We start from the raw sequence: 115,343 nt of genomic DNA on the forward strand, positions 1-115,343 counted from the left end.
AGCAACATCACCCAAGAAGGTGCTTTTGAGTTAGACAAACTCGTGCAGGTGTTAAAAAACAACCCAAACATGGTCGTTTTAGCCAAAGCACACACCGATAATCGTGGAAGTGATCAATACAACATGAATTTATCAGACAGAAGAGCTAAATCAACCGTGCAATACCTCCTGTCTAAAGGAATTTCCAAAAACCAAATCTCAGGAAAAGGAATGGGAGAAACCGAACCTAAAGTAGACTGTAAAGAAGCATGTACCGAAGAACAACATGCAGCTAACAGAAGAAGTGAATTCTTGATTGTGAAGAAGTAAGCTTCAATTTCAAGATATATAAACTAGAAAAGCCGTCTCAATAAAAAGATTTGAGACGGCTTTTCTAGTTTATATAGTTACATATTATAACGTTAATTCTAAAAATTGAAAGGTGCTAAGGATTCAAATTCTACAACTTTATTATGCAGCTTTTTCAAAAGCAATAAAATTTATTAATTCACCTGATTTATTAAAAATCGGAAATCCTTTAATATGACATCGGTACATTAAACCATCTTTTCTATAGTTTGTAACCGTTTTTTCAAATGGTTGTTTACTTTGGACTGCCAAACCAATTTCTTTTGAAGTTTGCAAGCAAGTAGCTTCTCCTTGGAACATCTTAGGAGACATTCCTAAAACTTCTTCGGGATGATAACCATTCATTCGAACCATGTTTTTAGTAGAAAATACAATTTTTAAGCTCGGACAAGTAACAACTACCACAGTATCAACATCAATATCATTATTAAAATTGAACTCGGTCTTCCAACTATTAAGGGTTGCTAATAATTCCAATTGATTTTGGTCTGATATAATTTTATTGAGTTGATTCAAAAAGTCACCATAAAAATCCCACGAAATTAAGGGCATTTTTTTTGTGTTTGAATTAGATTCATATATCGAAAAACTTTTGTCGTAATTCTTAAACTCTAACATAATAATTTAATTTTAGGTCAAAATTAAATTTTAATTTCAAACCGCAATTAAATTGTACAAGGTTTAACGATTGTTGAAGTTTATATTAAACATAAAATATTCTAATTAGAATACAAAATTATGTATATATTTGAGACAATTATGGTGAAAAAAATCAGCTATATCGCACTATTCCTAAAATGTTTATTAGTACTAGGACAAAATTATACTCCAATGCTAGATACACAGAACGAATGGCACATTACTAGTTGCTACGGAGGCTGTATTACCGATATCTATTACACCAACGGCGACACATTGGTGAACAACAAAATGCACAAAATTTTAGATGGTTATCATTATATTTCGAGGACTTTTCTGTTACATGAAAATATCGAAGAAAAAAAGGTTTTCCTTACAAGGATAAGTCCAAATCGCATAGATCAATACCTTTTATACAATTTTAATTTAGAAGAAGGTGATACTTTTGAAATGAAAAACCCAATTACGCCTTACCCCGCTGAAGGCGGTTTGTTTGTTTTAGATTCGATTCGAAATGTAGAAATTTGGTCAGGAGCAACACGAAAACATTTTTATTTTTCTCCTCACGAAACCAATCAAATCAGCACCCAAAATGCAATTTGGGTTGAGGGTGTCGGTTCTCTCTCAATAATAAATGCTCCAGGTGGTCATCCGGATATAAATGAAGTAGGATTATTGAGTTGTTTTTTTAAAAACGCAGAGCTTTTCTATTCAAATTTAACACCGGAAGTACCCGTTTGCGAATCAACTATTCTTTCGTTATCAGAAAATAAAGAACGAGAAATAATTGTTTATTATCCGGAAAATGATAAATCAATCTGTTATTTAAAAAATACAGAATATGTAACTAAAATTGAGCTTTTTGACTTAAACGGAAGAAAATTAGCATCCTTTAAAAATAACAATCAAGACGAAATGCGGCTTGATTTACAAATACTTTCAAATGGAATCTATAACCTCAAACTCTTTTATGATAGTGGAGGACAGCAAGTAAAAATAATGAAAAGCCATTAGTCTTCAAATACTTCCTGCATTACATTCCAGTCAATTTTTGAAAAAAATTAGATCATTCCTACTTCCCATACTCCTTCACAGCCTCCACAAATGCCTTCGCATGATCAACAGGAATATTCGGTAAAATTCCATGACCAAGGTTAACAATATAATTATCCTTCCCAAATTCATCAATCATTTGATGCACCATTTTTTTGATGGTTGGAATCGGCGATAACAATCGAGAAGGGTCAAAATTCCCTTGCAACGTAATTTTCCCTCCAGACAAATAACGAGCATTTCTAGGTGAGCATGTCCAATCTACACCCAAAGCCGACGCTTTTGATTTGGCCATATCATTTAAGGCAAACCAGCATCCTTTTCCGAAGACAATTACTTTGGTGTGCGGAGCCAATGCTTCTACAATTTGGTTGATATATTGCCACGAAAATTCTTGGTAATCCACCGGAGAAAGCATTCCGCCCCATGAATCAAAAATCTGAATCGCATTACAACCCACTTTTACTTTTTCTTTTAAATATAAAATAGTTGTGTCAGTAATTTTTTGCAATAATGTATGAGCGGCAATCGGGTTTGAAAAACAAAATCCTTTAGCCGTATCAAAACTTTTAGAGCCTTTTCCTTCTACAGCATAACAAAAAATGGTCCACGGTGAACCGGCAAAACCAATCAATGGCACCTCATCATTCAACATTTCTTTGGTTAATTTAATGGCATCAAAAACATACCCTAAGGTTTCATGAACATCTGGAACGATTGTTTTATTCACATCATCCATCGAACGAATTGGGTTTGGAATAATTGGCCCTAAATTGTCTTTTAATTCCACATGAATTCCCATCGCTCTCGGAACAACCAAAATATCAGAAAATAAAATAGCCGCATCCGGTTTTACGATTCGAATGGGTTGAACAGTGATTTCTGCCGCCAATTCCGGAGTTTCGCAACGAGTGAAAAAATCATATTTGTCACGTAAAGCTCTGAATTCAGGCAAATATCTTCCGGCTTGACGCATCATCCAAACGGGTGGACGTTCTACAGTTTCATTGTTTAAAGCTCTAAGGAAAAGATCGTTTTTTATCATAATTGTATTTTTTAAACTCAATAAATTTCAGATTTATGATTTATTAAAATAGTTTATCGTTTGTATGATTACGTTTTCAACCGTTGGTTGGTTTGCAATCACAATTTTATTTGTTGTTTTTTCAATTTCATTTGCTGTTGTTGTACCGATGCAGAAACAAATTTCATTAGAAATAGCATTTTCTTTTAGATAACTCTGAACTGCGGATGGACTGAAAAATAGAATTCCATCAATTTGATTATCCATTTTGTGTGGCGTTAACGTCGTTTTATACACTTCGTCTTCTTCAAAAATGATGTTGTTTTTTTGAAAAGCAATTGGAATAGTATCCCTTCTTAAATTTCCGGAGAAAAAAGTAAATTTTTTATCCGCATGTTTCTTCAATAAATAATCAACTAAATCATCGGCATAATCAAATGAATTTTCAACTTTAAAGTCATTTTTTTCCAAAAGTTGCTTTGTTTTCATTCCCACACAAAAACAAATTTTATCTTTTAAAATGAGGTGATTTTCATTATTCAAAATACTTAAAACCGCATTTTGACTGGTGAAAATTAAATAGTCAAATGTTGAATTTAGTTGAAAATTTTGAAATTCAATTTGAATAAAATCAGCTTCAATCAAACGAAAATCAGCATTGAGTAAAAACTGTTTTTGGTTGGGTTGAAGTTTTTTGGTGGATAATATTCTGATTGCTTTTTCCAATATTAATCTTGTCCTTCACAATAGATTGAAATGTTTTTATTTTCGCCAAAAACCACCAAAATATCATCTTCATAAATCACGGTTTCCGGTGTAGGCAAACCAATAGTTTCTTTCACAATTGATTTTTTTCCAATTAAATTCGTTTTTTCTTTTTTTCGGATAATCGTTACCAAATTCAAATGGTATTTGTCGATTGTATTTAATTCATACAACGTTTTTCCGTGAAATTCGGGTTTCGATTTTACTTCGGAAATCGTGTAATTATTATCTAATTGATAGTTTTCTAACGTCGTTTTAAAGTTGATTTGCTTCGTTAAACGATCGGCGCTTTCTTGTTCGGGATGAATGATACTGTAAATTCCCATCGCTTCCAAAACCGTATCGTGAATGGGCGACAAGGCTCTACTGATGATTTTTACATTAGACAATTTTTTGATAATGGCAGTGGTAATAATGGCAGCGCCTTCATTCTCTCCAATTCCAACCACCACTTTATCGGCATCTTTTAAAGGCAACGCTTCGTAGGCTAATTCGTTGGTAGAATCCATGCAAATGGCGTGCGAAATTTTATCTTTAATCAAGTTGACTTTGTCCATTTGTTTGTCAACGCCAATTACTTCGTTACCTGTTTCTGTTAGGCTTAACGCCAATGACATTCCGAAATTTCCTAATCCAAAAATGATGATTTTCATTTTCTTTGATTTTAGTTAATTAAAATATTCTCTTTGGGATATTCATAAAACTGATGGTTGATTTGACGCAGCAAACCAATCATTAAGTTGAGCATCCCGATTCTCCCGATGAACATGGTTGCAATGAGCACATACTTACTAGGTTCGGTTAAGGTTGGTGTAAAATTCAACGATAATCCAACTGTACTGTAGGCTGAAAAACATTCAAAAACAACCGAAAGTAAATCGGTTCCTTTGGGTTCAAAAATCAATAATGCCAAAATGGCAAATCCAATTACGATTAAGGAAATACATAAAATAGCAAAGGCTCTTGAAGTAGATTCACTCGAAATTCTTCTTCCAAAGAGTTGTATTCTTGATTTTCCTCTGGCAATGGCAAAAATGTTCAACGTTGCTAATGCAAAGGTACTGGTTTTTATTCCACCACCGGTTGATGCCGGCGAAGCTCCAATCCACATTAAAAAAATAATAAATAACAAGGTTGGTACGGTAAACTCTGTAAAATCGATAGTGTTAAAACCCGCAGTTCTTGGCGTAACAGCATTAAATGCCGTCGAAGTAATTTTTCCAAATAAGCTTTGATGATAATTCATCGTGTTATGGTATTCAGACATCCAAAGAAAAACAAATCCGCCAACCAATAACGCTCCGGTTGTGTAGAGAACAATCTTCGAGTTTAATGTCATTATACTAACTTGTTTATGGATTCGTTTTCTATCAAAAAACTCTACAACATAGATTTTAATGTATTGATAAAAATTGAAAATAATGTTATACCCTAATCCCCCAAAAACAACCATTACAATTACAATCCATTGCAAATAATAATTAAACTGAAGGTAACTTTCGCTTAAACCTGCCGATAACGTAGAAAATCCTGCATTACAAAAAGCAGAAATGGCATGAAAAATGGAAAAGAAAATTTTGTCTTCAATAGCTGGATTATCAAGAATAGATGAATAAATAAATAAGGCTCCTATTAACTCAACACTGAGTGTAAAAACAACCACGTTTAAAGCCATTTTTAAAACATCTTTTAAGGTGTCTTGGGCGATAAAATCTCGCACATTCAACCCTTCTTTAAAAGAAGAACTTCCTCGAAAGAAAAAAGCAAAAAACGACGTAAACGTTAAAATTCCCAGTCCACCAATTTGAATTAAACTAATGATGATAGTTTGCCCAACAGTAGTAAAATCGGTTGCCGTATCCAAAACAATTAATCCGGTTACACAAACAGCACTAGTAGATGTGAACAATGCATCGGTAAACGAAATTCCGTTGGTTGTGGCGTTAGGAAGCATTAACAAAAATGATCCGATGATGATAATGGCAAAAAAACTTCCCACAAAAACAATGGCTGGATTATAATACACTTCATAAACATATCGCACCAAAATCATTAAACGTATAATGAAATAAAAGATTAAACCGGCTTCTAGAATGGGCCGGATTTTGCGTAAAACTTCTAAATAATGAAGATTAAAATTTAAAATCGAAACAATCAGAGCGACTAAAAGTAAAACCCCAATAATAAAGGAATTGACTAACGCAACTTTTTTGCGACCAGAAGTTTTATAATAAAAATACTTGAAAATATTGAATGCAAATAAGGCAATAGTAATCAAAACTAAACCAATAAACTTTGGCGTTTGATATTCAATATGAATACTGTATCCAAAATCAAAAACGATGTACGTCAATACAATCAGATCGAAAAAGCGGTAGATTATCTTGAGTATTGAATCTCTCTGCATAGTTGAGCAATTAGTGTTTCTTTTCTAATGCTTTTTTTACGGAAAGCATTAATTCTGAACCACCGTTTTCTAAAATTTCCGTGGCACAAAGTTCGCCAAAATTTTGATATAAAGTTGTATTTATTGTTTTTTCTATTTCCAGTTTCACTTTTCCGTCTAATGAAAAGAGAACACCTTTTAAAGTGATTAAATCATCATTGATTTCTGCTAAAGCTCCAATTGGTGCTGTACAACCGCCTTCTAAAGTTTTGAGAAACTGTCGCTCTACAAATGTGCAGATTTCCGATGGTTTGTGGTTTAAATTAGCTAAAGCTTCTTGCGAAAAAGTATCATTTTCCATCGCAACCACCACCATTGCTCCTTGAGCAGGAGCAGGAATCATCCAATCGAGGTTGATAAATGTTTCGGGTTTTAAATTGATTCGTTCTAAACCGGCAGCGGCAAAAATAGCTCCGTTCCAATTTCCGTCATGTAATTTTTGCATTCTGGTGTTTACATTTCCGCGTAAATCTTCTACGTGATGTGATGGATATTTATTTAACCATTGGGCTTTTCGTCGCAAACTTCCGGAAGCAATTGTGCCTGAATTTTCTAAAAAAGACAAGTCTCCTTTGTGAACTAAAATGTCTAACGTTGAAGCTCGTTCTAAAACCGCAGCTTGCACAATTCCTTTTGGCAAAGCCGTTGGAACATCTTTCATCGAATGAACGGCGATATCTACTTCGCCTTTCAACATTGCAATATCAAGTGTTTTCGTGAAAATTCCGGTGATTCCGAGTTCGTAAAGGGGTTTGTCTAGAATAATGTCGCCGGTCGATTTTACAGAAATAATTTCGGTTTGATAACCCAACTCATTTAATTTTTTTTCTACCGTATGGGCTTGCCAAAGTGCGAGTTCGCTGTCACGAGTACCAATGCGGATAAGCCTCTTGTCCTCCGAAGATGGCAAAAATGACTCTGAATTATCGTTCATTATAGGTTACTTTTTGAAGTGCTTCTCCCTCGGAAACAATGGGACTTATTTGAAAAATTTTCTCAATCCATTCGATGCTTTCATCCACCATCGTATTATCATCTTTTAAATGATTAGCAAAATGGGTTGTGATTTTTTGAATGATTCGATTACTAATAATTTCAGCTTGATCATGATCAAAATTGGCGATTTTTTTTCGTTGAAAATCCAACTCGCCGTCTTTAATCGAATTCAATTTTTCTTTCAAAGCATGAATCGTTGGTGCAAATTTTCTGGCTTTCATCCACGAAATAAATTCCAATTTCACCTCATCAATAATGGCTTCAGCAGCCGGAATATGTAATTTTCTTTTTTCTAATGTATCGTCTGTCAATTGCGACAAATAATCCATATGAACCAACGAAACGTTATCCAATGTTTTCACATTTTCGTTTACGTTTTTCGGAATGGATAAATCTAAAATTAAAAGTGGTTTTTTAAGGTTCAGAATGTCTTTGTCAATGGTAGGATTTTGTGCTCCGGTAGCCACAATTAGCACATCTGCTTTCTGGATTTCTAGTTGTAATTCCGTATAATCTTTTACAATTAAATTGAATTTTCCGGCAATTTTTTCTGCTTTATCTTTGGTTCTGTTGATGAGAACAATATGGTCGTTTTTGGTATGTTTTACTAAATTCTCGCAGGTATTTCGACCGATTTTTCCTGTTCCGAAAAGCAAAATATTTTTTTGAGAAATTCCTTCAACGTTGTTGATAATATATTGAACCGAAGCAAATGCAACCGATGTCGCTCCTGAACTAATCTCCGTTTCATTTTTGATGCGTTTGCTGGCTTGAATCACCGCATTTATCAATCGTTCTAAAAATGAATTGGCTAATCCGAACGATTTGCTTTCTACAAAACTGTTTTTAATTTGAGAGATAATTTCAAAATCACCTAAAATCTGACTGTCTAAACCGGTTCCCACACGAAACATGTGTGAAATAGCTTCTTGATTTTTATAAACAAAAGCTACCTTTTGAAATTCTTCAACCGTTCCAATGCTGTTTTCACACATCAATTTAATTAGTTGAAACGGATGCTGTGCAAAACCATATATTTCTGTTCTGTTACACGTTGATGTAACAATCAAGCTGTCTATTCCTTCTAATTTCGCTTGTTGCAAAATACTCGTTTTTGCTTCGGCGTCTAAACTGAACTTTCCTCGTGTCTCAGCATCTGCTTTTTTGTAACTTAACCCAACCGCATAAAAGGTTTGATGTTTCGACAAGTTTAAATTTTCCATAAATACACTTTTCCTGTAAAAGTTGAACAAAATTATTACTATCTCTTCTATAAAAGTATCGCTCAAAGTACTTTTTGTATCGCTTGAAGATATACGAATCCAAAATATGGTTTTCATCGTAATTTCTTTTATATTTGTAGTGTTCTCAATGCTTTTGAATGCTTTTGTTTAGAATAATTCTAAATAAAGAAAATGAAAGCTCTCCGAACTATATACGAAAAAATGTCGCTATGGGTTCTCAAGAAGAAATAAAAATTGAAGATGACTTTATTTTAATCCGCTTTCAAAATGACTCGGAAGAGGTCGTTCGCTTTGAAAGACAGGTATCTACGGGTTTAATCCAGTTTCATTTTGGATTAAAAGGAAAAGCAAAATTTATCTTCAATCAAGGCAATTATGCGTTAGAAATGAAGGAAGAAAAGTCGCTTTTGCTCTATAATCCTCAAAAAGAATTGCCTGTTCATTTGGAGATTGCACCCCAATCTTGGATGATTTCGGTGTTGGTTTCTATTAAGAAATTTCACACGTTGTTTTCAACCGAAGCAGAATATATTCCGTTTTTGAGTGATAATAATAGGGAGAAAAAATATTATGCCGAGGAAAACATCAGTCCGTCAATGGCCATCGTGCTCAATCAGATTTTTCATTACAGCCTCAATGCATCTATAAAAAATCTCTATTACAAAGGGAAAGGTTATGAGTTGTTAAGTTTGTACTTTAACCGCAACGAAGATCCAAACGCCGACCATTGTCCATTTTTGATTGACGAAGAAAATGTTTTGAAAATTAAAAAAGCTAAAGAAATTGTCATTGCCAATATGGCCGAACCACCGGGTTTACAAGAATTAGCCGATCAAGTAGGTTTGAATTTGAAAAAACTAAAAATGGGTTTCAAACAAATTTATGGCGATAGTGTGTACAGTTTTTTGTTTGATTATAAAATGGAATACGCCCGAAAATTGTTAGACAGCGGAACATACAATGTAAATGAAGTTGGTGTGCAAATTGGTTACAGCACAGCATCGCATTTTATTGCTGCGTTTAAAAAGAAATTCGGAACAACTCCGAAGAAATATTTAATGTCATTGTCGAGTTAATGTTTTTTTATAAAATCATATGCCTGAAGTTGAACTAAAATACAATTATCCAAGAATTATTCTTTTTATAATTTTTGCAATTTTAATGATTGTTCTTTTTTCGTACATATATCTAAATTCATTTGAATTTTCTTTAAGAAAACCAGGATTTTCTAGAAATAATTGGGTTGGTCATCTATTTTATAAAAACGAAGGTTTGCTTTCTGTAATGTCAATATTTACTATTCTTTTATTTAGTTATGGATTGGTTTGTTTTGTTAAATTACTTTTCAGTAAAAGTTTAATCATAAAAAATGAATCAAATTATATTTACATAAATCAAAAAAAAATTGAAAGTTTAGCAAACATAACAGAAGCAAGAACTGTAAATGCTAACAATAATAAAAAAATTTATTTCTTTTATAAAGTACCCCGAGACAGAAAAATAGCAAAATACATTCCTTCTTTATTGAAAAAATGGTTTCAAAAAAATGAATACATATATGATATTACCTTTATAAAAGAAAAACCGGCGGAAGTCGATAAATTATTGAATAAGCTTTTAAAAAATTAATCTAAATAGTAAATTAAAAAATTGCAACTAAATAAAATGAAAAAAGGAGTATTATTAGTAAACTTGGGTTCGCCCGAAAGTCCAACCCCAAAAGATGTCAAGCCGTATTTAGACGAATTTTTAATGGATAAATATGTCATTGACGTTCCGTTTTTACTGCGAGCATTGCTAGTTCGCGGAATAATTTTACAAACCAGACCTAAAAAATCAGCCGCAGCATATGCCAAAATTTGGTGGTATGAAGGTTCGCCGCTTATTGTGTTATCCAAACGAATGCATAAAAAAGTGCAAGCCAACACCAGCATTCCGGTAAGTTTAGCGATGCGTTACGGCAAACCAAGTATTGAGTCCGGTTTACAGGAATTACACGATCAAGGCGTGACAGAAGTGATGCTTTTTCCATTGTATCCACAACACGCAATGGCTTCTACCGTGACCATTTTAGTTTTGGCAGAAGAAATTCGTAAAAAGAAATTCCCAAATATGAATTTCACAATTCTTCCGGCTTTTTACAACCAAAAAGATTACATCCGCGATCTATCCAATTCAATCAAAAAACATTTGGAAGGATTTGAATATGATCACCTATTGTTTTCGTACCACGGCATTCCGGAACGTCATATTCGCAAAACAGATATCACTAAAAGTCATTGTAAAATTGACGGTTCTTGTTGCAACACGCCATCGCCGGCACACGAATTTTGCTACCGTCATCAATGTTATGAAACCACCAAACAAGTGGTTGAGTTTTTAGGAATTCCCGAAGGAAAATACAGCCAAACTTTTCAATCGCGTTTAGCCGGAGACAAATGGTTAACTCCCTATACAGATGTGGAAATCAACAAAATGCCTGAAAAAGGAATTAAAAAGTTAGCCGTTGTTACGCCTGCTTTCGTGTCTGATTGTTTGGAAACGTTGGAAGAAATTGCGATGGAAGCCAATCATGAATTCAAAGAAAATGGCGGCGAAGAATTTTTAGCAATCCCTTGTTTAAACGACGACGACGATTGGTGCAAAACTTTAAGCCGATGGATTGACCAATGGGCTTTTGCTCAAACAGAAACCGCAAAATAATGGCACAATCATCAGGAGCTTTAGGCACAGATGACATCAAACAATTGTTGATTAAACAAGCTGTTCCGGCCTCTATTGGTATTTTATTTATGTCGGTTAACATTTTAGTCGACACCATTTTTGTAGGTCAATGGATTGGATCCTTAGCAATTGCCGCAGTTACAGTAGTTTTACCGATTACCTTTTTAATTTCTTCGTTAGGAATGGCGATTGGAATTGGCGGAAGCTCTATTATTTCAAGAGCTTTAGGAGGAAAAGACAAAGAAAAAGCCTATCGAACTTTTGGTAATCAAATTATGATGACCTTAGTTTTATCCTTGTTTTTTGTGTTGATTGGATTTTTGTTTTCCGGTGAAATTCTGCTTCTTTTTGGAGCGAATGGCGATATTATGAAACCGGCCAAAGAATTTTTTATTCCGGTTTTAATTGGTGTTCCGTTTTTGGCTCTTTGTATGATGGGAAACAATGTAATTCGTGCCGAAGGAAAAGCCAAATTTGCTATGATGGCAATGATCATTCCGGCATTTGGAAACATTATTTTAGACATTATTTTTATCAAATTTTTAGATATGGGAATGTTCGGAGCGGCATTGGCTACGACGATTTCCTATTTTATGTGTTTTATTTTTATACTTTGGTTTTTCGTCAAAAAAAGTGAATTAAAACCATCGCTTCATCATTACAAATTTGATTTATCGATTGTAAAAGAAATTTCTTCTCTGGGTCTAGTTACCTTTTCTCGACAGGGGGTTGTGAGTATTTTAGCCATCATTATCAATCATACTTTATTTACGTATGGTGGTGAACATTCTGTCGTTGTTTACGGAATTATTAGTCGGATGCTGATGTTTGCTCTGTTTCCCATTTTAGGCATCACACACGGATTTTTGCCAATTGCCGGATACAATTATGGTGCGGAAAATTACAATCGAGTGAAAGAAACCATTTCTATTTCGATAAAATATGCCGCTATTTTAGCCACATTTATATTTATTTTAATATTAGTTTTTGCTAAACCGATTGTTTCAGTTTTTACAAACGATGCAGATGTAATTGCCGAAACACCAGATGCATTACGTTGGGTTTTTGCTGCTTCGCCCATTATTGCTTTGCAATTGATTGGAGCGGCTTATTTTCAAGCGGCGGGAAAAGCAATTCCGGCATTACTTCTTACCTTAACGAAACAAGGATTTTTTCTGATTCCGCTTGTGCTTATTTTGCCGAATTATTTTGGTATTTTTGGAGTATGGGTCGCTTTTCCGATAGCAGATATTTTATCAACGATAATCACGGCCTACTTTTTGCGGAGAGAAATGACCACTAAACTGATTGAAAAACCGGATGGAATTTTATAACTATATCAAAGCACTGCACCTTATCTTTGTCGTCACTTGGTTTGCCGGGCTGTTTTACATTGTTCGATTGTTCGTGTATCATGCCGAAGCTAAAGAAAAACCAGAACCAGAACAAAGCATCTTAATCAAACAATATCAGTTAATGCAATACCGCTTGTGGTATATTATCACATGGCCGAGTGCTGTTTTAGCAAGTATTTTTGCCTTTTGGCTATTGCATTTAATTCCTGCTTGGCTTGAACAAGATTGGATGTTGGTTAAATTAGGTTTTGTGGTTTTATTGTATGCCTACCACATCAAATGCCACATGATTTTCAAAGAATTACAGCGAAATCTAGTGAAAAACAGCTCCAATTTTTTCCGCTTATGGAATGAAGGAGCCACACTAATTTTATTTGCTGTTGTTTTTTTAGTGATTTTAAAAAGTGCCATCAATTGGATATATGGCGTAATCGGAATTTTTGCTTTTTCGCTACTGATTATGATTGGATTTAAATTTTATAAACGAATTCGAGGCCGAAACCAGTGACTTTTACAAAGAAAATAAGCAACCTCTCTCTTCGGGTTAGAATTTTCATTTCGATGATTTTTTTAACGATGATTTCATCAATTTTGATTGCATCAGTTTCTATTATTCAATTTAGAAATGAAGCAAAAGAATATCATAAGGAACGATTAGAACGAAAAGAAACCGCGATAAAAGAAAACATCAACTACATTCTAAAAAACACCACTTATCCGTTAACAACCGAAAACATTCCACTTATTTTTTCCGAAAGAGATAAAATTCATGAAATTTCAGATATTCATGCATTGGAAATAAATTTTTATGATTTGAATGGTAAACTTTTAAAATCATCTAAATCTTCGTTTGCTATCGATGACGATCCAAAATCAATTCCTGATTATATTGTTAGACTAGTTCAATCGAGTATCGATAAAAGATATGTGGAAGTAAGGGAAATTAATGGTATTAAAAACTTATCCTCATTCAGCGAAATCAAAGATTTACAATTTAAGCCGTTAGCTATTTTAAATCTTCCCTATATTGAAGATGATGGTTATTATGAGCGAGAATTGCGAAAATTTATGATTCGTTTCGGGCAAGTATACGCTTTTATGCTCCTGCTTTCAGTTGTTTTGGCTTACTTTTTATCGAGTTTTATTACCAAATCCATCAAAACCATTTCCGATAAAATAACCGAAACACAGCTGAACAAAAAAAATGAAAAAATTGAACTAGAAACCAGCAGCAGAGAAATTGGTTTGTTAGTAGAAGCCTACAACAATATGGTAGATGAATTGGAAGAAAGTGCCGTAAAACTAGCACAAAGTGAACGCGAACAAGCTTGGCGAGAAATGGCAAAACAAGTGGCACACGAAGTGAAGAATCCACTCACACCAATGCGATTAACGGTACAGAGTTTTCAGCGAAAATTTGATGAAAACGATCCAAACATCAAGCAAAAACTAGACGATTACACCAACACTTTATTGCAACAAATTGATATTATGAGTTCTGTTGCCAATGCGTTTTCTAACTTTGCATCGATGCCTGCTCAGCAGAATGAATTAATCAATGTGGTGGAAGTAGTTCAACTTGGATTAGAAATTTTTAATGAAAATTATATTCGTTTCGAATCGACAAAAAAAGAAATTTTAATGTTGATGGATCGAACACAGTTAATCCGAATTATTACAAATTTGATTAAAAATGCAACGCAAGCCATATCAGAGGAAAATATTAATCCTATTGTTTTAATTTCTGTTTCTGAAGAAAATTCAAACTTAAAAATTGAAGTCAAGGATAATGGAATTGGCATTTCTGACGAAAATAAAAAGTATGTTTTTGAACCTAAATTCACCACAAAAAACAGCGGAATGGGTCTTGGTCTAGGCATTATCAAAAAAATAATCGAAAATTATAACGGAACAATTACCTTTGAATCAGCACAAAATATTGGAACAACATTTATTGTTTCTTTGCCAATAAATACAAACGAATAAAAAAACAAATCATGAATTACGAGACTATTTTAATCGAAAAAGAAAACGGAATTTCTGTTATTACTATCAATAAACCAACGAAATTAAACGCATTAAACAAAGCTACAATTGAAGAGCTTCATCATGCTTTTGATGCGGAAGATAAAGATAAATCAACCCGAGCAATCATCATTACCGGAAGCGGAGAAAAAGCATTTGTTGCCGGAGCCGACATTTCGGAATTTGCCCATTTTTCTGTGGAAGAAGGCGGAAAATTAGCGGCACAAGGGCAAAAGTTGTTGTTTGATTTTGTCGAAAATTTATCTACGCCGGTTATTGCTGCCGTTAACGGATTTGCACTTGGTGGTGGATTAGAACTAGCGATGTCTGCTCATTTCAGAATTGCTTCAGACAATTCCAAAATGGGTTTACCGGAAGTAACTTTAGGCGTCATTCCGGGTTATGGCGGAACCCAACGTTTACCGCAATTAGTTGGCAAAGGCCGTGCGATGGAAATGATCATGACCGCAACTATGATTGATGCCGAAACCGCCAAAAATTACGGATTAGTAAATCACGTTGTCCCACAAACTGAGTTAATTGAATATACAAAAGGAATTGCTTCAAAAATTGCTAAAAATTCACCCGTTGCTATTTCCAATGCGATTGATGCGGTAAATGCTAATTATAAAGATGGAATAAACGGGTATGAAATAGAAATTAAAAACTTCGGAAAATCATTTGGAACCGCCGATTTTAAAGAAGGAACAACAGCTTTTTTAGAGAAGAGAAAAGCGGAGTTTAAAGGAGAATAAATCACAAAAAAACACTATAAATCATTTGTTAAATATCAAATTACTACGTTTTTTTTGATATTGAACTTTCTAAATATAGTAGAATTTAGAAAGCACTTACAGTTTGTAAAGTAAGATTGTTGAGTTATTTCTGAATACTGCGACCGTCAACTGACCACTACTTCTCCCCTTCCCATTCGGCATAAAATTGGCTCAAAAATGTTTCCATAAAACGGTGGCGTTCTTGAGCTAATTTTTTTCCGGTTACGGTATTCATTTTATCTTTCAGAAGCAATAATTTCTCATAAAAATGATTCAAAGTAGGCGAATCACTTTTTTTGTATTCTTCCTTAGTCATGTTTAATTTTGGGGAAATAGTGGGATTGTATAACGCTCTGTTTTTAAATCCGCCATAATTAAAAGTTCTTGCAATTCCGATTGCCCCTAAAGCATCGAGTCGATCGGCATCTTGCGCAATTTCTAATTCTTTGGATGAAAAAGTCTTTTCAAAATTCCCGCCTTTGAACGAAATATTTTTAATGATTTGAATTACGTGCTCGATTATTTCTTCAGAAACATTTTCGCTTTCTAAAAATTTTCTTGCTGTTTTTGGACCAATTTCTTCATCTCCGTTATGAAATTTGGAATCGGCAATATCGTGCAATAAAGCTCCTAATTTCACAACGGTAACATCACAAACTTCTTCTTGAGCAATTAAAACCGCATTTTTAAAAACGCGTTCGATATGAAACCAATCGTGACCGCCTTCGGCATCTTGGAGTTGTTCTTTAACGAAAAGAATGGTTTTGTCTATGATTGTCATTAATTAGTAGTTAGTATCGTAATTCTTTAAGTTCATAAAAACATCTTCATTGTAGTTATTAATATCATTTTCTTTACGAAAAATCAGCATTGGTCCGAAGACATTAAAAATTGCTAAAAGACCATAATCTTTATTAAATAAAATTGGACCGGTTCCATCTATACTCGGACTTTCTAAAACATAATAATAAAAGTCCATTCCAGATATTTTATCTTTATAAATAATATTACTTTTAGACAAAATAAAGTTTTCACCACCAAAATTGAAAATATTTGATTTTAAATAAAATTCAATATCAATTACTTTAGAACTGTCTTTTTGGCTAGTATAATTAAAGGTTACTACAGAGTCTAATTTTTTCTTTTGATAACCAAACTCTTCTATTTTAGGTTTATCGGCATGATAAATATAAACAGAAAGAGAACTTACCTCATCTTTTTCCATTTTTTTACAAGCTGATAAAACGAGAAAAATTAAGGCTAAATATGAAAGAAAAATTACTCTACTCTTACTTATCATTAAGATTTATTTCACCAAAGCAGGTTGCACCCATTTAAACACATGTCCAGTCTCAGGAATCACTAATCGTTCAGAAACTCTAGCCATTCTCGCAGGAAGTTTCATCAAATAATCACGGGCTTTTTCGGCCTCATCGGTCAAACCGTTCATTTGATCAATATTCCATTTATCGATGAGTTTTTGCATAATGTCAACATAATCGGCAGCCGTGTAAACACCAATTCGTTGAGCAGAATCAGAGAATTGTTCAAAAGCAGAACTTATTTTTTGACCCGATTCACGAAGAAAATGAGCCGGCATTACAATTTTTTGTTTCATCATATATTGAAAAGCCAACATCATTTCGCTTGGATCAACTTGAAAAATTTGATTCACAAATTCGCTATACGCATGATGATGACGCATTTCGTCGCCGGCAATTAATTTGCACATTTTAGACAATTTGTTGTCGCCATATTTCTTTGCCATTTGAGCCACACGATTGTGCGAAACATACGTAGCTAATTCTTGAAAACTGGTGTACACAAAGTTTTTATAGGGATCTTTTCCGGTTCCAATATCAAAACCATCATTAATAAGATGTTGCGTAGTCATTTCGATTTCACGCATATTCACTCTGCCGGAAAGATAAAGGTATTTGTTAAGCAAATCGCCGTGACGATTTTCTTCGCCTGTCCAGCTTCTCACCCATCTTGACCAACCATTTCTTTCTTCATTATCAACACCTTCCACTTCCATCAACCAGGATTCATAGGTTGGTAAGGCTTCTTCGGTAATGGTATCACCTACCAAAGTCACCCAAAAATCATAGGGTAAATCTTTGGCAATTTCACGCAATTCTTTTACTTCTTCAAAAAAAGTTTCCTTTTCAGAATCCGGTAATAAATCGGAGGGTTGCCAAATTTGTTCTACCGGAATTAAGTAATCGTTCATAAAAGTATCGACCTTTTTTTCCAACAACTGCATTACTTCTAAACGAATGTTTTTTATTGACATAATTTTAAATTTTTATTCCGCTTACTACAGCGTTTTCGGTTTTTTGCATCATCTCTTCAAATGTCATTCCTTTTACAGGAAAAGGTTCTTGTATTGTAAACGTAATTTTATTTCCCAATCCCATCGGAAATTGTCCAAACCGATTCATTTTCCATGAATTACTAATTGAAATCGGCACAATATAAGCCGAAGGAGCGTATTTATACAAGATTTTTAAGCCATTTTCTGAAAATTTCTTCGGAACTCCAGTTTTACTTCTCGTTCCTTCCGGAAAAATAACGGTTGAACGCTTGTGTTTTTCAATGTACTCGGCCATCACTTTAATAGCAGACAACGCTTGCTTGGTATCCTTTCTATCTATTAAAACGGAACCGCCATGCCTTAAATTGTATGAAACACTTGGAATTCCTTTTCCTAATTCCTTTTTACTAACAAATTTTGTATGCCAATTTCGCATAAACCAGATAATTGCCGGAATATCATATAAACTTTGATGATTAGCTACAATTATTATCGGTACGCCTCTAGGTAATTTTTCTCTGTTTTGAAAATCATACGTGGTCCCTAGTAAATGCGTTGTTCTAACTAGGAAAAAATTTAAAATACTCACACTTTTTTTGTGAGCTTCGTAGCCAAACCAATTAAAACAAATCCATTGAATAGGATGAAATATACACAAAAACAACCCAAATAGTAGGTAATAGATAACCGAAATCGGATAAGAAATAATTTTGTGCATTTCGTTTTTGGAATGAGTACAAAAATATGAAATCCTTTTTACTAAAATGTTTTCTTTTTAAGGAAAATAAATTTATCTCAATTAAAAAAAATAGTATTTTTACAAATTATAATTAACTATTTAAAGCCACATTATTATGAGTTCAGAAAAAGAAGCAAAATTAAAAGCCTTGCAATTAACATTAGACAAACTTGACAAAACTTACGGAAAAGGAACTGTCATGAAAATGGGAGACAAAGCGGTAGAAGAAGTGGAAAGTATTTCTTCCGGTTCTTTGGGTCTCGATTTAGCCTTAGGTGTAAACGGATATCCGAAAGGTAGAATTATAGAAATTTACGGTCCGGAATCTTCTGGAAAAACTACTTTAACACTTCATGCTATTGCAGAAGCTCAAAAAGCCGGCGGAATCGCAGCTTTTATTGATGCTGAGCATGCTTTTGATAGAAATTACGCTCAAAAATTAGGTGTTGATATTGAAAACTTAATTATTTCGCAGCCGGATAACGGTGAACAAGCATTAGAAATTGCCGAAAACTTAATTCGCTCAGGAGCAATTGACATTGTGGTAATTGACTCGGTAGCCGCCTTAACACCAAAAAGTGAAATTGAAGGTGAAATGGGTGACTCCAAAATGGGATTACACGCTCGTTTGATGTCGCAAGCGTTAAGAAAACTTACTGCAACGATTAGCAAAACACACTGTACGGTTTTCTTTATCAATCAATTACGAGAGAAAATTGGTGTAATGTTCGGAAATCCTGAAACCACAACCGGAGGAAATGCGTTGAAATTCTACGCTTCTATCCGTCTTGATATCAGAAGATCATCACAAATTAAAGATGGTGAAAATGTGATAGGTAACCGCACAAAAGTGAAAGTCGTTAAAAATAAAGTAGCTCCGCCGTTCAGAACAGCAGAATTTGATATTATGTATGGTGAAGGTGTTTCAAAAACAGGTGAAATCCTGGATTTAGCTGTAGAATTTGAAATTATCAAAAAAGCAGGCTCATGGTTTAGCTATGGCGAAACAAAATTAGGTCAAGGGAGAGATGCCGTGAAATCTCTGATTAAAGATAACCCGGAAATGGCCGATGAACTAGAAGCAAAAATTAAAAACAAAATTAAAGAAGCCGAATAAATTTGAAACCCGAAATATTTTTTCGGGTTTTTTTTGTCTATAACGCAACCTTTTAAGTTTTTATGTATCTACAAAATATAATATAGAATATCATGAAAAAGTTTGCTTTACTATTATTACTAACACTTAGTTTTGTTTCATGTTCATTAGAGGACGACAATCGCCCTACTTTTCATTATGAAATTCTACCTATAGATAGTTATGTGGTGCCGGACACATTTAATTTTGGAACCACACATCAACTTAAGTTGTTTTTTAAATTCCCTACACCCTGTCATTCTTACGGAGGAATATATTTTGATCGGTATTTGAATGAAAGAGTTTTTGCGATCCAAAGCATCGTTGAAGATAGGCAGAACTGTTTGCCCTATGAGGATAACAATAATGAATTGAGAGAAGTTATCGTAAACTTTGAAGTAATTAGTTCACAAACTTATTTGTTCAAATTTTACAAAGGAAAAGATGAAGAAGGAAACAATATTTTTGAAGAAGTTGAAATTCCGGTAAATAGTGATTAAATCATCTTAGAAAACCATACGAGTGAATCTAGAATTACTCATACATGAATGCAAAAGCAACAATACAAAGGCACAAGAGCAATTATTTAGATTATTATCTCCTAAATTGTTCAGTGTATGCATTAAGTATTCGAAAAATTATGCTGAAGCTCAAGATAATTTGCAAGACGGGTTCTTAATCATTTTTGAGAAAATTCATCAATTTGATAATAAAGGTTCTTTTGAAGGTTGGTCTAAAAGAGTAATGATAAACAACATTCTTCAAAAATACAGAACACAAGGTGTTTTTGAAATTGTCTCTGAAAATTATCCCGATGTAGTTGATGTAGAAGTAGAGGAAGAAACCGTATCGATGGAATTTTTGACAAAAATTATTCAAGAATTACCGGACAAATATCGCTTGGCATTTAATTTATATGTTCTAGACAATTATTCGCACAAAGAAATAGCAGCTCTGTTGAACATTTCCGAAGGAACATCAAAATCAAATTTATCCAGAGCTCGAGCGATTTTAAAAGAAAAAATTGAAAATAAGGCGTCGAATGAAATGAATGCAGCCAAATGAAAGATAAAAAGAATTTAGACCGATTGTTTCAAGAACAATTTAAGGATTTTGAAGAAATTCCTCCGGAAATTGTTTGGAAAAACATCGAAATAGCACTAACAAAAAAGAAAAAAAGAAGAATTATTCCGCTATGGTATAAGCTTTCTGGTGTTGCGGCTTTGCTTATTTTTGGGTTTTTAGGAACTCGTGCACTTTTAAATCAATCAAAAATTGAAACTACTAATCCAATCGTAATTGAAGAAAAAATCAATTCAACCGAAAATCAAAATAGCGTTGTTAATGCTGACAAAAAAAACAATCAAAATCAATTGAATTCTGTTGGAAATGATTCAAATAAAATAAGTAATACGTCTGATAAACAATTGATTTCTAATGATGAAGCTGTTGCTAATGGAAATTTAAACACTGAAAAAACTTCCAAAAAAGAAAATAATCAGCATAGCAATATTGACAAAGTAAACCAACAGAAAAAAGAAAATTCAGGATTAGTTTCAAATTCTACCGATAAAACAAAACGAATTAAAGAAGAAATTAAAAACAATTTAAACAAAAAAAATAATACTAAATTAGTTGATAATTCTGAGAAAAATCAAAAATCAAAAATAATTTCTGAGTCTGAAACGGCTGCAGTGAACTCCGGTTTAAATAACCAAAAATCGATCGATCGAACAAAAACCTTCGAACCAGAAAAAAACAAGACCGAAATTTTAACTGAAAATAACATCATCAAAAATGATAAACAATTTGTATTAGAAGATCATTCATCTAAAAATGATAAAAATAAAATCGATTCTGCCGCTGTTGCATCGCTAATTGTAACAAAAGAAGAGTTGAATACGTTGGGAGAATTGCTAAAAGAAAAAGATCAAAAACCTAAAGTTGAACCTAAAGAAAACAAGTGGCAGATTACCTCAAATCTTGCTCCTGTTTATTTAGGTTCATCTTCCAACGGTTCTCCAATCGACAGTCAATTTACTAACAACAGCAAAGAGTATCAAAACACTATGAGTTATGGTCTTGGCGTGAATTATGACATGAGTAAAAAACTAACTTTACGAACCGGCATTAACAAAGTTAATTTTGAATATTTAACCAATGGTGTTGAATTTTTTGCTTCTCTTGAAGGCCGTCCAATGGCTTCGTTAAGTTCAACAAATACCACAAACGCAGCACCAATTGTTGTGCAAAACAGTAACTTTTCTGCTGGCGAGGCTTCCATGGGATGGACACAACAAGGAGCTATCGAACAAAGTATGGAATATTATGAAATTCCAGTAGAATTATCCTATAAAATACTAAATAAAAAATTTGGAATAGATGTCATTGGCGGATTCAGCACATTACTATTAAACGATAATAATTTAATGGTGGTTTCCGATGGTTTTTCTGCTGAATTAGGAAAAGCCAATAACTTGAATTCCTTTCATTTTAGTACCAACGTAGGACTGGGTTTCCGTTACCGTTTTTGGAAGTCGTTTCAAGCAAATTTTGAACCTACATTTAAATATCAACTCAATACATTTAGTAACAACGACGGAGGTTTTAGACCCTATTTTGTTGGATTATATTCTGGTTTAAGTTATCGGTTTTAAAAAATAAGCTTTATTGGTTTGGCTTAAAATGTTTTAGTTTTTAGTTAAGTTCGTTATTACTTTTACTACCATCAGTAATAACAAAGAGAAAAGAGCACTCCTGGTTTTGGTGCTCTTTTTTTGTATCTTTAACATTCGAAATAAATTTAGATGAAAACACATTTTATCACATTCTTACTTGTTTTTGGATTTTTTACTAACACAAATAAAGCACAAGAAAAAGAGGCCATTGATGAAGTAATTACACAATGGCACAAAGCCGCAGCCGAAGCAAATTTTGAAAATTATTTTGGTTTAATGTCAGATGATGCAGTTTTTATTGGAACAGATGCCTCCGAAAATTGGAATAAAAAAGAATTTGAAGCCTACTCTAAACCCCATTTTGACAAAGGAAAAGCGTGGACATTCCGCCTATTAGAAAGAAATATTTATATCGATAAAAACTATAAAATAGCTTGGTTTGATGAACTGCTTGACACCTCATTCAAAATCTGTAGAGGTTCAGGCGTTTTAGAAAAAGTAAAAGGGAAATGGAAAATCAAACATTATGTGCTCTCCATGACGATTCCTAATGAAACATCAACTGAAGTAATTGCAGTGAAAGATTCGATAGAAAGTAATTACATTCAAAAATTAAAATCAAAAAAATAACACATCCCTAAAACCATACCAAAACTTTTCTCGTAACTAAGAAGAACAAACTCAAAATTCTTGGTTATGAAAATAAATAGAACAATTAAAGTAATTATAGGAAGTATATTCTCAATTGTACTGCTTTTGATTGTCGTTTTGGTGGTTCACATCGCAACCGCAAAACCTGTTGAAGTTGACAATGCAACGATGCAAATTAGCAGAATTGACTTTAAAGAACCACTTGATTCTTTAAAATCTAAAGAAATTCACCGAAATCTTAAATCAATTGATGGTGTAAAAAACATCAAAATTGTACCCGAAAAAGGGGTGGTTGTTTACTTTCATGACAACCGTATTGTCAATTCTGAACAAGTTTTCACACAACTTTCTGCCACAGGAAACTATCAAGCAGAATGCTTTGTGATTTCAGATGATTTAGCCTCCAAAAAAGTTTGTCCGGCCATGAACACAGATAGTTTTAGTTATAAATTTTCCAGAGGAATCCAACGTATTTTTAATTAATCTTTAATATTATTGTTATGAAACATTTTCCAAAATTAGCCCTATTTGCCCTGTTGTTTTCTTCAGGAATCGCTTTCGTTTCCTGCAGCGACGACGACGATGCAACGCCGCCAGCAGCAGAATTAACTATTTATCAAAAACTAGGCGGGACCACAATGGTTGCAGACCCAAACAATCCCAACCAAATGATTGAGCAAGGACGTTTGTCCTATCGATCAGTGGTCGACAGCACAATTGTTTTAATTGTAACCGATATCGGTGCTGGAGCTGAAGGAAACTTAGGCGAGTATTTTGCTCCAATTGTAGGCGAAGTTACAAATGGAAACACAACAAATGTAGCCGTTTTAAGCAGAAGTTTAACTGACTTTTTCTCTGCAAATACAGGTGGTGGTGCAACAAACACGTATACTGGATTAGGAATGGTCGCTGCCCATGATCCTGGTCAAAACCCAAGAATGGGAGCAAAAGCAGACAATGGGGATTACGATCAATTTGTTGGATATGTGGTAGAAGCAGCCTTATTAAACGGGTTAGACCCCGTTGATGATGCAGCTTTATTAGGAGAAATTGGTGCGGTTCTTGAATCATTAAGAACTCCAATTGTTCAGGATCTATAGACTTCCTCTTCTCAATTTATAATCAATCACCATCTTCAAAAAATGGTGATTTTTTATTTTTTAAGATTTTCTAACATTTCAACGGTCATTAAACCCATGTCAAAATTGTGTTTCCAGCCCCAATCGGTTCGAGCAGTAGAATCATCAATCGAACCCGGCCAACTGTCAGCAATTTTCTGACGGAAATCAGGCTTATAGGAAATGGTAAAATCAGGAATATGTTTTTTAATTTCTTCGGCTATTTCTTTCGGTGTAAAACTTACTCCTGATAAATTGTAGGAAGATCTAATTTTAATTTTTTCTGCCGGAGCTTGCATAATTTCGATGGTAGCTCTGATAGCATCATCCATATACATCATTGGTAAACGGGTTTCTTCCGATAAAAAACATTCAAATTTTCCATCGCTTAACGCTTTGTAATAGATATCTACAGCATAATCGGTCGTTCCGCCACCCGGAGGTGTTGTCCAACTAATTAAGCCCGGATAACGAACACTTCTCACATCTACACCAAAAATATGGTGGTAATATTCACACCATCTTTCACCCGATTGTTTTGAAATTCCATAAACCGTTGTTGGTTCCATAATTGTAAATTGTGGAGTGTTCTCTCTTGGTGTAGTTGGTCCAAAAACAGCAATACTCGATGGCCAAAATATCTTTTTAATTTTTCCGGCTTTCGCCAAATTTAGTACGTGAAAAAGTGAATTCATATTTAAATCCCAAGCAAATGCCGGGTTTTTTTCGGCTGTAGCCGACAGAAGAGCGGCCATCAAATAGACTTCTTCTACTTGATATTTTTCAACAATATGCTCAATTTGATTAAAATCGAGAGCATTCAACACTTCAAAAATCCCATCATTTACTACATCATTATTTAATTTTCTGATGTCGGAAGCAATCACATTATCTGTTCCGTAAAGTTTTCGTAATTGTTGCGTTAGTTCGGTTCCAATTTGACCGCAAGCTCCTATGATTAGAATTTTTGTGTTCATTAGTTATGTATTTATGATGCAAATATAACGTTTTCGTAAAGTAAAAAACTGTTAAACAAAAGGGTTTTATTTTAGAAAGCTTTAACGAGAATAACCAAGTTTCCATTTACCTTTGTATTTTTGAATTCTAAATTAAATTTGATGAAAATTCGTTTCCTTTTTATCCTTATTACTTCCTTGTTTCTTTTTTCCTGCGAAGAGGATAATGAGAAACGTTTAATCGAACAACAAAAAGAAGTAGCCAAAAAAGAGGAAATTTTTAAAAAATTAGACAAAGCATGGAGCTTTAGAACCATGAATCTAGAATCTACTTCACAGGATTTAGTACAAGACTGGGCAGAATGGCGTTTATTTCTTATCGAATTGCAACAAAAACCTACAAGTTCGATTGGAGCTTTTCAAAAAAAATCTAGAAACTTAACACAAAAAGCAGATGCTCTTTTAAATACAATTCCGCAGTCCTTATCTAACCCGGAATTCAAAAGCAGGTTTACCGTTTTGTTAAACCATTTTCAGTCGTTAGACTTATACATTCGTTTGGATGCAATTCCTGAAAAAAAAGTGATCGATTTAATTACTGATATTAATCTACAATTAGCATCTATTGAATTACAAATCAATGAATTAATTAGAAAAAGACAAATTCCAACGGAACAAGGTGAAGCCGACATGATTAGAATGTTAGACACTTCCAGAGCCGTTCGTGAAACCCCAAAAATTTAGATTAATTGAACGTTTCAACTATTTATTCGGCTTACAATTCTTCGGCTAAAATTATTCAATTAGCTGAAAACATTGCCGTTTCCGAAAATAAAATTAGAATCAAAGGATTAATTGGCTCGTCGTTATCCTTTGTGATTCAATCGTTATTTCAAAAAACGGAGTTGCCTTTTCTGTTGCTTTTTAATGATAAAGAAGAAGCTGCTTACTATTTGAATGATTTGGAAAACCTCATCAACGACCAAGATGTTTTGTTCTATCCGAGTTCGTATCGCCGACCTTATCAAATTGAAGAAACGGATAATGCCAATATTTTGCTTCGTGCTGAAGTGTTAAACCGAATCAATTCCCGCAAAAAACCTTCGATAATTGTTACTTATCCGGAAGCTCTTTTTGAAAAAGTAGTTACCCGAAAAGAATTAGATAAAAACACATTGAAAGTGGCCGTTGCCGATCAAATTTCGATTGATTTTATCAACGAAGTTTTATTTGAATACAATTTCAAGCGTGTAGATTTTGTATCAGAACCGGGCGAATTTTCAGTTCGTGGCGGAATCATCGATGTGTTTTCATTTTCCAATGATAATCCGTATCGAATTGAATTTTTTGGAAATGAAGTCGATAGTATCCGAACATTTGACGTAGAAACGCAGCTTTCATTGGAAAAACAGAAGAAAATTTCCATCATTCCCAACGTAGAAAATAAATTTTTACAAGAAAATAGAGAAAGTTTTCTAAATTACATTAACCCAAAAACCGTTCTTTTTGTTCAGGAAACGGAAATGGTTTTGAGTCAATTTGATAAATTATTTGACAAAGCAACGGAAGCTTTCGGCAAACTTTCAGGAGATATCAAACATGCTTCGCCGGATGAACTTTTTATCAATCAATCGTCATTTGTAAAAAAAGCACTTGATTTTTCAATCGTTGAAATTGGATTGAAGTCAATTTTTAAATCCGAAAAAACGATTGAATTTCATACCAAACCACAACCTTCTTTCAACAAACAATTTGATTTATTGTTGAATGATTTGAACGAAAATCACTTTAACGGAATCAAAAATTACCTGTTTTGTTCCAATGAAAATCAAGCCAATCGCTTTCACGATATTTTTGAAAGTATCGATGAGGAAAATCACGAAAACATTCGAAAACAATACAAAACAATCGTTTTTTCACTTTTTCAAGGATTTATTGACGAAGAAAATCAGTTGGCCTGTTATACCGATCATCAAATTTTTGAACGTTATCATAAATTCAACATCAAAAACGGTTATTCTAAGAAGCAAACCATTACGTTAAAGGAATTAACCCAACTTTCGGTTGGCGATTATGTTACGCACATTGACCACGGCATCGGAAAATTTGGTGGTTTGCAAAAAATTCAGGTGGAAGAGAAAATGCAAGAAGCCATCAAATTGGTGTATGCGGATAATGACATTGTGTATGTGAGCATTCATTCGCTTCACAAAATTTCAAAATACAATGGAAAAGACGGAACACCTCCAAAAATTTACAAATTAGGTTCGAATGCGTGGAAAGTTTTAAAACAAAAAACCAAAGCTCGTGTCAAACATATTGCATTCAACTTGATTCAATTGTATGCCAAAAGGCGTTTGGAAAAAGGTTTTGCTTGTGCACCGGACAGTTATTTGCAAAAAGAATTGGAAAGTTCGTTTATTTATGAAGATACACCCGACCAAATTACGGCTACACAAGACGTAAAAAACGACATGGAACGCGATCGTCCGATGGATCGACTAGTTTGTGGCGATGTTGGTTTTGGGAAAACAGAAGTTGCCATTCGTGCTGCATTTAAAGCGGTTGACAACGGAAAACAAGTCGCCATTTTGGTTCCAACTACAATTTTGGCGTATCAACATTATCGAACATTTACCGAACGTTTGAAAGATATGCCGGTTACGGTGAAATATTTAAACCGATTTAGAACCGCCAAACAAAAAACCGAAACACTGAAAGGTTTGGCAGAAGGTAAAGTGGATATCATCATAGGAACGCATCAATTGGTGAGTAAAGATGTAAAATTTAAAGAATTAGGTTTATTAATTATTGACGAAGAACAGAAATTTGGAGTGAATGTAAAAGATAAACTCAAAACAATTTCAGCAACGGTTGATACATTGACGTTGACTGCGACTCCGATTCCGAGAACGTTGCAATTTTCGTTAATGGCAGCGAGAGATTTATCGGTTATTACAACACCTCCACCGAATCGTTATCCTATTGAAAGTCATGTGGTAGGTTTTAGTGAAGAATTGATTCGAGATGCTGTTTCGTATGAAATTCAACGAAATGGTCAAGTTTTTTTCATCAATAATCGTATCGAAAACATTAAAGAGGTGGCCGGAATGATTCAACGACTCGTTCCAGATGCTCGTGTTGGCATTGGTCACGGACAATTGGATGGCAAAAAATTAGAAGAATTAATGCTTGGTTTTATGAATGGTGAATTTGATGTATTGGTCGCCACAACGATCATCGAAAGTGGTTTGGATGTACCAAATGCCAATACGATTTTTATCAATAATGCCAATAATTTTGGTTTATCCGATTTGCATCAAATGCGTGGTCGTGTGGGTCGAAGCAATAAAAAAGCGTTTTGTTATTTCATTACACCTCCACAATCGGTGATGACGGAAGATGCAAGAAAACGAATCAATGCGTTAACGCAATTTAGCGAATTGGGAAGTGGTTTCAACATTGCTATGAAAGATTTAGAAATTCGCGGTGCCGGCGATTTATTAGGTGGTGAGCAAAGTGGTTTTATTAATGAAATTGGTTTTGACACCTATCAAAAAATCATGAACGAAGCCATTGAAGAATTAAAAGAAAACGAATTCAAAGAATTGTATCAGGAAGAAAATGATATTGAAACCAAAGAATTTGTAAAAGACCTTCAAATTGATACGGATTTCGAATTATTGTTTCCGGATGACTACATTAATAGTGTTAACGAGCGATTAAATTTATACAATGAACTTGGAAGTGTAAAAGACGAAGAAGGTTTATTAGCTTATGAACAAAAGCTAATTGACCGTTTTGGACCTTTGCCAAAAGAAGCAGAGGCGTTGTTGAATAGCATCCGAATTAAATGGATTGCCACCCGATTAGGCATCGAAAAACTCATTATGAAACAAGGCAAGATGATTGGTTATTTTGTAGGTGATCAACAGAGTGATTATTATCAATCTTCGCGATTTAGAAAAGTATTGCAATTCGTTCAACTGCACGGAAACCTGTGTAAAATGAAAGAGAAAGAAACCAAAAGCGGCTTGCGTTTGTTGCTGACTTTTGAGAATGTAAAATCGATTAGGAAGGCATTGGAATTGATGGAGTTGATGGGAAGATAATTTTCAAAATATCTACTTTTAAACTTATATGACTTATAGGCTTTTTAAGTCCTTAATCACTTTAAAAGCGACATCAACTTCTTCTTCACTCACTAAAATAGTAAACTCGTTCGAAGTGGAAATCACTTCATTAATGATAATTCCTTCCCAAGCCAAACGTTGAAAAATAAAGTAATAAATCCCGGGAATGCTGATGTTTTCTTTTGGTAATTTTACTGTGATAGAGGCTAAATTTTCTAACTTCTGAATTAATTTTTCGCTTTCAAAATGCTTATCGACTAAATGAACAACTGTTTCACTAACCACAATGTTGGTTTCGTTTACACCGCGAGAAGATGTATAAAAAATGCCGGTTTCTTTATTAATTTCTGAAATTAATGCCGCTTGTTTGTCTAAAATGGTTTCGGAAACCGCAAATGTATAATCGATCAACGAAGAACGAACTGTGATTTCACCAATGTTTTTTAAGACCTTTAAGATTTTGTGGTTTACCCGAAAATCCAATTCTTCCGAAAGGCGTTTTAAAGCCATTACTACCGCTCCTTGTTTGACATCTTTTCCTAATTCTTGCTCCAATTCGGGCATCATGTTTCGGGATAACGAAGTTAAATTGATAATCCCTTGCGACAAAGCACTCAATAAAAAAGGTTTGGTTTTGATGTAATGCTCTACAACAGAAGAAATAGTTTTCATATCTATACGTTTAAAAACATTACAAAGATATAAATAAAAACAATTTGTTACAAATATAACATTTAGTGTTTTATTAATTTGAATGTCTTTTTTTGTTGATTTTGGCTTACTGTAAGAAAATAAATTCCATTTGGAAGAAATGATGTTTCTAATTGAAGTACGTTAATTGCTTTTCCCTTGAGAACTTTATTTGCTTTCAAATCAAAAAGTGCATATTCAAAAGTAGTTTCATCGTTTGATTTCAATGTAATTATTTCGTTGAATGGATTTGGAGAAACTTCAACAGAAAAGGATGAGTTTAAATTTACAAGCGATAAATTTTCACACAATTGGCAATTACTGTTTGTAACATTTTCATCATCATTGGTTTTAAGTGCTTCAAAAAGTTCACCTGAAACGCAATTTTCTTTCAAATAATAATCTAACCATAAATTGAGATATGAAAAAATAATTTGATGTTGTTGTGCTCTGGAAATTGTGGGAGAAGGTGAACAACTTCCATCTCCAACCGAACAGAAAAAATTAAAATTAGCCATTTGACAATGACTGGCACCGGTGATGCCTAAATAGTTCTTACAATTACTCTGCAAAGCATTATAAATCGGCAATTGATTGGTTACCGGCGGCGTAACACAATCATTTAACCCAGCAATTGTAAAAGTTGGCAATTCAATTCCTGCCGAAGCTGCAATTGCAGAAGGATTCGTCTCTGCTGCAGCAAAAGTAACCACGTGATTGATTTGGGTGGAATATTGTTTAGCCAATAAGGCACAACCACCGCCCATACTATGTCCCATCACAGCATTATTAGGAGAAATTCGTGAGAAAAAAGGCGAATTTGACTGGGAATTTAATTCATTCATTGCTTCAATTACAAAAGCTAAATCTTTAGCAAAATTGGTATGCGATGGCGAAAAAGAACCTTCTGTTTTTGGAAATGCCATGATATAGCCTTGCGGTACCAATTCTTCCCAAAAATTTTGATAGGCATCAAACGTCATTACAAAACCATGACCAAAAGACAACAAAGGAAAGGCTTCATTGTTAGCAGAAGTAATAGGTACATTCGCTGCATTACTATCGGCAGGATAAAAAACTTCGGTGGCAATAGTACGATTACGCGATGCATCAAAAAGGTTCAGCGTCGTTCTCCCAATTTGAAAAGGTTGAGCCAAAACAGTTATACAACCAAAACACCAAAAAAAGAATACTTTTTTCATTTTAAAATCAAAATCTGTTAATTAATACGTTAAAAATAAACTATTTACATGAAAACTAACGCAATTTACTAAAAATAATAAAAAGCATCCTCGATATGCTCAATGGTGGTTTCTTTATTATTTAGTACAATACCTATAATATCAAAACGCACTTCCAAATCGAGGTCGTTTTCGGTCATGTACTGATCAACGGCTTTGACTAAGTTTTGAATTTTTTTTCCTTTCACGAAATCTTGTGGTAAACCAAAGTCTGCCGAAGTTCTGGTTTTGACTTCCACAATGGCCAAAATATTATCTTTTTGGGCAACAATATCCAATTCTGCTTTTTGAAAAACCCAGTTGCGTTCCAAGATTTCATAGCCGGCTTTTTGCAAAAAATCAGCGGCTATTTCTTCTCCTTTTTTACCGAGTTCGTTGTGTTGTGCCATACTAAAAATTCAAAATGGTAAAATGAATCTATTTTTGAACACAGATTGAAGAAATTGGTAAAATTTAGATAATTTATAAATTCATTTTTTCAATTTCTTTGATTTTAAAAATCTGTGTTCTAAAAAAATAAAATATTATTCAAACTTCAAAACCGTTGCATTTTCACTAACTTCCAATGTGACTTGCCTTCCAAAAACCAATGGTCGGTTATCCGGAATGTGCCCAGCCGGGAAATTATAGACTATTGGAATATTATATTTTTGAGTTATATCTTGAATAATTTCTAGTGCATTTTTTCCCCATGGAATATCGTTGTCGTTCATTTTGGTCATGCTTCCCACCACAATTCCTTTTAAACTTTCCAGACACCCGTTGCGTTTGAGGTTCATCATCATGCGGTCGATGTGGTATAAATATTCGTCTAAATCCTCTAAAAATAATATTTTATCGGTGCAATCTATCGCTGAAGCCGACCCAAACAAACTGTATAAAATGGAAAGGTTACCACCTACCAATTCACCTTTTGCTTTACCCAACTTATTCATTTTATCATACGGAATCGAATAGGAAAGACTTTCGCCAAATATGGCTTTGCGTAAGCTTTCTTTGGCTTCGGGAGTAGCTCTAGGAATATTAACCGGCATCATTCCGTGAATGGATTGAAAACCCAAATTATTTAAATGAGAATGCAAAACTGTTACATCGCTAAATCCAATCACCCATTTTGGATTTTGTTTAAACTTAGAAAAATCGATTAAATCGACCATTCGAACCGTTCCATAACCGCCTCGAACGCACCAAATGGCTTTTACATTAGGATTGTCTAACTGGGTTTGAAAATCCTTAGCTCGGTCTTCGTCTGTTCCCGCTAGTTGATGATTATCTAAACCAATTGACGAACCGATGGTGGTTTTTAAACCCCAATTTTCAAGAAATTCTTTGGCTAATTTTAAATCGTCATTGATATGTTTTCTAGCGGTGGCTACGATGGCAACCGTATCGCCTTTCTGTAAATAGGGAGGTATAATCATTTTTTTATCCATTTGAGCGTGGGCGGTGAAAAAAAGTGCCAGCAATAAAAGAGTTATAGCGTTTTTCATGTTCACCTGTTTTCTTTTAACAAATAAACAAATTATACTTTGGTTTAGCAAGTTGAATTGTTTTGAAATGATTTACTGCATAAATTAATAGCCCGGATAGAAGTGAAAAGCCTTTTGCCGGATTGTTGTATTTTTTCTTGGCGAAAAAAAGCGACCAACAGAAGCTCTTTTTTTGCCTTAGAAAAAAACAACAAGACAAAAAAGCTTGGAACAAATAGCCGGAATAGCTTCTTGAAAAAAATAAAATGCAATCTCTGAAGTCATTGCTTCGTGTCTGTGCGATAAAAAACTTATTTTTGCAGTAGAAAACTTTAACGTTTGCCTTTTTGCGGCTTGGCGACTTGGCGAGAAAAAAAATTTTATGATAGATAATCCAAAAAGATATACGATTACGGCGGCGTTACCTTATACAAATGGACCGATTCACATTGGGCATTTGGCGGGAGTTTATGTTCCGTCTGATATTTATGCTCGTTACTTGCGTTTGCAGGGGAAAGATGTCGCGTTTATTTGTGGTAGCGATGAACACGGCGTGGCGATTTCGATGAAAGCCAAAAAAGAAGGCATTACGCCTCAGGAAGTAATTGATAAATATGACGGAATTATCCGGAAATCGTTTGAAGATTTTGGGATTTCGTTTGATAATTATTCGCGGACTTCGGCTACGATTCATCACGAAACTGCTTCGGCATTTTTTAGAAAATTATATGAGAACGGCGATTTTATTGAAGAGACGAATGAGCAATTGTATGATGCAAAGGCCGATCAGTTTTTGGCCGATCGCTTTGTGGTAGGAACTTGTCCGAAATGCGGCAATGAGGAAGCGTACGGCGATCAATGTGAAAAATGTGGTTCTACGTTGAATGCAACCGATTTGATTAATCCAAAATCAACCATTACGGGTGAAACTCCGATTTTGAAATCGACAAAACACTGGTTTTTGCCTTTGGATCGATACGATGATTTTTTGAAAGAATGGATTTTGGTGGGTCATAAAAATGATTGGAAAACCAATGTTTTGGGTCAAGTGAAATCATGGTTGGATGATGGTTTGAAGCCAAGAGCCGTAACCCGAGATTTAGATTGGGGAATTGATGTTCCGGCGGAAGGTGCCGAAGGCAAGAAATTGTATGTTTGGTTTGATGCTCCAATTGGTTACATTTCTTCTACCAAAGAATGGGCTGCCAGAGAAGGAAAAGAGTGGGAACCCTATTGGAAAGATGCCGACACGAAACTCGTTCATTTTATTGGGAAAGATAATATTGTGTTTCATTGCATTATTTTCCCGGCGATGTTGAAAGCCGAAGGCAGTTTTATTTTGCCAGACAATGTTCCGGCGAATGAATTTTTGAATTTGGAAGGCAATAAATTATCGACTTCCAAAAATTGGGCGGTTTGGTTACACGAATATTTAGTTGATTTTCCGGATAAACAAGATGTTTTGCGATATGCTTTAACCGCCAATGCACCGGAAACCAAAGACAATGATTTTACTTGGAAGGATTTTCAAGCGAGAAATAATAATGAATTGGCGGCGGTATACGGAAATTTCATCAACCGTGTGGTGGTGCTTACAAATAAATATTATGATGGAATTGTACCGCAACCGAATGAATTTTCGGAAGTGGATGAACAAACGTTGGCGGAATTAAAAGCCTATCCGGCAGTGATTTCAAGTTCTATTGAACGTTATCGATTTAGAGAAGCACAAGGCGAATTGATGAATGTGGCTCGATTAGGAAATAAATATTTAGCTGATGAAGAACCATGGAAAATGGTGAAAACTGATCCGGAACGTGTGAAAACACAGATGTATGTGGCGTTACAAATTGCGACAGCTTTGGGGGTTTTATCGGAACCGTTTATGCCATTTACAGCAAATAAATTGGTTAAGATGTTACAGAATGATTCTGTTACTTGGGAAAAAGTTGCACAATCATCTGAATTGTTAAAACCAGATCATCAAATTGGTCAAGGTGAAATTTTATTTGCTCAAATTGACGATGCCGAAATACAAAAACAAATAGACAAATTGGAAGCCACAAAAACCGCAAACAAAATGGAAAACAGAACTGTTGAGCCTCAAAAGGAAACCACCACATTTGAAGATTTTTCGAAATTAGATATGCGTGTCGGTACGATTTTAGAAGCTGAAAAAATGCCTAAAGCCAATAAATTATTGGTTTTAAAAGTGGATACCGGAATTGATGTACGCACCATCGTTTCCGGAATTGCGGAATATTTTTCACCGGAAGAAGTCATTGGAAAACGCGTGACCATTTTAATAAATTTAGCCCCAAGAGCGTTACGAGGAGTAGAAAGTCAAGGCATGATTTTAATGACTAATAATGCGGAAGGGAAATTGGTTTTTGTGAATCCGGATAAGGAAGGGGTGGATAATGGGGCGGTGATAAGTTAAATGTGACTTTATTTAATATTAATTTTTTAACATCAAAGACATGAAAAACATTTTAGTTGCCCTTCTTGTATTATTGTCAATAGATTTTTATGCACAAGAATTATTATATTCTCAAAGCAGAATTATTTTAGGTTTAAAAAAAGACATTCAGAAAACCGTGATTAATTTAAATGAACTAGAAGAATTGAACTTCTTATTTGATGAAAATACAGTTTTAGAAGTTAAAAAATTAAATATTTCTAGTTCCAAAACTTTAAATGGAAATCCGTTAGTAGTTGTTTTTGAAACAGATGTTAACATCGAATCATTAATAAAAACCCTTAAAGAAACTTCTCTATTTGATTATGTTGAGCCTGATTATATTTCACATGGATCTGGCATAAAACAAAGTGAAAATGTAGATTTAACCGAAAGTTTTGTTCCATTATCCACAACACCAAATGATCAATTCTTTTTTAGGCAATGGGGGTTGAATAACAACGGTACATTTTCTTTGAGCCCTTCTGTTTTGGATGCCGATGTGGATATGATTGAAGCTTGGGACATCACAACGGGAAGTCCAACTATTGTGATGGCTGTACTTGACTCCGGAATTAAAATGGACCATCCTGAATTTAATGGTAGATTTTGGTTCAACACACTAGAACAATCAAATGGATTTGATGATGACGAGAACGGATATATTGATGATTTTTCCGGGTGGGACTTTGTAAACAACGACAACGACCCCACAGATGATCACGGTCACGGAACCAATGTAACCGGAATTGCAGTTGCAAATGCCAATAATAACATTGGATATGCTGGAGTAGATTGGAATTGCAAGCTTTTACCTTTGAAAGTGCTTAATGAAAATAATTCTGGTTTCACTTCAAACATCATTTCATCAATTTACTATGCAGTAAATCGAGGGGTAGATGTAATTAGTATATCGATAGGAGGCAGTGGCTATTCTTTGGCTTATGAAAATGCTGTAAACTTTGCTTATGACCAAAATATACCTGTGATAGCTTGTATGATGAATTTTAACAACAATGTTAGTTATTATCCGGCTGCCTTTCCAAATGCAATCGCAGTAGGTTCTACAAATCCAAATGATTACAGAAGTGCACCTTTCTTTTGGAGTGCCACTAGCGGCAGTAATTATGGCAATCATATTGATGTTGTTGCTCCGGGAAATTACATTTATGGATTGTCTCATACATCAAATACTAGTTATGGATCATATTGGGGTGGTACATCTCAAGCAACTCCTTTAGTTTCAGGAGTTGTTAGTTTGATGCTGTCAATTAATCCCAACTTAACTGTTACAGAAATTAGAACAATCCTGAGAAATACTGCTCAGGACCAAGTTGGTAATCCTAGTGAAGACACTCTGGGGTGGGATCAATATTACGGAGCAGGTAGAGTAAATGCTTTCAATGTATTATCTTATTTACAGAACTTATCTACAACCAGTTTTAATTCAAATAGTGAGATTAACCTTTACCCCAACCCAACAAATGACTTTCTTTATCTGCATTCAAATGTTGATGAGCTATACTCTATTTTAATTTATGATATTTCGGGCAGGTTTATTAAGTCTTTAGAAAATATAAAAACAATGATTGATGTAACTGAATTAGAGAGTGGAGTATATTTTTTAGAATTAGGTTTCAATGATAAAAAAATTGTTAAAAAAATTGTCAAAAAATAAATTACAAAATTACAATGACTAAAAAAGTAATCGCATTCGATGCAGACGATACCTTGTGGCACAATGAACCTTATTTTGAAGAGGCTCAAGAACGTTTTTGTCGTTTATTCCAAGATTATGCATCAAGTCAAGAAATTTTGGGTCTAATTTTAAATTACCAAGTTAAAAACTTGCCTTTGTATGGTTTTGGAATAAAAGCCTTTACCTTATCTATGATTGAGGCGGCTTTACAACTCACCAATCATCAAATTACAGGAAAAGGAATTGAACAAATTATGGCTATTGGCAAGGATTTATTGGAAAAGCCCGTAGAGTTACTGCCAGAGGTGGAGGATGTTTTGAAACAATTAAACGGAATTCACAAACTAATTGTGGCCACAAAAGGAGATTTAAAAGACCAACACCGCAAATTGCATGATTCGGGAATTGGACATTTTTTTCATCATATTGAAGTGTTAAGTGATAAAACAGAAGTAGATTATCAAAAAATGTTGGGACGTTTAGATATTCAACCTGCAAATTTTGTGATGATTGGCAACTCATTAAAGTCAGATGTTTTGCCGGTTTTAAATATTGGCGGTCATGCGATTCACATACCGTATCACACGACTTGGGCTTATGAACGAATTGACTATAGTATTGAACATCATAATTTCAAAACATTGAATAACATTAGTGAAGTTGTGCCAATTATCATGGAATAATCCATTAATTTTCTTTTTGTAACGCTATCTTAAAAAAAACTATGAAAATTAAACTATCTATCTTGTTGTTTTTATGTGCTTTACCCTTTTTTAGTCAAACAAAAATTGGTTCAGTCGATTTAGAGTTAAAAAAATCATCTGATTTTCATCAACTTTACTCGACCATTGATAATTTTAACGATAAGTTTTATGTTTTGGCGGCAGATAAAGAAATTACAACTTTAATTAAATACAACAAAGCCTTGTTTTTTTCTGATAGTTTAAAAACAAAAACTGACAAAAATTACCCTTTGATTATTGGAAATAGTTTCAATCACAAAAATGATTTTGTGGCATATTGGGCTTCAAAAGATTATAAAAAATTCATGTCTCAAACGTATGATTTTAATAACCATAAAACGGATACCATTCTTTTTGAAATTCCTTTTAAAGACGAATTATTACTTTCTTCATTCAAGCATAAAAATCTGTTCTACTTTTTAAGCTATGTAAAAAAAGAAGAACAGTTAAGACTATATGCGCTTCAAGGGAATAAATACGATGAAAAAACACTTGATTTTAAGTCATTTAAGTTGGGACTCAATCAATCAAGACCAATATCTATTGCAAAATATATCGCAACTAATCCAATAGAAGTTATTGACAATGAAAGTTTTAATCCATTATATGCCGCTACAAACAAAGTCAAGTTATATGCGATAAAAAATAAGTTATTGATTACTTTAGATTATAGCTCCGCTCAAACACATGTTTTTGAAATAGATTTGAGCAGTTATGAAGTTAAAGAAAAGGTTTTCCCTAAAACCGCTATAAACTCAGAAGAATATGATTCGAATTCCTTTTACCATCAGGAAAATTTATACCAATTAAAAGCCAACAAAAATCAATTAATGATATCTAGACATGACTATAATGAGATAGAAAGTGTTCAAGAATATAGCGTATTGGCAGAAGAAAAAATACAGTTTAAGAATTCTCCTCTTTACATCCAAAATGGAAATTCTCAACCACGAGAAATTAAAAATACTGAAAAATTCCTAAAACGATTAAAAAATAAATCCTTAGGAATTTCGGTTTATCAAACAGAAGGCGATTTATTAATCACGGTGGGAGGAACCAATACTACCATTACTTCTGATGGAATTGTTTTAGGGACTCTATTAACCATTGGCGGAATAATGATTGGTGACTATGGGACCTTCCCGGATATGACCTCTAGCGAAATAATGCAAAATGTGTATTTTGAATGTAGGTTTGATCGTAAATTTAAACCTAAATCAACTCCTTTTGGTCCGCTAGCGATTGATTACATATCGGGTTTTTTGCAAGATAATACTACCCTTAAACTACAAAACACGACTAAACACAAAAGCTATTTCATACTAAGTTATTACGATGCAAGTGCAAAACAAATTATTTTAAGAAAATTTGAAGATGGTTATCCATTAATTTCTGATTTCTAATCAATGATTTCGATTGCTTATCATCCAATTTACAAACATTCCTTACCGGAAGGACATCGTTTTCCGATGTTGAAGTACGAATTGCTTCCACAACAATTACTGTATGAAGGCACGGTTACTGTTCAAGATTTTTTTGAACCTGAAAAGGCAAATATAGAAGACGTATTGGCCGTTCACTCTTCTAACTATTTAAATGATTTACTGCTATTAACTTTAGACCCCAGAGCAGCAAGAAAAATTGGCTTTCCCTTATCTGTTGAATTGGTGGAACGCGAACTTAGAATTGCCAACGGGACAATTATAGGGGCACAAAAAGCTATTGAAACCGGAGTAGCATTCAACATAGCAGGAGGAACACATCATGCCTATTCCGATAGAGGTGAAGCCTTTTGTTTATTAAACGATCAAGCCATTGCTGCTCAATACCTTCTCAACCATAAATTATCAAAAAAGATATTGATTGCAGACTTAGATGTGCATCAAGGAAATGGGACAGCAGAAATATTCAGTAAAAATTCTTCTGTTTTCACATTTTCCATGCATGGAAAATCTAATTATCCGTTTAAAAAAGAAGTTTCTGATTTAGATATTGCTTTACCGGATGAAACCAATGATGCGTCTTATCTAAAAATTTTAAAAGAGACATTACCCAAAATAATTGAACAACAAAAACCTGATTTTATTTTTTACTTGGCGGGTGTAGATATTTTGGCTACCGATAAATTAGGTAAATTATCGTGCACGATAGAAGGTTGTAAAAAAAGAGATGAAATGGTTTTTGAACAATGTTTGAAACATCAAATTCCGGTTCAAGTGAGCATGGGAGGCGGTTATTCACCGGAAATCAAAACAATTGTAGAAGCTCATGCCAATACGTTTCGAATAGCTAAGGATGTTTTTTAATTATAATAAGTCCAATTAAAACCATCGCTTACCAAAATGATAGTTTTGTTTATAGCATTTGGGGGTAAATCTAATGTAAAACTACCTGACGAAGAGTTTTTTGGGAAAAATCGAGAACTACCTTGAATACTCAATTTTGCGGTATCAAAATCTGTAATGTTTCTAATAAAATAAACCCTACCGGGTACATTTACAGGGTTTGGAAGTGAATAAAAATCACTCGTGTTGTTCCTTGGATCTAAAGAGATGTAAACACCATCATTTATTATTGTAGCTGCAGCAACGCTATTTCCTCCGTTTAAAGTTAATACTTTTATGGATAAATTACCATTCAAATCCAATGTACTCAATGGATTAGTTGTATTAATTCCAACTTGTCCAAAAGAACAAAATGAAAACAAAAACAACATACTTAAAACGGATGTAAACTTGAAAAAATTCACTTTTTTTAGTTTTGAATAATAAAATTAATTAATAATTTGATTATTTTAACATTACACCCATACACCACCACAACGAAAACGTTTTCGTGTTGAAAAGTTTTTAATTTCTACGTTTTCAAATTCTTATTTTCACAAAAAAAGCGACAATTTTTAAGGTTGTCGCTTTTTTGCAATTTAATTCAATTTTAGCTGGCGTGTAATAATGAAATAATATCATTGCCATATCTTGAGATTTTATTCTCCCCAAATCCTTTTATTTTTTTTAATTCGTCAACCGAATCAGGTCGCATTTTTGCAATTGTCATCAATTCAGAATTATGACAAATCATATACTGCGGCAAACCTAATTTAGATGATTTTTCACTTCGCCAATGCTTCAATGAATTAAGCGTGATTTTTTCTTCTTGCGTTAACTCATCATAATTTAAAACGGCAACTTTCTCATTTTCTGACGTTTCTCTGGTTTTTTCGGTTTTTGGCGAATAGAAAACTAATACTGACCAGTAATCAATCATTCCGGTTATAAAATTAGTTGCCGTTTTTTCAACGTTTACGCCTGTTAAAAACTGATTGATAGCGTCTTGATCGTTCTGCAAATGCTCCCCACTTACACGAACTCTGAAATGTTTTACTTTCATAATTTCTAGTTGTAAGGTTGAGTTACTTTCCAATTACCATAATATCGCTTACAACTACTTCGGTAATGTAACGTTTGTTTCCTTCTTTATCATCGTAACTTCTGGTAGCGAGTTTACCTTCAATGGCTATTTCTTTTCCTTTGGTTACGAGTTTTTCGATGATTTCAGCGTTTTTATCCCAAGCAACTACACGATGCCACTCGGTTTGTTCCACTTTTTCTCCTTTTTTATTGGTGTACGAATCATTGGTCGCGATATTCAAATTGGCTACTTTTCCACCTTCAAAGGTTTTTACTTCTGGGTCATTTCCTACATGACCGATTAACTGTACTCTGTTTTTCATTGTATTCATGGCGTATAAAATTTAAAATTGATTTTTGAAATTGATTTTTGAAATTGTTATTAACTTTTAAAATTGACCTCTTATTTCATCAACAACAATTCACTCACAACTACTTCAGTGACGTAACGTTTGTTTCCTTCTTTATCGTCGTAACTTCTGGAAGTAAGTTTCCCGGTAATTCCAATTTGTTTTCCTTTTTCAACAAATCGTTCGATGATTTCAGCTGTTTTTCCCCAGGCAACTACACTGTGCCATTGCGTTTGTTCTTTTTGATCTCCACTTTTGTTTACGAAAACGTCTTTTGTGGCTAGCGATAAGTTGGCTACTTTTTTTCCTCCGTCTAAATCTCTAATAATTGGTTCGTTTCCAACATGTCCGATTAATTGTACTTTGTTTTTCATTGCATTCATGGCTTTTAAAATTTTAAATGGTTTATAAAAATTGTTGTCGTTCTTTCGTTTCGACATTGCAAAGTTGTGACAACCCGCAAATTTTATTCGGTAGAAAAACAATTACTTTCGGTTGTAAATATTTGTAAGCGTTTGTAAACGGAAAATATTTTTTGTATCTTGCAGAAAAACAAAACTATATGCACGAAACGATTAAGAAAATTGAATTACGAAATTTACAAATTGAAGATTACAAAGAATTGAAAAATTCGATGATGGAAGCCTACAGCGAGCTTGAAAACTCGTATTGGAAAGAACATCACATCGAAAAATTACTCTCCATTTTTCCTGAAGGACAATTGGTTGTTTTGGTAGATGGAAAGGTGGTTGGCTCCGCACTTTCATTGATTATCGATTATAGAAAAGTTATTGCGAACCATACTTACGCTCAAATCACCGGAAATTATAGCTTTGACACGCACAATCCATTGGGTGAAGTTTTATATGGCATTGATGTTTTTATCCACCCAAAATACAGAGGTCTGCGTTTAGGTCGTCGTTTGTATGATGCCAGAAAAGAATTGTGCGAACAATTGAATTTAAAATCCATTATTTTCGCCGGAAGAATCCCGAATTATATTGATTACAAAGAAGAACTTTCGCCTAAACAATACATTGAAAAAGTAAAACTAAAAGAATTGTATGATCCTGTTTTGTCTTTTCAAATCAGCAACGATTTTCACGTAAAAAAAATCATGAAAAACTATTTGGTTGGCGACACCAGCTCCAACGAATATGCTGTTTTGATGGAATGGAACAATATTTATTATGATGAAAACCCGAATTTAATCAACTTAAAAAAAAGCGTGATTCGTTTAGGATTGATTCAATGGCAAATGCGTCCGTTGAACAATTTGGAACAACTTTTTGAACAAGCCGAATTTTTTATCGATGTTGTTTCCGGTTACGGAAGCGATTTTGCGTTATTTCCCGAACTTTTTACCGCTCCGTTGATGGCTGATTACAATCATCTTTCGGAAGCCGATGCCATTCGCGAATTGGCAAAACATTCCGAACCCATTCGAAAAAGATTTCAAGAATATGCCATTTCCTATAACATCAACATCATTACCGGAAGCATGCCGTATATGGAAAACGGTGTTCTATACAATGTAGGTTTTTTGTGTAAACGAGATGGAACGAGTGAAATGTATACCAAAATCCATATCACGCCCAACGAGTCCTTGCATTGGGGAATGAAAGGCGGATCACAAATTAAAACTTTTGACACCGATTGTGGAAAAATTGGCATCATGATTTGTTATGATGTTGAATTTCCGGAATTATCCCGTTTAATGGCCGATGAAGGAATGAACATTCTTTTCGTGCCGTTTTTAACCGATACTCAAAATGGTTACACACGCGTGAAACATTGTGCTCAATCGAGAGCCATTGAAAACGAATGTTATGTGGCCATTGCCGGTTGTGTTGGAAACTTACCAAAAGTGAATAACATGGACATTCAGTATGCTCAATCGGCGGTTTTTACTCCTTCTGATTTTGCATTTCCAAGCAATGGAATCAAAGCCGAAGCAACTCCAAACACCGAAATGACATTAATTGTTGATGTTGATTTGGATTTACTAAAACAGTTGCATGAATTTGGAACGGTTCGGATTCTGAAGGATAGAAGACATGATTTATACAATATTAAGAAATTGAAGTAGTATGAAAATAACCTTCAAAATAGTATTTTTTATTTTCTTCTTTAGTTGTAATTCAAAAAATGAAGAGCAACAAAAAACTACTATTGAATCTAAAATTCAAAAAAATGAAATTGATTCTACTAAAGTTGATAGTATTGGAAAAGATTCTATTGAAAATGAAGTCAAATCAAACACAAAAGTAATCGTTTTACAATGTTCTAACGGGTATGGCCACAATGATTTTAATAGAACTATTGAATCTGAAATTAGTAGAAAAGAAGGTTTTACTATCGTTCCTTTTCCAAACAAAAAACTATTAGGAGTTACTTTTCAAGGAGTTTATGACAAAAAATACTGTATTCCAATTATTGAAAAACTTGACGTTGATTACATTATTATGACAAGATTTCTTGGTAATATAAAGGAAGGAAGTGAACCCATCCACGAAAATTTTATCTGGGGATATGAAATTAAGATTTTAAATGTAAAAAATATGAATCAAAAGATTTCGATTCGAAAAGACAACTTAGAAGCATACCAAGATATTATAGCTGATATCGAAAGAAACGGTACAAATTTACTTAATGACATTGAAAATTTAAAATGAAATTATGACAAAAAACTGTTTAGAATGTAACGAAAAAATCATCGGTCGCGAAGATAAAAAGTTTTGCAGCGACGGTTGTAGAAATGCCTACAACAACAAAATGAACAAAGACAGCAACAATTTGATGCGAAACATCAACAACAAGTTGCGGAAAAATTATCGAATTTTAACCGAATTAAACACCGAAGGAAAAAGCAAAACCACCAAATCAAAACTTCTTAGTAAGGGTTTTGATTTTGATTTTTTCACTTCCATTTTGCATACCAAAACCGGGAACACCTATCATTTTTTGTATGATCAAGGTTATCTGGCTTTGGAAAATGACTATTTCATGTTAGTCAAAAGAGACCACTAACCACAACCACTTTCAATCATGAAAAAAAATTACGCTTCGTTACTCATTTCCGTTTTGTTGATGGGAATTATTTGGTTTATTTTCCATCGGATGATGCCTTCCGATTACTCGAAAGGAGATGTGCCACTTTCTGAATTTTCTACCGAAAGAGCCTTAAAACATGTAGAAGAAATTTCCAAAAAGCCGCATTATGTTGGCTCGCCCAATCATCCGAAAGTGATGAATTATTTGGAAAAAGAATTACAAAAATTAGGGTTAGAAACCCAAATTCAACAAAGCACGATTTTAAGTAAGTGGAATAATTTAGTTGAAACGAAAAATATTACTGCCCGAATCAAAGGATCAGATTCATCAAAAGCGTTGTTGCTTCTCACGCATTTTGACAGTGCTCCACACACCAAATCACCCGGAGCCAGCGACGATGCGAATGGTTTAGCCGTAATTTTAGAAGGAATTCGAACTTTTCTTCACAACAAATCAACTCACAAAAACGACATCATTATTGTTTTTTCAGATGCGGAAGAATTGGGTTTAAATGGAGCGTATGCCTTTGCATCCGAGCATCCGTGGGCAAAAGAAGTCGGTTTAGTGATTAATCTTGAAGCCCGTGGAACTGCCGGACCATCCATGATGTTGGCCGAAACAAACTACGGAAATGCCAATTTAATCAAAGGTTTTGCTGAAGCGAATCCGAAATTTCCGGTTTCCAATTCGTTGATGTACAGTATTTATAAAATGCTTCCAAACGACACTGATTTAACCGCTTTTCGCGAAAAGGCAGACATTCCGGGTTATAATTTTGCATTTATTGATGATCATTTTGATTACCATACTATTCAAGATAATTTCGAAAATTTCACACCTGAATGTTTAGAACATCAGTCAACCTATTTAATGCCGTTGCTTGCTCATTATTCCAATGCCGATTTGAATGAACTAAAAACAGATGACGATCACGTTTATTTCAGCTCACCAATTGGTTTTTTCCATTATCCATTTTCATGGAATTTTCCCCTTTTAATCATCGCTTTTGTCCTTTTCCTAGGAGTTGTTACCATTGGATTAGGCAAACATTTATTAGATTTTAAAGAAATAATTCGCGGTTTTGCACCCTTATTTTTATCAATTATACTTGTTGGATTGGTTACTTTCTTCGGTTGGGAAATGATTCAGTCCCTTTATCCGCAATACCAAGACATGCTTCATAAATTCACCTATAACGGACATAGTTACATTGCTGCCTTTGTGTTGTTGTCTATGGCTATTTGTTTTTGGATTTACGCCAAGTTCACTAAAAGTAAATTAATGCCAAGTCATTTTGTTGCTCCATTATTTTTATGGTTTATTATCAATCTTTTGATTTGTATTTACTTAGAAGGAGCTGCATTTTTTATAATTCCGGCCTATTTTGGCGTTTTTATTCTTGGTTTTTTAGTGTTTAAAGAAAAATCAAACCCGTTTGCAAGTTTGGCTTTGAGCATTCCGGCTTTGATGATTTTAGTTCCGTTTATTCAATTGTTTCCAATTGGTTTAGGGTTGAAAATGCTTGCCGGAAGTGCCGTTTTAGTCGCACTTACATTTGCACTTTTGTTGCCTGTTTTTGGCGATTATTCTAAAAAAGCAAATTGGGGAACATTCTTGTTTATCATTTCCATCGGATTTTTTATCAAAGCTCATTTTCAAAGCGATTTTGAAAAAGGAAAAGGCAAACCCAACAGCCTCGTCTATGTTTATGATGCTGATAATGACAAAGCAAATTGGGCAACGTATGACAAAGTGTTAGACAATTGGACTACGAATTATTTAGGCGAAAATCCAAGTTTAGACAAAAATTTGAATAAATTCGGATTGAGTAGCAAATACAATTCCGGCTACAGTTATTCGGCTGAAGCTCCCAGAAAAAACTTTGCCGAACCTACTTTTACCTTTTTAAGAGATACAATTGTGGGCAACCAACGAGCAATTACAGTTAAAATTGAAGCCAATAAAAACGCTAATAGAATCGATGTTTTTGCTTCTGAAAAATTAAAAATCCATCATTTAAAAGCAAACGGAATTAAAAACATCAACCAAGAAGGGAGTTTTTATAAACGGAAAAAATCCAATGTGTTGAATTATTACCCGATTAACAACAAACCATTAACGTTGAGTTTTCAAATTCATAAAGACGATAAATTGGATATGGATGTGATGATTTCTTCGTTTGATTTATTGGAAAATCAACAATTCAGTATTCCAAAACGACCGGATGCCTTTATTCCGATGCCATTTGTGTTGACTGATGCGATTATTGTGAAGAAAAAACTTCGAAAATCAGCACCAAAAAAGGTTGAAATTATTGAAAAAATTGAAACCGCCATCGATACATTAATCATTCAAAAAGACAGTCTTGAAACAAATTAGCATTTTAGGTTGCGGTTGGCTGGGATTACCTTTGGCGAAAAATTTACTTCAAAATGGCTATTCTATAAAAGGGTCAACCACAACCGAATCCAAATTAGAAATTCTGAAAAACGAAGGAATTTCACCATTTTTAATTTCGCTTAAAGCGAATGATATTCCGCGTGACATTGTAGATTTTTTAGAAAATTCTGAAATTTTAATTATCAATATTCCACCAAAATTAAGAGGAAACTCAGAAGAAAATTTTGTGGCTAAGATGGAAAATTTCATTCCGTTTATCGAAAAATCATCGGTTAAAAAAGTGATTTTTGTGAGTTCTACTTCGGTTTATGCGGATGAAAACGAACTTATTACCGAAGAAACTCCTCCAAAACCGGAAACTGAAAGCGGAAAACAATTGCTGATTTCTGAAAATTTACTTTTAAATAATTCAAACTTCCAAACCACGATTTTACGTTTTGGCGGATTAATTAGCGAAGACCGTCATCCTATAAAATTTTTAGTAGGAAGAAATAATATTGAAAATCCGGACGCACCCATCAACTTAATTCATCAATCCGATTGCATCGAAATCATTCAAAAAATCATTGAAAAAGAGGTTTGGAATACTGTTTTTAATGCGGTCGCTCCGTTTCATCCCAACCGAAAGAAATACTATACAGAAAAAGCATTGGAGTTGAATTTAGTTCCGCCACAATTTAATGAAAATCAACCTTCTGTCGGAAAAACAGTTTCATCCAACAAATTGATTACCGTTTTGACCTATGAATTTAAAAAATTAGGTTAAATTTACCTTTGCAAACTAAACTAATACAATGAACAATTCTCCAAAATTTGCAGTAATCGGTGGCGGAAGCTGGGCAACTGCCATAGCGAAAATGTTGTGCGTTAACCAAGCTGAAATTTGTTGGTACATGCGAAATCAAAACGCAATCGACCATATTAAAACCGAAAAACACAACCCAAATTATCTTAGTTCGGTTGAATTTGATACCAAAAAACTCAAACTTACTACTGACATTAATGAGGCAGTTAATTACGCTGATATTTTGATTTTTGCCATTCCATCTGCTTTTTTAAATACAGAATTAGAAAAATTGACTGAATCCTTAAACGATAAAGTGATTTTTTCTGCCATCAAAGGAATTGTTCCTGAAACATTTTTGATTGTAGGCGAACATTTTCACAAAAAATACGACATTCCGTATGAAAACATTGGTGTAATTACCGGTCCGTGTCACGCAGAAGAAGTGGCGTTAGAACGTCTTTCCTACTTAACAATTGCCTGTGCAGATGCATCAAAAGCCAAAATTGTAGCCAAAAATTTGAATAGCAACTACATCAAAACCAAAATTTCCGACGACATTATCGGGACTGAATATGCCGCCATGTTGAAAAACATTTATGCCATTGCTGCCGGTATGGCTCATGGTTTAGGTTATGGCGATAATTTTCAAGCGTTATTGATGAGTAATGCGATTCGTGAAATGAAAAAATTTATTCGAAAAGTGCATAAAATGAAACGAAATATCAATGATTCTGCCTATTTAGGCGATTTATTGGTAACCGGCTATTCCGTTTTTTCACGAAATAGAATGTTCGGAAATATGATTGGAAAAGGCTACACCGTGAAAAGTGCCATGATGGAAATGAGTATGGTTGCCGAAGGTTATTATGCCGTAAAAAGTGCTTATAAACTAAATCAAGATTACGGAGCCAAAACCCCAATTATCGATGCGGTTTATCAAATTTTGTACGAAAGTAAAGACCCGAAAAGTGTATTTAAAAAATTGACGGATAAGTTAGATTAGATGAATTCACGTTGGAAATATCAAATAAAAACCGGAATTATATGGGGTTCTGTCATGTGTGTGATTATGACGTTATTTGATTTAAGAGAAAGCTCCATTTACGACCAAATTTCAAATTTTGTTTATTACTTAAGGTATTTGGGATATATTCTAATTGGAACTTTTTTTATAGGATACTACAGTTGGAAAGAAAAAGTAAAACTTGAAAAAAAAGAATAATCTTTTTACTTAACCACCACCCCATTCTTAAACAAAACCGGCACTTCTTCCATTGCACGTTCGTTAATGGTGTTGGTCCTAAAGGTGAATTTTTTATCGTATAAAGTATTTCCGATAAAAAAAGTAACCATGAATTCGTTGTTTAAGGCCAACACTTTGGATTCTATCATTTCAATTTTCACGGCAGAAACCGATTCAATTTCAATGAATGCATGACGTAATAAGGAGGTTTTTTTCATTTCGCCATCCACAGTGCCAAAAGCTTTGGAAACGACCATGACGCTCTCTAATTTGAAGTCGCTATCATTGATGAGATACACGTTCCACACATTATCCAGATAGTCGTCATCCCATTCTTGGATGGCGGCTAAAAATACGTTCTCTACTTTTGGAATGATGATGTCGGATTTCATCTTTATTTTTTAGTATTAAGACATGCAGTAAATATTGCGTTCACAATTCACTTTTTACGTTATTTCACGCCTCTTTCTATTTTTTACTGAAAACATCTATAAATCAAACCCTAAATTAACCCCTAATTTCATCGCAATAATTTTCGTAATACGTTGTTTAAGTTCAGGTATTTTAATACTTTCGATGACTTCGTTTGAAAACGCATACATTAATAACGCTTTGGCCTCTTTTTTCGGGATGCCGCGTTGTTGCATATAGAACATCGCACTTTCGTCTAGCTGACCAATGGTGCAACCGTGTGAACATTTGACATCATCGGCAAAAATTTCCAATTGTGGTTTGGCGTTGATGGTGGCTTTGTCGCTCAATAAAATATTGTTGTTTTGCTGAAAAGCATCGGTTTTTTGGGCTTCTTTTTCTACGAAGATTTTTCCGTTGAAAACGCCTGTGGAACTTCCTCCTAAAATAGTTTTATAGTTTTGATGGCTTTCGCAATTGGGTGTGGCGTGATTCACTAAAGTAAAATGATCCACGTGTTGCTTGTCGCCAATAATTGTAATCCCTTTTAAGGTGGAATCAATTCGCTCGCCAAAATGATAGAAATTCAAGTTGTTTCTCGTGATATTTCCACCAAAAGAAAACGTATGGACGGCTACTCTACTCTCTTGTTTTTGAGAAATATAGGTGTTGTCAATCAAATTGGCAGTTTGTCCGTCGTTTTGAATTTTATAATAATCAACAATCGCTCTTTTTTGAGCAAAAATTTCGGTAACCGAATTGGTTAATACCGGATTGCTGTTCAAACTTTGGTGACGTTCGATGATTTGCACGTGAGCATTTTCGCCTACAATAATCAAATTTCGGGGTTGAACCATCAACGCACTTTCAACTCCGGTAGAAAAATGTATGATTTCAATCGGTTTATCGGCCACTTTACTTTTTGGAATGTTAATGTATGCACCTTCTTGAGCAAAAGCAGTATTTAAAGTGGTTAAACTTTCATCTTTGCTGGCAATTTGGTTGAAATACGTGTCCAAAATCATCTTGTATTTTGGTTTAGTCAATACCGATGAAAGTAAGCAAACATCAATTCCATCGTGCGTTGTAGACGACATAAACGAGCTGAACTTTCCATCTACAAAAACCAACTTATAGGTGTCGATTTCATGAAGAAAATATTCTTTTACTTCTTTAAATTCAACCGAATTTTCTCTTTTTGGAAAAACAGAGAAATCGTTTTTTAGTACTGAATTCAGTGAGGTATATTTCCAAGCTTCCTCTTTTTTGGTGGGGAAACCTTTGTTTTCAAAGTTTTTGATGGCAAAAGTTCGAATGTCGTGTAACTGTGCAGTTACGTCAACTTTTTCTTCAAAAGCCATGAAGGACGATACTAATTTTTCTTTTAAATCCATTTTAAATGTTGAGATTTTAAAAATCTACAAATATTTTATCTTCAACCATTAAGGTATTAAGTTTCATTAAGCATTACAACTTAATTTCCTTAATCTCGTAATGGTTTAAATTTAATTTTTAAACTTCTTGTTCTTGTTTTATCCAGTCATAACCTCTTTCTTCCAGCTCAAGAGCCAATTCCTTTCCGCCCGATTTTACGATTTTTCCGTCCATCAAAACGTGTACAAAATCTGGGATGATGTAATCTAATAAACGTTGATAATGCGTGATTACTAAAACGGCATTGTCGTTGCTTTTTAATTTGTTTACGCCGTTTGCTACAATTCGTAAGGCGTCAATGTCTAAACCTGAATCGGTTTCATCCAAGATGGCTAATTTGGGTTCCAACATCGCCATTTGAAAAATTTCGTTACGCTTTTTTTCTCCACCCGAAAAACCTTCGTTTAACGAACGAGACAAAAACTTACGGTCAATTTCTAATAATTCTGATTTTTCACGAATCAATTTCAGCATTTCATTTGCTGGCATTTCTTCTTTTCCGTTGGCTTTTCTGCTTTCGTTGATGGCTGTTTTCATAAAATTCGTTACCGAAACTCCCGGGATTTCTACCGGATATTGAAAGGATAAGAAAACGCCTTTGTGAGCTCGTTCTTCCGGAGCTAAATCGGCTAAATCTTCACCTAATAATTCTACTGAACCTTCGGTTACATCAAACGTTTCATTTCCGGCAATTACAGCGGAAAGTGTACTTTTTCCTGATCCGTTTGGTCCCATAATGGCGTGAACTTCTCCAGCTTTGATTTCAAGGTTGATGCCTTTTAGTATTTCTTTGTCTTCGATAGAAGCGTGTAAATTTTTTATGCTTAACATTTTGTTTTTATTTTAAACCATTAAGGTATTACGATTCATTAAGTTTTTTATCCAACAGAGCCTTCAAGTGAAATCTCCAACAATTTCTGAGCTTCTACGGCAAATTCCATTGGTAATTTATTCAATACTTCTTTGCTGAAACCATTTACAATTAACGCAATCGCTTTTTCGGTTGGAATGCCGCGTTGATTGCAATAAAAAACTTGGTCTTCTCCGATTTTTGAAGTCGTTGCTTCGTGTTCAATTTTGGCAGATGTATTTTTACTTTCGATGTATGGAAAAGTATGTGCTCCACAATTATTTCCCATCAAAAGCGAATCACATTGCGAAAAGTTTCGGGCATTATCAGCATTGGCACTTATTCGAACCAAACCACGGTAACTATTTTGTGATTTTCCGGCAGAAATTCCTTTCGAAATAATGGTTGATTTGGTGTTTTTTCCCAAATGAATCATCTTTGTTCCGGTGTCAGCTTGTTGGTGATTATTGGTTACAGCAATAGAATAAAATTCGCCAATCGAATTATTTCCTTTTAAAATTACAGAAGGATATTTCCAAGTAATGGCTGAACCGGTTTCGACTTGCGTCCACGAAATTTTCGCGTTTTTCTCGCAAATGCCTCGTTTCGTTACAAAATTAAAAACGCCACCTTTTCCTTCTTTGTTCCCGGGATACCAGTTTTGTACGGTTGAATATTTTATTTCGGCATCATCCATCGCAATTAATTCCACCACAGCGGCGTGCAATTGATTTTCGTCACGGCTTGGAGCAGTACAACCTTCTAAATAAGAAACATAACTGCCTTCATCGGCAATTAATAACGTTCGTTCAAACTGACCCGTTCCCGCTTGATTGATTCGGAAATAAGTGGATAATTCCATCGGACAACGAACGCCTTTTGGAATATAACAAAAACTTCCGTCTGAAAAGACGGCGGAATTCAAAGCCGCATAAAAATTATCTCGTTGCGGCACAACTGTTCCTAAATACTTTTGAACCAACTCCGGATGTTCTTTAATTGCATCTGAAATCGAACAGAAAATAATTCCTTTTTCGTTTAATGTTTTTTTGAAAGTCGTGGCTACAGAAACAGAATCCACCACAATGTCCATCGCCACATTATTCATTTTTTTCTGTTCATCAATCGAAATTCCGAGCTTTTTATACATGGCTAGCAATTCCGGATCAACATCATCCAATGTTTTATTCGGATCGGCTTTTTTTGGAGCGGAATAATACGAAATCGCTTGAAAATCGGGTTTTTCATAATGAACATTTGCCCATTCGGGTTCAATCATTTCTTGCCAAGCACGAAACGCTTCTAAACGCCAATCGGTCATCCATTGCGGCTCCTCCTTTTTCACAGAAATCGCCCGAACAATATCTTCGTTTAACCCAATAGGAAAAGTTTCCGAGTCTAATTCGGTGTAAAATCCGTATTCGTATTCTTTGGTTTCGAGTTCAACTTTTAAATCGTCCTCTGTATATTTTGCCATTTTTTTTATTTTTTTTTAAACCATTAAGAAATTTAGGGACATTAAGTTTTCCTGTCCTTATGGCTCAGTTTTAAAGTGAAAAACTCTCCCCACAACCACACGTTCTGTTCGCATTTGGGTTGTTAAACACAAATCCTTTGCCGTTTAAACCGCCTGAAAATTCTAAAATTGTTCCCGCTAAATAGAGAAAACTCTTTTTTTCAACGGCTACACGTATATTATTGTCTTCAAAAACTTTATCGTTTTCTCCAATTTCTTTGTCAAATTTTAAATCATAGGACAAACCGGAACAGCCACCGCTTTTTACGCCTACGCGAACGTAATCTCGGGCTGCATCAAAACCATCATCTTCCATTAAATGGATGATTTTCTTTTTGGCTGTATCTGAAACTTTTATCATGTGCTATTTTGATTTTGTCTAAATAAAGGACAAATATACAGTAAATCGAGAAATTTTAAACAAATTCTAACATTTTTATAACGAATAAATGGATAGAAAATAGTTATAATAAGCTCTCAAAAAGATAAGTTTTTAGTAATTTGCAAAAAATTTATAGCAATAACATTACATTTATGAAACTTTACCCCATTCAAGCCGGAAACTTTAAACTAGACGGCGGTGCCATGTTTGGCGTGGTGCCCAAAACCATTTGGAACCGAACAAATCCAGCCGACGAAAACAACCTCATCGATATTGCCGCTCGTTGTTTGTTGATGGAAGATGGAAATCGATTAACTTTGATTGATACCGGAATGGGTAACAAACAATCCGATAAATTTTTTGGATATTATTCGCTTTGGGGCGAACATTCGTTAGATAAGTCATTGGCAAAATATGGGTTTCATCGTGATGATGTAACCGATGTTTTTATGACTCACCTTCATTTTGATCATTGCGGTGGAAGCGTCAATTGGAATAAGGATAAAACCGGATACGAAGTCGCTTTTAAAAATGCAAAATTCTGGACGAATGAGAATCATTGGGAATGGGCAACCAAACCTAATTCACGAGAAAAAGCTTCTTTTTTGCATGAAAATATCATTCCGATGCAGGAAAGTGGTCAGTTGAATTTCATCAAAAGACCAAATAGTGATTTTGGCTTTTCGGAAGAACTGAATTTCGGAATTTTTTATGCGGATGGTCATACTGAAAAACAAATGCTTCCACACATCCAATACCAAGATAAAACCATTGTTTTTTGTGCAGATTTATTGGCTACGGCAGGACATATTCCCATTCCTTATGTGATGGGATATGATACCCGACCGCTTTTAACCTTAGATGAAAAAGCCAAATTTATGAATGCCGCAGCGGAAAACAATTACTATTTATTTTTAGAACACGATGCTCACAATGAAATCATCACCGTTGAAAAAACCGAAAAAGGGGTTCGATTGAAAGAGGTGTTTTTATGTGAAGATATCTTAAGTTCGTGTTAATCATCTGTAGAAAAATTTAAAATCAGTTATTTTTACCTCAAATTTTAATTTATGAACGCAATAAAATCAATCGTTTTTTTAGGATTATCGTCTTTATTTTTAGTTGGATGTAGTGCTTCAAAATCATCCTTTACCAATTTAAAACCACTTACTTCTGAAACTGTTCCACTTAAAAATGCTAAAATTTCTGATACAGAATTGTTGCGATGGAGTCATTTAGATTTGATTAAAGACACGATTCCAGGAATGAGTGTGGATCGTGCATATGAAGAACTATTAAAAGGAAAAAAAGGTCAGAGAGTAATTGTTGCCGTAATTGATAGTGGCACCGATATTGAGCACGAAGATCTAAAAGGTCGGATTTGGACCAACGCAAAGGAAATTCCCGGAAACGGAATTGACGATGACAATAACGGTTATATTGACGACATTCACGGATGGAATTTTTTGGGCGATGTAGTTAATGAAACATTAGAAATGACTCGTATCGTAAGAAAAGGCGATGATGGTTCTGAAACCTTTAAAAAAGCTAAGAAAAAATTAGACGAAAAGAAAAACGAAGCGTTGATGAACAAACAACAAATCGATTTTATTCTAGCGGCTGACAAAGGAATTTTAGAACATTTGAAAAAAGAAGATTATACGTTACAAGATGTAAAATCCATCCTAACCACTAATCCAACGCTGGGGAATTATAAAATGGCGATGATGCAATTTTTAGCCAATTCTTCCCGCGAAGAGTTTATGAAAGGTGTAAAAGAATATGGCGAACACATTTATGATCAATTGAATTATAATTTGAATACAGAATACGACGGACGAAAAATTTTAGGTGACAACTATGAAGATTTCTCCACCAAATTCTACGGAAACAACCAAGTTTGGGGTCCGGATAAAAAACATGCGTTACACGGAACACACGTTGCCGGAATTATTGCTCAAGTGAGAGGAAATAATTTAGGTGGTGATGGTGTGGCAACCAATGTAGAAATCATGGCTATTCGTGCCGTTCCAAACGGAGATGAATACGACAAAGACATCGCTCTTGCCATCCGATATGCAGCAGATAATGGTGCTAAAGTAATCAACGGAAGTTTTGGAAAAGGATTCTCTCCTCAAAAAGAATGGGTTCACGAAGCCATTCAATATGCGGCAAGTAAAGATGTTTTGTTCGTTCACGCAGCCGGAAATGACGGCGAAGATTTAAACATGGTTGAAAGCTATCCAAATGACCGTGTAGGCGATAACGAAATTGCCGATAACTTCATCAAAATTGGTGCTTTAAACTTTTATTACGGTTCCAAAACGGTTGCTGATTTTTCAAATTATGGTAAAACCGATGTGGATGTTTTTGCCCCTGGTGTAAAAATTTATGCTACCGTTCCTGATAACAAATACGAACACCAACAAGGAACGTCAATGGCATCGCCAAATGCAGCTGGAGTTGCGGCTTTAATTCGTTCGTATTATCCAACGTTAACCGCTCCGCAAGTGAAACAAATTTTGAAAGAAAGCGGTGTTGCAATCAACAAAACAGTGGTTATTGCCGGTGATGCTTCCAACAAATTGCCGTTTGCTGAACTATCCACTTCCGGAAAAATTGTCAATGCGTATAATGCGTTGTTGATGGCGGATAAAATAGCAAAATCATCAGGAAACGTTTCAAAATAAATTCTTAAATCTATTGTTATGAGAAAGGCTTCTTTACTCCTTTTTGTTGTTTTTTCTAATTTACTTTCCGCCCAAAACAACGCAAATCCAGGCTATTGGCAACAACAAGCCTATTATAAAATGGATTTCTTTATGGATGTGAAAACCTTTCAATACAAAGGAACGCAGGAGTTAGAATATACCAATAATTCACCTGACACGCTACGCAAAGTGTTTTATCATTTGTATTTTAATGCATTTCAGCCGGGAAGCGAAATGGATATTCGGCTACAAACGATTACCGATCCCGATAAACGAATGGTAAAAAGTTTTAAAGTAGGCGACAAAGAAGTCAAAGAAAGTAGAATTTCTACTTTAAAACCTGATCAAATTGGTTATTTAAAAATCAATAATTTTAAACAAGACGGACAAGTTGCTTCGACAAAAGTAGTGGGCACCATTTTAGAAGTTACGTTAGTAAAACCAATTCTCCCTAAATCAAAATCAACTTTTACATTAGATTTTGACGGACAAGTACCGGAGCAAGTGCGTCGTTCGGGAAGAAATAGTGCTGAAGGAGTTGCTCTTTCGATGACGCAATGGTATCCGAAAATGTGTGAATTTGACTTTGAAGGATGGCATGCTGATCCTTATATTGGTAGAGAATTTCACGGTGTTTGGGGAAATTATGACGTAAAAATTACAATTGATAAAAACTACACGATTGGTGCTTCGGGCTATTTGCAAAACAAAAACGAAATTGGTCACGGCTATCAAGACGAAGGTGTAGAAGTTAAACATCCTCGAAAAACCAAAAACCTAACGTGGCATTTCGTAGCTCCAATGGTACACGATTTTGCTTGGGGTGCAGATGACGAATATATTCACGATAAAATTATGGGTGAAAACGGTGTCGAGCTTCATTTCTTATACAAAAATGATAAAGAAATCCTCGAAAACTGGAAAGCGTTACAACCCAAAACAGCAGAATTACTCAGTTTTTTTAATAAAACAATTGGTGTTTATCCGTACAAACAATATTCAGTCATTCAAGGTGGAGATGGCGGAATGGAATATGCCATGTGTACGCTAATCACCGGAAAACGTTCATTAGGCAGTTTGGTGGGCGTTACCGCTCACGAATTGGCACACACGTGGTTTCAACACGTTTTGGCAACCAATGAAAGTAAACACGAATGGATGGACGAAGGATTTACTTCTTTCATTTCCGACATGGCGATGACCCAAGTTATGCCGCCTAAAAACAAAAAAGAAGATGATAACCCATTTCAAAGTGCGTATAACAACTATTTCTATATGGTGAGCACCGGTCGTGAGCAACCGCAATCTACGCATGCTGATCGGTATGATGAAAATATGGTTTACGGAATTTCCTCTTATAGCAAAGGAACGGTTTTCCTGACCCAATTGGCGTATGTGATTGGCATGGAGAATATGTTTAAAACCTTAAAACGCTATTACCATGATTATCAATTTACGCATCCAACGCCCAATGATTTTAAACGTTCGGCCGAACGCGTTTCAGGAGCGGTTTTGGATTGGTATCTGGTGGATTGGACGCAAACCACCAACACCATTGATTACAGCATAAAAAACATCGACGATAGCGGAAAAGTCACCTTAGAACGCATCGGAAGAATGCCTATGCCGTTGGATATTTTGGTAGCCTATGAAGACGGCACCGTTGAAAGTTTTTACATTCCCAACCCATTGATGCGATGGGAAAAAGAAAACCCGTATCCGCAAGTAAAACGAACCGTTTTAAAAGGCTGGGATTGGGCGTATCCAACGTATGAATTGCCACTTTCACAGGAAAAATCAAAAATTAAATCGGTGGTGATTGACCCGAGTGGTTTAATGGCCGATGTGAATCAAGAGAACAATAGTTATCCTAAAACGAAATAAAGAGAGAATCCGGACGATGAGTTCGGATTTTTTTGTTTGAAAAACAATACTTATTCACTCAAAACCTTTTTGTACTTTTGCCGCATGACCTTCACCTATCCCAAAAACGAAAAACTAAAAAGCCAAAAGCAGATTGATTTGCTGTTTTCGGAGGGGAAATCGGTTTCCAAATATCCGTTGCGGTTGGTTTTTGCTCCGGTGGAATTGGAGAAAGACGAGAAAATTAAGTTTGGAGTTTCGGTTTCTAAGAAATATTTCAAAAAAGCTGTCGATCGCAATTACTACAAACGGTTGCTTCGCGAATGTTATCGGTTGAATAAAAAAATCTTATTAGACAACTTCGATAAACCGTATGCAATGATGTTTTTTTACCAAAGCAAAGAAGCCATGACTTTTGCCGAAATGAATGAAAAAACGATTCAACTTTTTGAAAAGTTTATCAAGGAAATTCAGTCGTAAAAATTGGTTCAATTGTTGTTGTACGTTTTTTGATAAATTTTCGTTTTAATTCTAAATCAATCCTTTATGAAATTAGCTGTAGCCTTTCTCTCGCTGTTGGTATTTCCGTTGATGTGTGGCGGAAATCCTGATACTACCGAATATACCACCGAAGTAATGGAAGAAGCTGCTCCGGCAATGATAGACGACAAAGCCGTTTCAGGAAATTTTGAAGCCCAAACTGAACAAAAAATCATCAAAGAAAGTAATCTTCGCTATGAGACGCAAGATTTAGAGGCTACGTATCAGCAAATTATCTCTTCTGCTAAGAAAAATAAAGCCTATGTGCAGAGCGACACAGAAGGAAAAGATTATAATTCACTTTACCGAACGATTACGATTCGCATACCAAACGCCAATTTTGATACCTTTTTGGCTGATGTGGGAAAAGGTGTAGCCTATTTTGATCGAAAAGAAATTTCTGCCAAAGACGTTACTGCCGAATTCATTGATATTGAAGCTAGACTGAAAGCCAAGAAAACATTGGAAGAACGCTATCTTCAATTATTAACTAAAGCCACCAAAGTTTCTGAAATACTAGAAATTGAAAAAGAATTATCAACCATTCGTGAAGAAATTGAAGCCAAAGAAGGACAATTAAAGTACTTGCAAAACCGGGTTTCGTTGAGCACTGTCACCATCGAATTCTACAAAAAAGTAGCCAATGAAGACAATGCAACGGTTTCGTATGGTACTAAAATGTGGAACGCCATCAAATCCGGTTGGAACGGAATTTCGAGTTTCTTTATCGGATTGCTTCATATTTGGCCATTTATTCTTATTTTAGTGGCTGTTATTTTATTCATTAGAAAAAAACTGAGCAAGAAAAATGTATAATACCCGATTTAAAAAATTCAAAAAACGCTATATCATTCCCGTAATTTTAAGTGGATTTATTTTTGTTGGTAGTAGTTTCAGAGAAGACTTTTTTGAAATTGCCAAGCAAATTGAAATCTTCACTAATTTGTTTAAAACCGTGAACATGAACTATGTTGACGAAACCAATCCGGGTGAAATGATGGATAAAGCCATCAAGAGTATGTTGGCCGATTTAGATCCGTACACCAACTATTTTAACGAAGGTGATGTGGTGAAATTCAAAATCAACAATACGGGTGAATATACAGGAATTGGTGCCCTAATTACCCGAAAAGAAGGCAAAATTATTATTAAAGAACCTTATAAAGACTATCCGGCAGATAAAGCAGGGCTGAAAGCCGGCGACGAGATTTTTCAAATTGGCGATGTTAATTTAAAAGACTACAAAGAAGATGCTTCAGCTTTGATGCGAGGTGTCAAAAACACCAAGGTTGAAGTGAAGTTCATCCGTCAAGGAAAAACACAAAATGCCACCATTGTCTTAGACGAAGTGGAAGTGAAAGCCGTTCCGTTTTATGGAAAAGTAGATGACAAAACTGGTTATATTGTGCTTTCGCAATTCAACCGAAAAGCTTCTTTTGAAACGCAAGCGGCTTTACTGGATTTAAAAACGCAAGGAGCCGAACGCATCATTTTAGATTTACGTGGAAACCCGGGAGGTTTGTTGAACGAAGCGGTGAATATTTGCAATCTTTTTGTACCAAAAGGCGAAGTGATTGTAACCACCAAATCAAAAATTGAAAAACACAATCAATCGTACAAAACCACGCGGGAACCCATTGATTTAGATATTCCGGTCGTAGTTTTGGTAGATGGAAAAAGTGCCTCTGCCAGCGAAATTGTAGCCGGAGCTTTGCAAGATTTAGACCGTGCCATTGTGGTCGGGAGTCGAAGCTTTGGGAAAGGTTTGGTACAGCGACCGTTGGATTTGACGTATGGAACGCAAGTAAAAGTTACGATTTCTCGCTATTATACGCCTTCCGGCAGATGTATTCAGGCATTGGATTATTCCAAAAAAGATGTTAACGGAAAAGCAATTAAAACAGATGCGAAAAACTTTAATGCTTTTAAAACCAAAAAAGGAAGAACGGTTTATGATGGTGGTGGAATTCAGCCGGATGTGGAATTGGAAGAAACTAAATTGAGTTCCATAGCCGAAGCTCTTCAACGAAATGATGCGGTTTTTAATTATGCTACGGTTTATTTTTATAAAAATCCAAATTTAGGCACAAAGATTCCAACCATTTCCGAAGCCGATTTTAATGATTTTAAAGCGTTTTTAAAGAAAGAAAACTTTTCGTTTGATACCGACACTGAAAAACAATTGAAAAAGACAATAGAAGCTGCTCAAGTTGAAAAAATTGACGAAAACATCAAAACCGAATACCAAAATTTAATGACTGCGTTACGAAAAAGTGAAGATATCCAGTTGAATAAAAATCAATCTGAAATTAAAGAATTGCTATTGGACGAATTGATAAAACGCTATCAATATAAAGAAGGACTTTATCAATACTACATTCAAAACAATTCTGAAGTTAAAAAAGCAACTTCCATTTTAGCTAATGCTTCCGAATACAATAAAATTCTTTTAAAATGATAAAAAAACGGGTTTTAGTCTTTTTGTTGCTAATGAATCTTGGTCTTTTTGCTCAAGAAGAAATCGTTCAGTCGATTTATTTTCAAACGAATAAATCAGATGTTGAAACAAAATACACAAACGAATTGCTTAGTTTTCTTCAAAAAACAGATAGCACTCGTGTAGAAAGCATCGAAATTTTTGGCTATTGTGACGATGTGGGTAAAGACGATTATAACCGAAAATTATCGACCGAACGAGCCAATAAAGTCAAAGCCGAAATCACTAAAAGCGGCATCAAAAGCAAAATCATTGTAACGATTGAAGGAAAAGGCCGCATTTTGATTGATGATGATATTGACGAAAATCTTCCGGAAATTCGTTCCAAAAACCGGCGAGTAGATGTGGTGTTGAACATGAAACCGGAACCCGAAGAAGAAATTAAACTGCCCGGTGTTTATACCACATTTAACAAAGAGAATATTGTTGGGGATCGCATTATGCTTTCGGACATGATTTTTGAAAGAGGAAGTAGTAAACTTTCCATTAAAAGTAAAAACCAGCTCGACAAAATTGCCCGTATGTTGTTGAAAAACAAAAATATTAACATCGAAGTGCAAGGTCATGTCTGCTGCACGCCGCCAAACCACAAAGAGGCAATTGACAAAGAAACCAAGAAACGAAAACTGTCGCACAACCGTGCAGAAGCCGTTTACAAATACCTCGTCATAAAGAAAGTCCCTAAAACCAGAATGACTTTTAAAGGCTACGGAAACACGAAACCTTTGGGCAAAAGTCCGGAATTGGATAGACGGGTAGAGTTGGTGATTACGAAGGTGTAGCAGTGTTTTCGCTTCATTTGAATGTGCTCAATGTCATTGTCCAAATAAATCTTCCTATTTTTATAAAGCTTATTTTAAAACAATGAAAAAATCACTTTTTATATTAATTTTTATTTTTTGTGGATGTAAAGAAAAAATAAATAGGCATGATAATAAACCTATGAATCACAGTTATGTAGAAGATTATAACGACAAGGATAAAATTGATGAACTTTGTAAAAGAGTTTTGCTAGAAGGAGATACTTTAGCTTTCAGAGAACTGAAATATATTTATTTGATTAGTGAACACTCCGAAGAATTCCTATACTTTTCAACTGTCATGGCAGAAAAATATAATTATGGTTCTGCATTCCAAACAAACTACGACATTTTAAAACTCTCTAATCAAAGTACGCAGAAAAAATTGGCTATTTATAATTTGCTAAAATCTTATGAGTTGGGAAATAAAAATGATATCGAAAGAATAACTGAGATGTTCCCAAATGGAATACCTAAAGCTGTTGAATATTTTGATAAATAAAGTAAATTTTCTTTTAAAAATCTAAATGATATTACAGCTTTTCTATTTTATCAGGATTTTGATGCGTATTAAAAACCGCATTCAGAAAAACTGTTTTTGAAGGTTCATCCACAATAAAAAAAGCGATGTAAGGAAACTTTTTAAACGGTAAGTACCTGTAATTACTGTCGTGAAATTGATAGAAAGGATTTTTCTGAAGAGCTTTATATACTTTTTGATAATCATCTAAAAAAGCAAGAGCTACTTTTTTATTAGTTTTTTCGATATAATATTCTACAGCATTATCAATATTTTTCAACGCAATAGGAGAAACAATAATCTTATAAGCCATACTTGCTTTTTAAATCACTATAGACTGTTTCAGCATCGGTATAGTATTTTTTATCTAAACCAACTTGGTCATCCAATTGCTTTTTTTGCTCACCACTTAGAGAAAATGGCTTTTCTTTAGAAATCTCAAACTTAATTTTCAAGGCTTTCATAAATGCTTTTACAGCTTCTATTTGTGCATCATCTAGTGGGTGAATGGTTATATTAAGTGGTGTCATATCTAATTTAATTTAGGCATTACAAATATAAGAAAAAATTAACTACTTCCGTTTCATCTCAATATGCGGAATATCATCCTCCAAATAAACCTCACTCGTTTGCTCAAACCCTAAATTTTCATAGAATTTTTGAAGGTATAATTGAGCGGAAATGGTAATGTTGTTTTCGTTTAATTCTGTTTGGGTCGTTGCAATAGCTTCTTGCATCAAATCATAACCCCATTTTTTATCGCGGTAGGATTGCTTGACTACTACTCTGCCGATGGACGCTTCTTCAAAATAATCGCCGGGTTTAAAAATGCGGACATAGGCAACGATTTCGTTATTATATGTTCCAATAAGGTGAAGAGCTTTCTCATCTTTGCCGTCGATGTCTTGGTACACGCAATTTTGCTCCACCACAAACACTTCGCTACGCAATTGCAGCACATTGTAAAGTTCGATTAGAGAAAGCTCGTTAAATCGCTTTATTTGGAATTGTAATTTCATTAAAATAGTTTCACAAGTTCTTCCGGCGAATTTAATAAAAGTTACCGATACATTTTTTAGAAAACGAAACTTATAGCAGTTTCACCGATTTGATGATGGATTCTAACTCGTGCATGATGTCGCGTTTAGCCAAGGAAGGGTTGTAGCAAAAACCTTCAATCACCAAATAACGATTGTTTTTTTCGTCTCTGATGGCATAATTGATGAAAGGACCAGCCATGAAATCGTTTTTCAATTCCCATGTTCCTTTGGTTTCGTATGTTTTCTTACCATTTAGCATGATATTGAACAAATAAGGCGAATAAGCTGCTTCAGTAATCATGTAGGTGTTGGGAAGTGTTCCTTCAATGTGCTTTTGCCCAATGGAATCACGCATTTGAATGATAGTGGCAATCGTGTTTGTGTCTTTTTGAAATGTATTTAAAGGAACTTCGTAAATCAACACACTAGCATTTCCGGAGGGAAGTTCTTTTCTAATCCAAAAGAATTTATCCTCTTCGATAATATAACGATAGGCCGTAGGAAGCTTTAAACTGGCTTTGAAATTCTTTTTGATTTTTGCATCGTCAAGCAGCGATTTTGAAATTCTGCGTTGATTTTCAACAATATCGGTTTGCTTGAACTTATTGATGATTTCCGGAGCATGTTTTTCTAACAAACTCACAATTTCGGCAACAGAACTTCCTGTAATATGAGCCACGTTTTGTGGTTTGGCAAACTCATTTTCAACTAATTCAAAATCGTTGTTTTCTTTTTTCAAAACCACCAGAATGTTTCGGCTGTTGGTCATGAAACCTTCAAATAAATTGGGAGCATATTGTTTTATAGTAAACAATGGTTCTTCCTGTGGCAAACCATCTACCGGTGTGGCAAAAATAGTTCTAATGCTGTCGCCTACTTCGCCATTCCAAAGTTGATTTTCGATAATAACCGACAAATGATTGATTTTTCCGGAAGATTCTTTTAAAAGATCTTCTCTATTTTCCTCTTTGCAAGAAATAAATAATAAGGTAACAAACAGTAAAATAACAACTCTTTTCATGATGGTTTTTTCTGGTGGAATGAACTTTTTTATCCGCTGATTTTAAGTTTCATTCCCGGTTTAATATTTTTACCACTAATACCGTTCCATTTTTTTAAATCTGATACCGTTACGCCTTTAATTTTTTGCGAAATACTGAATAATGAATCACCTTTTTGCACAATATATACTTTTTCAGACTTGTAAGGTGATTGTTTTTCAGGCTTTTTCACTTTTATTTCGGCCACAACCACTTCTTCATCGGCTGGAAGCATAATTTTTAAAGATGAACCTAATTTGATATTGTTATCCTCTAATTCGTTCCACTCTTTCAATTCATCAATCGTTACACCATATTTTTTTGATAAAGAACTCAAACTTTCACCGCTTTGAACGATGTGGTTTTCAGTTTTTTGTTTCACTAAAGCAGTCACAATTAATTTTGAACCGGACTGAATTGTTTCTTCTTCCAGACTATTCCACGCTTTTAATTCTTCACTAGTTACATCATATTTTTGAGCAATGCTGAATAAACTTTCGCCTTTTTCAACTACGTGAAATTTAGCAGTTTCAACTGATTTTGCTTTTACTTTGATTGTATCGTTTGAAACTACTGCTTTAGAAACAGGAACTTCAACCGCTTTTTTAGGTACATCCGCTACTCTTTCTTCCTTAACGATTTTTAAACTCCTTCCTGCAGCAATGTTATTCGATTTTAATCCGTTCCAGCGTTTTAATTCGGTGACTGAAACACCATTTCGTTGCGCAATTAATCCTAATGATTCACCTCGTTTCACTTTATGATATTTCGTTTTGGAAATCATCGAAACATCGGTAGAAGTAGCTACCATTTCTTGCGATGAGAACGGCTTTTCACGCTTATTAAAATCATAATCGCAATACGCATAAATTTGATTTTCATTCGATGTAAACACCGCTACTTTATCCAATGGCAAACGAACAAAATGTTTTTTATCCGCTTGGTACGGAATAAAATCTCTTTTATAAGAAGGGTTTAAAAACTGTAATTGTTCCACCGAAATATCTAATAATTCTGAAATTTGTTTGAAAGACATTTTATTTTTAACCAAAATCGTATCGGTTGCAAAATGATTCACAATCGGTTTTTGTGGTGTGATACCGTGTTCTTTGTGGTATTCAAACACATACATCGTTGCAATAAAAGCCGGCACATAACCTTGCGTTTCTTTTGGTAAAAAAGGTCTGATGTTCCAATAATTTTGCTTTCCGCCCGAACGACGAATTGCTTTACTCACATTTCCAGGTCCTGCGTTATAAGATGCTAAAACCAAGTCCCAGTCACCAAATATTTTATACATGTTTACCATGTATTGACAAGCGGCATCAGTTGCTTTCAGCATATCACTGCGTTCGTCTGTATATGTGGTGATGTCTAAGTTGTATTGTTTTCCGGTTCCGTACATGAATTGCCACAAACCGGTTGCTCCCATTCTTGAAACGGCTCTTGGATTTAAAGCAGATTCAACAACAGCCAAGTATTTAATTTCCAACGGAACATTGTATTTTGATAACGCTTCTTCAAAAATCGGAAAATAATATTGTGATAAGGCCATCAAACGTTCGTAAGATCTCTTTCTATTTTTAAGATAATGTTTGATAATATTTTCTAAACCGGGATTGTATTCGATATGAAAAGCCGATTTTGCGTCTAATGCTTTTAATCGTTCTTTCAGCAATTCGGTTGATAAATCATAGTCAACTTTTTGATCAATATTTGTGTTTTCGATGTCTGCAATCATTTCGCTGTACAAATCCTGATTGCTCAATTCGGTCATCCAACGTTCTTCTACACAAGCAGCAATGTCGTGTTTTTGAAAGGTTGATTTAATAGAATCTAAATAGGATAATTTTGGTTCTACAGACAAATTTACATCCGCAAGCGTTGATTCTTGGGCATAAAAAGTAGTCGCAGAAAATAGAACAACGAGGAGTGTGGTATTTCGTAAATTCATTCTTTCGTGGTTAATGTTTTATTTGTCAATAGGTTAAGCGTACTTGCAAACATAATTAAGTTAAACGGTATAAAGCGTTTATTTATTGTTAAAAAACTTTTTTTAACTTAAAATGGCAGCAATACCTGGCAAGGTGCGTCCTTCCAGCATTTCTAACATTGCTCCGCCACCGGTAGAAACATAGCTCATTTTTGGCTCCAATCCGAATTGTTTAACGGCTGCAACAGAATCCCCTCCACCCACGAGCGAAAAAGCTCCGTTTGCAGTTGCTTCAGCAATATAATTTCCTAATGTGATGGTTCCTTTGGCAAATGATTCCATTTCAAAAACACCAAGCGGTCCGTTCCACAAAATCGTTTTGGAATTCATGATTACTTCTTTGAAATTTTCTAATGATTTTGGTCCGGCATCCAAACCTTGCCATCCGTCCGGAATTTCGCGAACATCAACAATTTTGGTATTGGCATCGTTTGAAAAAGCATCGGCAGCCACAACATCAACCGGAATATGAATATGCACATTTTTTTCTTTCGCTAAATGCAAAATATCCAAAGCCATTTGCATTTTATCATCTTCGCAGATCGAATCGCCTACTTTTCCGCCTAAGGCTTTCACGAAAGTAAATGTCATTCCACCACCAATAATCATGTGATCTACTTTGTCTAAGATATTCTCGATAACCGTGATTTTAGACGATACTTTAGATCCTCCTAAAATGGCTGTAACCGGTTTTTCGCTGTCTTTTAAAACTTTGTTTAAACTTTCAATTTCTTTGGCCAATAAGGTTCCGAAACATTTATCCTTTGGAAAAAACTGAGCAATAATCGTGGTTGAAGCATGTGCTCTGTGAGCTGTTCCAAATGCATCATTCACATAAATGTTGCCCAAAGAAGCTAATTTTTTAGAAAAATCGACATCGCCGGCTTCTTCTTCTTTATAAAAACGGAGATTTTCTAACAATAAAACTTCACCGGGTTTTAAATCGGCAGCAGCTTGTTCAGCCACGCTTCCGATGCAATCAGAAGCAAATTTCACCTGAACGCCAAGAACTTCTTCTGTTTTTGAAACGATATGCTTAAGTGAATATTTTTCTTCAACACCTTTTGGTCTTCCTAAATGCGACATTAAAATCACGCTTCCTCCGTCGGCTAAGATTTTATCGATGGTTGGTTTTGCTCCTTCAATTCGGTTGACATCGGTTACATTGAAATTTTCATCCAACGGAACATTAAAATCAACACGAACTAATGCTTTTTTATTTTTAAAATTGAAGTCGAATAACGTTTTCATGGTTTTATAGTTTTTATTTTTTTTGGAAAGACAAATATAAAATTTTAGAATTTAAAATGGATTGATAATAATCATGTTTGCAATTATTTATTCATATTGACTACTAAAATCCACATTTCTTCGGAATATAAATTATTTAAATTATTCTCAATGAGCTTGTCTGCTTCTTCTTTGGAAGTAATGTATCCCAGATAAACATACATGTAATTATTAGTTGGATTTACAAAATAATTTGGGTTAAGTCCTCTGTCTCTTAGAACTTTCATAAACCGGGCGGCGTTTACTCTTTCATTAAAAACATTTACCACCAAATAATAGCCTTTGGGCGTATCGATATCGTTTAAAACTTCTACTGGTTTGTTTTCTTTCTGTTTTTCTGATTTAACTGTTTCAGAAGCAACAACCGGTTTTGATTCTGGTGTTACCTCGGCTGTTTTAGGAACTTTGGCCACATCCGGCTTTATTGAAGTTTTTGGTTCTTCTGTTTCAACAACAGTTTCTTCTGTTTTGGAAGTTAATGGTTTTGAAGCATCTTTTTTAGTATCTGCTTTTGAAGCTACCACCGGTTTTGTTTCTTCTTTCGTTTCTTTAACTTTTGTTTTCTCTTCTTCAACAATTGGTTTTAATGCAACCAAAGGCTTTGTTTCTTTTGCTTTAGAAATTATTTCATTTTGTTCGGCAATTGGTTTTGTGTTTTCCTTAGAATCATGAGCTAAACCATCTATTGCTTTTTGAGCTAATGAAGCATACTGAGAATCTTCTAAGGTTTGATTTTGAATAATTTCCTCATTCGTGGTTTTATCAACAACTTTGAACTTACTGTCTTCATAAACCAATTTCGTAGTATCATCTTGTAATTCAACCGCTGGTTTTGTTTCAATAGCCATTGCACTGAAAAAAAGGTAGAAAACATCTCCTGACGACTTAAATCGAACAGTTGCTTCATCTGCATTATTCCCAATAAAACGGTTATTGTAATTTGATAAAGTGGTTAAAAAGGAGTCGTAACCCAACGTGTTTTTTCCATCAGGAATTCTGTATTTAAAATGCTCGTCTTCGATGGTAATGGAACTATCAAAAAAATTGCTGTAACGTCGAGTCACCGTTTTAACATTAGTGAAATCTTTGTTTTTTGATGAACCAAACATCAACAAATCGCCATCCACTTTAAAATCACCTTCCAAGGCTGCACCAGCTAATTTTACTTTAACATCTCCTTGTGGTTGGGTTTTGAAACCTTTGAAAATAACATTTACACTTTCACTTGATGCGCCGGCAAAACCATCGTGCGATACAATAAATTTTTCACTCATGGATTCGTCTTCATACACAAAAATCATGGTCCAACCCGCAGCAGAACCACCAATAAGCGTTCCTTGTGTGGCACGAACATTTCCCACTGTATAAAAACCGTATGGATTTTGCAGGGCCGTCACATATTCTGTAATATCGGCATAAACTGCATAGGGAGCAGCATCTTTAAATTCTCTGTGTTTTAAACCATCAAAAATAATTTCGCCTTTAATTGTTGTATATTCTTTTTGATCGGGAAATTTCACCAGAACTTCTTCAAAAGGCTCTCTTGTTTTATCGAAAGCCACGAAATTATCTTCTCCTTTTTTATAACCGCTTTCATATTTGTAGGTAGCTGACCAATATAATCCGGCATAAACAATTTTTTTGGAGTCTTCGTTTTTTTGAAATAATGCAGCACTACTAGATGAAAAAGTTTGTTTGTCGGTATCAATATCAATGTATTCCATATCGATTTCATCGTTAGTAATGGCATCGATGCTTTGGTCGTTATACGGATCGTTGGGAGCGTATTTTTTATCAATACGATTTAGAATGGAATTAGCAATAATAGTCATATCGCCTTTTAAATTTGCTTTGTATCGCTCTTTAAAAGGGATGGCCATTTGAGCATGGCTCCAACTGACAGAAATTAAAAAAAATATTAAAAATAGATTTTTACATCTTTTTCGGTTCATAAATTTACTCATTTATTTAGGAGCAATTTTAGATTTGGGACAACTACTTTGGGTTCAAAGGTACTAAAGCCTTACGACAAAATGCATATTTTACCGATTAAAGTGTCTAAATTCGTTTCTTTTTTCATACAAACAATAGTTTTTAACTTAATTTTGTTGAAATTTAATGTTGAAAATCAAAAAAACAAACCTGTTTATCAGCAGAAAAAATCATTTATATTTGCTTAATGCAATTTAATCAACTATTAGGCCAAGAGCATATCAAAAATCATTTAACCCGAAGTGTTCAGTTGGGAAGGATTCCACATGCACAACTTTTTGTTGGTCCTGAAGGCTCAGGAACATTGGCTATGGCGATTGCTTATGCTCAATATCTTTTATGCGGAAATAAAGGAAATGAAAATTCTGGTGGTAACGAAGCGTGTAACCTAAAATTTGAACGTTTTGCACATCCGGATTTGCATTTTATTTATCCTACGGTTACTACAACCGAAGTGTCTTCTAAACCCAAAAGCATTGATTTTATTCAAGATTGGCGAAGTTTTTTAAGTGAAAATGTATATGGTGGTTTGTTTGATTGGTTTAAAATTTTGGGCGTAGAAAACAAACAAGGTGAAATTCGTGTGGATGATGCCAAAGAAATTCTAAAAACACTTTCGTTAAAATCCTACGAAGGTGGCTTTAAAGTCATGATCATTTGGATGGCTGATAAAATGAACACGGAGGCTTCAAATAAGCTACTTAAAATTTTAGAGGAACCCACTGATAAAACTGTTTTTATCTTAATCACGGAAAGAGAGGAAGATTTGATTCAAACCATTCGATCGCGTTGCCAGGTGTTGGATTTTAACGGACTTCCGGAAAGTGTGATTACTGAAGCGTTGATAGAGAAACTAGAACTTGACCCAAAAGCGGCAACAAAAATTGCTCATCAAGCCCAAGGAAATTATAACAAAGCGTTGAAATTATTGAGTGACGACAATGAAGATTTACCTTTTGAACAATGGTTTGTGTTATGGGTTCGTGCCGCATTTAAAGCCAAAGGAAACGCCGCCGCTATTCACGAATTGATTACTTGGAGCGAAGAAATCGCCAAATTAGGTCGTGAAACGCAAAAGAAATTTTTGTTGTTTTGTATCGAAATGTTCCGTCAAGCGTTATTGCTGAATTACCAAGCAACTTCGTTGGTTTATTTGGAACCGAAAGTGGAAAAATTTAAACTAGAAAATTTTGCTCCGTTTGTAAACGGAAATAACATCCTGGATATTTACAAAGAACTCAACGACGCCATGTATCACATTGAAAGAAATGGCAATGCGAAAATTATTTTAACCGATTTATCTATTAAATTGACCCGTTTAATTCATAAAAAATAAACGCATGAACAACCCCGCCTCTTTTTTGATTCTGCTACTTTTAACCGTAACTTTTTTACAATCCGGCTACGATAAATTGTTTTATTGGAAAGACAATTTGGCTTGGTTAAAAGAACATTTTTCTAAAACCGTCGTCAAGAATATGGTTCCACAAGCCTTGGCTTTTGTATTGCTTTTAGAGTTAGTAACTGTAATTTTAGCCATTGCCGGTATGGTGCAAATGCTTTATAACGGCAACCGTGAATATGGTTTTTATGCTGCTGTAATGAGTTGTGTCACTTTACTTTTTTTACTTTTCGGACAACGTTTAGCCAAAGATTATGATGGTGCCAGAACGATTGTAATTTATTATATTCCGGCTGTTTTGGCGGTGTATTGGTTGAATTAAGAGATTTAAAAAACTAAAGCAAATTATAAACTCGCTTTAAACAACCTTAATTCGTCCCAAGTAAATCGATCGCCTACTTGCTCTTTTAAAGCGTTTAAACTCTCTTCGTTGTAGCCTTTAAATACAGTTGCTAATTGCTCTATTTTGTCTTCGGGCAACACTTCTGTAATAGAAATGGTTCCGGCCTGGATAAGCTTGGCTAAATGACCGTAAATCGTTTGTGTGGTTAGAACACGAATCTTAGCAATTTCTTTTACAGCGTTTTTCTCTTGCCATAATTCGTAAGTTTCCTGTAAAGTTGATTTCTTTGGTTCTTTTGTTTTTTTCTTTTTGGGAAGGTAGTGATAGGGATCAAAATCAGGTTCTTCCTCCTCTTCTAATAACGTGCTTTTTATCGTTTTAAAATGTTCTTGAACGGTTTGCACTTTGTTGCTTCGGTAGTGTTGAATTTCTTCGGAAATCAGGTTTTCTTTATTGATTTCTTTCCCTTCGGATAAAATTTCTACCATTTTAACCGCTTTAAACAATTGAAGAATGGCTTTGGTGGTGCTTTCTTCCAATTCGCTTAATTCTGCAAAATATTCTTTCACTCGTTTTTTTCGTTTGACTTCTTCCATTTTCAACAATAAATCAAACAAAATTTCATCCAATCTTGGCGAAAAATAGTCTTGGGCGGCTTTTACTCTTTCGGCAATGAAAACAATATTAACTTCGTCGGCATGAAAAAGACGTTCCAACTGCGAGCGAAATTTTCTTGACGGACCTTCCAATAACGCCATTTTTCCTTCTTGCAGTTCTGCCCAATTTCGATGTTTTGATTTCTCTGATTTTTCGGCATCAGTTTGATAACTAAACCGATGATTTCGCCATTGTTGTGCTAATTCCTCCCAATCGAAACTGTTTTTAATATACTGAAGAATAAACTGTTGCGTTTCTTTTTGTAATGCATTCACAATAGTTTGCTCATCTGCCTTATTTTCAGCATATTGCATTACTTCTTGGTCGTTAGAAATCCCATTCATTTGAATTGGTTTCAACAAAACTAATCCTTCTAACGAACGCAAACGCGAAAGTGCGACATATGCTTGACCAGGTAAAAATACTTGCGAAACATCCAAAACAGCTTTATCAAATGTTAATCCCTGGCTTTTGTGAACTGTGATTGCCCATGCTAATTTTATCGGATAATGCACAAAGGTTCCAAGGGTTTCTTCATCAATTTCTTTCGTATTTTCGTTTACTGAATAACGAATGTTTTTCCATTCATATTTTTCAACTTCGATGGTTTTATTTTCTTCCGGAAAGTACACAATTATTTCAGCTTCTGATAATGATTTGATAAAACCCATTTTACCATTAAAGTAATTCTTTTCCGGTGACAAATCATTTTTAATAAACATAATTTGAGCACCAACTTTCAGTTGTAAAACTTCATCCACCGGATAAATTTTTTCTGGAAAATCGCCTACTACTTCGGGTTTAAACCGAAAACATTTTCCTTCCAATTCCTCTAATGATTCAGCATTTATCGAATCCGCTTTCGCATTATGCGTTGTCAAAGTAATGTATCCTTTGTTGGCTTTGATGTCGAAATTGGGTTTTACAAAATCATTCAACACCACCATATCGTTTTGTGTAATTGTATTATTACGAAGGTTATTTAAAACTGAAATAAAACGATCGTCTGTTTGACGAAAAATCTTAGATAATTCAATATACAAAGGCGGTCTTTCCTGAATAACTTTGGCATGAAAAAAGAAAATTCCTCGGTAATAATTGCGTAAAACTTGCCATTCATCATTTTTTACAACAGGTGGCAATTGCAGTAAATCACCAATAAAAAGCACTTGAACTCCACCAAAAGGAATGTCTCTCCGGCGTACTTTTCGCAGCATAAAATCGATGGCATCTAATAAATCGGCTCGCAGCATACTAACTTCGTCAATAATGAGCAATTCCATATTAAGCATTACGGCCTTTTTTTGGCCGCTCATTCGAAAATGCTTAACTAACGTGTTTTTTGTCTCAAATTTCTGGTATTGCGAAATGCTGGAACCGGCTATATATTCCGGAATAAAACCTCCAAAAGGCAGTTGAAACATTGAGTGAATGGTTACTCCTCCCGCATTCAATGCAGCGATTCCTGTTGGAGCAACCACAACCGTGTTTTTATATGTAGTTTGAATGATTTTTCGCAACAAAGTAGTTTTTCCTGTACCGGCCTTTCCGGTGAGAAAAATTGAGCGATGGGTTTGATTGATAAATTGCAAGACTTGGCGTGCATCGTTTGTAATTTCCATGTGGCGTTGAGTTTAATGGCGGAAATGTACAAATTTTTGAATAATTGTGAAAGTCATGTACTGAAAATTTATAATTTGAATTTGTAAAAATAAATATTTAGAACTTCTACAAAACAAAAAAACCTCTCAAAAAGAAAGGTTTTAAAAGCAATAAATCTATTACTTATTTTTTTGTCGAATCAACTTTTGTATCAGCTTTTTCATCTATTTTATCATCTGACGAAGTTGATTTGTACTTATCATTGAGTAATTTAATCACATCATTGGTAATATCATATTCTTCTTTTGCATACAAAACAGTTGCTGCATCACCAGTTCCGTAGATGTAATTGTATCCTTTTTCTTTACCATAATCTTTGATGAATTTTTTCACATCCTTTACTAAGCTGTCCATTTCTTTTCCGCTTTCGTCTTGTAATTGACGAAGAATAGCTTGTTGAGCATAGGATAATTCTTGTTCTTTTCTTTGTAGTTCAGCTCCTTTTTGTTGAGCCCATTGTGGACCATAAGTTTCTGCATTTTTTTGAAACGCTGCTGCTTCGGTTCTAAAACGAGCTACTTCCGCTTCTAATTGCTTGCCCATTTCTTCACCTTTTGTTTTATATTTTTCTTCAATATCTTTTGCTTCCGTGTATTCTTCCAAAAGTTTAGAAGTATCTACATAAGCGGTTTTGAAATCTTTTTGATTGGCTGCTTTATCACACGATGCCATGGCTAAAAGTAAGCCGAATACTAAAATTGATTTTTTCATTATGATTGTCTGATTTATAAAATTTTGGTAAAAGTAATAATTCCTGCGTAATTGGCAAATTTGCATAGTTTTTTCAAAATTGGTTAGTATAAGAAATTATAATCGTTATTTGTTGTTAAATAGTTTTAACTTATTAATTTTGAATTCACCAGCCTGCATTAAATCAATTAAAATTATTTACATGTGCGAATGCTTGGTTTGGGTTGAAATGGTCTAAATTGCCGCTTTAAAATGGTTTTTAGCTGTTTTTGAAGATGTAAATATGTGAAGAATACTCTAAACTCTTCTTCCCTTTTAAATTTGATTGTAAACCAATCCAAAAAGCTTTGATCGGATTCATCTTTCCGGTTTTATATTTTTCAGATAATAAACTCACATAAAAACTATCAAACCACATCGGTTGAACTTTTTTGAGTTTTAAATTTTCCTGTGCGAAAAGTTTTTCCATAGCAATTTTAGAAAAATGCCATAGGTGTCGTGGCACATCAAAAGCGGCCCAAAATTTTCCGTAATGTTTTGCGTCGAATGATTTGTAATTTGGAACTGCAATGATGATAGTCCCGTCTGGTTTGAGTAAACGTTTTAGTTCTTTAATTTGAGATTCCAAATCGGGAACATGTTCCAAAACATGCCACATAGTGATCACATCAAAAAAATGATCTTCCAGATCTGGATAGGTGTCAATAATACAAATACCTTTTTGTTTGGCTAATGCTTTTGCTTTTTCATTTGGTTCCATCCCAACTGCTTTCCAGTTTTGCTTTTTTGCTTCAGCTAAAAAATCGCCGGTTCCTGCTCCAATATCTAAAACAGAACCTTTTTCACTTTGCCAATAATCAATTAATTGCACTTTATCTCGAATGGCTTTTCGCTTAACCGATTGATAGATTTTTTCAAACCATGAACGAGCCGAATCGGTGTGAGAAATATAATCTTCACTTTCGTAATAATTCGGCAAATCTACTAAAGCGGGTTGCGGATACGTTTTTAATAATTGAAGATTTTCATCCATCAACAATTCAAATTGTTCTCCCGAAACGGAGTAATCTTTTACTTTAATATACGGTTCTTTTGAAAAATTCATTAGATATAAAATGCTTTTTTGTTGCTTGAACAAGCTGTCTTTGTACGGATTTTTGAAATAGTTTCACGTGGAACAATTAAATGATTAGAATTAAACTGAACACTTTAATCTGCCAACTGAAGACTTCTTACCTTCCCATATAAATTAATAATATTGAAATATCACTTGGGTTTACACCACTGATTCTGGATGCTTGAGAAACTGTAACTGGTCGAATTTTTTTGAACTTTTCTCTCGCTTCATATGACAATGATTTGATTTTATCAAAATCATAATTATCCGGAATTCTGACATCTTCTAATCGTTTTAATTTGTCTGCATTGTTCCGTTCTTTTTCAATATAACCATTATATTTTACTTGAATTTCTGCTTGTTCAACAGTTTCTTCATCCAATCCATTTACTGCGATATATTCTTTTACTTTATCAAATAAAACAATGTCTTCCAAATCAATTTGAGGTCGCGAAAACACTTTATACATTTTATCCGATTGAACCATTGGAGAGCTCCCTTTTATTTCCAAAACAGGATTTGCTTCTTCAGGTGAAATACTGGTTTCTCTAAAAAATGAAACCATTTTTTCGGCTTCATTAAACTTATGATTCATTCGGATTAAGCGTTCTTCTGCAGCCAATCCTAAGTCAAATCCTTTCGGAGTTAATCGTTCATCGGCATTATCTTGACGTAATAATGTTCTATATTCTGCTCTCGAAGTAAACATACGATATGGTTCTTCTGTACCTTTTGTAATTAAATCATCTATCAAAACGCCGATATAAGCTTCGTCTCTTTTCAACACAAAAGGATCACGTTCTTGCACTTTTAAAGCTGCATTTATTCCTGCCATTAAGCCTTGTGAAGCAGCTTCCTCGTAACCAGTAGTTCCGTTGATTTGACCCGCAAAAAATAAACCATCAACCAACTTCGTTTCTAAAGTATGTTTTAATTGCGTTGGCGGAAAATAATCATATTCAATGGCATAACCAGGGCGGAAAAACTTCACTTTTTCAAATCCTACTACCGAACGTAATGCTTTAAACTGTACTTCTTCAGGTAGCGAAGTTGAGAAACCATTAACATATACTTCTACAGTATTCCAGCCCTCTGGCTCTATAAACAATTGATGCCTGTCTTTATCGGCAAAACGGTTAATTTTATCTTCAATAGACGGACAATAACGCGGTCCGGTGCTTTGGATTCTTCCATTAAACATGGGTGAGCGATCAAAACCTTCTCGTAACAAATTATGAACCGTTTCTGAGGTGTAAGTCATCCAACACGATCGCTGATGAATTAGTGGTTTTGAAGAGTCTAAATAAGAGAATTTGTGTGGTTTCTCATCCCCTTTTTCTTCTCTCATTTTGGTATAATCCAATGAACGACCATCTACTCTTGGTGGTGTTCCGGTTTTCATTCGCCCTGATTCAAATCCGAGTTTGACTAAATCTTCGGTAATTCCGTAAGCTGCACTTTCTCCTGCTCTTCCTCCTCCGAACTGTTTTTCGCCAATATGAATTAATCCGTTAAGGAAAGTTCCATTCGTTAAAACAACGGTTTTGGCTTTGATTTCGATTCCTAACGATGTTTTAATTCCTTTGATAACATTATTTTCGATAATTAAACCGGCAACCATTTCTTGATAGAAGTCCACATTCGGAGTGTTTTCCAACATCAAACGCCACTCTTCTGCAAATCGCATCCGATCACTTTGAACTCGTGGCGACCACATTGCTGGTCCTTTTGATTTATTAAGCATTTTAAACTGTATGGCTGTCTTATCGGAAACAATTCCTGAATAGCCTCCCAACGCATCAATCTCACGCACAATTTGCCCTTTTGCAATTCCGCCCATAGCAGGATTACACGACATTTGCCCAATAGTTTGCAAGTTCATTGTGACCAACAACGTTGAACAGCCCATATTAGCGGCAGAGGCGGCAGCTTCTGAACCAGCGTGACCGGCACCCACCACAATTACATCGTATTTATCTTGAAACATAGTTTTATTAGATTGTTCCACGTGAAACATTTCACTGAAACTTCATTAAATTCATTTATTTATTGTTCCACGTGGAACATCATCATTTTTTCTTCTTCTTTTTGACGCATTAGTTTTTCGTCAGCTTCCGATTTATCTTTATAGCCGCAATAATGCAAAACACCATGAGCCATCACTCGTTTTAACTCCTCTAACCAAGAAACATTATAGTGTATGGCGTTTTCTTGAACCCTTTCCACAGAAATGAATATATCACCGTGTAAAAAATTTCCTTCACTGTAGTCAAAACTAATAATATCGGTTAAGGTGTCGTGATTAAGATATTCCATATTGATTTTGAGCAAATACTCATCATCACAAAAGATATAACTGATTTCACCTTCTCCTTTGTCTTCCGATAAAATTACCGCAGAAATCCAATTGGAAAACAACTTTTCGTCTTCTAATTCAAAATCGGTTTGATAGTTAAAACTAATCATTGTTCTTAAAGTATTGCTGAACCTTTTGGTTATAATTTGGCCGCAAAGGTAAGCTTTGTCGATTTAAAATCTCAACACTATTTAAATATTGTTGTAATTCTGGTGATAATGGTTTAACCGAATTATTGAATTCTTTCTTGTTTGTCTCCGATTGCCGCTTGGTATCTTCACCTTGTTGTTGAACTGCTTTTTCCAACTTCAGCATTTCATAATTGATATTCAACATCCGCTGCAGCACCTCGTTTTTAAAACCTTTATTCAAAATTTGCTTCTCGGCATCTTTCATTTGATCCAACACTTTTTGACCGCCGGGCGTTAAACCTTGCTTCTTTAATTCATCTTCTAATTGTTGTCGCAAACGACGCTGTTCTTGGTAAATTTCCATTAATTCCCGAGCGTTTTCTTCACCATCATTACTGCCTTGACCGCCACCGCTTCCTTCCCCGGGTTTATTTCCTTTTTGATTACCTTTACCTTTTTCTCCTTCTTTTCCGCCTTCTTTACCGCCGGGCTTTTCGCCTTTTTCACCTTCTTTTCCTTCACCAGGTTTCTCGCCTTTTTCTCCGTCGCCGGGCTTTTCCCCTTTCTCCATTCCTTCTTTCATCTTTTCAGCAAGACCTTTTTGTTTCTGAATAATATCGGGCAGCTGCCCTTCGCCTTGACCCGGCTTTGGTTTTCCGCCACCCGCACCCATTCCGGACATCGACATTTGCATATTATTCATGACATCCGAAAGAAAATCAGCTAGACGATTGGACGCTGATACCGTATATTGTTGGTGCGAAACTCCTTTGGAAATAATTGCTTCTGCCAACGATTCAAGTGCTTTGTCAACGTTGTAATGCACATTCCCAATTTCTTCCGTAACTTTTTCTGTAATCATTGCATTTCTTAGCGACATTGCAAACAAACTGTCATCAACATGTTTAAATTGCTGTTTCAAATCTTGTTGCGTTTTTAAATATTTATTATACGAAGGAGCACCTTTTTTTAATCCTTTGAATTGCTTCATTAAATCTTCTTGCGAAAAAGAAAAAGCCAATAAGTTATCTAAAATCTGCCGCATCATTTTGATGTCTTCTTCCATTTGTTCCATCTCTGCACCAGCCATGGCTTGTTGCATCTGCATGCTCATTTGCTTCATTTTTTGAGCCGCACTTTTTTGTTTTGGTTTGGCTTTGTCTTTCTTATCTTTATTTAGCTCATCAGAAGCTTTCTCCATATCTTCTTCGATACTTTTTTCCTGTTTCTCATCAGATGGAATATCGATCGGCGACTTCAATTCTTTATTGTCTTTTTCCAACTGACGTAATTCTTCCTGAATTTTATCAAATTCTTTGTTGATTTCCTCTTGCTTTTCAGCCGTGTTTTCTTTCTCTTCTTTTGATAATTTATCTTGTTTGTCGGCCAATTTGTCTAATTTCTTGATTAGTTGTTCGGCCTTCTTTTCAACATAATATTTCTTGGTCAATTCAACCAACTGTTCTAAATTTTTCGCCTGATTTTTAGAATTTTGTTTGATTTTGTCTAACTTTTCTTCAATATCTAAATCCTGAATTTTCTCTGAAAGCTTTTGAAGTTCATCTAGTAATTTCTGATTTTCTTCGGATTGCTTTTCAGCATTTTCAGCACGTTTTTCAAGTTGTTCTTTGAATTCGTCCTTTTCTTCTTTATTAAATTCTTTTAAATTCTCTTTCAAATCCTTTGTAAATTCTTTCATCATCTCCTCTTGTCGCTTTTGGCGTTTGATGAAATCATTTATTTTTTGTTTGTCTTTAAATTCTAAGCTTTCTTTTTCTTTACTCATTTTCTGCAACTTTTCTAACTCAGATAGCTGCTTATCCTGATTCTTTAAAGACTTTTGAATGCTATTAATATTATCATTTTGTTGTTTGAGTTGCTCGTCTTCACGTTCTTCTTCAGTACTGATTCGATCGGAAAAAACAGAAGATTTTGAACTTTTAAAGTTGTGAATCGGATCATTATCAAAAACTTCAAAATAATATTCGTACGAAACACCTTCTTCTACGGGAAGATTTCCGGGAAACGTATAGATAAATTGATCAAAAACATCCCTCTTCACGGGAATAGACGATTTTAAAGCAGCTTTTTCATTATTCTTCGGATAATAGACGATTTGTAATTTAGAAAGCCCAATGTCATCCGAAACTTGACCAATTAAAATATTCTTTTGAACTCGCAAACTATCCGGTGCATTATTGACCGTAATCGTAGGGAATTGATCTTTGATAGTTGCGATTTGATAGTTTAATTTCTCGTAGTGTTTTACTTTATTATTTGAAGTAAGTATTTGATATTCGGTATTTTGAAGAACATTTTTAGACAATTTAAATTCATTATTCTCCTGAATAAAATTGGTAAAACCCGAACCATCAGCATATTCAATTTTTGATGTGGCAATAGCACTAATTTTCCAACTCACTTTCGTTCCTTCGGGAACAATCGCATTACCTGAGCCTTTGATTATTTCGGCTTTTCGATTTAGATAAGATGGAAATTGCAGCACCATTTCGAAATTAGAAACGGTAGGAACTGCCACGACTGAAAGTTCATAATCATCCGATGAAACCGCATTCGCTTCAATATGAAATGCAACATTTTTGGAAGGTTTTGTGAAACGATATTCAAAAACGCCGGGTTTGGTGGTTTCCATAAAATAACTTTCGTCACCAATAAAAATCATAGCATTTTCTGGGACAACTTTTCCTTCCGATTTTACTTGAAGAACGTAATCCAACCCTTGCTCTGTTTGTAACTTTTCGTTTAAAACCACAAAAGAAAACGGAGCCGGTGGGGAAAATTTTTCATTATATCGCACTACTCGATTCATACTGTCAGCGATAATGTCGCTGTTTCCGGATAACATAAAGAAGCTCAAAAACAACAACGGAACAATCGCCCACGGGAGATATTTGGTATTCTTTTTAAAATTGATGGCGTTACTAAACGGAATTGGTTGCAAACTTTTTCCTTTTTGTTCGATGGAAGCCAAAAGCAACTCTGATTGCTGATTATTTTCGGCTAATTGAAGAAAGTTGGTTAGTTTGTCATTCACTTCAGTGAAATGACTTCCAATAATTTGAGATGCTTGTTTGTAATCAATTCCTTTTTGAAGTTTAACCAACTTGAAAAGCGGAAACAATATAAATCGTGACAAAAGAACTAGTTGAACGGCGATAAATAACCAAAATAATATCGTTCTTCCTACTGGTTTTAACCATAGAAAATATTCTACAAAAAGCGTAAAAAAGAAATACAACAACCCAAAACCAACAAATAAAATGACTCCTTTGAGCAGTTCGTTAGTATAATATTTCTTTATAAATGATTCTAACTTTTGATAAATCAGTGACTTTGTTTCCAAAATAATATGGCTTTTACTTGTAACCGATAAAAGTACAATTTTATTTTTTAGTCAAAAGTTAAAAGTTTTTAAAAGAATTTTATAATTTTAGAGAAACAATTTGAATCATGAAATACTTATGGGCATACAGCATTCCTGTAGTTGGAATTTTATGTATATTTCAACAAGGTTTGTGGTCGTATTTTTTATTGGTTTTTGTGTTTATTTTAATTCCTATTCTTGAATACATTCTACCGCTCGATCATTCCAATTATTCAGACGAAGAAAAAGAAAAAAGACTTAAAAATAAGCTTTTTGATTGGTTGTTGTACCTAAACGTTCTAATTGTATATGTAAGTCTCTTTTTTACGTTTACAATCGTTCAAACAAAGTCGTTACAACTGTATGAACTAATAGGAATAGTGCTCAGTTTAGGAATTATTCTGGGTTCAAACGGAATAAATGTTGCTCATGAATTGGGACATCGAAAAAAACGTTATGAACGAATTCTGGGTAAACTATTGCTTATTCCGAGTCACTATACTCACTTTTTTATTGAACACAATCACGGTCATCATTTGGATGTTTCTACTCCGGATGATCCTTCTACGGCGAAATACAATCAAAGCTTGTATTCTTTTTGGTGGCAATCCGTTAGCGGAACATATTTAAAAGCCTGGAAAATTAAGAAAAAAATCAATAAAATCGATACCATTTCTTTTTTCTCTCCAAAAAATGACATGTTTTGGTTTACAATTATCCAAATCACCTATTTGATAAGCTTATATGCTTTTTTTGGTTTAAAAGTCTTATTTGTGGGGATTTCAGCCGGAATAGTAGGTTTTCTTTTGTTGGAAACCATCAATTATATTGAACATTATGGTTTGAAAAGAAAAAAAATGCCTTCCGGACGATATGAACGCGTTTCTGAAAAACATTCTTGGAATTCCAATCATATTTTAGGAAGAATCATTTTATATGAACTAACAAGGCATAGTGACCATCATTACAAATCAACGAAAGAATATCAAATTTTAGAATGTCATGAGGAAAGTCCACAATTGCCTTTCGGCTATCCCACTTCAATGGTTTTGTCTTTTATTCCTCCACTTTGGTATTCAATCATGAACAAAAGAATTCCGGAAGAAATGAAATAAATAATTTACTCACTTTTATTCAACATAAAAAAGCAAACTAAATCTTATCTTTGCCAAAATTTTTACACAAATGTCAAGACCTGTTCGCGTTCGTTTTGCACCCAGTCCAACCGGACCATTGCATATTGGTGGAGTGAGAACCGCTTTGTTCAATTATTTATTTGCGAAAAAAAATAACGGCGTTTTTTATCTGCGTATTGAAGATACTGACCAAAATCGCTTTGTTCCCGGAGCGGAACAATACATTTTTGAAGCGTTGGAATGGTTGGGAATTTCACCTTCTGAAACGGTTGGAAAAAACGAAAAATTTGGTCCATATCGTCAGAGTGAACGTAAACATTTATATAAACAATATGCCGATCAATTGATCCATTCAGGTTGGGCGTATTATGCGTTTGATACTCCGGAAGCTTTGGATATGCATAGAAAACAACACGAAGAACAAGGAAAAACATTTATTTATAATTGGCATAACCGTGAAAAATTAGATACTTCGTTGGTGTTGTCAATTGAAGAAACGAACAAAAGAATTGCTGCCGGCGAAGATTTTGTGATTCGCTTCAAAACACCTGTGAATGAAGTTTTAGAATTGAAAGACATCATTCGTGGCGATATAAAATTTGACACTAACTTATTGGATGACAAAGTTTTATTTAAAAGTGATGGAATGCCAACCTATCATTTGGCCAACATTGTAGATGATCATTTGATGGAAACCTCACACGTAATTCGTGGTGAAGAATGGTTGCCTTCACTCCCACTTCACCATTTGTTGTACAAAGCTTTTGGTTGGGAAGCACCTGAATTTGCACATTTACCGTTGATACTAAAACCCATAGGAAACGGAAAATTATCCAAACGAGATGGTGATAAAATGGGATTTCCGGTTTTTCCGTTGGAATGGAAAACAGAAGAGGGAATTTCATCCGGTTATCGAGAAACAGGTTATTTTCCGGAAACAGTAATCAACTTTTTAGCCTTATTGGGTTGGAATGACGGAACCGACCAAGAATTATTTTCATTAAACGAATTAGTAGAAAAATTCGATTTAAATCGTGTTCACAAAGCTGGTGCTAAATTTGATCCGGATAAAAACAAATGGTTTAATCATCAGTATTTACAAAAGAAAAGTGATGTAGAATTAACAGAAATCTTTTCTTCTGTTTTAACAGAAAAAGGAATTTCTATTGAAAATGATAAACTAATTAAAATCGTTTCTTCCATAAAAGAACGAGCGAATTTTGTGTCTAATTTTTGGGAACTATCCGATTACTTCTTCGAAGCTCCTACTTCATATGATGAAAAAGCATCCAAAAACTGGAAAGAAGAAACGCCGGCTTTGATGAAACAAGTGATTGCCGTTTTAGAATCGATTGACGATTTTACTTCTTTAAACATCGAAACGATTTTGAAAGATTGGATGACCACCAACGAAATTGGTATGGGAAAAGTAATGCAGCCACTTCGATTAAGTTTGGTTGGAGCTCTAAAAGGCCCACACCTGTTTGATATTATTGAACTGATTGGTAAAGAAGAAACAGTTAAAAGAATACTAAAAGCAATAGAAAAAATTTAATTTTGTTAAAAGGTTTTACTTTTGCAACATGTTAAATGTACTTCGGCATTCTAAAATAACAACTTTTGTTTGGGGATTTATGGCGTTCTACCTGCTTAATATCAGTGTAGATGTCACTTCTTTATTTGATGAAAAAGAGCAAAAAAACAAAAATTACAACGAACAAGAAAGTATTATCGAATTAGTTTTTGAAAAAGTTTTAGGTTTTGAAGAGGCAATTCCGGAAAATAACGCAAACGACAGTGAACATAATCCGACTATGAAAAAGGGGTTTTCAATGGACAAATTTGTGTTACCCTTTTATGAAATAAATACCAAACTAATTGTTTTTAATCCCATTAAAAAGAGTTTTTACTATTCTAAAAATAGCTGCCTAAAACCTTCACTAGAAATTCATTCTCCTCCGCCGGAAGTTTAATTTATTTTATTCGACAAACTTGTTTTCTACTTAGAAACAGGTAAAATCATTCGTATAAATTTTTAAAATTAAACAATTATGTACACATTTAATTTGAAGCAAATTCTGTGCTTCTTTTCAATGCTTTTTTTAAGTCAAATTTCCTTTTCACAAACCGAAAATACAACAAAAGACAGTTTGTATATCAAGGAGGTTTTAACTAAAACAGAAAAACCTAAAGTGCTTCACGCCGAGCCTTTGTATATCGATTTAATTCGTGACTTAGGAGCCAGAAAAGGCGAAAAAGAATGGAATCTTGGTTTCGGAATTACCGACAATAATGACTATGATGAATATTTAGCATTGGTAGAATATGAATGGGCTCCAATCGACCGATTAGGTTTAGAAGTCGAATTGCCCTTCACCATCTATCCATCCAACAAAAACGGAATGGCTCCCGGAAGCAAGCTAAACAGCATAAAATTAGCCGCTCAATATTCCTTTTACGTATCCGAAAAACAAAAAACTTCGTTAGCTCTTGGCTATATTCAAGAGTTTGAAATGAATGAATTTAATAATTACCAAAACGGAAAATTGTTTGTCGGCAATGTTTACAATCCGTTTTTTGTCGCAGCCAAACGTTGGGGAAATAATTTTCATACCCTACTCTATACCGGGCCTTTATTTATTCATCATTTTGAAGACAACTCAACGGATACCAACTGGCAAATTAACAGCAACCTACATTATATGATCCCGGGTACTAGAAATTTTATTGGTATTGAATTCAATAAGGAAGTCACCAAAACTGATTTTGATATGACCATTCGTCCACAAATGCGAGTTGGAATTGCCGATAACTTATTGATAGGCATTGTAACAGGAATTCCGATTAGTCGCGAAAATGAACGATTTAGCACATTTTTGAGATTGATTTATGAGCCCGGACATTAATTAAATGGTTGTCGTGCTGAATTTTAGAATTGATCATTAAATTTTCTATACCTTTGAGCCTTGATTTCAATTGTTTTTTAAATACCAAACATGACACTTTTATTTGTTTATTTGTTTATCGCCTTATTTACCTCTTTCATTTGTTCAATATTGGAAGCTGTTTTACTCTCCACACCACTCTCTTTTCTCAAAGCAAAGGTAGAACAAGGTGATAGTGATGCGATAACTTTTATAAAGCTGAAAGAAGATATAGACAAACCGTTATCGGCTATTTTATCGCTCAACACAGTTGCTCATACAGTTGGAGCGGCAGGAGTTGGAGCACAAGCCACTATTGTTTTTGGTGAAGCTTATTTTGGAATTGTTTCGGCAATTCTTACCATTTTGATTTTAGTTTTGACGGAAATAATTCCAAAGACGTTAGGAGCAAACTACAGTAGAGAATTAATGGGAATTGCAGCAAAATCTATCAATATAATGATTTTTATTACTTATCCCTTGGTCGTTATTTCTGCTGTTTTAACCAAAATGCTTTCGAGAAGTGAAAAAGAATTAACAACCAGTAGAGAGGAAATTTCTGCTTTAGCAAGTATTGGTACAGAAGAAGGTATTTTTGGAGAGAAAGAAAATAAAATTATTCAGAACCTAATTAAACTAAAAGGGATAAAAATTTCTGAAATTATGACGCCAAGAATTGTCGTTGTGGTTGCGAATGAAGAAATGACACTACAAGAGTTTTTGAATAACAAAGATTTTCTTCATTTTTCACGAATTCCAATTTATGAAGGAAACCGCGATAACATTACTGGATATATTTTTAGAGAATTAGTATTTGAAAAATTGGCCGAAGATCAATTTGATTTAAAACTAAAAGACATCCGAAGAGATATTGTAACTTTTCCTAAAATAACTACCTTATTTGATGCTTGGGAAGAATTACTTCATAACAAAGAGCAAATCTCATTAATTTCAGATGAATATGGTGGAATGGACGGAATCGCAACACTCGAAGACATTATCGAAACGCTTTTAGGCTTTGAAATCGTAGATGAAAAAGACAAAGTGGAAGACATGCAACAATATGCTATGGAGCGTTGGAAAACAAAGCAAAAGAAATATGAGATATTAAAAAATATTTCGAGAGATGAAGATTAAACTCATACAAAAAAGGGTTTCTCACGTTAGAGAAACCCTTTTTCTGTTAAAAATAAAAGATAATATTACCGGCAAAAACACCCAAATTTCCTTTTAATTTACCATCTACTTTAAGAGCAACTTCTTCTTGCTTATTCAGATTATTTAAAATATTAGTCACACCATATTGATAACTCAAACTCAAGCGAATATTTTCAAAACCACCGGAAATTCCGGCGTAAACATTAAAATTAATTGGATTGATGTCTTCAATGTCTTGCACACGAAGCAATTCGTTACCTACGATAAAATTATTTTCATCAGAATCGTTGAATTTTAATTTACTATTAACTTGCAAAACCGGACCAAAATCTAATGAAACCGGACCACCATCAATTTTGTAACACAACAATAAATGAATTTGAACAGCCATCATTTTTAAATCCACTTCTTTTTGAGAAATGCCTGAAAATGTTTCAATAGCAAATTTATTTTCGGAGAAATTCATTCCGTAAATCATCGAAAAATTGTTGTAATAATTTCCCCGCATAGATAAACCTGCGGTCCAATTCATTGCGGGTGTAATATTAAAATTGTCAGTATATAAATTGGTTTGATTTATTCCTAAACTTATCCCAATATGGTTATAATCACCTTTGCCATATTGAGCCGAAATTGTGTTTGTACAAGCAAGCAAAACCAATGCTAAAAAATATCTTTTCATGAAATGTGTGTAAAGTTGTAACAAACGTACGAGAAATTTCGTATCATTACATATAACCTAAAACTATTTTTCTATGTTTACTTACATTTTTATTGCTATTGCAGTCTTGTTACTGTTAGCTTCCTTTTTCACCGTCAAACAACAATCGGCTGCGGTGATTGAACGTTTTGGAAAATTCAGTAGCACCAGACAATCCGGTTTACAACTTAAAATCCCAGTGATAGATAGAGTTGCCGGACGATTAAACTTGCGAATTCAACAATTGGATGTTATCATTGAAACCAAAACGAAAGACAACGTGTTCGTGAAAATGAAAGTTTCCGTACAGTTTAAAGTTATTCAGGAGAAAGTATATGAAGCTTTTTATAAATTAGAATACCCGCACGATCAGATTACCTCGTATGTATTTGACGTTGTGCGTGCAGAAGTTCCAAAATTAAAATTAGATGATGTTTTTGAACGTAAAGATGATATTGCCGTTGCTGTAAAACGAGAGTTAAACGAAGCAATGACCACGTATGGATACGACATCATCAACACATTAATTACCGATATTGATCCGGATATTCAAGTAAAAAATGCGATGAATAGAATTAATGCAGCCGACCGTGAAAAAACTGCTGCAGAATATGAAGCAGAAGCAGGAAGAATCAGAATTGTAGCGAAAGCGAAAGCAGAAGCGGAAAGCAAACGTTTACAAGGTCAAGGTATTGCCGATCAACGAAGAGAAATTGCCAGAGGTTTGGTAGAAAGTGTGGATGTATTGAACAAAGTAGGAATCAATTCACAAGAAGCTTCTGCACTAATTGTAGTTACACAACATTATGATACCTTGCAAGCCATTGGAGCTGATGCAAATTCGAACTTAATTTTGTTACCTAATTCTCCACAAGCAGGAAGTGATATGTTGAATAATATGGTTGCGAGTTTTACTGCAAGTAACCAAGTAGGGGAATCAATGAAAAGAGCAAACAGCACAAAACGGTTAAACAAACCAAATAAAAAAGATGAATTCGGTTCAATCGAAGAAGATGAAGAATAAAATGAGAGAGACCTTCGGGTCTCTTTTTTTTTGGTTTTAATGGAACCCGGATTTTTAAAATTTGGGAAATCTAGAAAATCAAAATTTATTTCTCACAGAAAACTCAGAAAATACAGAAATTTTAGTTTTAGGATTTTATGTTTGGAAAAATGGTTGAAATTTCATCAAAAACGAATTAGAAGCGTTCAGTTTAATTTTAATTGAAGGTGCTATAAAATCACATTGCCTTTTATTTTTTTAGTCTGAAAACAGCTCTAAAAAAGTCATTTTTAATTGATTTTGCTGATAGAAATTACAAATTAATAGAAATTACAAATAATAGAAAAAGCCACAGCAATTTGTGGCTTTTATAGTTTTCGATTATTGTCGTGATTTACTCTTTCGCTTCTACTTTTGCCCAAGTATCTCTCAAGCCAACTGTTTTATTAAAAACCAATTTTTCTGCAGAAGAATCTTTATCCACACAAAAATAGCCTAATCGTTGAAATTGAAATTTATCTTCCGGTTGAGCAGTTTGTAAATTCGGTTCAACATATCCTGTAATTACTTCTAATGAATTCGGATTGATATATTCTTTAAAATCGACCTCTTTATCACCATCCGGATTTTCGTGCGTAAATAATCGGTCATAAATGCGAACCTCTGCTTGAACGGCGTGCGGAACAGAAACCCAATGAATGGTTCCTTTTACCTTACGTTGACTGGCTTCTGTGCCGCTACCTGACTTAGAGTCCACATCATACGTAGCGTGAATTTCGGTGATATTTCCATCAACATCTTTAATAACATTTTCACCTTTGATGATATAGGCATTTTTCAAACGCACTTCGGTACCTAACGTTAATCGGAAAAATTTCTTATTGGCCTCTTCTTGAAAATCTTCTCTTTCGATGTATAATTCTTTTGAGAAAGGCACTTTTCTGTACGTCAAAATTTCTTCTTCGGGATTATTTTCGGCATCCAACCACTCTTCTTGACCATCAGGATAATTGGTGATTACTAGCTTTACAGGATTTAAAACCGCCATAACTCTTGGTGCTGTTTTATTCAAATCTTCGCGAACGCAGAATTCCAATAATGAAACATCAATTAAATTAGTTCGTTTAGCGATTCCAATCGTATTAGCAAAGTTTCGGATGGAAGTTGGCGTATAACCACGTCTTCTCATACCGGAAATTGTACTCATTCGCGGATCATCCCAAGAAGTTACATGCTTTTCTTGAACCAATTGCAACAATTTTCGTTTACTAACAACGGTGTGCGAAAGGTTTCTTCTTGCAAACTCACGTTGTTTCGGACGAACTTTAGTGCTATCATAAATTTGGTCTAAAAACCAATCGTATAATTCTCTGTGTGGTAAAAATTCCAGCGTACAAAGTGAATGCGAAATTCCTTCGATATAATCACTTTCGCCGTGAGCCCAGTCGTACATTGGATAAATGCACCAATTGTCGCCTGTTCTGTGGTGATGCTTGTGTAAAATTCGATACATCAACGGATCACGCATTAACATATTGGTAGAAGCCATATCAATTTTAGCCCGCAAAACGTGTGTTCCTTCCGGAAATTCGCCGTTTTTCATACGTTCAAAAAGATCTAAATTCTCTTCTACCGAACGATTTCTATATGGGCTATTAGTTCCAACTTGCGTTGGCGTTCCTTTTTGCTTAGCCATTTCTTCCGATGATTGGCTATCTATGTAGGCTTTATCTTTTTTGATAAATTCAACCGCCCAATCATACAACTCTTGAAAATAATCAGATGCATAGCGTTCTTCAGCCCATTGATAACCAAGCCATTGCACATCACGTTTGATGGCATCAACAAATTCTTGTTCTTCTTTGGCGGGGTTGGTATCATCAAAACGCAAATTTACCGGCGATTGGTAATCAATTCCTAATCCGAAATTTAAACAAATAGAACTCGCGTGACCCACGTGAAGATATCCGTTTGGTTCCGGCGGAAAACGAAAACGAAGTTTATCCTTGGCAAAACCGTTCTTTAAATCTTCTTCGATAATTTGTTCTATAAAATTGAGCGACTTTTCTTCTGACATAATCATTAAAATGAGGGACAAAAATACGGAAAAAAATGCCTTTTCATTAAAAATGATTTATTAAAAAAATTAAGCCAAAATGTTAGTCTCTTTCTAAATAATCGACCAACTACATTCGGGTTTACGGTTTTCAATACAAGCTATTACGGTTTTCCGCAAACCTGTATGTCATTCATCGATTTTAATGTTAAAGTTACTCTCTCCTCTAAATAAATATATACTTTTAGTGAAACAAATATCAAGAACAAGCAGAAAAAAGAAATCCATTTATCATTTTTTTTCGTAATTAAATGTAGTGTAGTGCCTATTTAAATTACAAAATAACAATCGATTGCTTTTGGGGTAAAAGCGGTCCAACATAAAGAGTGTTTTATGGTTTGGAAAATTACCTCAAGAAAATTATTTTTTTCTTCTTTGCTTTTGATGCTTCTGAGTAGCATTGGCAGCGGGTATGCTCAAACGATTGTAATTGGCACACCTTCTTTAGGATTCACTCAGGCTTGTGCTTCGCAAGGATTTAATTCATACAACCTTAGTTTTACTTTTTTTCCTGTTTCCAATGTTCAGGCCGGAAATCAATTTATTGTGGAACTTTCTGATCCGTTTGGAAATTTTAGTTCGCCAACTACTTTAACCACTTCTACTAGCACAACATCACCAGTTAATGTTTCGTTTGCAATGCCAACAACGGTAGCTGGTGAAGCGTATAGAATTCGTGTTAGGAGCACCGCTCCGGCAGTTACAAGTCCGATCAGTGTTGCTTTTTCTGCTTTTTATGCTGTTCATAACCAACCGTTTTCCATCAATAATAATTCTGGAACGGTTTCTTTTTGCGAAGGCGGAAATACTACATTACAAGTAGATAATTCTGGAACGCCAGCCTCTCCTCTATTCTATTCCGGTTTAATATATAAATGGTACCGCAATTTTGCTGAAGTTTCCGGAGCAACCGGACCATCATTAAACGTAACACAATCCGGAAATTATTATGCCATTGTCGATTACGGCAGTTGTGTGATGAATTCCTATTCAAACATCGTTTCAGTAAATGTAACTGCCGGAATAAATCTATCCATTTCATCAGCCGGAAATGTGGACTTTATTTGTGATGGAGTGCCAAGACTTTTAACCTCCTCCCACCAAAATACAAATTACGTTTACCAATGGTTTAAAGATAATGTGGCTATTTCAGGAGCAACCGCTCCAACATATAATGCTTTACAAGAAGGAATTTACAAATTAAGAATCACGTTTGGTGGTTGTGTTTTTGAATCAAATACGCTCTTTTTAGAACTGATTGAATTGGAAGCCGATTGGAATGTGAATACAATTGAAGTGATTATTCCGGGTGAACAACTTCAAGTAAATTCGATTACCAATGCAGTATCGCCAACATATCAATGGCGAAAAGACAATGTGATTATTCCATCTGCAACCACAGCAAATTATACGGTTACTCAACCCGGCACGTATCAATTAACCATTACCGAAACGCAAGGTTGCACATTTTCTGAGCAACTAACTGTAGTGGTTCAATATCCAATTGGATTTACAGTAGCTATTCAGAATTCTGGTGATTATCAGGCGTGTAATGCAACGACTTCAACGTTATCGTTAAGTTCGATTGTTGCACAAACTTCTTCAGGAAATAGTACGGTTTCTCTTCCAAATTCAAATTTTTCGTATCAATGGTTATTGAATAATTCGCCAATTGCAGGTGCTACCGGAACTTCATATACCATCAATAATGCAACTCAAAATGGTTCGTATAAACTTCGGGTAACGGTTTCAACTTTTGCTCCAATTGAATCGAATGCAATTTCAATTGCGATTCAAATTCAAACACCGGTTATATCGGCGATAGGAAGTTTGTGTGGCACGAATACCGTTCAATTAAACAGTTCTGTTACGAGTTCTGTTTTCACCTACAAATGGTACCGAAATAATTTGTTAATCACTGGAGCAGTTCAACCAAGCTATACAACCAATCAAGCCGGAAATTATCATTTGGTAATTTCCTACGGAAGTTGCTCTGTTACCTCAAATACAATTAATTTAGAACAAAATAGCATCACGGCCAGTTTGAATTTACCTTTAACCAGCATCATAATTCCCGGTGAAACTAAAACCTTAACCGCCACAACAAATGCTGTTAATCCATCTTTTGAATGGTTTAGAAATAACACCATCATTTCAGGTCAAACTAGTGCATCAATTAATGTAACACAAAATGGCGTTTACAAAGTAATTGTTACACAAACTACAGGTTGTAATGCAACGCAAGAAGCAGTTACCGAATTAATTTATCCGGATTCTTTCAATATTACTATTGCAGCAAATGCGGGTTATTTGCCGTGCGAAAGTGAGCAAGCAACTTTGTCAATCACGAGTTTTAATGCGGTAACTTCCTCTGAAACATTATCGATATTAAATAATTCCTTTGGTTATGTGTATGAATGGTTTAAAGATGGAACATTGGTGCTTTCTTCATCCAACACAACATACAACGTTGCTTCTTATTTAGAAAATGGTTTGTATGAATTACGCATTACTATTCCGAATTTTAATGGTGTAATTTCAAATGCTGTAACCATTAAGTTAGGCATCTCAGATGATTTTGTATTGTCATCCGAAGGTGTTTTGTGCGAATCGGGTGGAAGCGTAACTTTATCATCCAATGCTACAAATCCTAACTACATTTTAACATGGTTTTCCATTGAAAATAATGCAGAAATAGGAACGGGAAATTCAATCACAGTAAATGAGCCCGGAAATTATTTTATGACAATTGATTTTGATGGATGTTCATATTCCTCGAACACAATTGCAGTTGAAGTCATCACAACAGAAGGAATTACTTTAAACATAGCCGATGCGATTACGGTTATTCAAGGCGGTTCAACCGAAGTGTTTGCCAGCGGCGTGGATAATTATACGTGGTATTTGAACGGTGAAATCATTGGAACAGGAAATTCTTATTCTGTTTCTCAAGCTGGAACCTACACGATCATCGGTAGCATTGGCGAATGTGAATTTACCAAAACATTCACCGTTACTTTGGTTGAAAACACAAGTTTTGTTGTGCCAAACGTAATTACGATGAACAACGACGGAATAAACGATTATTGGTCTATTCCGAATGAATATGTGAACAAAGAAGCTGTTGAGGTTATCATCTATTCACCAAAAGGGAAAGTGGTTTTTAGAGCTCGAAATTATCAAAATAATTGGCCAAATACCGCTTTAGAATATGCCAAAACAGAGCCTGTTTTTTATTATACAATTTCTGAAAACGACGAAATTATCAAAAAAGGATCCATCACCGTAATCGACTAAAGATGATAAAAATGTACGTAATACTAATTACAGGATTTGTGTTTGCTAATTTGCAAGCACAAGATGCTCCCGTATTGACGTTTACGATACCCACCCAAAACACCTTGTTATTGAATCGGTTTTTGATGAATCCAACATTTTCTGCGGTGCGTGAAAACGATTCTTACCTCACACTTTACCATAGAAATCAATGGATTCAATTTGATGATTCACCAGAACTTTACATGCTTTCGTATTCAGGAAAATATGGGGAAAGAGCAGGAGTGGGGATTGGAATTTATCAACAAAATTTAGGAATAATTACCAGTTTTGGTGGCGTTGGAAATTATGCGTATCAAATTCCGATTCGTGAAAAAATAAAGTTAACATTAGGTTTCAACATTGCGTATTACAACAGTGGCGTGGACCGAAACAGAGCAGTAACTAACGAACCTGATCCGGCCATTATGGCGTTGCGAAACAATTCAATTCTAACGCTAAAACCCGGTTTAAATTTAACTTGGGGAAGTTTTGATTTTGGAGTTTACGCCGAAAATTTTGTGGATTATGATTTTAAATCCAGCGAAATGGTTCAAGACTATTCGCAAAAAACATACACCGGTCATATAATGTATCATCATCAAATGCAAAATCAGGAAGGGTTGTTTGAAAATGGTTTTTTCAGATTAATTGCTCGAGGAAAAATGAATCAGACGGATGATTTTGTGTATGGTGGTTCAGTGATTACCAACTTTCCAAATTTAGGTTGGGTGCAAGCCGGAGTTGATGATTTTTTTGGAGTGAATATTGGCGTTGGAGCTCATTTTACCAAAAAATTGTCCTTAGGTTACACGTATGAAAGAGTGATAAACGATGGTTTAGTAAATTTTGGTCCAACCCACGAAATCACACTTTCGTATCGATTTGCAGGAAAAGAGAACGAAGAAACATACAACATAAAATCATCAAAAAAAAAGCCTACAGCAGTTGTTAGAAAGCCAAAAGTGTTGAAAAAAACAGAAGAGTTTGAAGAAGAATACGAAGATGATTTTGCCGAAGAAGAATATGAAGATATGGCCGAAGAACCTATCATCATTGAGCCGGCTCCAAAGAAGAAAAAATCGATTTTGAAAAAGAAAAAACCATCAAAAACCATTGCTGATGTTGAAGCGGAAGAAGAATATGAAGAAGTGGCAAACGAAGAAACGAAATCCTATAACAAAGACATTGAAATTGAAAAATTAAAAATGACGTTGGATGAAAATAATTTAAAACTATTGGAAATCATTGTCAAACAAGATTCGCTTGAAAATATGAAGAAAGCCGATTTTGAAAAACGTATTGAAAATATGATGCAATACATCGAACGATTAGAAGTAACCATTGCCGAAAAAGATTGCAATTGCGATCCGAAAACAACAGTGGTTACCGAAGAAAAAACGGTTGAAACCACAACAAAAACAACTGTAAAAAATGCTGAAACCCCTGTAGTTAAAGAAGACAAAAATGATTTGAACAGCAAGTTATCAGCGATGAAATCATCAACTAAAAAAGAAGAAAATGAATTACCATCAACTAAAAATAATTCAAAAAATACTGATTTGGAATCTAAAATTTCCAAACTCAAAAAAGAAGAACCAAAAACAAATACCAACTCAAAATTTTCCTTAACCGATGAAGAAATCAAAGCGTATTATTCCAGACTGACCGACAAAAAAAGAGCCACTGCCAAAAAGGGAAACTTTTTGCAAGTAGACAATCAAGAACCCGGATTTTACATTATTTCCAATGTATTTTCTGACCCTGCTTTTGCGGATGATTTTATCAAAAAACTAAAAAAGCGCGGAATTAAAGCCAATTATTTTATTAACCCAAAAAACAATTTCAGGTATGTTTATTTAAAAAAACATTCTGATTGGAGTGAAGCCCTAATCTCCTATTACACGAATGTGGAAAACACCTATTTTGATGAAATTTGGATTATGAACATTAACATAAAATAAACACCCCAAAATGAAAACGCCCCAAATGCCACACTTAAAAACAATCTTCCTACTCGGTTGTTTTTTACTACTCAACTTGGCTGCCTATGCCCAAGTTCCGGTTCCTTTTACGGTTCGCTATGAACGAAATTTAAAAGGAGATATGACTTTGATTTCAAACGGAATTGTTAACAGACAAACCAATTCCGACAGCCCGAATGTTCCGTACAATGAAGTTGGAAATTCATCTGAATTCAATGATAACCTTAACATGCGTTACATCGATATTGATAGCGACCCAAGTACGTTCAGTTCCAGTAGTGCATCTCTACTTTTGCCTGCCAGCGGATGCAACAAAATTGTGTATGCCGGATTATATTGGTCAGCCACGTATCGATTCAATAACGGGTTTTCTACTTCTCCGGGAGAAGGTGATAATGTGCGTGAAAATGATTTTAATCAAGTGCGATTAAAATTGCCCGGAGGTGCTTATCAAAACATCACCGGACAATTGCTATTTGACGGATTTACAGACCCTAATTTTATAGCAAACAGTCCATACAGTTGTTTTGCAGACATTACTTCTTTGGTAACCGGTTTAGCCAATCCGGAAGGAGAATACACAGTGGCAAATATTAGAGCTACGCAAGGACAAATAAATGGGGGAGGAGTTTCGGGAGGATGGACTATTTTCTTTGTATACGAAAATCCAACCATGACGGGAAAATACATTACGGCTTATGACGGTTTTGCAGGCGTTCGTGCCACAATTGGTCAAACGGATATTTCTTACTCCGGATTTACGACTTTGCCTCCGCCATTTCCGGTAAGAGCAAAATTAGCTTCGGCCGCCTTAGAAGGTGATAATAGAATTACGGGCGATCAGTTGTTATTTAGAGCTGACTCAAACGCTACTTTTACCGCGTTGGGCAATACATTAAATGTAACCAACAATTTTTTTAATAGTCGATTAACGCTTAACAACACTGACTTTGTAGATCGAGTTCCAAACAGTTTAAATACGTTGGGATACGATGGAGATATTATTACAGTAGCGAATCCGCTTAACAGTGTAATTCCGAATAATGAAACCGGAGCAACACTTCGGATTACCTCAACACAAGACACTTACTTTATGTTCTTCAATGCATTTAATATTGAAGTCATAGAACCGGATATTAAATTAGTAAAAACAGTCGAAGATTTAGCAGGAAACGACATCGGTGGGGCTGATGTGAACCTAGGGCAATTCTTAGATTATGTTATTACTTTTCAAAATGTAGGTAATGATGATGCTACCAACGCCACAATACGAGATATTTTACCGATTAACACCACGTTTATTTCAGTGGATTTAAGTGGAGCTCCTGGGGTGACTTTCACTAATGATCCTGCTTTTGATGAACTGATTTTTAATTTACCAAATAATTTGGTAGAAATGGGCGATCCTATTTATACCATTCGCATTCGCGTTCAAGTGGCAACAACTTGCAGTGAGTTGGAAGATGCTTGTTCAAATTTAATTCAGAATCAAGCCTATGCTACTTATCGTGGAGTTTTAAACAGCAATTGGATATCAAATGACCCAAGTTTTGCCGGACTAGACAGTTGTGGATTTGGTCAACCGGGTCCGGCGAATTTCTTGGTCGATATCGATGATTGTATTTTTGAAAATGAAGCCTATTTATGTGGTAGTGATATAACGCTTACCGCAGCTAATGGGTACGAAACGTACACTTGGTACAATAGTTCCAATGTAGTAATTGGAAATACGCAAACCATTACTGTTTCCAATGTGGGAACGTATACAGTTGTGAATACAGCAACTCCTCCGTGCATCGGAATTACTCAAACGTTTAATGTATTATTATTTGGAGCAACACAAACCAATCCGGTGATTCCTTTTGCCGATGAGGTGGTGATTTGTCCGAATAATGGAGAACAATTGCCTTATATATTCTTATGTGGAACCAATGATAGTCAGCTTATTCAAACCGGAATCAGTGATGCAACCAGTATTGTTTGGGAGGTGTTGAATGAAGCAAGTTGTCCAGCGGTTGGTATTGATACATGTGCTAATAATAACCCGTCTTGTTCATGGAATCAAGTGGGAACGGGTGCCAATTTTAATGTAACAACGGCAGGACAATATCGCTTGACAATCAATTATCAAGATGGCTGTTTTACTCGTTTCTATTTTAATGTGTATACGAATTTATTAGACATTCAGTATGTAACAACAAACATACTTTGTAATACACCTGGAAGCATTACGATAACGAATCTTCCGTCGGATTATCAATTTCAATTAGTTGATCAAACAACAGGAAACATTTTAGTTCCTTATCAAAATAATCCGGTGTTTACAATTACAAATGCGGGAGTTTACACCGTTCAAGTTACACAAATTGGTGTGACTGACGGATGTGTTTTCGAATTGCCAAACATCGGAATTCAACAAAATAATTTTCAAGTTAATTTGATTCCACAAAACACCAATTGTAATGGTTTTGGAAGTATTCGTGTGCAAGCAACAGGAGCACAGCCGCAATATCAATTTAACATCACTAATCCAATTTCTGCAACAAGCGGATGGGTTGTTGATAACGATTATACCTTCAATAACCTAAATCCGGGAACTTATACCGTTACAGTTGTTACAGAAGATGGTTGTTCATTTACAGGAGCAGTGACCATTGTAGATCAAAATGATTTGGCTTTAGTAGCAACTGTTTCTCAAAATATCACTTGTAATCAAGGCAACATTTTAGTAAATCCTTCTGGTGGACAACCACCACATTCTTTTGCTATTTATAGTTACAATGGAATCTTGCAAAATCCAACAGCAGCAGATTATCAAACCAGCGTTATTTTTGACATTGAATTTGGTCAACAAGGAACCTATGTTTTTATAGTTGTAGATGCAAATAATTGTACTGCTTTATCCAATCCCGTAACAATTGAGTTAGTTCCCAATGTTCAATTCACGACAACTATTCACGACATAAATTGTTTTGGTCAGAATGATGGATCAATTATCTACAATTTAACTTCATCAAATGGCTTTCAAGTTTCTTATCAATTATTAGATGAAAACGGAAACATCATTAGCACTAATAATTCGGGCATTTTCAATAATCTGCCTGCTGGAAATTACACTGTTGTTTTGGTTCAATCACAAGGAAATCGGGTGTGTGAATTCCCAACCGATTTTACCATTACTGAACCAACACCAATGACCGGTGTGGCTGTGATTACTGAAAATTATACTTGTATAACCAACGCAGGAACAATCGGAATTCAACCGGGAAGTGTCTCCGGCGGAACTGCTCCGTATTTGTATAGTATTGATGGTGTTAATTTCATCTCAGCATCTGAATTTGCTAATTTAACATCCGGAAATTATACGATTTATATTCAAGATGCCAACGGCTGTGTTTTTATAACTAATACCATTGCATTAGTTGCACCTAATCAATTAACCGATTTAACGTTTAGTGCAACTGCTTTAACGTGTCCGTCACAAAATGCAACAGTTACAGTTACCACCGTTGGCGGAACTGCTCCGTTTACCTTTCAAATTATCGCTCCAGCCGGACAAACGGTTAACAACGGAACTAATCCTGTTTTTGCAGGATTAACTGCCGGAACTTATACGTTTCAAGTAACCGACAGCAATGGGTGTACGTATCAAGAAACCTACACTATCAACCCGTTACCAATTATTGATGTAATTGGTCAAACGATAAGCAATGTGGTTTGTTTTGGAGCTTCAAATGGAGAAATTTCATTTTCGGTAACCAATTCAAATCCGTACAATTATCAAATTGTGAATAGTGCGAATGCAATTGTTGCATCAGCGAATAATTCAAATTTAGCGACTATTTCTTTAACCGGATTAACAGCTTCAGCTTATACGATATCGGTTACAGACACCATTACTAATTGTACAGACACCACGACAGCTATAATTGAAGCACCAAGTAGTGCGTTGGGTTTTACATTTGTTACCAATCAAATTAGTTGTAATTCTAACGGAAGTGTAATCATTACAGCTACCGGCGGGTGGGGAAGTTATCAATACCAACTAACGCAACCAAATGGGGTAGTGGTTGGACCTCAATCAAATGCCACGTTTACAAATTTAACTCAAGCCGGAACCTATACGATTTCGGTTAATGATATCAATGGTTGTGTTGTGAGCAACACATTCAACCTAACTACGCCAACAAATCCTGTTGCTGTAATTGCATCGTCATCCGATTTATGTTTTGACGCTAATGGGGCTACATTAGTAATTGCAGTGACGGGTGGTGTAGTTCCTTATACCTACAGTATCAATGGAAATCCATCACAAAATTCAAACACATTTGCCAATTTAACTCCGGGAAGTTATACGGTAATTATTACGGATGCCAATGGATGTACCTCAACTGTTTCGCAAACCATTCAACCTGAATTAACAGGCGATTTATCGTTAACCAAAGGTTTGGATTGTACGGCGTCGCCAAACGCTCAAATTTCAGCTGCAATCGCTGGCGGATTAGCGCCGTTTACCTATCAAGTTTCTTTTAACGGGGGAGCTTTTGGAACATCCACGAATGTGGTTGGAACTAACTTTGTGTATTCTACTGCGAACTCCGGAAATTATCAATTTTTGATAACCGATGCACAAGGCTGTACTTTTACAAGTCAAATTGTTACTGTTGACCCGTTGACATTGCCGGAAATTACCTCGGTTGTAGAATTACAAGGAATTTTATGTCATGGAGGAAACGAAGGAGAAATTCAAATCAATACCAATAACGCAGTTGGATTGGCTCCTTTTGTTTTAGAAGTAATCAATACCACAACCGGTATAAATTACGGAACGCAAACGTCGGGATTAACAGCCGGAAATTATCAAATTACGTTAACAGATGCTAATTCGTGTACCGATACAGCATCTATTACATTAACTGAACCTAATCCGATTGCTTTCACAATTACTACGGTAGATATTACGTGTAACAATCCGGGTGGTACTTCTTATGGTGAAATAATCGTGCAAGGTGTAGCCGGTGGAACAGCTCCATATACTTATATTTTAAATAATAACTTCGGATTTATAGATTCATATACTCCGGTAACCAATGAAAATCATTCCTTCCAAATTCTTAATTTCGGAATTTATAATGTAGAAGTAATTGATGCCAACGGATGTGTATTTATAGTGGATGAAATCATCATTGCTTCACCTCCAAGTGATTTGATTATTGATGTTTCTGCTTCCACTTCTAATTGTGTGAACGGTGGAACGGCGGTAATTACAGTAACTTCTGCAGTAAGTAGTGGTTCGTATGAATTTGCTATTTTAGAAACCAACACCTTACCTTATTCCACAAACTACCAACCGGCTGATGTTGGAACTCCTGAAACTTCTACTTTTACAGGATTAGTTCCGGGTGTAACGTACACTTTTGTAGTACACGATTTAATAACCGATTGTTATTATTTTAAAACTGCTGATACACCAATTAACACCCCATCCAATTTAACTTCGGTGATAGATATGGTTGGAAATGTTAGTTGTACGGGAAGTAATGATGGTTTTGTGAATTTTACATTTGATAATTATGATGCTACAGCGACGAGTGTATCCTACGAAGTATTTAATTCTCAATCGAATATTTCCACTGGAATTACGGGAATGTCATCACCGCTTGGCGGACCAATTTCTGTTACAAATCTTGGCCCATTAGCTCCCGGAATTTATTACATTTTGTTTACTGAAAATGGAGGAACATTAACCGGATGTAGTAGTGCATCAATACCATTTACCATTTCACAATCAACTAATTTATTGCAAGTAACTGCGAATGTTACCAGAAACGACAACTGTTTAAACAACAGAGGACGAATCACTGCAACAGGTCAATTTGGAACAGCTCCTTATCAATATCAATTGGTTTTAGCAGGCAACCCTGCACCAACTGTTGCCACGTGGGCGGGCAGTGCAACCAATGTTTTCAATGTGGAAGGCGGAAATTATGTAGTATATATTCAAGATGCCAACGGATGTATTCAATCAGCACCTGTATTTGTTCCAACAGATCCTTCTCCGCAAATTTCAGCTACTGTAACCAATTTATGTACAGCTGCTCAAGGCGATTTCACCATTGAAGTAACGTTAACAACGGCCGGAATTGCTCCTTATACGTTCAGTTTAAACGGCGGAACATTCCAAGCACAAACGGTTCCAACATTTACTTATACCAATTTGAATTCAGGAAATTATTCAATTGGAGTGAGAGATTTTAACGGATGTATTCATACTGTAAACCTTACTATTCCTGCTCCTTTGAATTTAACTCCGGCAATTACAGCTCAAACTTCTTGTGCTAATAACGATGGAATTATTACCGTAACACCTTTCGGCGGAAGCGGAACTTTTACTTATGAACTACAAAACAATGTAGGCGGTGTAATTGTTGCTGCTCAAGCTTCTCCAATATTCAACGGATTGGCTTCAGGAAATTATGTGGTGGTAATCAATGACACAACCACAGGTTGTTCTGCTCAAGCTCCAATTGAATTAGAACCTGCAACTCCTGTAACTTTTACCACTGTTCATAATGATGTAAGTTGTAATGGCGGAAATGACGGAAGTATTACCGTGACTTTACCATCATCAAATGATAACCCGATTTACACGTATGTTTTAACAGATGGTGTAAATGCCCCAATTTCTCAAAATAATGGGGTTTTCACCGGATTAGCGGCTGGAACTTATACGATTGCTGTGACTTCTGCCAGAGATTGTTCGTTACAAGAAATCATTGTAATTGATGAACCGGCTTTATTAACAGTTGCTGCAACAGCTACCGATTTTGCTTGTGATGCTTCTAATGTGGTTCAAACATCAACCATTACAGCCACAGCCAATTTTGGAACAGCTCCTTATGTTTACAGCATTAACGCAACGAATTTCTTCGCTTCCAACACATTTACAATTGTAGATAATGGAAGTGTTCAAAACATTACTGTGACTGTTCGTGATGCTAATAACTGTTTGGCAACTACGGTCGTTAACATAAATCCGCTACCAACCATTACTGCAGTTACTGCAACAACGGTAACGAATTTAACGTGTACAAATGACGGAACCGTTCAAATTAATGTAACCGGTGGTTCTGGTGATTTTACGTTTGAATTATTACCACAAGGAAGTCGGCCTGCCATCACACCGGGAAGTGGAGTCTTCAGTGCCAACTTTACGTTGACTGAACCTGGAGCTTATACATTCCAAGTAACTGATAATGTTACAGATTGTTATTTTATAACAGCTCCTTACGAAATTGCTCCTTTTGATACCATCGAAGCAACTATAATCAACTCATCTGCTGTAACGTGTTTTGGCGATACGGATGGAACAATCACCGTGAATGTTTTGGGTTATGTTGGAAATGTTACCTATTATGTAATTGATATTCAAGGAAATACGGTTGCTTCCGGAAGCGGAAATACTGCTATAAATCCATTTATCGTTTCTGGATTATCAGGCGGAAATTATCAAGTGGTTTTAACAGCTACCGAAACACCTTTCTGTACAGCTACATCTAACTTTGCAGTTGTTTCTTCTCCAAGTGAGCCTTTGGTTTTAACTGCTAATGAAACAGCAAATGTGACTTGTACAAATAATTTAGGTGAAATTTTTGCCAATGCAACCGGAGGATGGGGAACGTATCAATATGAATTGGTTAACAACACGACTGCTACAACTGTTCAGCCTTTTGGAGCCAATTCTTTATTCTCAGGATTGACTGCCGGAAATTATACAGTTACTGTGGAAGATGCCGGAGGTTGTTCAGTAAGTTCAACTGTTATTCTGATTCAACCGAGTTTAATTTCAGCGAATCTTACTTCTACCAATACTAATTTACTTTGTAATGGTGATACAAATGCTTCTGTAACGGCAGCAAATGTAACAGGAGGTCAAGGAACATATCAATATATTTTGAACACCTATGATTCTACCGGAACAACAATTGTAACCAGTTCAGGAGGACAAACGAGTCCAACTTTTGATGGATTAGGTGCCGGAATTTACAGCATCACCATCACAGACGGATGGAATTGTGATTTTACAACCAACATTATCACTATCACTGAACCAACAACTGTAGTGGCTTCATTAACCTTAACGAGTTCATTAACCTGTCAAAATGATGCGGTAATCACTGTTTCTGCTTCGGGTGGAATGGCTCCGTATCAATACAGCACAGACGGATTCACTTTTACCAACACAACGGTTTACAATGTCGGTCCTGGAACGTATCAGTTTTTTGTAAGAGATGCAAACAATTGTGCCGTAGTTCAAACCAATCAAATTACGATAGAAACTATTCCTGATTTAGAATTGAATTTGAATCTGAATAGTGCCACCATCAACTGTTTTGGAGAAAGTACAGCAACCATCATTGCCAACACAACAGGCGGTTTAGGAAATTATAGTTACACGCTTTTAGATGGAGCAAATAACGTAATTGCCGGTCCACAAAGTAGCGGAATGTTTACCAATCTTCCATCTAGTAATTATATCGTTGAGGTGGATAGTGTGGATTGTAATGCAGTTTCATCAGTTATCCAAATCACTGATCCGCAAGAATTGATGATTTCTAACTTGACTGTCAATAATGTTTTATGTAATGGTGGTGAAAACGGAAGTGTTTCCATCCAAACTACAGGAGGAACAGGAACAGTTCAATATGCGATTTCGCCTAATTTGAATCAATTTTTCAACACCGGAACATTCAACAATTTAGCTCCGGGGAATTATGATATTATTGTTCAAGATCAAAACGGTTGTTTCATTTTATTGGATGTTGAAATCACAGAACCTGCTCCAATAGTAGCCGATGTTGATTTAATATCTGTTGTCCAAAACTTGTGTTTAGGTGATAATGATGGTTCGTTTACCGTTCTAATCACCGGCGGAACTGCACCATATTCAACCAGTTTGAACAACCAAGATCCAAGTGCTTTTGTTGAAGGACAATTATCGTTCTCAGGATTAGCAGGAGGAACTGATTATTTCATCTTCGTAAAAGATGCCAATGGTTGTGAAACAATTGCGTATATCTTCTTAGATGCTCCGGTAGAAGTAATTCCAGCTATCGAATCAGTTGTGTATAATTGTACAGGAAATGTGCCGGGTAACATCGTAACTGTTTCTGTCAATGCATCAGCAGTTGGAAATGTTCAATATGCTTTGGATGGTGGAACATATCAAGCCTCAAATGTGTTTGTGAATGTTCCAGCCGGAAACCATACTATTTCAGTTCAACACACAAATGGTTGTACCAAAACTGTTGATGTGAATATCGATGATAATCAACCGTTAAGTGCAACTTTATCAAGTGTTCAAAACGTACTTTGTAACGGAGATTCAACCGGAAGTGTAACGGTTGATGTTACCGGAGGAACAGGAACGATTGAATATGCAATTTCACCTAACTTAACCACATTTACAACAAACAATGTGTTTACGAACTTAGCTGCCGGAACGTATGACATTATCGTTCGAGATGGAATTGGATGTAATGTTACGCAACAAGTAATCATTACAGAACCAACCGTTGTGAATTCAAGTGTTTCTGCATTGGTGCAGGAATTATGTACAGACGATGGAAACGCAAGCATCACAATTGCTGTAAACGGCGGCGTTGCTCCTTATTCAACAAGTTTGAATAATCAAAATAACTTTGTAGCCAATCAATTTACTTATGCTAATTTAACTGGTGGACAAACCTATACCATTTTCGTTCAAGATGCGAATGCTTGTATTTCTTCTATTCCGGTAACGTTAGATGCTCCTGTAACAATTTCTCCAACTATTGATGTGACCTATATTTGTGCAGGAAATATCGTTGGAAATACAGTTACCGTAACTGTAAATTCAGCTATTGAAAATGATGTAACCTATTCATTAGATGGTGGAGCTTTCCAAGCATCAGAAACATTCAGCAATGTTGCGGTTGGAAACCATACCATCAGAGTAAGACATAGTAATGGTTGTGAGCAACAAGTTCAGTTTACCATCAATCCATCCACACCGGTTCAAGCGGTATTTACACAAGTGGATGTAACTTGTCATGGTGAATCAACAGGTTCTTTCCAAGTTTCAGCATTTGGCGGTAGCGGACAATTAGAATTTGCCATTTCTCCAAACTTGACAGATTTTGGTCCAAACCAAACATTTACCAATTTACCTGCCGGAAATTACACGACTATTGTTAGAGATGAGATTGGTTGTACTACCCAGTTAAACATCACTATTAACGAACCAAATCCTTTAGATGCTTCCTTAGTAACGATGTTCCCGGATTTGTGTGCAGGTGATAATGTAGGAGCAATTGAAATTTCCATCATTGGTGGAGTTGCTCCTTATTCAACAAGTTTGAATAATGAAAACAATTACACACCCAACCGTGTTTTGTTTGAAGATTTAGCTGGCGGACAAACCTATACCATCTATGTAAGAGATGCCAACGGATGTGTAACAACATTGCAAGTGGCAGTTGATGGAGGAATCAACATTTCTCCCGGAGCTGATGTTGTATATGGTTGTGTTGGTGATTCAGCTTTTAATACCGTTACCATCAAAGTAATGCAGAATGTAGAATCGCAAGTAACCTACTCGTTAGATGGTGGAGCATATCAATCTGGAAATGTATTTACCAATTTATCAAACGGAAATCATACTGTAACCGTTCTTCATGAAGATGGTTGTTCGGAAACAATTGGATTTACCATTTCGAATTATATTCCGATTACCTTAACTTTAACTGAAACCTATCAAAATCAGTTTACTGCAACTACAACCGGAGGAAGCGGAAGTTATACTTATTTCCTTAATGGTGTAAATTATGGATACAACAATGTTTTCCAAATACTAGCTACCGGAACCTACACCGTGGTTGTTGAAGATGAAAACGGTTGTACGGCCGAAGCTCAAATTTACATCGAGTTTATCGACATCGATATTCCGAACTTCTTTACACCAAATGATGATGGTGATAACGATACGTGGGTTCCTGAGAATTTAGAAGGATTCCCAAATGCTCGCGTAGAAGTTTTTGACCGCTACGGAAGAATTATTACGCAATTTGGACACAAAGGCGAGTGGGATGGAACCTACAATGGATCACTGTTACCTACCGGTGATTATTGGTACACCATCACGCTCGACGGAGGAAGACAATTTGTTGGAAATGTTACGCTTTACAGATAAAAATTTATAAAAATGCCAACTCCAAATCGCCACAAGTTTGGAGTTGGTTTAACCCAAAAACCTACAACCATGAAAAAAATAGCCCCATTTTTCATTTTGCTGGCCTTTCTAAACGGAAAAGCCCAGGAATTAAACCTACCATCTTTTACGCAATATTTAGCCGATAATCCTTTTTTGATTTCTCCGGTATATGCCGGAATCGGTGATAATGTAAAAATCAGAGCCAACGGATTTACACAATGGGTTGGAATCAAAGACGCACCCGAAAATATGTCGCTTGCTGCCGATATGCGAATTCACGATCAATCAGGAGTGGGTTTGTATTTGTATAGCGATAAGAACGGAAACACCCGTCAATCAGGAGCAAAAGTGAGTTTTGCCCATCACATTGTAATTGATAAATATGCTGAACAATTTGTTTCGTTTGGTATATCCTACGCATTGAATCAGTTTAGAATTGAAATTGAAAATTTTACCGGACAAGATATGGCGGTTGTTGACGATAGAAGATTAACCAATCACAATGTTGATGTTGGTTTTTTATATCGTAAAAACGGTTTCTACGGAAGTTTTACCGTTGCGAATTTATTAAACAAAAATTTAGATGTTTTTAATGATATTGAACCGCTTGAACTTCGTAATTATCAAGTGTTTTCAGGTTATAAATGGCGAAGCAGTTCAAACAGTGATTTTGAAGTGGAACCATCAGGATTTTTTCAATATTTTGAAAGTGATCAAAGATCTACTACCGATTTGAATTTGAAGCTTCGTTTTTATAACTTTGATGATTATTACTGGGCAGGTGTTTCCTATCGGTTTTTAAATGATCAATTGTTGGAACCTTTGAACATTGGACCGATGTTGGGATTAAAGAAGAGTAATTTTTACTTCGCTTATTCCTATCAAATCACGCTCAACAAATTGGTGAATTACAATTCGGGTACGCACATGGTTACGCTTGGTATAGATATTTTCCAAGGCATCAGCAACTGTCCGTGCACCTATTAAAAACAACAAATGGGAACAATTAAATTACAAAACATCCGAACATTTTCGTTTCACGGCTGTTTGATGGAGGAAAGCAAAATCGGCTCAGATTATTCAATAGATTTGGAAATTAAAACTGATATGCGAAAGTCGGCTACTTCAGATGAATTGCACGATACAGTTGATTATGTTCACCTAAACAAAGTAGTGGTGGAAGAAATGGCTATTCGCTCCAAGTTATTGGAGCACATTGCTCATCGTATTATCAAACGTATTTTTGATGAAATCCCTGCTGTTTCACGCGTGATCGTTTCGGTTTCTAAACTTAATCCGCCTATTGGTGGTGATGTGGAAGCGGTTACGGTGGTAATGGAGGAGTATAGGAGTTGATTTTGTTTCAGGTTTCAAGTTTCAGGTTACTTTTACAAAAGTTTTTTAGCGAATAGCTTTTTAACTTTAAACTTTTTATTTACATTTGCCATCCGATTATAAGGCGTCGTGGCCGAGCGGCTAGGCACCGGTCTGCAAAACCGTCTACCCCGGTTCGAATCCGGGCGATGCCTCAAAATTAAAGCTTCTTGAAAAAGGAGCTTTTTTTGTTTTAAATTTTTATAAAAAATTAATTAAAGATAACGCAAAACCGTCTACTCCGGTTCTCCCGATTGCTATCGGGGGGGCGATGCCTCTGAAACCTTCGAGGAAACTTGGAGGTTTTTTTATTGTAAATTTTTAGAAAAATTAATCAGAAATTCTAACATTAATCACACCGGCTTTCTTAAAATAACCTCCTAAACCTTTAGTATAGTTTATGTTATTAATTTTTAATTCACTATTCTTTTTTAACCTTTTAAGTTGATTAAATGTATTTTCATCGATTCTATTTCCATTAACATCAATATTTTTATTATCTGAAAATTCAATACTGAAACTTGATACATTAAATTTTAAACCAGTTAATAAATTTTCAAAATAAACTGTAATTTCTGCATTTTCCAATTCAGATAATTTCATTAAAACTATACAGTCGATGCAATTTCTATTATTTATTCTTCCTAAAACTGGTGGAAAATTTAAAATTCTTAGTAGATGTTCTTCAATTATTTTAGAATCATCTTCCAAAATTATTTCTAATTTAACAACCACTTCATTTCCTTGTCCGGGAGAAATGGAATAATGTCCATTATTATAAGTTAAACCTAAACCAGAAGCTTTGAATGATTTTGCGTTTGGTACAGCAATAGAAATTGGATTTTGAATTCCTCTATAAACCACATTCAATTTATCAACAGAAATTACTCCTATTTTTGGTTTTGAAACTAATGTAGTATCATTTTGTGCCAATAAAAATTGACAGAAAAGCAAAGAGCATATAAGTTGAAATTTATTCATTCAAAATTTTAAAATAAAAACTATGCAGCATCCGTATTCATAGGTTGAATAGTATCTAATTCATCTTTTTTAGCCATTTCCTCTTCTTCAATATCATAATCATCTTGTAATCCTAACCAAAACTTAGCAGTAGTACCAAAGTATTTTGATAATCGCAAAGCTGTATCTGCCGTTATTCTTCTGTTTCCTTTAATAATTTCACTTATGCGAGTTTGAGGAATAAACGTTTCTTTTGATAAACGGTATGCCGATATTTCAAGCGGAACAAGAAATTCTTCTTTTAATATTTCACCGGGATGTATGTTTTTTAAAGTTGCCATAATTTCAATATTTAATGATAATCTATAATTTCTACTTCAAAAGCATTGTCATTTTCCCACCTAAAAATTATTCGCCATTGTTTATTAATTCTGATACTATGAAATCCTTCAAGATTTCCGCTTAATTTTTCTAAATGATTTGCCGGTGGAATCCTTAAATCATTTATATTTTGAGCATTATTTATCATTCTTAATTTTCTTCTGGCAACATTTTGAATGTCAGAAGGAAGTTTTCTGGATTGATTTCCATGCCAAATTTTCTCCGTTTCTTTACAGGTAAAACTTTTAATCACAAAACAATAGATTATATACTAACGTCAAAGGTAAGTGTTTTTTTGTTCACAACAAAATCGTATTAATACTCAAGGCTTTCTATCTTATTCATAATCATTTCCTTTTCCTTTGGAAAAAAGCCTTGAATACTTAATAGGCTATTCTGAATTCATTTTAAAGAAAGCTTACGAGGTCTTTTTAACAGAATATTTTTCAACATCGTTTACCCCAATTCTTCGAATTGTTATCGGGTAAGGGATGCTATTGGAAGAGTTATTGAAAAGCTGCTCTTTTTTTGTTTGTAAATTTTTTAGAAAACTAATCAAAACGGATTGCTTTTACCGGAGATATCTTTGTAATAATATAAGATGGAATAAGTAAAACTAGTAAACTAACGATAATTGTTCCGAGGTTGAGTAGAAGGATATAAAACCAATTGAAATAGACCGGCGCCTCACTTACATAATAGTTTTCGGGGTTTAATTTTACAATACCAAATTGTTGCTGCACAAGCATTAATACAATTGCGATGACATTACCCCAAAGCAATCCACGAAGAATAATATGGAATGCGTTGTAAAGAAATATTTTTCTAACAGTCCAATTATTTGCACCAAGTGCTTTGAGGATTCCAATCATTTGGGTACGTTCAAGAATAAGGACCAAGAGTGCTACAACCATGTTAATTGTTGCCACAACAATCATGATGACCAAGATAACGATAATGTTGAAATCAAAGAGTTGCAACCACTCGAAAATGAAATAGTATTTTTCGACAATAGTTTTGCTATCGAGCATATAGGAAGTTTGTTCATAGACTTCTTCTCCTTTTTGTTCAATTTTATTGAAATCATCGATAAATATTTCAAAGGCTCCTACTTCGTCCGGTTGCCATTTATTGATTCGTTGAACGTGGCGTATGTCTCCCAATATATAAGTAGCATCGAATTCTTGAAATCCGGAGTTGTAAATTCCGGTTATGGTGAAAACGCGGAGGTTTGGCATTTCGTTGCTATCTTCTTTCATGAAGAAGGTGTTGAATTTATCGCCCACTTTGAGAAAAAGACGGTTAGCCAAATACTTAGAAATGAGTACTTCAGGGTTTAATTGGTCTTTTACATTTGGCATATTTCCTTCGACAATGTATTCACTTATATTGTCCCATTTGTAATCACTTCCGACACCTTTGAAAATGACTCCTTCGAAGGATTTTTCAGTTCGGATGATTCCGGCTTTACTGGCTACGGCTTGAATGTGATTGACTCCTTCAACCGTTTTGAACTCAGGATAAAAATCTTGTTTTGTTGAGACGGGCACTTTGCTGACTTCAGATTGATTATCATCGAAATTAGAAACAATAATATGTCCGTTGAAAGCCGAAACTTTTTGGCGTATTTTTTGTTGTAAACCCAAGCCGGTTGCTACGGAAACAATCATCATGATGATTCCGATTGCAATGGCAGTTATTGCAATTTTTATTATTGGTTTGGATATACTACTTTTATGGTGTTTTGCCGTAGTTAATCGTTTGGCTATGAAATATTCTAATTTCAATGTTTATAATTTGAATTCACGACAAAGATACACAAAGTTTTTTGCCACAGATTCCACGGATTTTTACAGATTAAAAAAATAATTATGAAACACAAAATAAGTACATATTTAATTTTAATAGGATGTTTAATTGTTGCTGTTTCTTGTAAAAGCAACACAAAATTGAATATAGACGAGCAAAGCAATACGGTTTTGGACACTACTACATTAAAACTTTCAATTCAAACCGGAGCAGAAAATATTACGAGTTATTTGCCTTTATTAAAAAACAAAAAGGTAGGAATAGTAACTAATCAGACTGGGTTTGTTAGAAAAATTAAAATTAATGCTACGGCAGTTCCTCAAAACACAACCTCTGAATTAACAAAAGAAAGTTTGGTGGATTTTTTGTTGGAAAAAAACATCAATCTCCAAAAAATTTATGCTCCCGAACACGGTTTTCGTGGCACGGCTGATGCCGGAGAATTAATTAAAGACGGAAAAGATACTAAGACCGGATTACCGATAATTTCGCTTTATGGTGATAATAAAAAACCGAAACCGGAGCAATTAATTGGTATTGATATGATGGTTTTTGATTTGCAAGATGTAGGTGCGAGGTTTTACACCTATATTTCTTCTTTACATTATGTAATGGAAGCTTGTGCGGAAAACAATATTCCCCTAATCGTTTTAGATCGACCTAATCCGAATGGTGGTATTGTTGATGGCCCTATTTTAGAAAAAGAATTTACGAGTTTTGTTGGCATGCATCCGATTCCCGTTTTACACGGCATGACGATTGGCGAATATGCCAAAATGATTAATGGCGAAAAATGGTTAAAAGATGGGATTCAATGCAATTTAACGGTTGTTCCGAATATGAATTATACACACGAAATGGCTTATAGTTTACCCGTAAAACCATCGCCGAATTTACCTAATGACCAATCGATTAATTTGTATGCGAGTTTGTGTTTTTTTGAAGGCACGAATGTGAGTGTGGGTCGCGGAACGGAAAAACAATTTCAGATTTATGGTTCACCTTTTTTAACTAAAAGTACTTTTAGTTTTACACCCAAACCTAATTTAGGAGCCAAAGATCCGGTGCACAATGGCAAACTTTGTTATGGGGAAGATTTGAGTAACATTGCAAAAGTAAATCGTTTAGAATTGAAATGGTTAATCAAAGCATATAATTCAACTGCTGACAAAAAAGCGTTTTTTAATTCGTTTTTTGTGAAATTGGCCGGAACAAAAAAATTGCAAGAACAAATTGAAAAAGGTCTCTCTGAGAATGAGATTAGAAAGAGTTGGGAGAAAGGATTGGATGAGTTTAATTTGGTTAGAGGGAAGTATTTGATTTATTAGCAAAGGCTGGAAGATGGGAGCTGAAGGAAAAATCTACAACGGTAGCTTCTCCTTCATTCGTTCTACAATATTATAGGCCGCTGGACATATTGCCACATTTAGTAACGTTAAATCAGTAATTTGATTGAATTTTTTTCGGTCAGTGTGTGGGAATTCTCGACAAGCTTTTGGACGAACATCATAAATAAAACATTTATTGTCAGCTTCTAAAAACGTACACGGAACCGATTTTAAGACATAATCATTCTCCTCATCAATTCGCAAGTACTGATCGATGAATTGCTGTGGTTTTTGTCTGAGATGTTTAGAAATTCGTTCAATATCAGCCGAAGTAAAAAGCGGTCCGGTTGTTTTGCAACAATTAGCACAATCTAAACAATCGGTTTTTTTAAATTCAGCTTCGTGCAAATCTTGCATTACATAATCTAAATTTTTGGGCGTTTTCTTTTTTAACTTATCAAAATACTTTTTGTTTTCGATATGCTTATCTTTGGCAAGTTTAGCCAATGTGTCAATTTGAAAATGTGCCAATGTATCAATTTTAGATTACTGCAAAGTTAAAAACTTTTAAACGCTTAAACCTCTAAACTCTTAAACTTTTATGAAAGACCTTTTTGGAAAAGCCATTTTAGACTATCAAACCGGTAATGATCCGCAGGATTTGATAACCGAAACTTCAATTTCTGAAGCCGATGAAATGAGTGTAGCTTATTTGTTTCGGGATTTTGATGAAATGCCTAAAATTGAACAAAAAGCTTTAGAAATTTCCAAAGGAAGAATTCTGGATGTGGGCTGCGGTGCCGGAAGTCATTCAATTTATTTACAAGAGAAAGGATTTGATGTTACTTCGATTGATATTTCACCTAATGCTATCAAAGCTTGCGAATTAAGAGGTTTGAAAAAAGCACAAGTGCAAGATGTGATGCAATTAGAAAATGGAAAATTCGATACGATTTTACTTTTGATGAATGGTGCCGGAATGTGCGGAAGACTAAAAAACATCACTCAATTTCTTCTAAAGCTAAAAAGTTTATTGACTGAAGACGGTCAGGTTTTAGTAGACAGTTCAGACATCATTTATATGTTTGATGACGATGAAGATGGTGGAAAATGGATTCCGGGTGATTCTGAATACTACGGAGAAGTAGAATTTAAAGTAGCCTATAAAGGTCAAGCTGAAAAACCTTTTGATTGGATGTATATTGATTATAATACGTTGCAAAACGCAGCGTTAGCAAATGGCTTGTCTTGTGAATTAATTAAAGAAGGAGAGCATTATGACTATTTGGCCAAATTAAAATTGCTTTAATTTAGTTAAAAATAATCGGGATTTTTATTTCAACACTTATTGGATTTCCATTTTTGTGGGCAGGCTTCCATTCGGGAAAATTTTTCAATGCTCTGAGGATTTCAACTGCGGTATCCATGTCATCAAATTTTAAGAGCTTTACTTTTTCCATTCTGCCCTCTTTATTTATAAAAAAAGAAACCAATAATTTTTCTCCGTTTTTAATTTTACTTTTATCAAGTCTTGCCATCAAATAAGTATAAAACATATCCATGCCACCCGGAAATTCCGGATCTATGACATCTGAGTTTAAATAGACCTCGTCTTCACCTTGAATTTGAGCGTGTACAGAAGAGATTTGAAAAAACAAAAGTAAAAACAAAAATCGCATCGAGAAAAATTATTGATTTTTGAAAATTATTGCATGTATTTCATCATCATTGTTTGCAAGCCCATTCCCCATTCTTGACCAACAGTTTGTCCTTTGTTATAAAGCACTTCCGTTTTATCTGTTAATTTTTTTCCAGCTGGAGATTCGTAGAATTTTAATAGTGCTTTTACATCATCATGAGTAAATTCCGTCATGTACATATCTGCCATTTTACCCATCAAATCATTAATTGAAGCATCTAATTCTTTTTGGAATTCAGCTTTTTTGGCTTCTGGAATATTACTAGCTAAATCTTTTGTAATCATTTTAAATGTATTCGATTGACCACTCACTTCAAGGTACTTAACTACGTCATTTTTAAATGCATCTTGAGAAAAACCAAGTGTTGTAATCAATAAAAGGGCAAAAGTTAAAACTGTTTTTTTCATAATTTTTTTGTTTTGATTTATAAAATAATTTTAAGGAATATTCAAATATTTGTGCGTTTGTAAAGATACTCGCCATTTTGGATTTTTCATAACGTAATCCACAATTAATGGGGTCATTTCCTCTTTTTTACTCCATTCCGGTTGTAAAAAAAGAATGGCATTCGCATTTACTTTTACTGCTTGTTCTTCGGCAAAAATAAAATCGTGTTTATTATAAATAATCACTTTTAATTCATTAGCCATATCATAGGCACTTTGAACAGGTAATTTATTTTTCTTTGGCGAAAGACAAAACCAATCCCATTGACCGGTTACATCGTAACAACCGGAAGTTTCAATATGGATTTTTAACTGAGCCTCTTTTAATTTTTGTGTTAAAACCGACATGTCCCAAGTTAAAGGCTCTCCACCGGTGACAACAACTGTATCCGCATAGGCTTTCGCATGTTCAACAATAACATCTGTTTGTGTTGGCGGATGCAACTCGGCATTCCAACTTTCTTTTACATCA

101 protein-coding genes and 1 tRNA gene (1 of these 102 running past the window's edge) are annotated in these 115,343 nt (G+C 34.9%); 54 read left to right on the forward strand and 48 right to left on the reverse strand.

The annotated features are described in order from the left end of the window. On the forward strand, positions 1-309 hold a 309-nt coding region (locus B0I10_RS03080), incomplete at its 5' end, for an OmpA family protein (RefSeq protein ID WP_146740302.1). Between the two features lie 141 nt (positions 310-450). Here the strand turns inward: B0I10_RS03080 and B0I10_RS03085 are convergent. After that, entirely contained in the window at positions 451-966 is a 516-nt protein-coding gene (locus B0I10_RS03085) for a PAS domain-containing protein (RefSeq protein WP_112085037.1), read from the reverse strand. Positions 967-1,179: 213 nt separating this feature from the next. Here B0I10_RS03085 and B0I10_RS03090 point away from each other — a divergent pair, with 213 nt between their 5' ends. After that, a complete protein-coding gene (locus B0I10_RS03090; protein ID WP_181456878.1) occupies positions 1,180-2,001 on the forward strand; it encodes a T9SS type A sorting domain-containing protein in 822 nt (273 codons plus the stop codon). Between the two features lie 58 nt (positions 2,002-2,059). Here the strand turns inward: B0I10_RS03090 and hemE are convergent, their stop codons facing one another. The 6 genes from hemE to hemA are packed head-to-tail and all read right to left on the reverse strand — an operon-like array spanning position 2,060 to position 8,494. Next, the gene (gene hemE, locus B0I10_RS03095) at positions 2,060-3,085 is read right to left on the reverse strand and encodes a uroporphyrinogen decarboxylase (protein ID WP_112085314.1); all 1,026 of its coding nucleotides are present in this window, start codon (positions 3,083-3,085) and stop codon (positions 2,060-2,062) included. Between the two features lie 33 nt (positions 3,086-3,118). Next, positions 3,119-3,790: a uroporphyrinogen-III synthase gene (locus tag B0I10_RS03100; RefSeq protein WP_112085039.1), complete on the reverse strand. Its 672-nt coding sequence runs from the start codon at positions 3,788-3,790 to the stop codon at positions 3,119-3,121. A gap of 2 nt (positions 3,791-3,792) precedes the next feature. Continuing rightward, complete coding sequence (locus tag B0I10_RS03105; RefSeq protein WP_112085040.1) at positions 3,793-4,482, reverse strand: potassium channel family protein; 690 nt, start codon at positions 4,480-4,482, stop codon at positions 3,793-3,795. Positions 4,483-4,493: 11 nt separating this feature from the next. Beyond that, the gene (locus B0I10_RS03110) at positions 4,494-6,236 is read right to left on the reverse strand and encodes a TrkH family potassium uptake protein (RefSeq protein WP_112085041.1); all 1,743 of its coding nucleotides are present in this window, start codon (positions 6,234-6,236) and stop codon (positions 4,494-4,496) included. Between the two features lie 10 nt (positions 6,237-6,246). Then, on the reverse strand, positions 6,247-7,209 hold the full coding sequence (hemC, locus tag B0I10_RS03115) for a hydroxymethylbilane synthase (protein WP_112085042.1): 963 nt from the start codon (positions 7,207-7,209) through the stop codon (positions 6,247-6,249). Beyond that, entirely contained in the window at positions 7,199-8,494 is a 1,296-nt protein-coding gene (hemA, locus tag B0I10_RS03120) for a glutamyl-tRNA reductase (protein WP_112085043.1), read from the reverse strand. Before hemA ends, hemC begins: the two co-directional genes overlap by 11 nt. A 230-nt stretch (positions 8,495-8,724) precedes the next feature. Between hemA and B0I10_RS03125 the strand changes: the two genes are divergently transcribed. Genes B0I10_RS03125 through B0I10_RS03155 form a run of 7 tightly spaced genes read left to right on the forward strand, consistent with a single transcriptional unit; the run spans position 8,725 to position 15,374 of the window. Further along, on the forward strand, positions 8,725-9,591 hold the full coding sequence (locus tag B0I10_RS03125; protein ID WP_112085315.1) for an AraC family transcriptional regulator: 867 nt from the start codon (positions 8,725-8,727) through the stop codon (positions 9,589-9,591). 19 nt (positions 9,592-9,610) lie between these two features. Beyond that, positions 9,611-10,144 carry a hypothetical protein gene (locus B0I10_RS03130; protein WP_112085044.1) on the forward strand — a complete coding sequence of 178 codons (534 nt, stop codon included), beginning with the start codon at positions 9,611-9,613 and terminating at the stop codon, positions 10,142-10,144. 36 nt (positions 10,145-10,180) lie between these two features. Beyond that, a complete protein-coding gene (gene hemH / locus B0I10_RS03135) occupies positions 10,181-11,218 on the forward strand; it encodes a ferrochelatase (RefSeq protein ID WP_112085045.1) in 1,038 nt (345 codons plus the stop codon). Continuing rightward, positions 11,218-12,573 (forward strand): MATE family efflux transporter, encoded by a 1,356-nt coding sequence (locus B0I10_RS03140; RefSeq protein ID WP_112085046.1) that lies wholly within the window; start codon positions 11,218-11,220, stop codon positions 12,571-12,573. The genes hemH and B0I10_RS03140 overlap by 1 nt, the downstream gene beginning before the upstream one ends. Next, positions 12,560-13,102, forward strand: coding sequence for a CopD family protein (locus B0I10_RS03145; protein ID WP_112085316.1), 543 nt, complete (start codon positions 12,560-12,562; stop codon positions 13,100-13,102). Before B0I10_RS03140 ends, B0I10_RS03145 begins: the two co-directional genes overlap by 14 nt. A 53-nt stretch (positions 13,103-13,155) precedes the next feature. Next, positions 13,156-14,580, forward strand: a complete 1,425-nt coding sequence (locus B0I10_RS03150; RefSeq protein ID WP_112085047.1) for a sensor histidine kinase — start codon at positions 13,156-13,158, stop codon at positions 14,578-14,580. An 11-nt stretch (positions 14,581-14,591) separates the two neighbouring features. Then, positions 14,592-15,374: an enoyl-CoA hydratase/isomerase family protein gene (locus B0I10_RS03155; RefSeq protein WP_112085048.1), complete on the forward strand. Its 783-nt coding sequence runs from the start codon at positions 14,592-14,594 to the stop codon at positions 15,372-15,374. 157 nt (positions 15,375-15,531) lie between these two features. Here B0I10_RS03155 and B0I10_RS03160 read toward each other — a convergent pair whose 3' ends face one another. The 4 genes from B0I10_RS03160 to B0I10_RS03175 are packed head-to-tail and all read right to left on the reverse strand — an operon-like array spanning position 15,532 to position 18,430. Then, positions 15,532-16,176, reverse strand: coding sequence for an HD domain-containing protein (locus B0I10_RS03160; protein WP_112085049.1), 645 nt, complete (start codon positions 16,174-16,176; stop codon positions 15,532-15,534). Positions 16,177-16,179: 3 nt separating this feature from the next. Then, on the reverse strand, positions 16,180-16,695 hold the full coding sequence (locus tag B0I10_RS03165; protein ID WP_146740303.1) for a hypothetical protein: 516 nt from the start codon (positions 16,693-16,695) through the stop codon (positions 16,180-16,182). A 6-nt stretch (positions 16,696-16,701) separates the two neighbouring features. Continuing rightward, the gene (locus B0I10_RS03170; RefSeq protein ID WP_112085051.1) at positions 16,702-17,691 is read right to left on the reverse strand and encodes an acyl-ACP desaturase; all 990 of its coding nucleotides are present in this window, start codon (positions 17,689-17,691) and stop codon (positions 16,702-16,704) included. Positions 17,692-17,695: 4 nt separating this feature from the next. Next, entirely contained in the window at positions 17,696-18,430 is a 735-nt protein-coding gene (locus B0I10_RS03175; protein WP_112085052.1) for a lysophospholipid acyltransferase family protein, read from the reverse strand. Positions 18,431-18,566: 136 nt separating this feature from the next. On the opposite strand from B0I10_RS03175, the gene recA reads away from it, so the two are divergent. The 7 genes from recA (at position 18,567) to B0I10_RS03210 (ending at position 24,015) form a co-directional block, all read left to right on the forward strand. Further along, positions 18,567-19,568: a recombinase RecA gene (gene recA, locus B0I10_RS03180; RefSeq protein ID WP_112085053.1), complete on the forward strand. Its 1,002-nt coding sequence runs from the start codon at positions 18,567-18,569 to the stop codon at positions 19,566-19,568. A 92-nt stretch (positions 19,569-19,660) separates the two neighbouring features. Next, positions 19,661-20,086, forward strand: coding sequence for a hypothetical protein (locus B0I10_RS03185; RefSeq protein ID WP_112085054.1), 426 nt, complete (start codon positions 19,661-19,663; stop codon positions 20,084-20,086). A gap of 22 nt (positions 20,087-20,108) precedes the next feature. Next, the gene (locus B0I10_RS03190; RefSeq protein WP_112085055.1) at positions 20,109-20,651 is read left to right on the forward strand and encodes an RNA polymerase sigma factor; all 543 of its coding nucleotides are present in this window, start codon (positions 20,109-20,111) and stop codon (positions 20,649-20,651) included. Next, on the forward strand, positions 20,648-22,243 hold the full coding sequence (locus B0I10_RS03195; protein WP_112085056.1) for a porin family protein: 1,596 nt from the start codon (positions 20,648-20,650) through the stop codon (positions 22,241-22,243). Before B0I10_RS03190 ends, B0I10_RS03195 begins: the two co-directional genes overlap by 4 nt. 150 nt (positions 22,244-22,393) lie before the next feature. Next, the gene (locus B0I10_RS03200) at positions 22,394-22,894 is read left to right on the forward strand and encodes a nuclear transport factor 2 family protein (protein WP_112085057.1); all 501 of its coding nucleotides are present in this window, start codon (positions 22,394-22,396) and stop codon (positions 22,892-22,894) included. Between the two features lie 66 nt (positions 22,895-22,960). Continuing rightward, complete coding sequence (locus B0I10_RS03205; RefSeq protein ID WP_112085058.1) at positions 22,961-23,398, forward strand: hypothetical protein; 438 nt, start codon at positions 22,961-22,963, stop codon at positions 23,396-23,398. A gap of 17 nt (positions 23,399-23,415) precedes the next feature. Then, positions 23,416-24,015, forward strand: coding sequence for a globin family protein (locus tag B0I10_RS03210; RefSeq protein WP_112085059.1), 600 nt, complete (start codon positions 23,416-23,418; stop codon positions 24,013-24,015). A gap of 53 nt (positions 24,016-24,068) precedes the next feature. Here the strand turns inward: B0I10_RS03210 and B0I10_RS03215 are convergent, their stop codons facing one another. After that, positions 24,069-25,010 carry an L-threonine 3-dehydrogenase gene (locus tag B0I10_RS03215; protein WP_112085060.1) on the reverse strand — a complete coding sequence of 314 codons (942 nt, stop codon included), beginning with the start codon at positions 25,008-25,010 and terminating at the stop codon, positions 24,069-24,071. Positions 25,011-25,151: 141 nt separating this feature from the next. Between B0I10_RS03215 and B0I10_RS03220 the strand changes: the two genes are divergently transcribed. Both B0I10_RS03220 and mfd read left to right on the forward strand, forming a co-directional pair. Continuing rightward, the gene (locus tag B0I10_RS03220) at positions 25,152-25,733 is read left to right on the forward strand and encodes a hypothetical protein (RefSeq protein ID WP_112085061.1); all 582 of its coding nucleotides are present in this window, start codon (positions 25,152-25,154) and stop codon (positions 25,731-25,733) included. Positions 25,734-25,783: 50 nt separating this feature from the next. Then, positions 25,784-29,101, forward strand: coding sequence for a transcription-repair coupling factor (gene mfd / locus B0I10_RS03225; protein WP_394336173.1), 3,318 nt, complete (start codon positions 25,784-25,786; stop codon positions 29,099-29,101). 33 nt (positions 29,102-29,134) lie between these two features. Here the strand turns inward: mfd and B0I10_RS03230 are convergent, their stop codons facing one another. From B0I10_RS03230 to B0I10_RS03245, 4 genes are all read right to left on the reverse strand, one after another. Then, positions 29,135-29,794, reverse strand: a complete 660-nt coding sequence (locus B0I10_RS03230) for an aspartate kinase (protein ID WP_112085063.1) — start codon at positions 29,792-29,794, stop codon at positions 29,135-29,137. Positions 29,795-29,856: 62 nt separating this feature from the next. Continuing rightward, positions 29,857-31,014, reverse strand: coding sequence for a poly(ethylene terephthalate) hydrolase family protein (locus tag B0I10_RS03235; RefSeq protein WP_112085064.1), 1,158 nt, complete (start codon positions 31,012-31,014; stop codon positions 29,857-29,859). A gap of 68 nt (positions 31,015-31,082) precedes the next feature. Continuing rightward, entirely contained in the window at positions 31,083-31,442 is a 360-nt protein-coding gene (locus tag B0I10_RS03240; protein WP_112085065.1) for a YraN family protein, read from the reverse strand. A 135-nt stretch (positions 31,443-31,577) separates the two neighbouring features. After that, positions 31,578-32,474: a S66 peptidase family protein gene (locus B0I10_RS03245; protein WP_112085317.1), complete on the reverse strand. Its 897-nt coding sequence runs from the start codon at positions 32,472-32,474 to the stop codon at positions 31,578-31,580. A gap of 430 nt (positions 32,475-32,904) precedes the next feature. Between B0I10_RS03245 and metG the strand changes: the two genes are divergently transcribed. From metG to B0I10_RS03270, 5 genes are read left to right on the forward strand one after another with little or no spacing between them, the layout of a single operon-like run. After that, a complete protein-coding gene (metG, locus tag B0I10_RS03250) occupies positions 32,905-34,962 on the forward strand; it encodes a methionine--tRNA ligase (protein WP_112085066.1) in 2,058 nt (685 codons plus the stop codon). A 40-nt stretch (positions 34,963-35,002) separates the two neighbouring features. After that, the gene (locus B0I10_RS03255) at positions 35,003-36,658 is read left to right on the forward strand and encodes a S8 family serine peptidase (protein WP_112085067.1); all 1,656 of its coding nucleotides are present in this window, start codon (positions 35,003-35,005) and stop codon (positions 36,656-36,658) included. 14 nt (positions 36,659-36,672) lie between these two features. Further along, complete coding sequence (locus B0I10_RS03260) at positions 36,673-37,362, forward strand: HAD family hydrolase (RefSeq protein WP_112085068.1); 690 nt, start codon at positions 36,673-36,675, stop codon at positions 37,360-37,362. 41 nt (positions 37,363-37,403) lie between these two features. Next, positions 37,404-38,825: a hypothetical protein gene (locus B0I10_RS03265; RefSeq protein ID WP_112085069.1), complete on the forward strand. Its 1,422-nt coding sequence runs from the start codon at positions 37,404-37,406 to the stop codon at positions 38,823-38,825. A gap of 3 nt (positions 38,826-38,828) precedes the next feature. Further along, positions 38,829-39,728, forward strand: a complete 900-nt coding sequence (locus tag B0I10_RS03270) for a histone deacetylase family protein (protein WP_112085070.1) — start codon at positions 38,829-38,831, stop codon at positions 39,726-39,728. On the opposite strand, the gene B0I10_RS03275 is transcribed toward B0I10_RS03270, so the two are convergent. The 4 genes from B0I10_RS03275 to B0I10_RS03290 all read right to left on the reverse strand — a co-directional run bounded on the left by B0I10_RS03275 (position 39,725) and on the right by B0I10_RS03290 (position 41,553). Then, a complete protein-coding gene (locus B0I10_RS03275; RefSeq protein ID WP_146740304.1) occupies positions 39,725-40,171 on the reverse strand; it encodes a hypothetical protein in 447 nt (148 codons plus the stop codon). The genes B0I10_RS03270 and B0I10_RS03275 overlap by 4 nt on opposite strands. 185 nt (positions 40,172-40,356) lie before the next feature. Further along, positions 40,357-40,809 carry an HRDC domain-containing protein gene (locus tag B0I10_RS03280; RefSeq protein ID WP_146740305.1) on the reverse strand — a complete coding sequence of 151 codons (453 nt, stop codon included), beginning with the start codon at positions 40,807-40,809 and terminating at the stop codon, positions 40,357-40,359. 22 nt (positions 40,810-40,831) lie between these two features. Continuing rightward, positions 40,832-41,152 carry a single-stranded DNA-binding protein gene (locus tag B0I10_RS03285; RefSeq protein WP_112085318.1) on the reverse strand — a complete coding sequence of 107 codons (321 nt, stop codon included), beginning with the start codon at positions 41,150-41,152 and terminating at the stop codon, positions 40,832-40,834. An 80-nt stretch (positions 41,153-41,232) separates the two neighbouring features. Continuing rightward, complete coding sequence (locus B0I10_RS03290) at positions 41,233-41,553, reverse strand: single-stranded DNA-binding protein (protein WP_394336155.1); 321 nt, start codon at positions 41,551-41,553, stop codon at positions 41,233-41,235. 188 nt (positions 41,554-41,741) lie between these two features. Between B0I10_RS03290 and B0I10_RS03295 the strand changes: the two genes are divergently transcribed. The 7 genes from B0I10_RS03295 to B0I10_RS03325 are packed head-to-tail and all read left to right on the forward strand — an operon-like array spanning position 41,742 to position 48,642. Continuing rightward, positions 41,742-43,268, forward strand: a complete 1,527-nt coding sequence (locus B0I10_RS03295; RefSeq protein WP_112085073.1) for a bifunctional GNAT family N-acetyltransferase/carbon-nitrogen hydrolase family protein — start codon at positions 41,742-41,744, stop codon at positions 43,266-43,268. A 1-nt stretch (position 43,269) separates the two neighbouring features. Further along, positions 43,270-43,854 (forward strand): hypothetical protein, encoded by a 585-nt coding sequence (locus B0I10_RS03300; protein ID WP_112085074.1) that lies wholly within the window; start codon positions 43,270-43,272, stop codon positions 43,852-43,854. A gap of 4 nt (positions 43,855-43,858) precedes the next feature. Continuing rightward, positions 43,859-44,209, forward strand: a complete 351-nt coding sequence (locus tag B0I10_RS03305) for a hypothetical protein (RefSeq protein WP_112085075.1) — start codon at positions 43,859-43,861, stop codon at positions 44,207-44,209. 18 nt (positions 44,210-44,227) lie between these two features. Then, positions 44,228-46,612, forward strand: a complete 2,385-nt coding sequence (locus B0I10_RS03310; protein ID WP_245942944.1) for a M28 family peptidase — start codon at positions 44,228-44,230, stop codon at positions 46,610-46,612. Next, positions 46,599-47,399, forward strand: a complete 801-nt coding sequence (locus B0I10_RS03315) for an NAD(P)H-binding protein (protein WP_112085076.1) — start codon at positions 46,599-46,601, stop codon at positions 47,397-47,399. The genes B0I10_RS03310 and B0I10_RS03315 overlap by 14 nt, the downstream gene beginning before the upstream one ends. A gap of 28 nt (positions 47,400-47,427) precedes the next feature. Further along, a complete protein-coding gene (locus B0I10_RS03320; protein WP_112085077.1) occupies positions 47,428-48,423 on the forward strand; it encodes an NAD(P)H-dependent glycerol-3-phosphate dehydrogenase in 996 nt (331 codons plus the stop codon). After that, positions 48,424-48,642, forward strand: a complete 219-nt coding sequence (locus B0I10_RS03325; protein WP_112085078.1) for a hypothetical protein — start codon at positions 48,424-48,426, stop codon at positions 48,640-48,642. It begins immediately after the preceding gene. A gap of 5 nt (positions 48,643-48,647) precedes the next feature. Here the strand turns inward: B0I10_RS03325 and B0I10_RS03330 are convergent, their stop codons facing one another. The 5 genes from B0I10_RS03330 to B0I10_RS03350 all read right to left on the reverse strand — a co-directional run bounded on the left by B0I10_RS03330 (position 48,648) and on the right by B0I10_RS03350 (position 53,235). Then, the gene (locus B0I10_RS03330; protein WP_112085079.1) at positions 48,648-49,055 is read right to left on the reverse strand and encodes a hypothetical protein; all 408 of its coding nucleotides are present in this window, start codon (positions 49,053-49,055) and stop codon (positions 48,648-48,650) included. Positions 49,056-49,151: 96 nt separating this feature from the next. After that, positions 49,152-50,468: a Fe-S cluster assembly protein SufD gene (gene sufD / locus B0I10_RS03335; RefSeq protein WP_112085080.1), complete on the reverse strand. Its 1,317-nt coding sequence runs from the start codon at positions 50,466-50,468 to the stop codon at positions 49,152-49,154. 118 nt (positions 50,469-50,586) lie between these two features. Continuing rightward, on the reverse strand, positions 50,587-51,339 hold the full coding sequence (gene sufC, locus B0I10_RS03340) for a Fe-S cluster assembly ATPase SufC (protein WP_112085081.1): 753 nt from the start codon (positions 51,337-51,339) through the stop codon (positions 50,587-50,589). Between the two features lie 47 nt (positions 51,340-51,386). Further along, positions 51,387-52,835, reverse strand: coding sequence for a Fe-S cluster assembly protein SufB (sufB, locus tag B0I10_RS03345; RefSeq protein WP_112085082.1), 1,449 nt, complete (start codon positions 52,833-52,835; stop codon positions 51,387-51,389). A gap of 70 nt (positions 52,836-52,905) precedes the next feature. Beyond that, positions 52,906-53,235 (reverse strand): HesB/IscA family protein, encoded by a 330-nt coding sequence (locus B0I10_RS03350; RefSeq protein WP_112085083.1) that lies wholly within the window; start codon positions 53,233-53,235, stop codon positions 52,906-52,908. A gap of 173 nt (positions 53,236-53,408) precedes the next feature. Here B0I10_RS03350 and B0I10_RS03355 point away from each other — a divergent pair, with 173 nt between their 5' ends. The 8 genes from B0I10_RS03355 (at position 53,409) to B0I10_RS03390 (ending at position 62,169) form a co-directional block, all read left to right on the forward strand. Continuing rightward, positions 53,409-54,275, forward strand: a complete 867-nt coding sequence (locus B0I10_RS03355; protein WP_112085084.1) for an MBL fold metallo-hydrolase — start codon at positions 53,409-53,411, stop codon at positions 54,273-54,275. Positions 54,276-54,326: 51 nt separating this feature from the next. Beyond that, the gene (locus B0I10_RS03360) at positions 54,327-55,946 is read left to right on the forward strand and encodes a S8 family peptidase (protein ID WP_112085085.1); all 1,620 of its coding nucleotides are present in this window, start codon (positions 54,327-54,329) and stop codon (positions 55,944-55,946) included. A gap of 18 nt (positions 55,947-55,964) precedes the next feature. Then, the gene (locus B0I10_RS03365; protein WP_112085086.1) at positions 55,965-57,851 is read left to right on the forward strand and encodes a M1 family metallopeptidase; all 1,887 of its coding nucleotides are present in this window, start codon (positions 55,965-55,967) and stop codon (positions 57,849-57,851) included. Between the two features lie 84 nt (positions 57,852-57,935). Continuing rightward, positions 57,936-58,310, forward strand: coding sequence for a ribonuclease P protein component (gene rnpA, locus B0I10_RS03370; RefSeq protein WP_112085087.1), 375 nt, complete (start codon positions 57,936-57,938; stop codon positions 58,308-58,310). A gap of 66 nt (positions 58,311-58,376) precedes the next feature. Further along, positions 58,377-59,186, forward strand: coding sequence for a DUF4349 domain-containing protein (locus tag B0I10_RS03375; protein ID WP_112085088.1), 810 nt, complete (start codon positions 58,377-58,379; stop codon positions 59,184-59,186). Beyond that, the gene (locus B0I10_RS03380; protein WP_112085089.1) at positions 59,179-60,828 is read left to right on the forward strand and encodes a S41 family peptidase; all 1,650 of its coding nucleotides are present in this window, start codon (positions 59,179-59,181) and stop codon (positions 60,826-60,828) included. Before B0I10_RS03375 ends, B0I10_RS03380 begins: the two co-directional genes overlap by 8 nt. Then, on the forward strand, positions 60,825-61,649 hold the full coding sequence (locus tag B0I10_RS03385) for an OmpA family protein (protein ID WP_112085090.1): 825 nt from the start codon (positions 60,825-60,827) through the stop codon (positions 61,647-61,649). Before B0I10_RS03380 ends, B0I10_RS03385 begins: the two co-directional genes overlap by 4 nt. Positions 61,650-61,731: 82 nt before the next feature. Further along, positions 61,732-62,169 (forward strand): hypothetical protein, encoded by a 438-nt coding sequence (locus B0I10_RS03390; protein ID WP_112085091.1) that lies wholly within the window; start codon positions 61,732-61,734, stop codon positions 62,167-62,169. 31 nt (positions 62,170-62,200) lie between these two features. Here B0I10_RS03390 and B0I10_RS03395 read toward each other — a convergent pair whose 3' ends face one another. The 7 genes from B0I10_RS03395 to B0I10_RS03425 form a co-directional block, all read right to left on the reverse strand. After that, a complete protein-coding gene (locus tag B0I10_RS03395; protein WP_112085092.1) occupies positions 62,201-62,500 on the reverse strand; it encodes a type II toxin-antitoxin system RelE/ParE family toxin in 300 nt (99 codons plus the stop codon). After that, on the reverse strand, positions 62,490-62,717 hold the full coding sequence (locus B0I10_RS03400) for a DUF2683 family protein (protein WP_112085093.1): 228 nt from the start codon (positions 62,715-62,717) through the stop codon (positions 62,490-62,492). The genes B0I10_RS03395 and B0I10_RS03400 overlap by 11 nt, the downstream gene beginning before the upstream one ends. Before the next feature lie 42 nt (positions 62,718-62,759). After that, complete coding sequence (locus tag B0I10_RS03405) at positions 62,760-63,206, reverse strand: GNAT family N-acetyltransferase (RefSeq protein ID WP_112085094.1); 447 nt, start codon at positions 63,204-63,206, stop codon at positions 62,760-62,762. A gap of 70 nt (positions 63,207-63,276) precedes the next feature. Continuing rightward, a complete protein-coding gene (locus B0I10_RS03410) occupies positions 63,277-64,248 on the reverse strand; it encodes a DUF4837 family protein (RefSeq protein WP_112085095.1) in 972 nt (323 codons plus the stop codon). Between the two features lie 29 nt (positions 64,249-64,277). Beyond that, positions 64,278-66,221: a LysM peptidoglycan-binding domain-containing protein gene (locus B0I10_RS03415; RefSeq protein ID WP_112085096.1), complete on the reverse strand. Its 1,944-nt coding sequence runs from the start codon at positions 66,219-66,221 to the stop codon at positions 64,278-64,280. A 102-nt stretch (positions 66,222-66,323) separates the two neighbouring features. Beyond that, positions 66,324-67,511: a phosphoglycerate kinase gene (locus tag B0I10_RS03420; RefSeq protein ID WP_112085097.1), complete on the reverse strand. Its 1,188-nt coding sequence runs from the start codon at positions 67,509-67,511 to the stop codon at positions 66,324-66,326. A gap of 83 nt (positions 67,512-67,594) precedes the next feature. Continuing rightward, a complete protein-coding gene (locus B0I10_RS03425) occupies positions 67,595-69,514 on the reverse strand; it encodes an SPOR domain-containing protein (protein ID WP_112085098.1) in 1,920 nt (639 codons plus the stop codon). Between the two features lie 215 nt (positions 69,515-69,729). On the opposite strand from B0I10_RS03425, the gene B0I10_RS03430 reads away from it, so the two are divergent. Both B0I10_RS03430 and B0I10_RS03435 read left to right on the forward strand, forming a co-directional pair. Beyond that, entirely contained in the window at positions 69,730-70,878 is a 1,149-nt protein-coding gene (locus B0I10_RS03430) for a DNA polymerase III subunit (protein WP_112085099.1), read from the forward strand. Between the two features lie 4 nt (positions 70,879-70,882). Then, positions 70,883-71,266, forward strand: coding sequence for a DoxX family protein (locus tag B0I10_RS03435; RefSeq protein WP_112085100.1), 384 nt, complete (start codon positions 70,883-70,885; stop codon positions 71,264-71,266). A 23-nt stretch (positions 71,267-71,289) separates the two neighbouring features. On the opposite strand, the gene B0I10_RS03440 is transcribed toward B0I10_RS03435, so the two are convergent. The 6 genes from B0I10_RS03440 to B0I10_RS03465 form a co-directional block, all read right to left on the reverse strand. Continuing rightward, on the reverse strand, positions 71,290-73,566 hold the full coding sequence (locus B0I10_RS03440) for a helix-turn-helix domain-containing protein (RefSeq protein WP_112085101.1): 2,277 nt from the start codon (positions 73,564-73,566) through the stop codon (positions 71,290-71,292). A 163-nt stretch (positions 73,567-73,729) separates the two neighbouring features. Continuing rightward, positions 73,730-74,317 (reverse strand): OmpH family outer membrane protein, encoded by a 588-nt coding sequence (locus B0I10_RS03445; RefSeq protein WP_112085102.1) that lies wholly within the window; start codon positions 74,315-74,317, stop codon positions 73,730-73,732. Positions 74,318-74,555: 238 nt separating this feature from the next. Further along, the gene (locus B0I10_RS03450; protein WP_112085103.1) at positions 74,556-75,401 is read right to left on the reverse strand and encodes a class I SAM-dependent methyltransferase; all 846 of its coding nucleotides are present in this window, start codon (positions 75,399-75,401) and stop codon (positions 74,556-74,558) included. Positions 75,402-75,528: 127 nt separating this feature from the next. Further along, positions 75,529-77,400, reverse strand: coding sequence for a tRNA uridine-5-carboxymethylaminomethyl(34) synthesis enzyme MnmG (mnmG, locus tag B0I10_RS03455; protein WP_112085321.1), 1,872 nt, complete (start codon positions 77,398-77,400; stop codon positions 75,529-75,531). A 59-nt stretch (positions 77,401-77,459) separates the two neighbouring features. Further along, on the reverse strand, positions 77,460-77,879 hold the full coding sequence (ybeY, locus tag B0I10_RS03460; protein WP_112085104.1) for an rRNA maturation RNase YbeY: 420 nt from the start codon (positions 77,877-77,879) through the stop codon (positions 77,460-77,462). Beyond that, a complete protein-coding gene (locus B0I10_RS03465) occupies positions 77,872-81,264 on the reverse strand; it encodes a coiled-coil domain-containing protein (RefSeq protein ID WP_112085105.1) in 3,393 nt (1,130 codons plus the stop codon). The genes ybeY and B0I10_RS03465 overlap by 8 nt, the downstream gene beginning before the upstream one ends. 107 nt (positions 81,265-81,371) lie before the next feature. On the opposite strand from B0I10_RS03465, the gene B0I10_RS03470 reads away from it, so the two are divergent. The 5 genes from B0I10_RS03470 to B0I10_RS03490 all read left to right on the forward strand — a co-directional run bounded on the left by B0I10_RS03470 (position 81,372) and on the right by B0I10_RS03490 (position 86,482). Beyond that, positions 81,372-82,400, forward strand: coding sequence for an alkane 1-monooxygenase (locus B0I10_RS03470; RefSeq protein ID WP_245942945.1), 1,029 nt, complete (start codon positions 81,372-81,374; stop codon positions 82,398-82,400). A 70-nt stretch (positions 82,401-82,470) separates the two neighbouring features. Further along, positions 82,471-83,976, forward strand: coding sequence for a glutamate--tRNA ligase (gene gltX, locus B0I10_RS03475; RefSeq protein ID WP_112085106.1), 1,506 nt, complete (start codon positions 82,471-82,473; stop codon positions 83,974-83,976). 28 nt (positions 83,977-84,004) lie between these two features. Beyond that, positions 84,005-84,394: a hypothetical protein gene (locus B0I10_RS03480; RefSeq protein ID WP_112085107.1), complete on the forward strand. Its 390-nt coding sequence runs from the start codon at positions 84,005-84,007 to the stop codon at positions 84,392-84,394. Between the two features lie 78 nt (positions 84,395-84,472). Further along, positions 84,473-85,327, forward strand: coding sequence for an HAEPLYID family protein (locus B0I10_RS03485; RefSeq protein ID WP_245942946.1), 855 nt, complete (start codon positions 84,473-84,475; stop codon positions 85,325-85,327). 90 nt (positions 85,328-85,417) lie between these two features. Then, positions 85,418-86,482, forward strand: a complete 1,065-nt coding sequence (locus B0I10_RS03490; protein ID WP_112085109.1) for a CNNM domain-containing protein — start codon at positions 85,418-85,420, stop codon at positions 86,480-86,482. A gap of 46 nt (positions 86,483-86,528) precedes the next feature. On the opposite strand, the gene B0I10_RS03495 is transcribed toward B0I10_RS03490, so the two are convergent. Further along, entirely contained in the window at positions 86,529-87,185 is a 657-nt protein-coding gene (locus B0I10_RS03495; protein ID WP_112085110.1) for a porin family protein, read from the reverse strand. Between the two features lie 73 nt (positions 87,186-87,258). On the opposite strand from B0I10_RS03495, the gene B0I10_RS03500 reads away from it, so the two are divergent. Then, entirely contained in the window at positions 87,259-88,227 is a 969-nt protein-coding gene (locus B0I10_RS03500) for an SPFH domain-containing protein (protein ID WP_112085111.1), read from the forward strand. A gap of 373 nt (positions 88,228-88,600) precedes the next feature. On the opposite strand, the gene B0I10_RS03505 is transcribed toward B0I10_RS03500, so the two are convergent. Next, a complete protein-coding gene (locus B0I10_RS03505; protein ID WP_112085322.1) occupies positions 88,601-90,286 on the reverse strand; it encodes a glutamine--tRNA ligase/YqeY domain fusion protein in 1,686 nt (561 codons plus the stop codon). A 369-nt stretch (positions 90,287-90,655) separates the two neighbouring features. Between B0I10_RS03505 and B0I10_RS03510 the strand changes: the two genes are divergently transcribed. The 6 genes from B0I10_RS03510 to B0I10_RS03535 all read left to right on the forward strand — a co-directional run bounded on the left by B0I10_RS03510 (position 90,656) and on the right by B0I10_RS03535 (position 108,402). Beyond that, entirely contained in the window at positions 90,656-93,619 is a 2,964-nt protein-coding gene (locus B0I10_RS03510) for a T9SS type B sorting domain-containing protein (protein ID WP_112085112.1), read from the forward strand. 11 nt (positions 93,620-93,630) lie between these two features. Beyond that, complete coding sequence (locus tag B0I10_RS03515; protein ID WP_181456879.1) at positions 93,631-95,601, forward strand: PorP/SprF family type IX secretion system membrane protein; 1,971 nt, start codon at positions 93,631-93,633, stop codon at positions 95,599-95,601. Positions 95,602-95,611: 10 nt separating this feature from the next. Continuing rightward, entirely contained in the window at positions 95,612-106,852 is an 11,241-nt protein-coding gene (locus tag B0I10_RS03520; RefSeq protein WP_112085114.1) for a T9SS type B sorting domain-containing protein, read from the forward strand. Between the two features lie 69 nt (positions 106,853-106,921). Further along, positions 106,922-107,860: a PorP/SprF family type IX secretion system membrane protein gene (locus tag B0I10_RS03525; protein WP_112085323.1), complete on the forward strand. Its 939-nt coding sequence runs from the start codon at positions 106,922-106,924 to the stop codon at positions 107,858-107,860. A gap of 9 nt (positions 107,861-107,869) precedes the next feature. Continuing rightward, positions 107,870-108,229: a dihydroneopterin aldolase gene (gene folB / locus B0I10_RS03530; RefSeq protein WP_112085115.1), complete on the forward strand. Its 360-nt coding sequence runs from the start codon at positions 107,870-107,872 to the stop codon at positions 108,227-108,229. A 102-nt stretch (positions 108,230-108,331) separates the two neighbouring features. After that, positions 108,332-108,402, forward strand: a tRNA-Cys gene (locus tag B0I10_RS03535). Between the two features lie 175 nt (positions 108,403-108,577). On the opposite strand, the gene B0I10_RS03540 is transcribed toward B0I10_RS03535, so the two are convergent. The 4 genes from B0I10_RS03540 to B0I10_RS03555 all read right to left on the reverse strand — a co-directional run bounded on the left by B0I10_RS03540 (position 108,578) and on the right by B0I10_RS03555 (position 111,375). Then, a complete protein-coding gene (locus tag B0I10_RS03540; RefSeq protein ID WP_112085116.1) occupies positions 108,578-109,228 on the reverse strand; it encodes a GldM family protein in 651 nt (216 codons plus the stop codon). 20 nt (positions 109,229-109,248) lie between these two features. Beyond that, a complete protein-coding gene (locus B0I10_RS03545) occupies positions 109,249-109,548 on the reverse strand; it encodes a HigA family addiction module antitoxin (protein ID WP_112085117.1) in 300 nt (99 codons plus the stop codon). A gap of 11 nt (positions 109,549-109,559) precedes the next feature. Next, complete coding sequence (locus tag B0I10_RS03550) at positions 109,560-109,841, reverse strand: type II toxin-antitoxin system RelE/ParE family toxin (RefSeq protein WP_112085118.1); 282 nt, start codon at positions 109,839-109,841, stop codon at positions 109,560-109,562. Between the two features lie 298 nt (positions 109,842-110,139). Further along, entirely contained in the window at positions 110,140-111,375 is a 1,236-nt protein-coding gene (locus B0I10_RS03555) for an ABC transporter permease (protein ID WP_112085119.1), read from the reverse strand. Between the two features lie 84 nt (positions 111,376-111,459). Between B0I10_RS03555 and B0I10_RS03560 the strand changes: the two genes are divergently transcribed. Further along, positions 111,460-112,725 (forward strand): exo-beta-N-acetylmuramidase NamZ family protein, encoded by a 1,266-nt coding sequence (locus tag B0I10_RS03560; RefSeq protein WP_112085120.1) that lies wholly within the window; start codon positions 111,460-111,462, stop codon positions 112,723-112,725. 33 nt (positions 112,726-112,758) lie between these two features. Here the strand turns inward: B0I10_RS03560 and B0I10_RS03565 are convergent, their stop codons facing one another. Beyond that, entirely contained in the window at positions 112,759-113,256 is a 498-nt protein-coding gene (locus B0I10_RS03565) for a YkgJ family cysteine cluster protein (protein WP_181456880.1), read from the reverse strand. Between the two features lie 70 nt (positions 113,257-113,326). Here B0I10_RS03565 and B0I10_RS03570 point away from each other — a divergent pair, with 70 nt between their 5' ends. Continuing rightward, positions 113,327-114,034 (forward strand): class I SAM-dependent methyltransferase, encoded by a 708-nt coding sequence (locus tag B0I10_RS03570; RefSeq protein ID WP_112085121.1) that lies wholly within the window; start codon positions 113,327-113,329, stop codon positions 114,032-114,034. A gap of 1 nt (position 114,035) precedes the next feature. On the opposite strand, the gene B0I10_RS03575 is transcribed toward B0I10_RS03570, so the two are convergent. The 3 genes in view from B0I10_RS03575 to B0I10_RS03585 are tightly spaced (at most 30 nt apart) and all read right to left on the reverse strand, a layout consistent with a single transcriptional unit that may run on beyond the window. Then, positions 114,036-114,404, reverse strand: coding sequence for an energy transducer TonB (locus B0I10_RS03575; RefSeq protein WP_112085122.1), 369 nt, complete (start codon positions 114,402-114,404; stop codon positions 114,036-114,038). A 26-nt stretch (positions 114,405-114,430) separates the two neighbouring features. Continuing rightward, positions 114,431-114,832 carry a DUF2059 domain-containing protein gene (locus B0I10_RS03580; protein ID WP_112085123.1) on the reverse strand — a complete coding sequence of 134 codons (402 nt, stop codon included), beginning with the start codon at positions 114,830-114,832 and terminating at the stop codon, positions 114,431-114,433. A gap of 30 nt (positions 114,833-114,862) precedes the next feature. Then, positions 114,863-115,343: the 3' portion of a 7-carboxy-7-deazaguanine synthase QueE gene (locus B0I10_RS03585; RefSeq protein WP_112085124.1), read on the reverse strand. It continues 152 nt past the right edge of the window; only the last 481 of its 633 coding nucleotides appear in the window; its start codon lies off the right edge, out of view — the gene reads right to left on this strand; its stop codon occupies positions 114,863-114,865.

Origin of the sequence: Flavobacterium lacus (genome assembly GCF_003268815.1) — a bacterium.
GTDB lineage: Bacteria > Bacteroidota > Bacteroidia > Flavobacteriales > Flavobacteriaceae > Flavobacterium > Flavobacterium lacus.

Coding starts and splice junctions, on each gene's coding strand:
- metG (WP_112085066.1), top strand. CDS start 32,905: ATGATAGATAATCCAAAAAGATATACGATTACGGCGGCGTTACCTTAT.
- B0I10_RS03330 (WP_112085079.1), bottom strand. CDS start 49,055: ATGAAATCCGACATCATCATTCCAAAAGTAGAGAACGTATTTTTAGCC.
- hemA (WP_112085043.1), bottom strand. CDS start 8,494: ATGGAAAATTTAAACTTGTCGAAACATCAAACCTTTTATGCGGTTGGG.
- B0I10_RS03235 (WP_112085064.1), bottom strand. CDS start 31,014: ATGAAAAAAGTATTCTTTTTTTGGTGTTTTGGTTGTATAACTGTTTTG.
- B0I10_RS03210 (WP_112085059.1), top strand. CDS start 23,416: ATGAAACATTTTCCAAAATTAGCCCTATTTGCCCTGTTGTTTTCTTCA.
- B0I10_RS03150 (WP_112085047.1), top strand. CDS start 13,156: ATGATTTTTTTAACGATGATTTCATCAATTTTGATTGCATCAGTTTCT.
- B0I10_RS03405 (WP_112085094.1), bottom strand. CDS start 63,206: ATGAAATTACAATTCCAAATAAAGCGATTTAACGAGCTTTCTCTAATC.
- B0I10_RS03130 (WP_112085044.1), top strand. CDS start 9,611: ATGCCTGAAGTTGAACTAAAATACAATTATCCAAGAATTATTCTTTTT.
- B0I10_RS03230 (WP_112085063.1), bottom strand. CDS start 29,794: ATGAAAACTATTTCTTCTGTTGTAGAGCATTACATCAAAACCAAACCT.
- B0I10_RS03270 (WP_112085070.1), top strand. CDS start 38,829: ATGATTTCGATTGCTTATCATCCAATTTACAAACATTCCTTACCGGAA.
- B0I10_RS03285 (WP_112085318.1), bottom strand. CDS start 41,152: ATGAAAAACAGAGTACAGTTAATCGGTCATGTAGGAAATGACCCAGAA.
- B0I10_RS03145 (WP_112085316.1), top strand. CDS start 12,560: ATGGAATTTTATAACTATATCAAAGCACTGCACCTTATCTTTGTCGTC.
- B0I10_RS03320 (WP_112085077.1), top strand. CDS start 47,428: ATGAACAATTCTCCAAAATTTGCAGTAATCGGTGGCGGAAGCTGGGCA.
- B0I10_RS03310 (WP_245942944.1), top strand. CDS start 44,228: ATGAAAAAAAATTACGCTTCGTTACTCATTTCCGTTTTGTTGATGGGA.
- B0I10_RS03300 (WP_112085074.1), top strand. CDS start 43,270: ATGAAAATAACCTTCAAAATAGTATTTTTTATTTTCTTCTTTAGTTGT.
- B0I10_RS03520 (WP_112085114.1), top strand. CDS start 95,612: ATGAAAACGCCCCAAATGCCACACTTAAAAACAATCTTCCTACTCGGT.
- B0I10_RS03245 (WP_112085317.1), bottom strand. CDS start 32,474: ATGATTATACCTCCCTATTTACAGAAAGGCGATACGGTTGCCATCGTA.
- B0I10_RS03260 (WP_112085068.1), top strand. CDS start 36,673: ATGACTAAAAAAGTAATCGCATTCGATGCAGACGATACCTTGTGGCAC.
- mnmG (WP_112085321.1), bottom strand. CDS start 77,400: ATGTTTCAAGATAAATACGATGTAATTGTGGTGGGTGCCGGTCACGCT.
- B0I10_RS03325 (WP_112085078.1), top strand. CDS start 48,424: ATGAATTCACGTTGGAAATATCAAATAAAAACCGGAATTATATGGGGT.
- B0I10_RS03110 (WP_112085041.1), bottom strand. CDS start 6,236: ATGCAGAGAGATTCAATACTCAAGATAATCTACCGCTTTTTCGATCTG.
- B0I10_RS03570 (WP_112085121.1), top strand. CDS start 113,327: ATGAAAGACCTTTTTGGAAAAGCCATTTTAGACTATCAAACCGGTAAT.
- B0I10_RS03255 (WP_112085067.1), top strand. CDS start 35,003: ATGAAAAACATTTTAGTTGCCCTTCTTGTATTATTGTCAATAGATTTT.
- B0I10_RS03290 (WP_394336155.1), bottom strand. CDS start 41,553: ATGAAAAACAAAGTACAATTAATCGGACATGTTGGAAACGAACCAATT.
- B0I10_RS03265 (WP_112085069.1), top strand. CDS start 37,404: ATGAAAATTAAACTATCTATCTTGTTGTTTTTATGTGCTTTACCCTTT.
- B0I10_RS03200 (WP_112085057.1), top strand. CDS start 22,394: ATGAAAACACATTTTATCACATTCTTACTTGTTTTTGGATTTTTTACT.
- B0I10_RS03445 (WP_112085102.1), bottom strand. CDS start 74,317: ATGAAAAAATCAATTTTAGTATTCGGCTTACTTTTAGCCATGGCATCG.
- B0I10_RS03305 (WP_112085075.1), top strand. CDS start 43,859: ATGACAAAAAACTGTTTAGAATGTAACGAAAAAATCATCGGTCGCGAA.
- B0I10_RS03360 (WP_112085085.1), top strand. CDS start 54,327: ATGAACGCAATAAAATCAATCGTTTTTTTAGGATTATCGTCTTTATTT.
- B0I10_RS03440 (WP_112085101.1), bottom strand. CDS start 73,566: ATGGAAATTACAAACGATGCACGCCAAGTCTTGCAATTTATCAATCAA.
- B0I10_RS03385 (WP_112085090.1), top strand. CDS start 60,825: ATGATAAAAAAACGGGTTTTAGTCTTTTTGTTGCTAATGAATCTTGGT.
- B0I10_RS03205 (WP_112085058.1), top strand. CDS start 22,961: ATGAAAATAAATAGAACAATTAAAGTAATTATAGGAAGTATATTCTCA.
- B0I10_RS03515 (WP_181456879.1), top strand. CDS start 93,631: ATGTACGTAATACTAATTACAGGATTTGTGTTTGCTAATTTGCAAGCA.
- sufB (WP_112085082.1), bottom strand. CDS start 52,835: ATGGCAAAATATACAGAGGACGATTTAAAAGTTGAACTCGAAACCAAA.
- B0I10_RS03410 (WP_112085095.1), bottom strand. CDS start 64,248: ATGAAAAGAGTTGTTATTTTACTGTTTGTTACCTTATTATTTATTTCT.
- B0I10_RS03220 (WP_112085061.1), top strand. CDS start 25,152: ATGAAAATTCGTTTCCTTTTTATCCTTATTACTTCCTTGTTTCTTTTT.
- B0I10_RS03560 (WP_112085120.1), top strand. CDS start 111,460: ATGAAACACAAAATAAGTACATATTTAATTTTAATAGGATGTTTAATT.
- B0I10_RS03495 (WP_112085110.1), bottom strand. CDS start 87,185: ATGAAAAGATATTTTTTAGCATTGGTTTTGCTTGCTTGTACAAACACA.
- B0I10_RS03155 (WP_112085048.1), top strand. CDS start 14,592: ATGAATTACGAGACTATTTTAATCGAAAAAGAAAACGGAATTTCTGTT.
- B0I10_RS03480 (WP_112085107.1), top strand. CDS start 84,005: ATGTTAAATGTACTTCGGCATTCTAAAATAACAACTTTTGTTTGGGGA.
- B0I10_RS03490 (WP_112085109.1), top strand. CDS start 85,418: ATGACACTTTTATTTGTTTATTTGTTTATCGCCTTATTTACCTCTTTC.
- B0I10_RS03485 (WP_245942946.1), top strand. CDS start 84,473: ATGTACACATTTAATTTGAAGCAAATTCTGTGCTTCTTTTCAATGCTT.
- B0I10_RS03170 (WP_112085051.1), bottom strand. CDS start 17,691: ATGTCAATAAAAAACATTCGTTTAGAAGTAATGCAGTTGTTGGAAAAA.
- hemE (WP_112085314.1), bottom strand. CDS start 3,085: ATGATAAAAAACGATCTTTTCCTTAGAGCTTTAAACAATGAAACTGTA.
- B0I10_RS03415 (WP_112085096.1), bottom strand. CDS start 66,221: ATGAATTTACGAAATACCACACTCCTCGTTGTTCTATTTTCTGCGACT.
- B0I10_RS03140 (WP_112085046.1), top strand. CDS start 11,218: ATGGCACAATCATCAGGAGCTTTAGGCACAGATGACATCAAACAATTG.
- B0I10_RS03425 (WP_112085098.1), bottom strand. CDS start 69,514: ATGAGTAAATTTATGAACCGAAAAAGATGTAAAAATCTATTTTTAATA.
- B0I10_RS03240 (WP_112085065.1), bottom strand. CDS start 31,442: ATGGCACAACACAACGAACTCGGTAAAAAAGGAGAAGAAATAGCCGCT.
- B0I10_RS03450 (WP_112085103.1), bottom strand. CDS start 75,401: ATGAATTTTTCAAAAGAACCGTATATTAAAGTAAAAGATTACTCCGTT.
- B0I10_RS03430 (WP_112085099.1), top strand. CDS start 69,730: ATGCAATTTAATCAACTATTAGGCCAAGAGCATATCAAAAATCATTTA.
- B0I10_RS03355 (WP_112085084.1), top strand. CDS start 53,409: ATGAAACTTTACCCCATTCAAGCCGGAAACTTTAAACTAGACGGCGGT.
- B0I10_RS03375 (WP_112085088.1), top strand. CDS start 58,377: ATGAAATTAGCTGTAGCCTTTCTCTCGCTGTTGGTATTTCCGTTGATG.
- B0I10_RS03540 (WP_112085116.1), bottom strand. CDS start 109,228: ATGAATAAATTTCAACTTATATGCTCTTTGCTTTTCTGTCAATTTTTA.
- B0I10_RS03380 (WP_112085089.1), top strand. CDS start 59,179: ATGTATAATACCCGATTTAAAAAATTCAAAAAACGCTATATCATTCCC.
- B0I10_RS03090 (WP_181456878.1), top strand. CDS start 1,180: ATGCTAGATACACAGAACGAATGGCACATTACTAGTTGCTACGGAGGC.
- B0I10_RS03420 (WP_112085097.1), bottom strand. CDS start 67,511: ATGAAAACGTTATTCGACTTCAATTTTAAAAATAAAAAAGCATTAGTT.
- recA (WP_112085053.1), top strand. CDS start 18,567: ATGAGTTCAGAAAAAGAAGCAAAATTAAAAGCCTTGCAATTAACATTA.
- B0I10_RS03580 (WP_112085123.1), bottom strand. CDS start 114,832: ATGAAAAAAACAGTTTTAACTTTTGCCCTTTTATTGATTACAACACTT.
- B0I10_RS03470 (WP_245942945.1), top strand. CDS start 81,372: ATGAAATACTTATGGGCATACAGCATTCCTGTAGTTGGAATTTTATGT.
- B0I10_RS03390 (WP_112085091.1), top strand. CDS start 61,732: ATGAAAAAATCACTTTTTATATTAATTTTTATTTTTTGTGGATGTAAA.
- B0I10_RS03185 (WP_112085054.1), top strand. CDS start 19,661: ATGAAAAAGTTTGCTTTACTATTATTACTAACACTTAGTTTTGTTTCA.
- B0I10_RS03160 (WP_112085049.1), bottom strand. CDS start 16,176: ATGACAATCATAGACAAAACCATTCTTTTCGTTAAAGAACAACTCCAA.
- B0I10_RS03175 (WP_112085052.1), bottom strand. CDS start 18,430: ATGCACAAAATTATTTCTTATCCGATTTCGGTTATCTATTACCTACTA.
- B0I10_RS03365 (WP_112085086.1), top strand. CDS start 55,965: ATGAGAAAGGCTTCTTTACTCCTTTTTGTTGTTTTTTCTAATTTACTT.
- sufC (WP_112085081.1), bottom strand. CDS start 51,339: ATGTTAAGCATAAAAAATTTACACGCTTCTATCGAAGACAAAGAAATA.
- ybeY (WP_112085104.1), bottom strand. CDS start 77,879: ATGATTAGTTTTAACTATCAAACCGATTTTGAATTAGAAGACGAAAAG.
- folB (WP_112085115.1), top strand. CDS start 107,870: ATGGGAACAATTAAATTACAAAACATCCGAACATTTTCGTTTCACGGC.
- B0I10_RS03165 (WP_146740303.1), bottom strand. CDS start 16,695: ATGATAAGTAAGAGTAGAGTAATTTTTCTTTCATATTTAGCCTTAATT.
- hemH (WP_112085045.1), top strand. CDS start 10,181: ATGAAAAAAGGAGTATTATTAGTAAACTTGGGTTCGCCCGAAAGTCCA.
- B0I10_RS03350 (WP_112085083.1), bottom strand. CDS start 53,235: ATGATAAAAGTTTCAGATACAGCCAAAAAGAAAATCATCCATTTAATG.
- B0I10_RS03125 (WP_112085315.1), top strand. CDS start 8,725: ATGGGTTCTCAAGAAGAAATAAAAATTGAAGATGACTTTATTTTAATC.
- B0I10_RS03215 (WP_112085060.1), bottom strand. CDS start 25,010: ATGAACACAAAAATTCTAATCATAGGAGCTTGCGGTCAAATTGGAACC.
- B0I10_RS03400 (WP_112085093.1), bottom strand. CDS start 62,717: ATGACACCACTTAATATAACCATTCACCCACTAGATGATGCACAAATA.
- B0I10_RS03435 (WP_112085100.1), top strand. CDS start 70,883: ATGAACAACCCCGCCTCTTTTTTGATTCTGCTACTTTTAACCGTAACT.
- sufD (WP_112085080.1), bottom strand. CDS start 50,468: ATGGATTTAAAAGAAAAATTAGTATCGTCCTTCATGGCTTTTGAAGAA.
- gltX (WP_112085106.1), top strand. CDS start 82,471: ATGTCAAGACCTGTTCGCGTTCGTTTTGCACCCAGTCCAACCGGACCA.
- B0I10_RS03510 (WP_112085112.1), top strand. CDS start 90,656: ATGGTTTGGAAAATTACCTCAAGAAAATTATTTTTTTCTTCTTTGCTT.
- B0I10_RS03085 (WP_112085037.1), bottom strand. CDS start 966: ATGTTAGAGTTTAAGAATTACGACAAAAGTTTTTCGATATATGAATCT.
- B0I10_RS03500 (WP_112085111.1), top strand. CDS start 87,259: ATGTTTACTTACATTTTTATTGCTATTGCAGTCTTGTTACTGTTAGCT.
- B0I10_RS03395 (WP_112085092.1), bottom strand. CDS start 62,500: ATGGCTTATAAGATTATTGTTTCTCCTATTGCGTTGAAAAATATTGAT.
- B0I10_RS03295 (WP_112085073.1), top strand. CDS start 41,742: ATGCACGAAACGATTAAGAAAATTGAATTACGAAATTTACAAATTGAA.
- B0I10_RS03575 (WP_112085122.1), bottom strand. CDS start 114,404: ATGCGATTTTTGTTTTTACTTTTGTTTTTTCAAATCTCTTCTGTACAC.
- rnpA (WP_112085087.1), top strand. CDS start 57,936: ATGACCTTCACCTATCCCAAAAACGAAAAACTAAAAAGCCAAAAGCAG.
- B0I10_RS03525 (WP_112085323.1), top strand. CDS start 106,922: ATGAAAAAAATAGCCCCATTTTTCATTTTGCTGGCCTTTCTAAACGGA.
- hemC (WP_112085042.1), bottom strand. CDS start 7,209: ATGAACGATAATTCAGAGTCATTTTTGCCATCTTCGGAGGACAAGAGG.
- B0I10_RS03105 (WP_112085040.1), bottom strand. CDS start 4,482: ATGAAAATCATCATTTTTGGATTAGGAAATTTCGGAATGTCATTGGCG.
- B0I10_RS03195 (WP_112085056.1), top strand. CDS start 20,648: ATGAAAGATAAAAAGAATTTAGACCGATTGTTTCAAGAACAATTTAAG.
- B0I10_RS03545 (WP_112085117.1), bottom strand. CDS start 109,548: ATGGCAACTTTAAAAAACATACATCCCGGTGAAATATTAAAAGAAGAA.
- B0I10_RS03280 (WP_146740305.1), bottom strand. CDS start 40,809: ATGAAAGTAAAACATTTCAGAGTTCGTGTAAGTGGGGAGCATTTGCAG.